This window comes from Allobosea sp. NPDC055332 (assembly GCF_053645455.1).
In genome coordinates, this window is sequence record NZ_JBSHMO010000002.1 from 1,199,303 (window position 1) to 1,311,004 (window position 111,702).

Sequence of the window (111,702 nt, forward strand, 5' to 3'; positions counted from 1 at the left end):
GCTTGCGCCCGCCGACGGCGACCCGCGCGCCCTCGCGCACGCCGGAGCCGACGAAGTGCTCGACCTTTTCGAGCTGCGCCGCCAGCGCCAGCGGCCCGATATCGGTGTCCTCGGCCATCGGATGCCCGACCTTGACCCGCCTGGTGCGTTCGACTAGCGCCTCGACGAAGCGCTGGTAGACCGGTGCCTCGACGAAGCAGCGCGAGCCGGCGACGCAGGTCTGGCCGGCCGCGGCAAAGATGCCGGAGACGACGCCGTTAACGGCGCGCTCGATGTCGACGTCGGAGAAGACGACGTGGGGCGACTTGCCGCCGAGCTCCATCTGGCAGGGCACGAGGTTGCCGGCGGCATTGCCGGCGATCTTGCGGCCGGTCTCGGTCGAGCCGGTGAAGACGTATTTGGCGATGCCGGGATGGCGCGTCAGCGCATCGCCCGTGGTCGCGCCGTCACCGGTGACGACGTTGACGACACCGGCCGGGATGCCGGCCTCGATGACCAGTTCCGCCAGCGCCAGGGCCGAGGCTGTCGCGTGCTCGGACGGCTTGACCACGATCGTATTGCCGATGGCGAGGCACGGCGCCAGCGTGCCGGTCAGCATCATCAGCGGCGAGTTCCACGGGATGATCATCCCGACCACGCCGATCGGCTCGCGCAGGTTGAAGTTCAGCGTATCGAGCTTGTTGACCGGGATCGTGTCGCCTTGGAGCTTGTCGGCCATGCCGGCGAAGTAGCCGTAGGAATCCGGGATCGCCCGCATCTGGGCGCGCATTTCCTTGATCAGCTTGCCGTTGTCGCGGCATTCGAGCTGGGCGAGCTCCTCGGCATGGGCGAGCACCAGCTCGCCGAGCTTGCGCACCAGCTTGCCGCGATCGGTCTGCGTCAGCCGGCGCCAGGCCGGGTTCAGCAATGCCGCCTTCGCCGAGCGCACCGCCGCATCGACATCGTCGGCATCGCCCAGCGCGAACTCATACCAGGGCTCGGCCGTGGTCGGGTCGTAGCTCGACGCATAGACGCCCCCTTGCGGCGCGACGAAGGCGCCGTCGATGAAATGCCCGATGCGCGAGCCCTGCAGGGTCTGGACCGTCGTCTTCATGCCGCGCCACCGCGCTCCCATTGTTGCGGGACCCCGTCCCAGGGCTGGGTGTCCTCGACCATCGCGAAGCGCCCGCCATCATGGGAATCGACGTAGATGCCGAAGCGCCGCCGGCTGCTTTCGCTGACATAGCGGCGCAGCATCGTGCGGGTTTCGCGGGTGAGGATCTGCTCGTAGGGCAGTTCGTCGAAGCCGAAGAAGCGCACCCCCTCCGGCAGCGCCAGGCCAGCGGCATCGCCCGCGAGCCGCGCCCGGTAAACCAGATGACCGGGATCACCGTCGGCGATGTCGAAGACCGAGTAGAGGAAGGTCGTCTCGGGCAGTAGCGGCAGCCCTTCGCCGCCGGGCACGGGCAGCCGGCCATCGACGATCCGGCGCGCGGCATGGGGCAGCGCCCAGCCGCCATCCTCGTTGCGGCAGAGCAGCAGCTTTCCGTCGCTCTCGACCAGGTAGTTGACGATCATGCTGCTGGAAGCGAGCCAGCCGGGCGGTAGCGGGTCCTTCACGGCCGCATAGCGTCCGCGGCAGAAGGCCAGCGGGGCGGATGGGCTCGTGCCGAAGGCCCTGACCCGGCCGATCAGGATGAGGTGGTCACCAGCCTCGACACGGTTGTGCACCGTGCAATCGAACCAGCTCATGCAATCGGCCAGCACCGGCACGCCGGTATGGACACTGTCATGCGGCGTGTCGGTGAACTTGTCCGTCGCCTTCGAGGCGAACAGGCTGGAGACCGGCTTCTGGCCTTCATGGAGCAGGTTGACGGCAAAGGCCTGCCCTTCCGCGAAGGCGGGATAGCTCGAGGCGCCCTTGCCGACGCAGACCAAGAGCAGCGGCGGGTCGAGCGAGACCGAGGTGAAGGAGTTCGCCGTCATCCCCCGCGGCCGGCCCTCGGCATCGCGGGTGGTGATCACGGTGACGCCGGTCGGGAAGGTGCCGAAGGCCCGGCGCAACGCGACGGGATCGATCGAAACCGGCTCCTGGGGGGCTGTCGCCAGCATGGCTGGTCCTCCGATGGCATGCGCCACTTCGGAGACAAGGCTATGAAGGCGGCCGCCAGCGCGCTTCCTATGAAAGCGCGGAATAGTCGCTGAAATTTTCCGCGATTCCGCTCAGGCCTCGGGAGCGGCTCCCTCGATCAGGCCGTGCATCTTGAGCGCCAGTTCCAGAGCAAAGCGCGTATCGGGCGGCTCGGGATCGATCCCGAACAGCTCCTGGATCCGCGTCAACCGGTAGCGCAGCGTGGTGACGTGCAGGGCCATGGCATCGGCGCAGGCCTGGCTGCGGCAGCCATGGCGCAGATAGGTGGTGAGCGTGTCGAGATAGGGCGTGCCGTGCTCCCGGTCATGGGTCGCGACGCGGCCGATGCTGCCATCGACGAACCGGCGCACCTCGGCCGCATCGGCCGCGCCGATCAGCATCGGCAACGGCCCGAAATCGAGCGCCGACAGCACGCCGGTCCGCTTGAAGCCGCGGGCGATGCGCACCATGCGCCAGATCCGCTCCCACTCGCCGGCATAGTCGTCGAGCTCCTGGCACAGCCCGCCGATCACCACGATCGGCTCGCCCTGCAGGTCGTGGCGCAGGACGTCGGTTATGCGCTTGGCAAAGCGGTCGGACGCGTCGCGCTTCGGCCCCTCCGGCTCGGGCTCGAGGCAGACGAGCCCGGCACCGACCGCGACGATGTGGCAGCTCAGGCCGAGCTGGCTGGCGAGGCGCGCGACGCTCTGATGCGCCTGCTGCGTACGGTCGCGCTCACCATGGCCGGCGGCAGGTAGATCCACCACCATCATCCGCAGCGGTCGCGAGAGCGAGACGCCGAGATGGCGCGCCCGGCGCAGGATGTCGTCGGGATCGCGCCAGCGCCGCTCGACGATCTCGAAGAAGAGCTCCGTCAGCGTCCGGGTCTCGAAGCGGAAGCGGATCACGCTGCGCATCATCTGGACGCTCAAGGCGAATTTCGCGCTGTCGATTGTCAGTCGCCTGAGATCGCCACCCTGCTCTTCGCCGAACAGCACGAGCGCACCGACCTTCTCAGCCTCGACGGCGAGCGGCTCGATCGCTGCCGCAAGCCGCAGCGCCCGCCCGCCATGGGCGATCGGCAGCTCGATCCTGTCTGCCTCCTCGCGGGCAACGCCCTGCCGGAGCTGCGCGATCAGCCGGTCGGCCTCGCCCTCGGCGAGCAGCTTGCGCCAGGCGGTAGTGTCGAGCATGTCCGGCACAGGGGAGGCGTTGGCAACGAGTGTGTTGGCGGAAAAATCGATCACCAGCACCGCGCATTGCAGGAATTCGCCGAGCCGTTCCGCCAAGGCCTCGATCGAGCCTCCGGCCAGCACCTCCTGCAGCAGGTCGCTTTGCGCCACCAGTGCGTGGCGCAAATCCTCGGCAACGCCCCGTGCGGCCCGCAGGCGATGCTCGCGCTCGACCGCGATGGTCCCGAGATGTGCGATCATCGCCATGAAGGCGAGATCTTCGGAAGGCACGGGCTTCAAGGCCCGGGAGACCAGGCTGAGCACCATCGGACGTCCCTCTGCATCGGCGCTGCCGAGCGGCAGGACGATCACCGAGCGATAGTCGCGCTCGAACGCCTCGCGCCGATAGCCGGGGAAGTCCTCGGACGTCCTGGCGTCCTCGATATAGACCGGCTCGCCCGACCGCAAAGCGAGCAGCGCTGGGCTCGTCGCGAGCTCCCAGCGATCCTCGAGGCGCCGGCGCAGCAAGGTGGGATCGTGCCGGGCGACCACATTGGCATGGCCATGCGTCAGATCGACCGCCATGATCGAGCCCATGCTCCAGCCGCCATGCTCGCAGGCGACCTTGACCAGATCAAGCAGCAGCCGATCGAGATCGGAGCCGGAATTGATCCGGCTGGCGACATCGCGCAGCGAGGCGATCTGAGAAACCGGGTCGAGCATCACGTCTGATCCTGACTGGCAATCTTCGCAGGCTCGCAGCATCCTCCCGCCGGTTCTTCCTAGCAACCGGAGGAAGACATGCGCACAGCCGCGACTAGCTTTGCCTGCGTCGACACTTCAAACGCCGGAGGCGAGCATGGATATCGGGCTGCGCAAGATCGCGACCTTCACGGAAGAGACCATGCTCGAAGGCGGCAAGGCTGCCCCCCGGCCGGTCACCATGGTGGTCGTCGCCGCCGTGGTGAAGAACCCCTGGGCCGGCCAGGGCTTCGTCGAGAACCTGCGGCCGGAAATCCTGCGGATCGCGCGCCCGCTCGGCCAGGAGATGACGCGTAGGCTCGTGGCAGCGATGCCGGGAGAGCGCGTCGAAGCCTATGGCAAGGCAGCGATCGTCGGCATCAGCGGCGAGATCGAGCATGCCTCCGCTTTGATTCACACGCTGCGCTTCGGCAACGTCTTCCGTGAGGCGGTCTCCGGGACCGCCTTCCTGAGCTTCACCAATACCCGCACCGCTCCTGGCGCCTTGATCTTCCTACCGATGATCCACAAAAGCGAGACCGGCAAGCGCTCGCACTTCATCACCGCGACCTTCCAGATCGCCGACGCGCCGGGACCCGACGAAATCATGGTCGCGATCGGCGCCTCAGATAGCGGCCGCCTCCATCCGCGCATCGCCGATCGCTTCGAGGACATGAAGGACATGGATAGCGAGAAGGCGGCAGGCGAGACGGTGCCTGCATAAGCGGGAGCGTGCGCGCTCCGGTCTGCGGGCCGATTGATGCCGGCGACACAAGGGCTGGCCCATAAACCGGCACCGACCGCCTTCGCCGATCGGCAGCCGCGGAGGTACCGCCGGCCATCGAACCGGTCAGCCGGGAAGTCGGCATGCGGGATGTCGGCAAAGGGCCAGCCCGGACTGGCCGCAAACCGCTATGAGTTGCGCGAAACCAGACGTTCCCAGCGTTGGCTATGGGCCAAGAGCACACGCCAGCTCGTATAGCGTAATGACGGTGGGGCTCCGTCGCCCGCGCTCGAGGTCGCTAATGTCCTGCTGGCTGAAGCCAGGGCGCCGATGCCTCAGACCTCAGCGCGACATCCACGCCAGCGGCCACATCACGATCTGCGGGAAGATCACGAGCAGTGCGAGCACAATGGTCTGGGCGATCATGAACGGCATGACGCCCTTGATCACGCCCGTCATCGGGACCTTCGCCACGCCGCAGACGACGTTGAGAACGGTTCCGACCGGCGGGGTCACCAGGCCGATCGCGTTGTTCATGATGAACAGCACGCCGAAATAGACCGGATCAATGCCCGCCTGCTTCACGACCGGCATCAGCACCGGGGTCATGATCAGCACCGTCGGGGTGAAGTCGAGCGCGGTGCCGACGATCAGCACCAGCAGCATCAGCACCGCCGTCAGCAGCATCTTGTTGCCCATGAAGGGCTCGACCATCTGCGCGAGCTGCTGGGGGATGTTGGCGGTGGTGATCAGCCAGGCGGAGACGCCGGCGGCGGCGACCAGGAACATGATCACGGCCGTGGTCTCGGCGGCGCGGTACATCAGTGCGAACAGGTCGGGGATCTTGATCTCCCGATAGATCACTACGCCGACGAAGAGCGAATAGGCAGCGGCGATGACCGCAGCCTCGGTCGGCGTGAACAGGCCGAATTTGAGACCGCCGATAATGACGATCGGCAGCACCAGCGCCCACAGCGCGTTGCGCGTCTCGGTGAGCCGCTCGGCCATGTTGCGCCTGGGTTCCACGCGCGGATTGTCGCGCTTGATGCTCCAGCGCCAGGCCAGCATGATCGCGACGCCCATCAGGACGCCGGGCACGATGCCGGCGATGAAGAGCTTAGTGATCGAGACGCCACCGGTGACGCCGAAGATGATCATGCCGATCGAGGGCGGGATGACCGGCGCGATGATGCCACCGCAGGCGATCAGGCCGCAGGAGCGATTGATGTTGTAGCCGGCGTTCCGCATCAGCGGGATCAGCACCGAAGCCAGCGCCGCCGTGTCGGCGACGGCCGAGCCGGAAAGCGAGGCCATTATCACCGCTGCGACCACGGCGACATAGCCGAGGCCGCCGCGGATATGGCCGATCCAGGCCATCGCCATGGTGATGATCCGGCGGGTCATGCCGCCGGCGTTCATCAGCTCGCCGGCGAGCATGAAGAAGGGCACGGCGAGCAGCGGGAAGCTGTTGGCGCCGTCCCACATGTTCTGGATGACGATCTGGGGATCGGTGATGCCCATGGAGAGCATCATCACGAGGCCGCAGCCGATCAGTGCGAAGGCGACCGGCATGCCGAGCGCCATCAGCCCCAGCAGCGAGGCGATGAAGACGAAGACGATCACGACCTGGCTCCTCCGGCGGTGTTCGCCTTGACGTCACGCGCAGCCTCGAGGCCCTCTGCGAGGCCTTCCTCGTGCACGTCGATGAGTTCGTCGTCCCCGACCTCGCCGCGGGCCAGGCGGATCAGGTTGGACAGGCAGATCAGGGCAATGGCGGCGCCGGTGACGTAGCTGACGCCATAGACCCAGAGCATGCTGATCTGGGCGACGGGCGAAGCATTGCCGGCGATGATGTCGTGCTGCAGCCAGGTGCCGTAGAAGATGAACAGAGCGCAGATCAACATGACGACCTGGCTGATCGCCCAGCAGACCTTGCGCCCGAGGACCGGCAGCGCCTGCACCACCATGTCGACGCCGAGATGGCTGCGCCGGTGCAGGCCGATGATGCCGCCGAGGAAGGTCATCCAGACGAAGGCGAAGCGCGGCATCTCCTCCGACAGGTCGATGCCAGTGTTGAAGAACAGCCGCAGCACCACGTTGCCGAAGACCATGACCAGCATCACGGCCATGCAGGCCACCAGGATGATCTCGATCAGCCGGTAAAACCAACTGACCCCGGTTGCGAGCAGAGTGCCCATCGATCCCCTCGTGGTGCGTGCGGAGAGTTCGGCCGGCTCGCCGCGAGCCGGCCATCTGCGTGCGCCTGCCTTACTTGGCGGCGCGCGCCTTCTCGATCTCGGCGGTGAAGCCGTCGACGAACTGCTCGCCGATCTGGCTCTTGAACTTGTCGACGACCGGCTTGACCTTGGCCTGGACCTTGCGCAGATCCTCGGACGAGACCTGATCGACCGTCACGCCGGCTTCCTTGAACTTGCCGATGACGTCGCGGTCGCCCTCATCGAGGAGCTTGCGCTGCAACAGCCCGGCCTCGACCGCGGCCTTCTGGATGCCGGCCTTGTCGGCGGCTGACAGCGTGTCCCAGAACTTCTTCGAGGCGACCAGCGCGACCGGCGTGTAGACGTGGTTGGTGATGGAGATGTACTTCTGCACCTCCTGCATCTTGTTCGACCACATGTGCAGGAGCGGGTTCTCCTGCCCGTCGAGCGCCTTCACCTCGAGCGCGGTGAACACCTCTGAGAACGCCATCGGCACGGCGTTGGCGCCGATCGACTTCCAGGTGTCGAGTGCGACGGGATTGGCCATCACGCGCAGCTTGAGGCCGGAGACGTCCTCGGCCGTCTTCACCGCGCGACGGCTGTTCGACAGGTTGCGGAAGCCCATGCCGGTCCAGGTCAGGCCGACCAGCCCGCTCGGCTCGATCTTCTCGAAGATCGACTTCACCGAGGCGCCGTCGAGGACCGCATAGACCTCCTTCTCGTTCTGGAAGAGGAAGGGCAGATCCCAGACCTGCACCTCCTTCACCCTTGTCGAGAGCGGCGCAAGCGTGCCGATATAGAACTCCTGCGTGCCGGCCTGCACCGCCTGGAGCTGCTTCTCGTCACTGCCGAGCATGGCAGAGTGGAAGGCCTGCACCTTCACATTGCCATTGGTGTAGGTGCCGGCGAGTTCCGTGAACTTGTTCACGGCGGTGGCCTGCGGATGGGTGTCCGGCATGGCGTGGCCGATCTTGGCCTTGACCTCGGCCAGAACCGCGGTCGAGCTCAGCAAAGTCGTCGCCAGCAGCGCGGCGATCGCCGAACGCCGCGAAGTCGAATGGATCATGACTGCCTCCCTGTTTCTTTCGTTGACGAGCACGCGCCAGCGGCCCGGCGGCAAAGCCGGGCAGCGTCTCATTTCCGCTGCTTCCTGATCTCGGCGTAGAAGTCGCTGACGAAGGCGGCGCCGATCACCTCGGAATTCTTCGCGATCACCGGCTCGATCGCCTTGCGGATGGCGTCGAGCTCGGCCGGCGGCATCTCGACCGCGGCCATGCCCTTGGCCTTGAGCTCGTTCAGGACCTCGCCGGCCTCGCGCAGTTCGACGTCCCTCTGGAAGGCGCGTGTCGTTTCCGCGGCGGACTGGATCGCGGCCTGCTGCTGCGGCGTCAGCGAGGTCCAGAACCGCTTCGAGGCGAGCAGGGCCACCGGCGTGTAGACGTGGTTGGTGACCGTCAGGTGCTTTTGCACCTCGAACATCTTGTTGGCGTACATGTCGACGAAGGGGTGCTCGTAGCCGTCGAGCGCCTTCGTCTCCAGCGCCGTATAGACCTCGGTGAAGGCCATCGGCACGGCGTTCATGCCCATGGCGTTGAAGCTCGCCAGCGCCATCGGGCTCTGCATGACGCGGACCTTGAGGCCCTTCATGTCGGCGAGCGAGGCGATCGGCCGCTTGCTGTTCGAGAGGTTGCGGAAAGCGCCGCCGGACCAGGCCAGCCCCTGCAGGTTCATGTCGGCGAGGTTGTCGAGCAGGCGACGGCCGGCCGGCCCGTCCAGCACCGCTGCCGCCTCGGCGTCGCTCGCGAACAGGAACGGGAAGTCGAAGATCTGGAGTTCTTTCTTGCGCGCAGCGATCGGCGAGAGCGCGCCCATGTAGAAATCGATCGTGCCCGACTGGGTGGCGATCAGCATCTTCTCCTCGGAGCCGAGCGCCGCATTGCCGAAGACCTCGACCTTGACGCTGCCATTGGTCGCCTTGGCGACCTCCTCGGCGAAGCGCTTCATCGCTGTGGCACGCGGGTGGGCATCGGCGAAGGAGTGGCCGAGCTTGGCGGTCTTCACATCCTGGGCCGAAACCGGCGCGACATGAGCCGCGGCGACGATTGCTCCGGCGGCGAGGCCGGCGAACACGGTCCGACGCGTCTGGTTGAGCATGGAGACCTCCCGTGGGGCGCGCTTGATGTCGCTCTGCTGGCGGCGCCGATTAGTCCCCATAACGCTGCGGATGTCAGGTTGTCAAACAACTGACAGCATGACATTGTAAGGCAACATCGGGAAACGCCATGCAGCTGTCATCGATCGGATCCAGGCCCAATCTCGCCAGCGACGCCGCCGCCGCTTTGGCGAAGTCGATCAGGACCGGCGCGCTGCAGCCGGGCGCGCGATTGCCTTCCGAGACCGAGCTGGCGCGCCAGCTCGGCGTCAGCCGGCCGGTGGTACGCGAGGCCATCGCTTTTCTGCGAGCCGACGGCATCGTCGAAAGCCGGCGCGGCCTCGGTCTGTTCGTCAACCAGCAGGATTCGCTACGCCTGCGGCGGGCCGAGATCGAAGCGTCGGAACAGTCGATCCTGCAGTTCCTCGAATTTCGTCTCGGCATGGAAGTCGAGGCGGCGCAGCTTGCCTCCCTGCGCCATACGCCTGAGGATCTGGCACGGATGGAAGCGGCCGACGCTGCCCTCAACGCGGCCGACGATCTCGGCGAGGAAAGCGCCCAGCACGATCTGGCGCTGCACCTTGCCATCGCCGCAGCTGCCCAGAACCCGCTGTTCCTGAACGTATTGCAGTTCGTCTCGAGCCCGCTGCTCAATTCGATCCAGAGCATGCGCAACAAGGATCGGGGCGAAGCGTCGAATATCGCGATCCGCCGCGCCGACCATGCCGCGATCCTCGACCGCATCCGCGCACGCGATCCGGCCGGGGCCGGAGAAGCGATGCGCAAGCATATCGGCGAATCCTATCGCCGCTACGCCTCGCAGATCACCACGGGCGGCCCGCCGCCGGTCCATCCCGCGCTTCAGGCGATAGCGCCCCAGGAACGCTGAACGTGAACAAGCTTTTCGATCTTTCCGGGCGCACCGCGCTCGTGACCGGCTCGTCGCGCGGGCTCGGCTGCGCCATGGCCGAAGGGCTCGCTGCTGCGGGCGCTACGATCATCCTCAATGGTGCTGACCAGGGCCGGCTCGATGAAGCGGTCACCGCCCTGACGGCCGCCGGCCATAGCGCGCGCGGCCTGCGTTTCGACGTGACCGACGAGACGGCCGTCGTCGCCGCATTCGAGGCACTGGATGCTGAAGGCGTTGCGGTCGACATCCTCGTCAACAATGCCGGCATCCAGTTTCGCAAGCCGATGCTCGAACTCGCGACGGCCGATTGGCAGCGCGTGATCGACACCAACCTGACCAGCGCCTTCGTCACCGGCCGCGAGGCGGCCCGGCGCATGGCCAGGCGCGGCCACGGCAAGGTCATCAATATCGGCTCACTGACCAGCGAGCTCGCCCGCGCCACCGTGGCGCCCTACACGGTGGCGAAGGGCGGTATCAAGCTGCTGACCAAGGCGATGGCGGCCGAATGGGGCGAGCTCGGCATCCAGGCCAATGCGATCGGCCCCGGCTACATGCTCACCGACATGAACCAGGCGCTGATCGACAACCCGGCCTTCGACGCCTGGGTGAAGGGCCGCACGCCGGCCCGGCGCTGGGGCCGGCCGGACGAGCTCGTCGGCACCTGCGTCTACCTCGCCTCCTCTGCCTCCGACTATGTCAGCGGCCAGATCATCTATGTCGATGGCGGCATGATCTCGGTGCTGTAAGCCGCCCGGCTGTCCGATCACGAGGGCCGGCGCGCCGATCGCGCCGCCGCCTGCAAGAAGAGAATTCAGGGAAAACGCCATGAAGATCACCGCCATCGAGACGATGCGGACCGAGGAGTTCGCCAACGTCCTGTGGGTACGCGTCCACACCGATGCCGGCATCATCGGCCTCGGCGAGACCTTCTATGGCGCCGGAGCGGTCGAGTCGCATCTGCACGACACGCTGTCGATGCGCCTGCTCGGCAAGAATCCGCTGCATATCGAGGCGCTGCATCGCGAGATGTCGAACCTGCCGATGGCGCAGGCCTCGACCGGTGTCGAGTCGCGCGCGACCTCGGCCGTCGACATCGCGCTCTGGGACATCTTCGGCAAGGTCTGCGGCCAGCCGGTGCACCAGATGCTCGGCGGTCTCTGCCGCGACAGGCAGCGCATCTATAACACCTGCGCCGGCTACAAATATGTGCGCTCGCACAACATCAAACCTGTCTCGACCTGGAATCTCGGCGAATCCGCAGGCCCTTACGAGGATCTCGACGGCTTCATGAACCGCGCCGACGCCGTCGCCGAAAGCCTGCTCGAAAGCGGCATCACCGCCATGAAGATCTGGCCATTCGATCCGCCCGCCATCGAGAACCAGGGAGTCCACATCACGCCGGCGCAGATGAAGAAGGCGATCGAGCCCTTCGAGAAGATCCGCAAGGCCGTCGGCGATAAGATGGAGATCATGGTCGAGTTCCACTCGCTCTGGAACCTGCCGACCGCGATCAAGATCGCCCGCGCGCTCGAGCCCTACAGCCCGACCTGGTACGAAGATCCGATCCGGATGAACTCGCCGCAGGCGCTCGCCGAGTATGCGCGCTCGACCACCGTCTCGGTCTGCGCCAGCGAGACGCTGGGCTCGCGCTTCCCCTACAAGGACATGCTCGACCGGGATGCCATGCACATCGTCATGGCCGACCTGTGCTGGACCGGCGGCCTGACCGAAGGCCGCAAGATCGCGGCGATGGCCGAGACCTATCACCGGCCCTTCGCGCCGCATGACTGCATCGGCCCTGTAGGCTTCATCGCGGCGATCCACGCCTCGTTCAGCCAACCCAACACGCTGATCCAGGAATCCGTCCGAGCCTTCTACACCGGCTGGTACAAGGAGCTCGTCACCGAGATGCCGGTGTTCGAGAACGGCTATGTGCTGCCGATGGAAGGCCCGGGGCTCGGCGTCGAATTGCTGCCCGCCGTGTTCGAGCGCTCCGACCTGACCGTCCGCCGCTCGACGCTCTGAGCCCCATCCCGGCCGGGGCGCCAAGCCTGGCCGGCCTCGCAACTGCGACATCGGATCAGTTCATGCGTATCATCTTCCACGGCGAGAACGCCGCGTCCTTCAGCCGGGATTTCAGGGAGCTCGTCGGCGGCGAGGCCAACATCCGGGTTCTGCCGGATGCCCTGAGCGACGAGGCCGACCGGCGCGCCTATGCCGGGGCGGACGTCATCGTCGGCGTCAAGTTCGACGGCACGCTCCCCAGGCCTGATGGCCTCAAGCTCTTTCACGTCCCCGGCGCCGGCTACGACGCGGTCGACCTCGCTGCGCTACCGGCCGGTACGAACGTCTGCAACTGCTTCGGCCATGAGCAGGCGATCGCCGAATACGTGATGAGCGCGCTGCTGGCCCGCCATGTTCCGCTGGTCGATGCCGACCGGCGGCTGCGCCAGGGCGACTGGGCCTATTGGGCCGGCGCGCCGGACCGTGTTCATGGCGAGATCGCCGGCAAAACGATCGGCCTGCTCGGTTTCGGCCATATCGGCAAGGCGATCGCCCGGCGGGCCAAGGCCTTCGAGATGCAGGTCCATGTCGCCAACCGCAGCCCGGTCGCGACCTCCGACTTGGTCGATCAGGCCTTCACGCTCGACCGGCTCGACGAATTCTGGGGCTCGGCCGATGCGATCGTCGTCTCGCTGCCGCTGACCTTGGACACGAAAGGCCTCGTCGCAGAAGCCGCCTTCGCGGCGATGCGGCCGGACGCCGTGATCTTCAATGTCGGCCGCGGCCCGATCATCGACGAAACGGCGCTCTATGCGGCGCTGCAGCAGAGCCGGATCGGCGGTGCCGTGATCGACACCTGGTATCGCTATCCAGGCTCGGCCGACGCCAACCCGCTGCCGGCGAGCCTGCCCTTCCACGAACTGCCGAACATCGTGATGACGCCGCACATGTCCGGCTGGACCGGCGGCACGATCCGGCGCCGCCAGCAGACCATCGCCGACAATATCCGCCGCAGCGCAGCAGGCGAGCCGCTCGTCAATCTCGTCAGGGCCGCACAGGCCTGAACCCTCTCCAGCAGCCGGCCGCACGAAGCCGGAAACAACGAAGGCGGGCACGCCGCCAACCAGGGAAACGTCCAATGAAAGTCTTCAGGCAACTCAGGATCGCCGGCACATTGCTGGCACTCGGCGCTGGCATGCTTGTGGCGAGCCAGGCCTCGGCCCAGACGGTCACCGAGATCGTCAAGCGCGGCAAGGTCAAGGTCGGCGTGCTCATCGGCGCTCCGCCCTATGGCTCCGTCGATGCCCAGGGCAACGCCATCGGCTATGATGCCGACGTCACGGCACTCGTCGGCAAATATCTGGCCGTCCCCGTCGAAATCGTGCCGCTGACGCCGCCTTCGCGCATTCCGGCACTCGAGGCCGGCAAGGTCGATTTCCTGATCGCAACGCTGGCGCCGACGCCCGAGCGGGCCAAGGCCGTGATGTTCACCATTCCCTACAGCGCCTTCCAGACCGGCATCTACGCCAAGAAGGGCACGGCGATCAAAGACTGGGCCGACCTCAAGGGTCGCAAGGTCGGCGTCAATCGCGGCTCCAGCGTCGAGCGTGAGTTCACCAATCGCGAGAAGGAGCTCAACCTCACCATCCTGCGCTTCGAGGACGACGCCACCACCATGCAGGCGCTGTTCTCCGGCCAGGTCGAGGCCATCGCCGGCCCCGATGCGCAGGCCAACGCCGCGATCAAGGCACGCGGCGAGACCGAGACGGAGCTGAAGTTCGTCTTCGGCATGCAGCCCAACTCGATGACCGTCCGCAAGGACGCCTACGAGCTGAAGCAGTGGCTTAACAACACGATCTACTACATCAAGCAGAATGGCGAGCTGAACGCCATTTCCGAGAAATGGGTTGGCTCGCCGCTGCCGGCGCTGCCGACCTTCTGACCCGTCCCTGAGCTGCCGGCGGAGCATTCCTCCGCTGGCTTCGCGCGAGCCGCAGGGAAGGGATCATGCGGTATCAGTTCCAGTTCGACGCGGTCTTCGCCGAAGCCGACCGCATCCTCAACGGCGTGCTCCTGACGATCGGGCTGTCCTTCGGCGCGATCGTCCTGGGCCTCGCCCTCGCCGTGCTGCTCGTCGCCGCCAAGAGCCTGTTCGGCCGCTGGGTCGGCATGCTCGTCGACGCCTATGTCGAGCTGATGCGCAACACGCCCTTCCTGGTGCAGCTCTTCATGATGTTCTTCGGGCTGCCGCTGATCGGCATCCGCATGTCGGGTACCGAAGCTGCGCTGCTCGCCATGACGCTGAACCTCGGCGCCTATGCGACCGAGATCATCCGCGCCGGCGTCGACTCGATCCATCGCTCGCAGATCGAGGCCGGCCTGTCGCTCGCCATGACGAAGCGCCAGGTCTTCCAGTATGTCGTGCTGATGCCGGCGCTGGCGCGGGTCTGGCCGGCGCTGTCGAGCCAGTTCGTGCTGATGCTGCTGGCGTCCTCGATCTGCTCCTTCATCTCGGTGCCCGAGCTCTCCGGCACGGCGGCGATCATCGAGCAGAACACCTTCCGCAGCTTCGAGACCTATATCGTCGTCACGCTGATCTATCTTGCGCTGGCACTCAGCCTGAAGGTCTCGCTGCTCTGGCTCGGCCGGCGGATCTTTCCGCGCCTCTCCAGCGTCGACCGGCTCGACGCCAAGGCGGAGGCGGCGTGATGGTGACCTTCGGTTGGCCCGAGGCCTTCTTCATCTTCCGCGCCGCCGGCTGGACCTTACTGCTGACCGCGATCGCTTTCCTGATCGGCGGCCTGATGGGCGGAATCCTCGCCATCCTGCGCCTGTCGCGGATCAAGCTGCTGCGCCGTTTCGCAGCTGGCTACATCCTGGTGATCCAGTCGATCCCGGTGCTCATGGTGCTGTTCATGAGCTATTACGGGCTTTCGCTGTTCGGCATCGAGCTGCCACCCTTCTTCGCCGCCTCGGCCTCGCTTGCAGTCTATGTCTCGGCCTATCTCGCAGAGATCTGGCGCGGCTCGATCGAATCCGTGCCGTTCCAGCAATGGGAGGCTTCGGCCTCGCTGGCCCATTCGCCGGCGCAGACCTATCGCTACGTGATCCTGCCCCAGGCGATCCGCATCTCGCTGCCGCCGACCGTCGGCTTCCTGGTCCAGCTGGTGAAGAACACCTCGATCGTCTCGGTGGTTGGCTTCGTCGAATTGTCGCGGGCCGGCCAGCTCGTCAACAACGCGACCTTCCAGCCCTTCCAGATCTTCACGCTGGTGGCGGCGATCTACTTCGCCATCTGCTTCCCGCTCTCCCGGCTCAGCCGCCATCTCGAAAAGGTGATGAATGCCAGCCGTCCTCATTGAAGACGTCCACAAGAGCTACGGTTCGCTGGAAGTCCTGAAAGGCGTGTCGCTGGCCGTCGAGCCCGGTCAGGTGGTCGCGCTCATCGGCCGCTCGGGCTCGGGCAAGTCGACCTTGCTGCGTTGCGTCAACGGGCTCGAAGCCTTCCAGTCGGGGCGCATCGAGGTTGCCGGCCATGCGGTCGACCAAGATCCCAAGCGCCTGCGCGAGCTGCGCAAGGACGTCGGCATCGTCTTCCAGAGCTACAACCTCTTCCCGCATCTGACGGTCGGGCAGAACATCATGCTCTCGCCGCGCATCACCAAGAACGTGCCGCAGGCGGAAGCGCTGGCGCTGGCCAAGGACGTGCTCGCCCAGGTCGGGCTTTCCGACAAGTTCGACAGTTATCCGGACAATCTCTCCGGCGGCCAGCAGCAGCGCGTAGCCATCGCCCGCTCGCTAGCGATGAAGCCGAAGGTGATGCTCTTCGACGAGGTCACCTCCGCCCTCGACCCGGAGCTGACCGGCGAGGTGCTGCTGGTGATGGAAAAGCTCGCCAAGGGCGGCATGACCATGCTTCTCGTCACACATGAGATGAACTTCGCCCGTAACGTCGCCAACACCACGGTCTTCATGCATCTGGGCAAGATCTGGGAAAGCGGCCCGTCGACGCAGCTTTTTGCCGCGCCGCAGACGCCCGAGCTGCGCAATTTCGTCAAGGCTGGGGCGCACTGAGCAGTTTGCCGATCCGTGCTTCGACAGGTTCACATCCGGTTGCGGTGCTTGGACCTTTGAAGCTCCGATTTGCGCCAGAAGCGGACATTAGAGGCCTGCCCGAAAGCAGACCTCTGGATCTGTAGTGATCGGCGAACTGCAGAATCAATTTTTCCGAAAAGCAGATCGATCAGAAGACAACCTTGTTGGCATCCAGCCCACAGAAGCTGTTGGTTCAGGGAGGTGCGCACCATCTTTCCGTCGAGCGATCAAGCCCGATGGATCGTCTTCGCAGTTGGCGATAGAGCCAATGCGACCGGCGCGGAACTATCGGGAGGCGATAGCCGTCATCTCGACGAGGAGGTCGGGATGGGCAAGGCGCGCCTCGACGGTCGCACGGGCCGGCGCGTGGCCTTTTGCGACCCAGGCGTCCCAAGCTTCGTTCATGGCGGCGAACCCCGCGATGTCGGCGAGGTAAATGGTCACGCTGACCAGGTTGTTCTTGGAGACGCCGGCCTGGGCCAGCGTGTCATCGAGGCTGAGCAGAACTTCCTCGGTCTGCACCTTGACGGATTGTCCGCGCGTCTGCTCGGCGACATGGCCCGCGAGGAAGATCAGATCTCCAACGATAACTGCATCGCTCCAGCGTTCCGTCATGCCAATTCGTTCAATCATAGGGTCAGCTCCATCGTTTCGGTCTTCAGCCGATTTCCCGGGGTCGGTTCGCCGGCGCTGATCCCTCTATGATGCACATCGCGACGACGCCATATCACCGCGATGCGCCAGGAGCGGGCATTGGCTTGAGGCCCGAAACCTGACATTGCGACGGTCTTAGTCGCCGTGCTTGCCAGCCGGCACTCGCGGAAGAGGCACAGCGAGGCCTTGGTGCCGCGATAAGCTCCAGCCGTGACGATTATCCCCGAAGCTCGAGACTAGGCTAGGGACGGCGATATTCTCGCAGCCGCCAGGAGCTTTCGACAGCCTCCAGTATTCCTACGTCATCAGCCGCGCCGCGACGCTGAATTGCCTATGTGCGGCACCTCACAGACGAGATGCCCCCTGAGCCGCCACAAAGCCGCAGCACCGCCCGAGGAGGCGGCGAACAAGGCAGTGGGAGCGGCACCATGTATGCGCTGAAAAGCGATCTTCTCTACGACATCGATGACCTGACCGACACGCTGCGGCCTCGCACCAAGTCGGTGCTCGACCGGCTGGCTGGGCGCATGGCGGTCGGGCAAATCCTCGGGGAACAGTTTCTCTATGAGGTCCATGGCCCCTTCGTCCCGCCTCATCGCAAGCCCGCCCGGCGCCCCCTGACGACCAGGCTGATCGAGGCGCTGTCGGGACGGCTGCGCAGGATCGCCCTTGGGGCGCAGATACGCCACGCCGCAAACGCGCTGTCGAGCCTCGACGACAGGATACTGAAGGATATCGGCATCAGCCGCTCGGAGATCGAGTTCAGCGTTCGGCGCGTCGATCCGCGGCCATGACCGCTCACTGTACGGCGCGAGGCCCCCCGAAGCGCCATGCCCCACCCGTTCATCCGGGCCTACCGAGCAAACCTCACAGGGAGAAACATCCAATGTCCACCATGCTTCAAGCTGCTGTCCCGCAGAAGATTGACCATGAGGCGATCAAGCTCCGCCAGCACGGCGCCTGGTCGTCCGGCGACTATGCCGTCGTCGGAACCACCCTCCAGATTGTCGGCGAACGTCTGTGCGAGGCGCTCGATCTGCGCAGCGGCCAGGCCGTGCTCGATGTCGCCGCTGGGAACGGCAATGCCAGTCTCGCCGCGGCTCGCCGCTGGTGCGACGTCACCAGCACGGACTATGTCGCGGCCTTGCTCGAGCGTGGCCGCGAGCGTGCCGCGGCCGAGCGGCTCGACATCTCCTTCCATGAAGCCGATGCCGAAGCATTGCCGTTCGCGGACGGCCATTTCGACGCGGTCATGTCGACCTTCGGGGTGATGTTCACGCCGGATCAGGAGCGCGCGGCCGCGGAGCTGCTGCGGGTCTGCAGGCATGGTGGCAAGATCGGCATGGCCAACTGGACGCCGGATGGCTTCATCGGCCATCTCTTCAAGACGATCGGAAAGTATGTCCCGCCGGCTCCCGGGCTGCGTTCGCCGGCGCTCTGGGGCACTGAGCAGCGCTTGGTCGAGCTGTTCGGCTCTGCTGGCGCTTCCGTCCAGACGACGCGGCGCGACTTCGTCTTCCGCTATCGCTCGCCGGAGCACTGGCTCCAGGTCTTCAACAGCTACTATGGACCGGTGCTCAAGGTTTTTGGGGCGCTGGACCAGCCTGCCAAGGCGGCGTTGACGCAGGATCTGATGGCGCTGGTCGAACAGTTCAACTGCTCGGGCGATGCAACCGTGGTGGTGCCGAGCAGCTATCTCGAGGTTGTCGTCACGCGAGGGCTGAACTGAGTTCGATCACATTTGTCCGCGCCGGCGTTCCATATCGGTCTCCGGCGCGGTCCGCTCGCACTTAAACCCTTGTGGCCACGCTGATACCTGCGCTGCAACAGGCGTCCAGTCTGTTGCAGCGCTTATCCGTTCGCCCCTGCCGCCAGGCGCCAGCACATCTCGCGCATTGAACAGGCAGGCCGCTGACGCTCTGACGGGCTAAGAGCGTCGTAACCCTGTTTAGGTAGGCCGGTGGCGAACCAGTTTCGCGACACGGTTCATCCAGCATGATATGAGGGGGGATGGAGCAAGTTGGGCGTTACCTGACCTGCACCAATGTCGGTCGGAAGGGGAACGGCCGTGCGGTTCATGCCTTGCTCCTTGCGCCAGGCTGTTCCAACGACGCGGCGCGAGACCATCGCGCTGCTCGGCGCGATGGCGGTGTCAACGGTCTCGGCCCGTGCGCAGCAAAAGGCCACGCCGGTCATCGGCTATCTCGGTTCGGAATCCCCCGAACCCTACCGCAGCCGCCTCGCTGCCTTTGCCGAGGGCCTGGCTGAAGCAGGCTATGTCGACGGCCGCAACGTCGCGATCGATTTTCGCTGGGCTGAAGGCCGGTACAGCCGACTGCCGGCGCTCGCGCTGGATCTGGCGGATCGCCAGGTCAGCGTCATGGTCGCGCCGGGCGGTGCGGAAGTCGCGCTCGCCGCGCGCTCGGCGACCAAGACGATCCCGATTGTTTTCGAGATGGGCGGCGATCCGGTCGCGCTCGGCCTGGTCGCCAGCCTATCCCGGCCGGGCGGCAATCTCACCGGCGTAAGCAGCCTTAGCGTGGAGGTCTCGCTGAAACGGCTGGAGTTCATGAGCGAGCTGTTTCCGGCCGCCAAGACCTTTGCCGTCGCCGTCAATCCGACGAGTCCGACCTCGGCTTCGCAATCGCGAAACCTGCAGGCCGCCGCGAGCAGTCTCGGACTGGAGCTGCGCCTCCTCAAGGCCAGCAGCGAGCCGGAACTGGAGGCCCTGTTCGCGGCTGTATCCCAGATGCAGCTGCCCGGCCTGGTCTTCACCTCCGATCCCTATTTCGCCTACCGAAGTCGGCGCCTCGCCGAGCTTGCCGTGCATCACAAAGTACCCGCCATCACCCAGGCGCGGGATTTCCCGAACGCCGGCGGCCTGATGAGCTATGGCGGCGACTTCCAGCAGTCACACCGCCATACCGGGATCTATGCCGGCCGGATCATCAAGGGTGAGAAGCCCTCCGATCTGCCGGTCCAGCGCGTGACGAAGGTCGAGCTGTTCGTCAATCTGAAGGCGGCTGGACAGCTCGGACTGACCATACCGCCTTCGATCCTGAGCAGCGCGGACGTGGTGATCGAATAACCTGGCCGGAAAGCCGGCATATGAGCTGTCACGGTGACCCAATCGCCACTCGCCCCACGGAGCTCGCTCTTCGCGAAATATTTCATCGCGCTGTTCGCGGCGGTCGTCGTGCCCCTTCTTGTCGCCGGCGGCAGTGAAGCCTGGTTCGGCCATCGCGACCAGAAGGCCCGGCTGAACGACCTTCTCGAAGCGGAAGCCCGATCCGCCGCCGCGAAAATTCAGGACTTCCTGGATGGGATCCGCGATCAGCTGGCGTGGACGGTTCAGCTGCCATGGTCCGATAGCGCCGAAGAAAGGCGCAGGCTCGACGCCTTTCGCCTCTTGCGTCAGGTCCCTGCCGTCGTCAGCCTGACCCTTGTCGATGCAGCGGGGCGAGAGCGCGTATTCGTCTCGCGCATGGGACTCAACAAGGTCGAGAGCGGCGCCGACCATTCGGTCAATCCGGCGCTCAAGAGTATCCCCCCGGGCGGCGCCTGGTATGGGCCCGTGACCTTCCATGCCGGCTCCGAGCCCTTTTTGACCATTGCAGTCGCCGGCACCCGCTCGGCGGTGGGTGTGGCAGTCGCCGAGGTCAATCTCAAGCTGATCTGGGACGTCATCTCGGCGATCCGGGTCGGACGAACCGGGGTAGCGTTCGTTCTCGACCAACCAGGGCGCCTCGTCGCTCACCCTGATATCAGCCTGGTTCTTCGGGCCGACCAGACCGCAATATGGCCGCTCCAGATTCTCAGAGCGCGTATTGCGACGCAAAGCAGACAGGCAACCGAGGGACGCGACATCGGCGGGCAAATGGTTCTCGCCGCAATGGCGCCGATACCGAGTGTCGACTGGAGCGTCGTCGTCAAGCAGCCGATCGCCGAGGCATTCGAGCCGATCTACGCGGCCCTCTGGCGCACGGGCGCCTTCCTCATTGTTGGTTCCGGACTTGCGGTTGCGCTTGCCTACTGGCTCACACAGCGCATGATCGAACCGATCCGCATTCTGGAAGATGGTGTGGCGCGGATCGGCGCGGGGCAATTCGAACACCGGATCGACATCGTCACCGGCGATGAGTTCGAGCGGCTGGCGACACGCTTCAACGCGATGGCCGGCGATCTGGCAGTCTCGCAGGAACGCTCGGAACGGATAGGCCGGCTCAAGCGGTTTCTCGCACCACAGGTGGCTGAACTGGTCGACCGCTCCGGCGACGACAGCGTGCTCGAGGGTCGGCGCATCGAGGTGGTCGTCGTTTTCGGCGATTTGCGGGGTTTCACAGCCTTTTCGGCGCGCGCCGAACCCGAAATCGTGATGAGTTTCCTCAGCGAATACTACGATGCCCTGGACCGGGTGGTGATCGATCACGGGGCGACGCTGACGCATTTTTCAGGTGACGGGATGATGGTCCTGATCAACGCCCCGGTGCCGCGTCCGGACCCGGCCTTGTGCGCCGTCAACATGGCGCGGGACATGCAGAAGACCGTCCAGTCCCTTTTGCGCGATCGACAGACGCTGGATCACCGACTTGGCTTCGGGGTCGGGCTCGCAATGGGGCCGGCGACCGTCGGGCGTATCGGCTCCGAAGGCCGGCTCGAATACACGGCGGTTGGAAGCGTCGTGAACCTCGCAGCGCGTCTGTGCGCGAGCGCGCGCAATGCCGAAATCCTGATCGACATGGTCGCTGCAGATGCCGTCGATGGGCGCGCGCCTCTCGTCGAATTGGATGTCCGCGTCCTGAAAGGCTTCGACCAGCCAGTTCGGGTTTTCGCTGCGGGCCAAGCGGCAGCGGGTTAGGTGCTCCAGTCAAACTGTCGTGGTGTTTGCCGTCGCCACTAGGCGGCATCGACCTTCGCCAGGCGCCGCAGATCCTCGATATCCTGGATCAGCACTCGTCCTCGCCCCAACGAAATGATGCCTGTGCGCTTCCAGGACTGGAGATGGCGGTTGACGGTTTCGCGCGTCACGCCGGTAAGCGATGCCAATTCCTCCTGAGACGCATGGACATCCGTGCCATAGTCGGCGGCGAGCACCAGAATGCGTCGCGCAAGCCGGATTGCGGAGGGGAGAAATGTCGTCTCCTCCAGCCGCCCGATGACATCGCGCAGCCGGGCGCAGAGGAGGCCGATCAGCTGCAGAGCGATCGGCGGTTCGCGAGTGAGCAAGCTCAAGAAGTCGTGCCGCGGCAGGAAAAACAGGTCGGTCTCTTCCATCGCCACTGCGTCAGCAGTGCGGGATTGGCCATCGAGCAAGGTGATCTCACCGAAAACGTCGCCACCGCCGAGGACGTTCATCGTCATTTGCTGACCGAGCTCATCCACCGTTCCGATACGGATCAGCCCGCGGCGAATGGCATAAAGGCCATCACCGGGGTCGCCTTTAAGGAACAGAATCTCCCGCGCGGCCAGGTGCCGCAGCCTGCAGATGGTTGCGATCTTCTCGAGCGCGGCCTGTTCGAAGCCCGCGAAAAACGGGTTCGCGCTCAGAATGCTCACGATGCGATGAGAGATATCACTCATCGGAAGCCCCCAGAATTTCGACCGAACGGTTGCGCGTCCGCAGTGCACAACTCAGCCGGCTGGAATGGCGCAGAAGCCAGGGCGATAGGCCATCGTATCCGTTTGCGATCATGCGCGGGCCGATCGCAAACGGAGCAGACCATGCCGGATGGCTTGGTCGGTCACAACACGCTCTTGCGGCTATCACCCCCGAACCGTGGCGCGAGATCGTGGGGAGAATGCCCGCTTCTAATGTGCATCATTCGCGCTGTCGGGAGGCTTCACCTGAAACGGACGTGGGTGCCTGATGAGTTCTCGGTGTCTGTTGGAGACTAAAGCATCAGGACATCCAAAAGCAGACATCACCGGAGTCCGCAAAGGGCCAGCTTCAGCCCTGGGGATGCATCCCGATCATCTCTAGAATGCTCCCCTGTCAGCCCGCAGTAAGAGGCTGTCGCGGCCATTGAATATGAGCTCGCTAGCTTTCGACGGATTTCCGGGCCGAACTCAGGAGTTTACACGGCTCAACGATCAGCGCTTCTGCGATCTGACCTGGAATGGTGACACTCGCAGATACGTCTGCGCGCTCGATTGCTCCGGCATAGCGGCTGCTGATCCCCGCGCGCTCAGCCAGGTCCTCTTGCGTCAGCCGGCGCTCATGCTGCAAACGGCGCAGATTGGCGGCTGGGACATCCTGATATCCATCCCGTCCACAAAGCGGGATGCAGGAACGATAATTCCTGTTCGTGTTTTGACGTGCCATCCAACTCGTCCATCGAGCACGACACTTCGCCGATGGTGGAGCGCAGCCGCTTTGCGGTTACCAGGTGCTCCTTGTTTTCCAGCTTCCGAAGAACGGCCAGGATCTCGATACTGGTGATCTCGCCGATCGGTCGCTTGCCAAGATCGGGGCGCGCTAGGCTCAGCAGCCAGCGAACCTTGCTAATCGTCCGCTCCGCCTTCCCTGCTTTCTCCTTGGCCTCGATCAGCATATCTGCGCGGCCGCCGCAGACAGCTTGACGACCTTCTTCTGCGCCGAAGGGTCCTTGCCATCGCGCAGGAGCTGCTTCGCCTCTTCGCGCTTCTGACGTGCGGTCTTCAGGTCAATCGCGGAACAGGCGCCGATCGAGAGCTTCCGCTGCTTGCCGTCGAGCCGATAGGCCAGGCGCCAGAGCTTCGATCCGTTCGGCGTGATCCAGAGTTGCAACCCTTCCCCGTCCGACAGCTTCACCGTCTTGCCGGAGGATTTGACGTAGCGGATTGCGGTATCCGTAAGGGCCATCTGTTGGCCTAGACTGTGTTGGCCTCAACCTGGAGCCAACAGGAAGGCCAACATTTCTCGCGACCGTCAACGGTCACTCACGAACGCCCGCGAACGCCAAACGCAAAAAAAACCGGCCGTTTTGGCCGGTTTGTGAACGTCAGCAAGCGTCAGTGAATGCCAAAATGGTGCCGCAAGAGGGATTCGAACCCCCGACCCCCTCATTACGAATGAGGTGCTCTACCAGCTGAGCTATTGCGGCGACGGGTGGGGCTGTATCAGCCCGACCCCATTTTGACAAGGCAGATGGAGGTCACAAGGCACACGGAATTCACGCCTGACCGCGGAATTCTGCGGGATCGCAAGAGCGCCTACCCCTCACCCCTTCTTCAGCTTCTCCGTCTCGGCCTTCTCCTGGCCGAGCGCGACGATGCCGCGGCGGATGGCGCGGGTGCGGGTGAAGTGCTTGTGCAATGTCTCGCCGTCGCCATAACGGATGGCGCGGGTGAGCAGGGCCAAGTCCTCGTTGAAGCGGCCGAGCATCTCCAGCACCGCCTCCTTGTTGGCGAGGAAGACGTCACGCCACATGGTCGGGTCGGAGGCAGCGATGCGGGTGAAATCGCGGAAGCCGCCGGCCGAGAACTTGATCACCTCCGACTGCGTCACCGCCGCCAGATCCTCGGCCGTGCCGACGATGTTGTAGGCGATCAGATGCGGCAGATGGCTGGTGATGGCGAGGACGAGGTCATGGTGCTGCGAGCCCATCACCTCGACGATCGCCGCCATGCCTTCCCAGAACTGGCGGGTGCGGGCGATCGCGGCCTCATCGGTGCCGGGCGGCGGCGTCAGGATGCACCAGCGATTGAGGAAGAGGCTGGGGAAACCGGCATCGGGGCCGGAATTCTCGGTGCCGGCGACCGGATGGGCCGGCACGAAATGCACGCCCTCGGGCAGATGCGGGCTGACAGCCTCGACGACGGCATGTTTGACCGAGCCGACATCCGAGAGGATCGCGCCGGCTTTCAGCACGCCGGCGATCTCCTCCGCGACGGCGCCGCAGGCACCGACCGGCACGCAGAGCACGATATGGTCGGCGTCGCGCGCAGCCTCGACCGCGCTCTCGGTGATTTCATGGCCGAGATCGAGTTCACGGGCACGGCGGCGGACATCGGCGTCAGCGTCGCTCAGCACGATATGGCGGGCGAGATTGAGCTCCTTGGCCGCATGCGCGATCGAGGAACCGATCAGGCCGATGCCGATGATGGCGAGCCGCCCGAAGAGCGGCTCGTCGCGGCGCGGCGCAAAGCTCTCCGGCGCGCTCACGCGGCCTTGCCCAGGAACTCGGCCAAAGCTGCAACGACGAGGCGGTTGGCCTCCTCGCTGCCGATGGTCATGCGCAGCGCATCGGGCAGGCCATAGGAGGCGACCGAGCGCAGGATCAGCCCACGCTGGCTCAGGAAGTCGTCGGCCTCCCTGGCGCTCTTGCCGGCGGCGGCCGGGAAGTGGATCAGGAGGAAGTTGCCGACCGAAGGCGTGACGGTGAGGCCGAGCTTCTCCAGCTCGGCCGTGGTCCAGGCCAGCCATTTGTCGTTGTGCTCGATCGCCGCGGCGATGTGGGCCTCGTCGGCGATCGCGGCGACGCCGGCCTCGATCGCGGCGCCATTGACGTTGAAGGGACCGCGGGTGCGGTTCAGCGCATCGATGATGTGGGCGGGACCATAGGCCCAGCCGAGACGCAGATTGGCGAGGCCATAGATCTTCGAGAAGGTGCGCGTCATCACGACGTTCTCGCTGGTCGCGACCAGTTCGAGGCCCGAGGCATAGTCGTTGCGGCGGACATATTCGGCATAGGCCGCATCGAGCACCAGAAGAACATGCGGCGGCAGGCCGGCCTGCAGGCGCTTGACCTCGTCGAAGGGCAGATAGGTGCCGGTCGGGTTGTTGGGGTTGGCGAGGAAGACGATCTTGGTGCGCGGCGTCACCGCCGCGAGGATCGCGTCGATATCGGCGGTGAGGTTTGTCTCGGGCACGACCACCGGCTTGCCGCCGGCGGCGAGGATCGCGATCTTGTAGACGAGGAAGCCGTGCTGCGTGAACACGCCCTCGTCGCCATCGCCGAGATAGACCTTGGTGATCAGCTGCAGCAATTCGTCCGAGCCGGTGCCGCAGACAATGCGGTTCGCATCGAGCCCGTAGCGGCCGGCGATCGCCTCGCGCAGCTTCGTCGCCGAGCCATCCGGATAGAGCTCGAGCTTGCCGGCGAGACCGCCATAGGCCGCGATCGCCTTCGGGCTCGGGCCGAGCGGGGTCTCGTTGGAGGAGAGCTTGTGCAGCTTGACGCCGGCCGGGGCCGAGGACTTGCCGGGGACATAGGCCTCGATGTCGAGGACGCCGGGACGCGGGACGGGGCGGGAAGCGGGCAGAGCCATGGGGCTGGACCTTGGAGAGGAAGGGCTGTCGATCAACGGGCGGATTTGAAGGCGAAGCGGGCGGCGTGGCTGCCGATCTCGGTCAGCTCCTTGAGGCCGGCAGGCTCGAGGGCGCTGCGGATGGCCTCGACCTGCGTCTCGCCGGAGGCCGCCACCAGCAGCGCCAGATGCGAGCCGTCGGCGGCGCTGGCCGAGACTTCGGCGAGATGGTGGGCGAGGCCGTGGCGAAGCTGCTCGGACCAGCGCTCGACACGGGCGGCGTAGAGCACGATCTCGCGCACGGCCGCGTCGGTCAGCGGCTTGGCGATGCAGTAGACCGGCGTGCCGGCGGGATGGTCGGGCCGCTCGATGAAGGGCAGGCGCGCGATGATCTTGGGCTGGGCGGGGCCGATCAGGTCACGCCACCAGACGCCGGCGCTGGCGCCGAGATCCATGCGGAAGATGCCGAGATCGCCGGCCGATTCCGCCACCGCCGCGATCACGGCGCGGGCGTCCTCATGCGTGACGAAGGGCACGGTGAAGCCGAAATGGAAGCGGGCGCTGTCGCGCATCGGCGCATCGCCGCCCGAGATATCGGCATGGACCGAGTAGTTCGCCTGCACGAAGGTGAAGGTCGCGATGATGATGCGCCAGATGCTCTCGACCGTGTCGAGCGGCAGCAGGCCCTGATGGCGCAACGCCAGGCGCTTCATCATGTCGGCCTCGCGGCCGGGGCGGAAGGCCGAGCCGGAGACCTGCGTCTTCTTGATCGCGATCAGCGTCTCGATGATCTGCGAGCGCTCCATCAACAGGCCGTGCATCGCCGCATCGATGCGGTCGATCTCGCTGCGCAGGTCGGCGAGCGTGGTCGGTGCGGCTTCGGTCATGATGGCCAGACTTCTTTAATCGTGCCGGTCTCTTAGCGGTCGCCGAAGGGCTTGGCAAAGCGCTCGCAACGCATCGCCGCGTTGACAGGCGGGAACAGCCGCGCCATCGGTAAAGTCCGCTATTACGAACGGACCGGGCGACAAGACAAATCCGAATGCCGAACCGGACGCAAGCCCCCGAACTCCTCGCCGATCCGCTGGCCGAAGCCAACCAGCCATCGAGCCTGCTCGCCCGGTTCGGGCCGGACAAGGCGCTGCAGCTCGATTCCGGCGCGACGCTGGAGCACTGGCAGATCGCCTACCAGACCTATGGCGAACTGAATTCAGCCCGCTCGAATGCGGTGCTGGTCTGCCATGCCCTGACCGGCGACCAATATGTCGCGAGCCGCAACCCGGTCACCGGCAAGGGCGGCTGGTGGACCGCGATGATCGGGCCGGGCAAGCCTGTCGACACCGACCGCTTCTTCGTCATCTGCGCCAATGTGCTCGGCGGCTGCATGGGCACGACCGGCCCGGCCTCGACCGATCCCGCCACGGGCAAGCCCTGGGGCCTGTCCTTCCCGATGGTGACGATCCGCGACATGGTGCGGGCGCAGGCGCATCTGATCGACGCGCTCGGCATCGACAGCCTGTTCTGCGTCGCCGGCGGCTCGATGGGCGGGATGCAGGTGCTGCAATGGGCGGCGAGCTATCCGACACGGGTATTCTCGGCCCTGCCGCTCGCCACCGCCGCCAAGCACTCGGCCCAGAACATCGCCTTCCACGAGGTCGGCCGGCAGGCGGTGATGGCCGATCCGGACTGGCGCCAGGGCCGCTACCTCGACGAGGGCACGCGACCGTCCAAGGGCCTCTCGGTGGCGCGCATGGGCGCGCACATCACCTATCTCTCGGAGCCGGCGCTCCACCGCAAATTCGGTCGCAAGCTGCAGGAGCGCAGCGCGCCGACCTTCACCTTCGATGCGGACTTCCAGGTCGAGAGTTACCTCCGCTACCAGGGCATCAGCTTCGTCGAGCGCTTCGACGCCAATTCCTATCTCTATGTGACGCGGGCGATGGACTACTTCGACCTCGCCGCCGATCATGACGGCGTGCTGGCGAAGGCCTTTGCCGGAACGCGGACACGCTTCTGCGTCGCGTCCTTCACCTCCGACTGGCTGTTCCCCACCAGCGACTCGCGCGCCATCGTGCATGCACTCAACGCCGCCGGCGCTTCGGTCTCCTTCGTCGAGCTCGAAAGCGACAAGGGCCACGACGCCTTCCTGCTGGAGGAGCCAAACCTGTTCGCGACGACGCGCGGCTTCATCGGCGCCGCAGCGCGGGCCAGGGGGATCTGACGATGGCGCTGGCCGACAACCAGACCAACCGCATCGATCTGCGCCTCGTCGCCGAGATGGTGACGCCGGGCTCGCGCGTGCTCGATGTCGGCTGCGGCGACGGCGAATTGCTGTCGCTGCTCGCCGAGACCCGCGGCGTCGACGGGCGCGGCATCGAGTTGTCGCGCGAGGGCGTCGCCGGCTGCGTCGCGCGCGGGCTTTCGGTGGTTCAGGGCGATGCCGACACCGACCTCGCCGACTATCCCGACGACTCGTTCGACTACGTCATCCTCTCGCAGACCATCCAGGCGACCCGCAATCCGCGCCATGTGCTCGAGCACATGCTGCGCATCGGCCGACGCGCCATCGTCTCGTTCCCGAATTTCGGGCACTGGCGCATGCGCACCCAGGTCTTCTTCATGGGACGCATGCCGGTGACCGACTCGCTGCCCTATGCCTGGTGGGACACGCCCAATATCCATTTCTGCACGATCCGCGATTTCGTCGCGCTCTGCGACACGATCGGCGCACAGAAGGAGCGCGCGGTCGCACTCGACGTCGCCGGCGGCAAGGTCGGCGTCAGCGCGCCCTGGTGGTTCTGGAACCTGTTCGGCGCCCAGGCGGTGTTTTTGCTGAAGCGGGGGTAGCGCCGGAACCGCAACCTAACCTTCTCCCGGATGGGAGAAGGTGGCGCGGAGCGCCGGATGAGGGCCTGCCCTATCCGCAGAGAGTAGAACGGCTCCGTTGCGCTCGAATAATCAGCGGCGGGCCCTCACCCCTGCCCCTCTCCCATCCGGGAGAGGGGTTTCCCGCGCTTCACCGGAAACCATTCGCTCCGCCCGGGAATGACAGCGCCCCTCAGAACGCTTCTTCCCAATTCCTGCTCAGCCGCATCGCCGAGTTGATCAGGCCGACCATCGAATAGGTCTGCGGAAAATTGCCCCAGAGCTCGCCGGTCTCGAAGTCGGCGTCTTCCGAAAGCAAGCCGAAACTGTTGCGCCGCGTCAGGATGCGGCCGAACAGCTCCTTGGCCTCGTCCTTGCGGCCGATCGCGTGCAGCGCATCGACATACCAGAAGGCGCAGATCAGGAAGCCGGTGTGCATGAAGCCGAAATCATCCTCGGTGCCATAGCGCAGGATCAGGTCGCCGCGCCCGAGTTCGCGGCCGATCGCCTCGACTGTCGCGATGTAGCGTGGATCATCGGGCGTGACGAAACCGAGCTCGGCGATCAGCAGCAGCGTCGCGTCGAGATCGGTCCCGTCGAAGGTCGAGACGAAATGGCCCTTCTCCTGGTTCCAGATCCGATCGTTGATGATGCCCTTCAGGCGCCTGGCCTCGCCACGCCAGTATTCCTTGCGGTCGGCGCGGCCGAGTGTGCCGGCGATGCGGGCAAGCCGGTCGCAGGCCGCCCAGCACATCACGCTGGAGAAGGAGTGGACGACCTGCTTCTCACGCAGCTCCCAAGGGCCGGCATCGGGCTTGTCGAAGAGCTCGATGGCCCGCTCGCCCATGCGCTCGAGCTGGGCGAAGAGCGCCTCCTTGCCGGGCTGGATCAGGCGGCGATCAAAGAAGGACTGGGTCGCTGCCAGCACGACCGCGCCATAGCCGTCGTTCTGGATCTGCGTCGCCGCGCCGTTGCCGACGCGTACCGGCTGATGGCCGCGATAGCCGGCGAGGTTAGGCACCTCGAACTCGCGCAATTCCCCACCGCGGGTGATCGGGTAGAGCGGCGGCAGATGCTCGGCGCCGCTCTCCGAATAGGTGTCGACGATGTTGGTGATGAAGCCGAGATAGTCCTCCATCGTCCGCGTCGTGCCGAGGCGATTGAGCGCGTGGACGACGAAATAGGCGTCGCGCAGCCAGCAGAAGCGATAATCCCAGTTGCGCTGCGTGCCCGGCGCTTCCGGAATCGAGGTCGTCAGCGCCGCGACGATGGCGCCGCTCTCCTCGAAGGAGCAGAGCTTCAGCGTGATCGCGGCACGGATGACCTCGCGCTGCCATTCGAACGGGATCGAGAGCGAGCGGACCCAGTCGCGCCAGTAATCGGTGGTCTTGTCGAGGAATTCGCGCGAGGTCGTCTCGATCTCGGCACGCAGCGCCTCGTCCGAGCCGATGAAGAACGAGAACGGCTTCTCGACCGCGAAGGGAATGCTCTCCAGCACATAGGAGACCGGCGCGTCGGTGGTCAGGCGGATGGTCTGATCGGCGCCGACGAAGCGGACATGGTTGGAGCCGCGGGTGATCTCGTCCGGCTCCTCGCCGAGGCCGAGGCAGGGTTTGACCACGACGCGGATGCGCGGCCGGCCGGAGATGCGACGGACGCGGCGCACCAGCTGCGGCGGCCGGAAGAAGCGCTCATAGCGGACGAAACGCGGCGCGAAATCGAGGATCTCCAGTGCGTTGCCCTGGTCGTCGGAGAGCACCGAGGAGAGGATCGCGGTGTTGTCGAGATAGCTCTGCTCGCAGCGGGTCATCCCGACCATCTCGATGGCGAAGACGCCCTTCTTCGGCATGGTGTCGCCATCGTCGATCTGGTTGTCGATCAGCGAGCAGAAGACGGGGTCGCGATCGAAACGCGGAAAGCAGCTCCAGACGATGCGCGCCTGCCGGTCGATCAACGCGGCGATCGTGCAATTGCCGATGACGCCGAGATCGAGCGAAGCGACGCGCGGCGAGGCGGTGGTCGTCACAGTCATGCCAGTTCCTGAAGTCAGCTCTGGAGGAAGGTTTCGAGCGTGAGGTCGCCGCCTTCGGCGGCCGCCAGCAGAACATGATGCAAGGCCGTCGGCGAGGCCAGGCGATGGCGGGCGCAAGTGTCGCCGCCTCCAATCCGGATCGACAGGCCATCAGCGGCATTGACCGCAGCGAAACCGTCCTCATCGGTGATGTCGTCGCCGATGAAGACCGGCGTGCGGCCGACATAGCCGTCCTGCTGCAGCAGCCAGTTGATCGCTCCGCCCTTGCTCGCGGTCGCCGGAACAAGCTCGGCGACGGCCTTGCCGCGCTGCAGGCGCATCGACGGGCCGATCTCGGCGGCGATGCCTTCCATCAGCGCCAGCGCCTCGTCGGCCAGCGCAGGCGCAAGCCGCCAGTGCAATGCGATTGACTGGCGCTTGTCCTCGATGATGACGCCGACATTGGCGTTGGCGAAGCGGACCATGGCGCGGAGCGCGGTATGCAGTGCCTCCGAGGGCGCGGCCAGCGGCGCGTCAACGTCGCCGAGGCGGATCTGCGCACCATGCAGGCCGGCAGCGTCGAAGCGATAGGGCGTCATCATCTCGTCAAGCAGCGCCACCGGCCGCCCGGAGACCAAGGCGAGGGCGCCGCCCAGCCGCTGCCGCAATGCGTGCAGGGCCTCGGGGAGGCGCCGGTCGATCCGGACGTCCTCCGGCGAAGGCGCGATCTCGACGAGAGTTCCGTCGAAATCCAGGAACAGCGCGATCTGCCCGGTGAGAGCAGCGGCTTTTACGGGGGGATCGGCGATTTCGGGGCTCAGCATCTCTGACATGGCGGTCTGGTTAGAGGGCGAAGCGGGCGAAAGGACGACAGGTGGTCCCCTCATCGCCACATTCGAGGTTCAGTTTGGCGCGAGGTCGCCATGATCCGGTCACGGCGGCGACGCGATCCGGCCGGGATGCCGGCCTGCACACGAAACATTACGCCTGCCCGCGCGTTCTGTTCCCGCGCCCTTGTGGCAAGCGTCAGCAAAAAGTGAGGCATCATGCGTCTTGTCGTCGTGTCCAACCGCGTCACCATGCCCGAACGGGGCGAGAAGGTGGCGGCAGGTGGATTGGCGGTCGCACTACGCTCGGCGCTCGAACAGCATGGTGGGCTCTGGTTCGGCTGGAGCGGTGCGACCAAGGCCGAGCCGGCGACCAGCGTGGAGCCCATGCGGCACGGCAAGGTCAGCTACGCCGTTACCGACCTGACCGAGGGCGAACGCCAGAGCTATTATCTCGGCTTCGCCAACCGGGCGCTCTGGCCATTGATGCACTACCGGCTCGGCCTGACCGAGTTCACCCGCGCCGACTATGCCGGCTATCTCGGCGTCAACCGCCGCTTCGCCCGGCTGCTGATCCCGCTGCTGAAGCCGGACGACGTCATCTGGATCCACGACTATCATCTGATTCCGCTCGCGGCCGAGCTGCGCCGGCGCGGCGTCACCAACCGCATCGGCTATTTCCATCACATTCCCTGGCCGCCGGCCGAAGTGTTCGGCTCCCTGCCCTTCTCATCGACCCTGATCAGCACGATGACGGCCTATGACCTCATCGGCCTGCAGACCCAGAACGACGTCGCCAACCTGATCGGTGGGCTGGTCGCGCTCTGCGGTGCCCGCCGCGACGGCAACCGGGTCAAGACCGGCCAGCGCGAAGCGGTGGTGCAGGCCTTCCCGATCGGCATCGATGTCGAGGCCTTCCGCAAGCTCGCCGCGGCGTCCGTGCGGGCGGCGACACAGCCGGTGCGGGCGACGACCGCACCGCTCGGCGACCGCAAGCTGGTGATCGGCGTCGACCGGCTCGACTACTCCAAGGGCATCGTTCAGCGGCTGGAGGCCTTCGGTACCTTCCTGCGCAACCACCCGGAACACCGCAGCAAGGTCGGCCTGTTGCAGATTGCGCCGCCCTCGCGCAGCGACGTGCCCGAATATGCCGAGCTCGACCGCATGTCGGACGAGGTCGCCGGCCGGCTCAACGCCGCGCTCGGCGAGTTCGACTGGACGCCGATCCGCGTGGTGAAGAAGGCCTATTCGCGCAGCGCCCTCGCTGGCCTCTACCGCCGCGCGCAGGTCGGGCTGGTGACGCCGATGCGCGACGGCATGAACCTCGTCGCCAAGGAATATGTCGCAGCGCAAAATCCCGATGATCCCGGGGTTCTGGTGCTGTCGCGCTTCGCCGGCGCAGCGCAGCAGCTCGGCGAGGCGCTGATCGTCAACCCCTTCGACACCCATGAGGTGGCCGAAGCGATCAGGACCGCGCTCGCCATGCCGAAATCGGAACGCCAGCGCCGCTTCGAGCGGCTCTATGCGACGATCTCCTCGACGGACATCGACTGGTGGACATCGCGCTATCTCGCCGCGCTCTCCGGGCTCGATATCCCCAGCGGCGACATCGTGCCGCCGGGGCGGCCGAAACCGCTGCGCAGCACACGCAAATCGGGCGCAGACAACAGGCCCGCACGCGTGGATACGCTCCCGCAAGCCTCCCGGCCGGTACACGGCAAGCGTGATCCGGTGCACGCGAAGGCCTTGCCGAACGCTCCCTCCGCTGGCTAGAAGCTCCTCGCCAAGGGGCAGCAGATCCCGGCTTTCGCTTGCGACTCAGCCGTTGCGGTGTCAGGTCTGCTGAGGGTATTCGGCTGGCGTGGCCGTGGAGGCGGGCGGAGGGCTTTGTTGATGCGAGGCGCACTCGGGGGATCGGGCGTGCTGCTGCGCCGTCTCCGCGAGGTGATGGCGGCGCCGGTCAGTCCGCAGGAGCGACTCGACAGGCTCGTCGTCGTGATCGCCGGCAACCTCGTGGCCGAGGTCTGCTCGGTCTATGTCCTGCGCGAAGACGGCTCGCTCGAACTCTACGCCACCGAAGGCCTCAATCGCGAGGCGGTCCACCTCACCACGATGCGCGCCGGCGAGGGCCTTGTCGGCCTGATCGCCAGCGAGGCGGAGCCGCTCGCGCTCTCCGACGCGCAGTCGCATCCGTCCTTCTCCTACCGCCCGGAGACCGGCGAAGAGATTTACCGCTCCTTCCTCGGCGTGCCGATCCTGCGCGGCGGCGCGGTGATGGGCGTGCTCGTCGTGCAGAACCGCGCCTCGCGCCTCTACAGCGAGGACGAGGTCGAATCGCTGCAGACCACGGCCATGATCATGGCCGAGATGATCGCGGCCGGCGGCCTGAAGGCGCTGTCGAAGCCCGGCGCGACCATCGGCCTCGACCGGCCGATCCACAGCATCGGCACCACGCTCGCCGACGGTGTCGGCCTCGGCCACGCCGTGCTGCACGAGCCGCGCGTCGCGATCACCAACCTGATCGCAGAGGACCCCGGCCGTGAGGTGCAGCGGCTGGAGGCCGCGATCGCGACGATGCGGCTGGCCATCGACGAACTGATCGAGCGCGGCGACGTCGCCCATACCGGCGAGCATCGCGACGTGCTCGAGACCTTCCGCATGTTCGCGCACGATCAGGGCTGGCTCCGGCGCATGCGCGAGGTGGTGATGACCGGCCTCACCGCCGAGGCCGCGGTCGAGCGCGTCCAGTCGGACACCCGCGCCAAGATGCTGCGCCAGACCGACCCTTATCTGCGCGAGCGCCTGCACGATCTCGACGACCTCGCCAACCGGCTGCTGCGGACGCTGGTCGGCAAGTCGAACGGCGTGACGCGCGAGGAATTGCCCGAGAACGCCATCCTGATCGCGCGCTCGATGGGGCCGGCGGCGCTGCTCGACTATGATCGCCGGCATCTGCGCGGCGTGATCCTCGAGGAAGGCGGACCGACCAGCCATATCGCCATCGTGGCCAGGGCGCTCGGCATCCCCGCCGTCGGCGAGATCGCCAATGCAACGGCGCTGATCCAGGCCGGTGACGCCGTCATCGTCGACGGCCAGGCCGGCGAGGTGCAGATCCGGCCGCAGCCCGACGTCGAGAACGCCTACAAGGACAAGGCGCGCCTGCGGGCCCGCAAGCAGGAGCAGTACCGCAAGCTCAAGACGCAGGCCTCGGTGACGAAGGACGGCGTCGAGATCCAGCTGCAGATCAATGCCGGCCTGCTCGTCGACATGGCCAATCTGGAAGAGACCAATGCCTCCGGCGTCGGCCTCTTCCGCACCGAGCTGCAGTTCATGGTGGCACAGCACATGCCGACGACCGCCGAGCAGCAGGCGCTCTACGGCGCCGTGCTCGAAGTCGCGAACGGCCGCCCGGTGACCTTCCGGACGCTCGACATCGGCGGCGACAAAGTGCTGCCCTATATGGAGCGGCTCGAGGAGGAGAACCCGGCGCTGGGCTGGCGCGCCATCCGCATCGGCCTCGACCGGCCGCGGCTGCTGCGTGCACAGGTCCGGGCATTGCTGCGCGCCGGCGCCGGCCGCGACATGAAGATCATGCTGCCCATGGTCGCGACGGTGAACGAGTTCCTGCGCGCCCGCCTGCTGGTGCGGCGCGAGCTTGCCATGCTTGAGCGCGACGGCCGCCAGGGGCCGGCGAGCCTGAAGCTCGGCGTCATGGTCGAGGTGCCTTCGCTGCTGTTCGAGCTACCCGAGATCGCGCGCGAGGCCGACTTCCTCTCGATCGGCACCAACGACCTGATGCAGTTCCTGTTCGCAGCCGACCGCGAGAACAAGCGCGTCTCCGAGCGCTTCGACCCGCTCTCCGCCGCCGGCCTGCGGGCGCTGCGCAATATCGTCGACGAAGCCGGCAAGGCTGACTGCCCGGTGACCGTCTGCGGCGAGATGGGCGGCAAGCCGATCGAGACGCTGGCGCTGATCGCGCTCGGCTATCGCTCGTTCTCGATGTCGGCGGCCTCGGTCGGCCCGGTCAAGGCGATGCTGCGTGCGCTCGATGCCAGCAAGGCCCGCCAGCGCCTCGACGCCTGGCTCTCCTCCTCCGACGGCGCGGCCAGCCTGCGCCCGCTGCTTGCCGCGCTCGCCGCCGAGATGAAGGTGCCGGTCTAGCGACGCTTCACCCGCTGTCCGCGCCCGCCTCCTTTTTCAGCTCAAGATCGTTTCCGCATCATGTCGCTCCAGCTCCCGCAAGACCGCCTCGACTCGATTGTCGCCCGCCATGCCGCGGCCAGCGACGCCATCAACCATGCGACCGAGGCGAGCCGCGTCGTCGAATTGGCGAAGGAGCTGGCCGAGCTCGACCCGGTAGTTGCGGCGATCGCAGCCTGGCGGAAAGCACAATCCGGGCTGGAGGAAGCGCTCGCTCTGATCGACGATCCCGCCACCGATGCCGAGATGCGCGACCTCGCCTATGAGGAGCGTGACGCCGCCAGGGCAGAGATCGAAGAGCGCGCCCGCGAGATCCTGATCGCGCTCCTGCCCAAGGATGCAGCCGACGAGCGCGGCGTCATCCTCGAACTCCGCGCCGGCACCGGCGGCGACGAGGCCTCGCTCTTCGCCGGCGATCTCCTGCGAATGTATCAGCGCTACGCCGCCGGCAAGGGCTGGAGCGTCGACATCCTGACCGAGAGCGAGGGCACGGTCGGCGGCTTCAAGGAGGTCATCGCCGAGATCGCCGGCAAGGGCGTCTATGCCAGGCTCAAATACGAATCCGGGGTGCACCGTGTGCAGCGCGTGCCCGACACCGAGGCGAGCGGGCGCATCCACACCTCGGCGGCGACCGTCGCCATGCTGCCGCTCGCTGGCGAGGTCGACGTCACGCTCGACGAGAAGGACCTGCGCATCGATACGATGCGGGCCCAGGGCGCCGGCGGCCAGCACGTCAACAAGACCGAGTCGGCGGTCCGCCTGACCCATATCCCGACCGGCATCGTCGTGCTGGTCCAGGACGAGCGCTCGCAGCACAAGAACAAGGCGCGCGCCTACGAGCTGATGCGGGCCAAGCTCTACGACATGGAACGCAGCCGCGCCGACGCCGAGCGCTCGGCCGATCGGCGCTCACAGGTCGGCTCCGGCGACCGCTCCGAGCGCATCCGCACCTATAATTTCCCGCAGGGGCGCATCACCGACCACCGCATCAACCTGACGCTCTACAAGCTCGACGAGATGATGCAGGGGCTCGTCCTCGACGAGATCATCGACGCGTTGACGGCCCAGCGCCAGGCCGAGCTGCTGGCCGAGCAGGGCAGTGTGTGAAACCTTCGTCTCTCTCGCGCGTTCTGGACGCACCGACCGTTCCCATGGGGAGGATAGAGAGATGAAAGCCCTGTTCAGCGCCATTGCCCTCGCCGCCGCCGTCGCCTTCGTGCCGGCATCTGTCGGCGCGCAGGAGCGGACCGCCAAGAAGATCCTCAGCGGCCAGCCGGCGACGCTCCACAACGCCAAGACCGAGTCACAGGCGCGGCGCGATTGTCAGCGTCAGTATCGCGGCGCTAAGGAGAGCAAGTCCGGACTGCGGATCAAGATGACGGAATGCATCCGAGAGGGGATGCAGGGCAACTGACCGGCCGCGTGCCGGCCCAAGGATACGCTTGAGCGGCACTGCCAGACCGACCGATCAGAACGCGCCCGTTGCCGTACCGGCAGCGGGCGAAGCTGTGTCCGCTGCCAGGAAAACGGTCGCGCTGGCCTTGAAGCGCGCCGGCATAGCCGATTTCACCTTCGAGGCCCGTATCCTGATCGAGGACCTCGCCGGGGACGGTGCCGCCCTCGATGGCGCCGCCGCCGCGCGGTTGAGCGATGCCCTCGCACGCCGCCTCGCCGGCGAGCCGCTCTGGCGCATCCTCGGCGCCCGCGAGTTCTGGGGCCTGAGCTTTGCGCTCTCGCCAGGCACGCTGGAGCCGCGACCGGACAGCGAGACCCTGATCGAGGCGGCAATCAGCCATCTCGCTGCGCGCCGGCACGAGGCACTGCGCGTTCTCGATCTCGGCACTGGTACCGGTTGCCTGCTGATCGCGACGCTGCGCGAGTTTCCGCGAGCGACCGGGCTTGGGATCGACCTGTCGCCCGATGCGGTCGCGACAGCGACCAGCAACGCCGCACGCAATGGTGTCGCCCAGCGTGTCACCTTCGCCCATGGCAACTGGACAACTGGGGTCGACGAGCGTTTCGATCTCATCCTGTCGAACCCGCCCTATATCGGCAGCGACGAGATCGCCGATCTCGACCGGAACGTGCGCGAGCACGATCCGCTTCTCGCCCTCGATGGCGGCCCGGACGGGCTTACCGCCTATCGCGCGCTCGCCGCCGCCCTGCCCGGCCATCTGAAGCCCGGAGGCCTCGCTATCCTGGAGATCGGAGCCGGACAGGAGGAAGCGGTCGTCGCGCTGATGACGCAGGTCGGCCTGCGTCATCAGGAGTCCCGGCGCGATCTTGGCGGCCATATTCGCGCCCTCGTCTTCGGACATAGTCCCTGAACGGTGCACAGCAAGCTGCGCGAATTCGCTTGGAAGAAGCCGCAAAACCAGCTATGCACGCATGGTCTTGAAGACAGTGTCGACAGCACATGAGCCTTGGCCAAGGTACGCAAAGCGGACTAGGCACTCGGATCACTGCGAGAATCGACGTTACTGACATAGCGAGACCGAGGCTTCGAGTGCGCGAGATCGCCGTTCGGAGGCGGAGCCGACAAGGCTTCTTTGGAAAGAGCGCGTGAAGACCCATATCGGCGCAGAGCCCTTTCAGGTCGAGTTCCTTACGCACGGCGTCGCAACCCGCCGCGCGTCGCGGCGCGCATGACGGCCTCACGGTTGCTTAGAATGAACAGAACGCGAGACAGACGCGAATGAGACCAGGTCAGAACCGGCGCATGCGCGGCCGTAACAACAATAATAACAACAATAACAACGGCAACCGGAAATCTCCGAACCCATTGCAGCGGAGCTACGAGTCGAACGGTCCGGACGTCAAGGTCCGGGGTACGGCACAGCATGTCGCTGAGAAATATCTGCAGCTTGCCCGCGACGCCCAATCTTCCGGCGACCCGGTTGCAGCCGAGAACTATTTCCAGCACGCCGAGCATTACTATCGCATCCTGCTCGCAGCGCAGGAGCAGATGACGCAGCAGTTCGGCCACACATTCCAGCCCAACCGCGCCTTTGTCGAAGATGCCGACGAGCAGGAAGAAGAGGGCGACGAGGAAGGCGGCTTCCAGGGCGGCTTGCCTCAGGGCGAGCGCCAGCACAACGGCATCAACGGCCATGGCGGCCAAAGCGAGGACGGTGAAGGCGGCCAGAACAATGGCCAGCGCTTCGACCGGCCGCAGCGCCAGGACCGACCGGATCGCAACTTCGACCGCAACGGCAACGGCCCGCGCCGTTTCGATCGTAACGACCGCCAGGATCGTGGCGACCGTCAGGACCGGGGCGAGCGCCGCTTCGAACGGCATGATGGCCAGAATGGTTCCTACCTGCCGCGCCCCGAGGCCCAGCCCGGAGCCGAGCAGCCGGATATCGCGCCGGTCCAGCAGCAGAGCGAGCGTCGCTTCGAGCGGCCGGAACGCCAGGAGCGCCAAGACAGGCCGCCGCGCGGCGAGCGTCCTTCGCGCCGTGACCGCGACGAGGCGCGTGCCAGCAACAGCAATGAAGAGCAGGACGCCCCGGCGGGATTGCCAGCCTTCCTGACCACCCCGACCCGCGTGCCGATCGCGATCGCCGAGGAAACCGAGGCTCCGGTCGCTGCCGCGGCTCCAGTGGACGCCGCCGAGGAAGCACCGACCGAAACTGCCGAGAAGCCCAAGCGTCCCCGCGCCCGCCGGCGTTCGCCGCGCGAAGTGATGGACGCGCTCGGCAACGATGCCGGTGAGACCCCGGCGGAGTAATCTCGCCGAATAACGAGACTGACCGAGAGGGCCCGCAAGGGCCCTCTTGCTGTTTCAGGCGACGCCAAGCGCCGCCGGCTCACTCGCTTCGACCAGGGTCAGCCGTTCGCCCTCGCTGAGCGTTCCGCCAGTGATGATCCGGCAATAGATGCCGCAATCGACATGGCCGTAGCCCTTCATCAGCGCTTTCGGGATCTGCAGGTCGCGCGCGCCTGTCACCGGGTCGACATTGGTCGCGGCGCAGCGCTCGATCCGCTTGATCACCTGGAGCCGCAGGCCTGACGGCGCGACGAGTTCGCGATCCGCCAGATCAAGCTCAGCCCAGGCCGGCAGATCCTCGACCATGACGTTGCCGCGGAAGCGCAGCGGATCGACCGGCACGCCAAGGCGGCCCTCGAGATCTGCGACGCTGGCGAGGTTGATGATCGAGACGAAGCCCGAGCGCGAATCGGTGAAACGGTAGCCCTTCGGCGCCGTGAGCAGGCGCGGCTCCCCACGCAACTCGTCCGGCATGAAGGCCTTGAAGAAGGCAGTGAGGCTCGTCCGGCCTGCTTCCGTTTCGGTGGCGATCCGGGTCTCCGCGCCGTCATGGCCGATGACGATATCGCCGCTGCCATCATCGTAGCGCGTGCGCAGGCGCGCCAGCGATTCGTTGCGCATCAGCATCAGGTACTTGATCTTCGGCTGGTGCACCGGCTCGGCCGGGTCGAAGCCGGAGGAGCCGTTCTCGATGGCGAAGAGCCGGTCGCCGGGGAAGTAGCCACCGGTCGGCAATTCGGCCCGGCTCAGCCGCTCCGGCGACAGGCCCTTGACCGGATAGCGATACAGCGAAGCGACGCGCATAGGCTCTGCCCTTCCGATTGCGAGGCGGCGGAACCTGCCATGCCGGATTCCGAGATGCTACCGCCGCCATCATCACATTCGGTGAAAGATTGCATCGATCCGATCAATGCGACTGCTCCGCGCCCTCTTCGGCCTCCTCGTCCAGGATCGAACGTTGGCAGCCCCAGCCGGAGAGCACGTCGTCGATCGCATCGGCGACGAAGAAGCGGGCGGCGTCGCGCTCATAGCCTTCGGCGAGGAGGCGGTCATAGTCGGTATGGCTGTGCCGGACATGGGAGCCGAGCGCGAGCCAGAGCGCGGTCGAAGGCGGCAACGCCTTCATCTGGGCCCGACCGGCGAGCGCCAATACCGTCTCGGCATCGAGCAACGGGATGCCGGGCGCGAGTGCCCGCAGGGCCTTGCGAATCGCCTGTTGCCGCTTGGTGCCGACCATGGAAGCAGGCTGGGCGCAGCCTTTGACAAAGGTCAACGCCAAAGCAGCGCCCTCCCCCTTCCGTTGCGCGAAAGCAACACTATCTCTTGGGGCGAAGGGCTGCCCGTCAGGGGGCCCTATCCTGATGAAAGCAGCCGGCTCCGCCGCTTCGGGGCGCGACCGGCGGGCGGAGGCAATTGAATGAACATCGAGAAATATACCGACCGGGCGAAGGGTTTCCTGCAGGCCGCGCAGACGATCGCGATGCGTGAGGGCCATCAGCAGTTCACGCCCGAGCATCTGCTGAAAGCATTGCTCGACGACAGCGAAGGCATGGCTTCCGGCCTGATCGATCGGGCTGGCGGACAGTCGCGGCAGGCCAGGCAGCTGGTCGACTCAGGCCTCGCCAAGCTCCCCAAGGTGAGCGGCGCGGGTGCGTCGAGCCTGCATCTGACGCCTGCGCTGGCGCGCGTCTTCGATACCGCCGAGAAGGCTGCCGACAGGGCCGGCGACTCCTTCGTCACGGTCGAGCGGCTGCTGCTCGCGCTGGCGATCGAGAAGGACAGCGAGGCCGGCAAGATCCTGGCCAAGGCCGGCGTCACGCCGCAGGGCCTCAATGCCGCGATCGAGGCGATCCGCAAGGGCCGCACCGCCGACTCGGCCTCTGCCGAGCAGGGCTATGACGCGCTGAAGAAGTACGCACGCGACCTCACCGCCGCAGCGCGCGACGGCAAGCTCGACCCGGTGATCGGCCGCGACGAGGAAATCCGCCGCACCATCCAGGTGCTGAGCCGGCGCACCAAGAACAATCCCGTGCTGATCGGCGAGCCCGGCGTCGGCAAGACCGCCATCGCCGAGGGCCTCGCGCTACGTATCGTCAATGGCGACGTGCCCGAGAGCCTGAAGGACAAGGAATTGCTCGCCCTCGACATGGGCTCACTGATCGCCGGCGCGAAATATCGCGGCGAGTTCGAGGAGCGGCTGAAGGCCGTGCTCTCCGAGGTCTCGGCCGCAGCGGGTGGCGTCATCCTGTTCATCGACGAGATGCACACCCTGGTCGGCGCCGGCAAGACCGATGGCGCCATGGACGCGTCCAACCTGCTGAAGCCTGCACTCTCGCGCGGCGAGCTGCATTGCGTCGGCGCGACCACGCTCGACGAGTACCGGAAATATGTCGAGAAGGATGCGGCGTTGGCGCGGCGCTTCCAGCCCGTCTTCGTCGACGAGCCGACGGTCGAGGACACGATCTCGATCCTGCGCGGCCTGAAGGAGAAGTACGAGCAGCACCACCGCGTGCGCATCACCGACTCGGCGCTGGTCTCGGCCGCGACACTGTCGAACCGCTACATCACCGACCGCTTCCTGCCGGACAAGGCGATCGACCTCGTCGACGAGGCCTCGGCGCGCCTGCGCATGCAGGTCGATTCCAAGCCGGAGGAGCTCGACTCGATCGATCGCGAGATCGTCCGGCTGAAGATCGAGCAGGAAGCGCTGAAGAAGGAAAGCGATGCCGGCTCGAAGGAGCGGCTGAAGCGGCTGGAGTCCGAGCTTTCCGAGCTCGAGGCGCGCTCGGCGGCGATCACCGCGACCTGGAAGGCCGAGAAGGACAAGCTCGGCCAGGCGGCGGAGATCAAGACCAAGCTCGACAACGCCCGCAACGAGCTCGCTCAGGCGCAGCGCAAGGGCGAGTACCAGCGTGCCGGCGAGCTCGCCTATGGCGAGATCCCGCAACTCGAGAAGGCGCTCGCCGAGATCGAGGCCAAGGGCGACACCTCCGGCATGGTCGAGGAAGCCGTGACGCCGGACCATGTCGCGCAGGTCGTCAGCCGCTGGACCGGCGTGCCGGTCGACAAGATGCTGGAGGGCGAGAAGGAGAAGCTCCTGCATATGGAGCAGAGCCTCGCCAACCGTGTCGTCGGCCAGGCGGAAGCGGTCGAGGCCGTCTCCAAGGCGGTCAGGCGCGCCCGCGCCGGCCTGCAGGACCCGAACCGGCCGATAGGCTCGTTCATGTTCCTCGGCCCCACCGGTGTCGGCAAGACCGAGCTGACCAAGGCGCTGGCGTCATTCCTGTTCGACGACGAGACGGCGATGGTCCGGCTCGACATGTCCGAATACATGGAGAAGCACTCGGTCAGCCGGCTGATCGGCGCGCCTCCCGGCTATGTCGGTTATGAGGAAGGCGGTGCGCTGACCGAGGCGGTCCGGCGCCGGCCCTATCAGGTCGTGCTGTTCGATGAGGTCGAGAAGGCGCATCCGGACGTGTTCAACGTCCTGCTGCAGGTTCTCGATGACGGGCGGCTGACCGACGGCCAGGGCCGTACGGTCGACTTCCGCAACGTCTTGATCATCATGACCTCGAACCTCGGTTCGGAGTATCTGGTGAACCAGCCCGAGGGCCAGGACAGCGACGCCGTGCGCGACGAGGTGATGGGCGTAGTGCGCCACGCCTTCCGGCCAGAGTTCCTGAACCGGATCGACGACATCATCCTGTTCCATCGCCTGCGGCGGTCGGATATGGGCGCGATCGTCGACATCCAGATGGCGCGTCTGGGCAAGCTGCTCGTCGATCGCAAGATCGCGCTCGACCTGTCCGAGGACGGACGCGACTGGCTGGCGGAGAAGGGCTACGACCCCGCCTATGGCGCACGCCCGCTGAAGCGCGTGATCCAGAAGTCAGTGCAGGACCCGCTGGCAGAGCTTTTGCTCTCGGGCGCGATCCGCGACGGCGAGACCGTGCCGGTCACGGTCGGGCCAGCCGGGCTGATGCTCGGCGAGTTCACCGCCGCGAGCGAGAGCCGGCCGGCCGGTGTGGCGCTGAACTGAGCTTTCTCTCGGTCATAAAAAACCAAGGGCGCCGCACGAGCGGCGCCCTTTTTCTTTCTAGGGCGTCATTCTCGGTCGCAGCGAAGCGTAGAGCCGAGAATCTCAGGACCAGAAGGCGTTAAACGGAATCTTCCTCTCGCTGAGATGCTCGGGTCAAGCCCGAGCATGACGCGCCTTGGCCTCACTCCATCCGAGCCGCCGTGCGCATCACCGCCAGCGCGAGCGTCTGCGCCGCCGGGACGATGCTATCGACCTCGAGGAACTCGTCCGGCGTATGGGCCATCCCGCCGACCGGACCGACACTGCACAAAGTCGGGCAGCCCTGCGCCGCAGTGAAGCCGGAATCAGCGCAGCCGCCGGTGTATTCGGCCGTCACCGCGATCCCCAGGCCCGCAGCCGCTTCACGATAGGTGTCGTAGAGCAGGAGCGAATCCGGCGTCTGCTCCAGCGGGTGGAACTCGCCCTTGATGATCAGCTTGGCCGAGGTGCCCTCAACCACCGGCGTCTCGACGATCTCGCGGATCGCCTCGACCAGTTCCTCGCGCTGCGCCGCCGTCTTGTAGCGCAGGTCGATCTCGCACCAGGCCGAGGGAGCAATCGTGTTGACGGTCTGGCCGCCGCCGATCAGGCCGACATTGACGGTCACGCCGGCCTGAAGATCGGTCAGCCCCTGCAGCTGTGGGATCTTGTGGCCGAGGTCGACGATAGCCGAGACGCCCTTCTCGTAGTTCGCGCCGGAATGCGCTGCCTTGCCGAGGAATTCGGCGCGCATGAAGACACCGCCCTTGCGGCCCGATGTGATCGACTGCCTGTGGTCGCGGCCATAGTCGGTGCCGGTGGGCAGCCGGCTCGGCTCGGCATTGAAGACGCAACGCGACTCGCGGGCGGCAGCCTCGATCACCGGGCGCGAGGATGGCGAGGCGATCTCCTCGTCACTGGTGGTCAGCATCATCAGCGGCGCCTTGAGGCCGCCATTGGCGGCGAAGGCGGCGGCGACGAAGGCCTCGATGACGAGGCCGGCCTTCATGTCGGCGACCCCTGGCCCATAGGCACGTCCATCGCGGATGGTGAAGGGCCGGCGCGTCGGCTCGCCCTCGGGGAAGACGGTGTCGCGATGACCGAGCAGCAGGACGGGCCGCTGGTCGTTGGCGGTCGGATTGGGCAGGCGCGCCTTGACCGCGTCGCCATAGCGAGCGTCAGGCACGATCTCGACGGAGAGCCCGTTCGCCTCGTGGAACCGCGCCAGGACCTGGCCGGCCCGGTCGACACCGGCCTTGTCGTAAGAGCCCGAGTCGGTGTCGACCATCTCGCGCAGCAGATCGATCATCGCCTGCTTGCGCTCGCCGAGCCAGGCGAGGATGCGGGCTTCTTCCTGTGTCGTGTCGGTCATGGTCGCTTCCGGGATCAAGTGGCATCGACGAGCTTAGCCAAGCTGTCCCGGCGACGATAGAAGAGGCGCGCAAACCCGGCAGACCTCCGGCGCGGCACAGACCGCATGCATGGATCTCCGCATCCGGGCAGGCTTGGTTAAGCGAAAATTCAGCGAGAGGAGACAGGCTGCACGCGGGGGATTGGCCTATCGACTGCCGCTGGCCGTCTCCGGACCGCGTGCTCACAGGCCATCATCCGCATGCAGACAGATTCCGCCGCCACCTATCTGACGCAGCTGCGTTTGCGCGTCGGCGGCGCTCTGACCTTGCTGCTCTGGCTTTTGGTGCCGGCAACGGCGCTGGCCTCCTTTGTAGCAGGCAGGATCGAACCGCTTCCACCCCTGCTGATCACACTCGGGCTGGCGGCCTTCGCAACCCTGGCATGGCGGCGCGACCCGACCGGCACGGCAACGCAGATCATCCTGTCGCTCGCCGCGACCGGCAGCGCGCTCGCCCTCACCCATGTGCTGGAGGGAGCGGAGTGGCACGAGGCAGGCCATGCGGTGCTGCTGATCATGCTGACGCTGTCGGCCGGCTGGTGCGCCTGGCAGCCACTCGTGGCCGTCACGGTCATGGCGCTAGGGCACGTGGCCGTCATCGAGACGACATCGCCGCAAGCCGGCATCTCCCTTCAAGACGACAGCCTCTTCTTTGCCTGCGTGGTCATCCAGCTCTGCCTGCTGCTCTGGATCACACGGCAACAGGTCAGGACGCTCGCAACTGCTGGAGACATGGCCGCAGATGCACGCCGGGACGCCACCGCACAGGCCGAAGAACTGCACCAGGCGCAACTGCACGACATGGAGCGCGAGGCGGCTCGCCGCACGGCAACCCAGAACATCGTCGCCAGCTTCAACACGCAGTTCCTCGCTACGCTCGAGACCGTGCTGCAGAACATCCGCGATCTGAAGGCGCGCGCCGCCGCCCTGAACGAGATCGCCAACATCGCCAATGGCGAGGTCACCGCCGTGGCCTCGACCTCGGAGGAATCCTCGCGCAACGTCTCGGACGTCGCCGCGGCAACCGAGCAGCTCTCGACCGCGATCACGTCGATCGACCGCCAGCTCGCCACCACCCAGACACTGGTTGCCGACATGAACGACAGCGCCCACACCACCTCGGGCACCGTCGATATCCTCGACCAGGCGGTCCAGCGCATCGACGGCATCGTCGCCCTGATCCGCGGCATCGCCGCGCAGACCAACCTGCTGGCACTCAATGCGACGATCGAAGCCGCCCGCGCCGGGGATGCCGGCAAGGGCTTTGCCGTCGTCGCCGGTGAGGTGAAGAGCCTGTCGCACCAGACCGCGCTTGCGACGCAGGACATTGCCGGGCAGATCGCCGAGATCAAGCAGGCCACGGCCGGCGTGGTCGAGACAATCGCCAGGCTGACCGCCGGCATGGCCGACATGGGCGAGCGCACGCTCTCGATCGCCGCGGCGCTGGAAGAACAAGGGCAGATGACGCATGTCATCAGCCGCAGCATCGCCGAGGTCGCGACCGGCACGGAATATCTGGCGCAGACCACCAACAATATCCGTGGTTCGGCCAATCAGACCCATGAGGTCGCCGGTGCCGTGTTGAACTCGGCCACCGCGCTCGAAGGCAAGGCCGAGGAACTCGAGACGACGGTGCACCAGTTCCTGCAGCGCGTCTCGGCCGCCTGATCGGCGCCTAGAGCGTACCGATTTCACGAGGAACTACCGCCGTCATCCTGGGCGAGCGGAGCTCGGCCCGGGATCCATCGTAGGGCGCCGGAGCCCTCCGATGGATCCCGGAGCTGTGCGGCTTCGCCGCTTGTCCAGGATGACGACGTGGTCCCGAGTAGAACCCGCCCCTTCAGGCAGCCACTTCGCTTACGTGGGCTCCGAGATAGGCGATGGCAGCCGCGACGCCGCCATTGCCATGCGGAATGCCCTTCGCCTGCAGCGCCATCTCGACCGCGCTCAGGCTGCCCAGCACCATCGGCGCATTGACATGGCCCATATGGGCGATGCGAAAGGCCTTGCCGGCGAGATCGCCGATGGCAATGCCGAGGGTCACGCCGCAGATTTGCTGCGCATAATCGGTGATGGCGGCCGGATCGCCGTCGACGAGGATCGTGGTGACCGAAGGGGCGCGCTGCGCCGGCTCGACGACATTGAAGCTCAGCACCTGGCCTTCTGCCCATTTCGACATGGCGGCCTGCGTCGCAGCCGCCAGCAAGGCGTGGCGCCGCCAGACAGCGTCGAGGCCCTCGGTGAGGATCATGTCGAGCGCGGCGCGCAGGCCGAACATCAGATGCTCGGGCGGCGTGCCGCAATGCTTCATGTAAAGCAACGGGTTCAGGCGCGCGGTCCAATCCCAATAGGGCGTGCGCATCGTGGCGCGCTCATGCGCATGCAGCGCCTTGCCGTTGGCGGCGACGAAGGCGAGGCCCGGCGGCGTCATCAGGCCCTTCTGCGAAGCCGACATCGCCACGTCGACGCCCCAGGCATCCATCTCGAACGGCATGCAGCTGATCGAGGCGACACCGTCGACCATGTAGAGCGCCGGGTGGCCGGCGGCATCGATGGCACGGCGGATCGCCGGGATATCGTTGACCACGCCCGAGGCGGTGTCGATCTGGACCGTCAGGATCGCCTTGATCGTGTGGTCCTTATCCTGCCGCAGGCGCTCCTCGACCGCAGCGGGGTCGACCGCCGCGCGCCAGGAACCGGCGAGCACCTCGACATCGGCCCCCATGAACCTTGCCGTCTCGCCCCAGCCAATGGCGAAGCGGCCGCTGGCGAGCACCAGGATCTTGTCGCCGCGCGCGAGGACATTGGTGAGCGCCGCCTCCCAGCCACCATGGCCGTTGGCGGCGTAGAGGAAGGTTTCGCCCGTCGTGCGGAAGATCGCCTTGAGATCGCCCAGCAGGGTCTCAGTCAGATCGACGATCGTCTTCGAGGAGAGTTCCTCGGCGGGCCGCATCATAGCCTGCAGCACACGATCGGGAACATTGGTCGGGCCCGGCATCGCCAGCAGAGCCCGGCCATTGGCGACACTCATGGAAAACTCCCGCTTTATGCGCTGCGCCGATCGCGATGAGCCGGCAGCCCGACGCCGCGATGCATAAACCTTGCTAACAGTGCAGAAATCCTTGCCCGCGACCGCTCAGCGGCGCGCTTCGGCCGCCATGCGGACGGCAAAGCCGGCAAGCATCGTCGCCATTAGCCAGCGCTGCACCAGCGCCCAGAACGGACGCGTGCGCAGGAAGATGGCGATGCCACCCGCGGCGAAGGTGATCAGCGTGTTGACGCTGACCGAAACGATGATCTGGATGAAGCCGAGGATGATCGACTGCGCCAGCACGCTGCCGGCGGCCGGATCGATGAACTGCGGCAGCAGCGCCAGATAGAACATCGCGATCTTCGGATTGAGCAGGCTGGTCAGGAAGCCCATCGCAAAAAGCTTGCGCGGGCCGTCATGCTTGAGCTCGCGAACATGGAAGGGCGAGCTGCCGCCGGGCCGGACCGCCTGCCAGGCGAGCCAGAGCAGGTAGGCCGCACCGGCGAGCCGCAGCGCGTCATAGGCGAAGGGCACGGCAAAGAGCAGCGCAGTGATGCCGAAGGCGGCGCAGACGACATAGAAGACGAAGCCGAGCGCGATGCCGCCGAGCGAGATCAGTCCGGAGGCCGGCCCCTGCGAGATCGAACGCGAGATCAGGTAGATCATGTTCGGCCCGGGTGTCAGCACCATGCCGAACGCGAGCAGGATGAAGGCGATCAGATTGGTCGTGTCGATCATGGCGCGCTCCGGCGTCGAGGTGCAGGACCATGGCATTGCCGGCGAAACGACCGCAAGGCGCGGAGCATGACGCTGCTGCATCGCCGCCATCCCGCACCAGACGTCCTTGGCAGCAGGTGGCGGGAACGAGTCAGCATCTGCCGGGTTCATGGCGCAGCATCTCGGGGGATCCGCGCCATGACCTTGTTCAGCCGCCTGCTCTATTCCGGCATCGCCGGCTCCTTGCTGCTGGCGTCCTTACTGCTGATGGCGGTCGCGATCTCGCGCACCTTCACCGGCTTCCGAACCGGCGAAGGCGCACTCGACACCATGCTCGACGGGATCGGGCTGGTGATCATCGCGGTCGCCGTCGCCGATGTCGGCAAGTTCCTGTTCGAGGAAGAGGTCATCGCCGACCGCGAACTGCGGCGTCCGGCGGAAGCTCGCGGCTCACTGACCAAGTTCATGACGATCATCATCGTCGCGCTCAGCCTGGAATCGCTGGTGCTGATCACCAAGTCGGCGCGCGACAAGCCGGCCGACATCCTGTTCCCGGCGCTGCTGATGCTGGTGGCGGTGGCCGCACTCGTGGGGCTCGGCCTGTTCCAGAAGCTCAGCCAGCATGCGACGGCGGCGATCCCCGACGATGTCGGGGATGACGAGGGCGAAAGCGAGCCGGACGAACCCGCGAGGGGAAGACTCCAGCGGCCAAAACGGCGAACAGCCTAGCCCTAGGCCGGCTTCAGCCGCGCACATCGACCAGCATCAGGTCGGTATCATCTGGCTTCGCCCCCGCCGCCGTCAGCATGGCATGAACCTGGCCGCGATGATGGGTCTGGTGATTGAAGAAGTGCATGACGAGCACCGGCGCCTGCATCGTCATCTCGCTGCTCGTCAAACCGGAGAACCAGGTCACATTTCCTGAGAGCCATTCTGGCGAGATGCCTTCCGCCCAGTGCAGGATCGTCTCGTCGAAGGTACGGCGCGCGACCACAAGCTCCTGCCAGTCCTCGATCATCGTCGAAGACTCGCGATTAGGCACGCTCGGCTTCGGCGTCCCGGCAAAGCGCGACAGCCAGGTCTGATCGGCCCAGAGCAGATGGCAGAAGGTGCCGTGGATCGAGCGGAAGAAGGCGCCGCGGTCCTGCCGGCGCGCCTCGTCGCTGAGCGTGTCGGCCGCCTCGTAAAGGCTGCGGTTCTGCCAGCGATTATAGCGCGCCATGGTCGGGACATAGGCCGTGTCGATCATGACGCGCACTCCCCTTCAGATGATGTTCGCCTCTCGCAACGGCTTCCCGGCAACGATGCGCTCATGGCCGAGATCGGCGAGATCGAGCGTAAGGTAACGGCCGTTGACGATATGCTCGGCGAGACCACGGCCGACCGCCGGGGATTGCTGCAGGCCGTGGCCGGAGAAGCCGTTGGCGAGGTAGAGATTGGGCACGCCGACGGCAGGGCCGAGGATGGCGTTGCCGTCGAGGCCGTTCATATCATAGGGGCCAGCCCAGGCGCGGCCGGGCTTGATCGCCTCGAAGGCGGGCACGCGATGGGCAAGCGGCGCCCAGACGTATTCCTCGAAGAACGACCAGTCGACATCCTCGACATCGGCGTCGCTCTCGACCCATTCGCGGTCGAGCTCTTCCGGCGGCGAGGAGCCGCAGATGAACATCTGCCCCTCGCTGCCGCGCTTCCCTTCCGGGCGGACATAGGCGCCGGAGGTGTCGATCAGCAGGGGGCAATTGTCGACCTCGCCCTTACAGGTGAAGCTGTAGACATAGCGCTTCATCGACTTCACGGGGATGGCGACGCCGGCGGTCGCGGCGAGCTTGGCGCCATGGGTACCCGAGGCGTTGACCGCCGCAGCGCAGGCGATGCGGCTGCCATCGGCCAGCTCGACGCCGGTGACGCGGCCGCCCTCGACGACATAGCCGGTGACCTCACCCTGGCGGTATTCGACGCCGAGCGAACGCGCCTTCTTGCGGAAGGCCTGCAGCAGAGCCCAGCCGTCGAACCAGCCCTCGCCACTGACTCCATAGGTGCCGCAAATGAGATCTGAAGTATTCAGCCAGCTAAATTTGTTGCGCAGCATTTCTGCAGCATAAAGCGCGACATCGGCGCCTTCCTGTTGTTGAAGCGCTTGATTTTGCTGGAGAACGCTGCGTCCTTCATCGCCGGCGACATAGAGATAGCCACCCTCGTGCAGATCGATCGAGGGCGCCTCGCCATCGACTGCAAGATGCTGGCCGATATTGCGCAAAAACTCGATGCCGAAGAGCGAGACACGGATGTTCACCGCGCTGGAGAATTGCTGGCGGATCGAGGCGGCCGAGAGTGCCGAGGCCGAAAGCCGATAGGTCGGATCCTTCTCGACGACGATGACCTTGCCCTTGAAGCCGGGGTCACTGGCGAGATGGTAGGCGACGGAGGAGCCGATCGCGGCGCCCCCCACGATGACGATGTCGGCCGAGCCTGTAGCGGAAGACATGAGTGACCTGCGCGAGCGGTGGTTCGTGATCTCAGCGCATGAATGACGCCTCAACCGGCGCTTGTCGAGAGGCTAGCTCGTCTCTCCGCATTCGCCGAGCAGCCAGTCGCGGAAGGCGATCACCGCCGGCAAGCTCGCCTTGGCCTCGGGGTAGACGAGATAATAGCCTTCGGGACCGCGCACCGGCCTATCAACCGGAGTGACCAGCGCGCCCGAGCGCAATTCCTCCTCGATCAGGAAGCGCGGCACGATGGCAACGCCGAGCCCCGCCACCGCCGCCTGCGCCACCATGGCGAACTGCTCGAAGCGCGGGCCCATCAGCGCCCGCTCCGGCGGCAGGCCCTGCTGCTCCAGCCAGTTGGCCCAGGCGCGCGGGCGTGTCGATTGCTGCAGCAAGGGCTGGCGCAGCAGGTCGGCCGCCTCCCTGATCCCGGCCCTTGCCACCAGCGCCGGCGCCGCAACAGGCACGACCTCCTCGCCCATCAGGCGATGCAGCCGCGCGCCAGGCCAGACCGGGTGGCCGAAATGGATGGCGGCATCGGCCTCATCATGAGCGAAGTCGAAGGGTACCAATCTGGTCGAGAAATTGATGGTGACGCCGGGATGCGCCTCGGTGAAGCGCGGCAAGCGCGGGATCAGCCAGCGCGTGCCGAAAGTCGGCAGGATGGCGAGATGCAAGAGGCCAGCGCCGCCGCGGAAGGCCATCGCCGAGAGCGTCGCAGCCGCCAGACGCGAGAGCCCGTCGCGCACCTCGGCGGCATAGGCGCCGCCGGCCGGCGTCAGGCTGACGCGCTTCTTCACGCGCTCGAACAGCTTCAGGCCGAGATTCTGCTCGAGCAACGCAATCTGGCGGCTGACCGCCCCTTGCGTCAGGTTGAGCTCCTCGGCGGCGCGGGTGAAGCTGCCATGGCGCGCCGCCGCCTCGAAGGCGGCGAGTGCCGAGAGCGAGGGCACCGAGAGGCGGCCGGGAACGATCTCCGAGTTCATGATCTCATCTCATCAAGTCGTGAGAACATATCGATTGCGGAGAGCGGCTGGAAGAGGGCATTGTGCAGCCGAACTGGCAGGCTTCCGGCAAGCCGCCGTCCCTGGATGGACCGGCATCCGGGTTCATTTGCGTTGCTGATGCTACGCGATGGCCCGATGGCGGCAGGAGCATAGGCGAACGATGACGACCTCCCTTCCGAACGACGCCCTCGCCTTGCTGAAGCGCCTCGGCGTGCCCGAGAGCGCCTATGCCGGCGCCGGCCTCAGCGCCCGCTCGCCGATCACCGGCGAGACCGTCGCCACGCTGCGCGAGACCACACCGGCAGAAGCCGAGGCCGCGATCGGCCGGGCCCAGTCGGCCTATCTCGCCTGGCGCAAGGTGCCCGCGCCGCGGCGCGGCGAGTTCGTCCGCCTGCTCGGTGAGGAACTGCGCACGCACAAGGCCGATCTCGGCCTCCTAGTGACACTCGAAGCCGGCAAGGTCACCTCCGAGGGCCTCGGCGAAGTCCAGGAGATGATCGACATCTGCGACTTCGCCGTCGGCCTGTCGCGCCAGCTCTACGGTCTCACCATCGCGACCGAGCGCCCGAACCATCGCATGATGGAGACCTGGCACCCAGTCGGCGTCTGCGGCGTGATCTCGGCCTTCAACTTCCCGGTCGCGGTCTGGTCGTGGAACGCGGCGCTCGCCTTCGTCTGCGGCGACAGCGTCGTCTGGAAGCCCTCCGAGAAAACCCCGCTGACCGCGCTCGCGGTGCAGGCGATCACCCTGAAGGCAATGAAGCGCTTCGGTCCCGAGGCCCCCGTCGGCCTGTCGGAAATCCTGATCGGCGGGCGCGAGCTCGGCGACATCCTGGTCCAGGACCACCGCGTCCCGGTCGTCTCCGCCACCGGCTCGACCCGGATGGGCAAGGAGGTCGGCCAGAAGCTCGCCGCCCGTTTCGCCCGCGCCATCCTCGAGCTCGGCGGCAACAACGCTGCGATCGTGGCGCCGTCGGCCGATCTCGACATCGCCCTGCGCGGCATCGCCTTCGCAGCGATGGGTACGGCCGGCCAGCGCTGCACCACGCTGCGCCGCCTGATCGTGCACGAGAGCGTCTACGACCAGCTCGTGCCGAAGCTCGCCAAGGTCTACGGCTCGGTGAAGATCGGCGATCCGCGCGAGGCCGGCGTTCTGGTCGGCCCGCTGGTGGATGAAGCCGCCTATCAGGGCATGCAGAAGGCGCTGTCCGAGGCCAAGGCCGAGGGCGGCAAGGTCCATGGCGGCGAGAAGGTCGATGTCGGCTCCGGCGGCTTCTATGTCCGCCCCGCCCTGGTCGAGATGCCCAGCCAGTGCGGCCCGGTCGAGCGCGAGACCTTCGCGCCGATCCTCTATGTGATGAAGTACAAGTCGATCGACGAGGCGATCGCGCTGCAGAACGCCGTGGGCGCTGGCCTGTCCTCCTCGATCTTCACGCTGAACATGCGTGAGGCCGAACTGTTCGTCTCCGACGAGGGCTCCGATTGCGGCATCGCCAACGTCAATATCGGCCCGTCCGGCGCCGAGATCGGCGGCGCCTTCGGTGGCGAGAAGGAAACCGGTGGCGGCCGCGAGGCCGGCTCGGACGCCTGGAAGGCCTATATGCGCCGCGCCACCAACACGCTGAACTACGGCACCACGCTGCCGCTGGCGCAGGGCGTCAGCTTCGACGTCGACGCCTGACAAGAAGACAAGGGAGAGCACCATGGCCGAGGCCGCGCGCAAGACCGCCCATAGCCACAAGCTGGCCGAGTTCAACTGGCAGGACCCCTTCCTGCTCGACGACCAGCTCAACGAGGACGAGCGGCTGATCCGCGACACCGCGCGTGACTATGCGCAGGAGAAGCTGCTGCCGCGCGTGGCCGACGCCTATCTCGAGGAGAAGACCGAGCGCGGCATCTTCAACGAGATGGGCGAGCTCGGCCTGCTCGGCGTGACGGTTCCGGAAGAATATGGCTGCGCCGGCGCCAATTACGTCTCCTACGGGCTCGTCGCCCGCGAGGTCGAGCGCATCGACTCCGGCTATCGCTCGATGATGTCGGTGCAGTCCTCGCTGGTGATGTACCCGATCTACGCCTATGGCGACGAGAACCAGCGCAAGAAGTACCTGCCCAAGCTCGCCTCCGGCGAATGGGTCGGCTGCTTCGGCCTGACCGAGCCGGATGCCGGCTCAGACCCGGGTGGCATGAAGACCCGGGCCGAGAAGGTCGCCGACGGCTACAAGCTGACCGGCTCCAAGATGTGGATCTCGAACTCGCCGATCGCCGACGTCTTCGTCGTCTGGGCGAAATCGGCCGCGCATGACAACCAGATCCGCGGCTTCATCCTCGAAAAGGGCATGAAGGGCCTCTCCGCCCCGAAGATCGGCGGCAAGCTCTCGCTGCGCGCCTCGATCACCGGCGAAGTCGTCATGGACGGCGTGATCGTGCCGGAAGAGAATCTGCTGCCGAACGTCTCGGGCCTGAAGGGCCCGTTCGGCTGCCTCAACCGCGCCCGCTACGGCATCTCCTGGGGCGCCATGGGCGCCGCCGAGGACTGCTTCCACCGCGCCCGCCAATACGGGCTCGACCGCAAGCAGTTCAACAAGCCGCTCGCCCAGACGCAGCTCTTCCAGAAGAAGCTCGCCGACATGGTCACCGAGATCACGCTCGGCCTGCAGGGCTCGCTGCGCGTTGGCCGCCTGCTCGACGCTGGTCAGATGGCGCCGGAGATGATCTCCCTCGTCAAGCGCAACAATTGCGGCAAGGCGCTCGACATCGCCCGCGCGGCCCGCGACATGCACGGCGGCAACGGCATCTCGATCGAGTACCATGTCATGCGCCATGCGGCGAACCTCGAGACGGTCAACACCTATGAGGGCACGCACGACGTCCACGCGCTGATCCTCGGCCGGGCGGTGACCGGGCTGCAGGCGTTCTTCTGATCCCTCGGAAGGTAGAGCAGATTGATCGATGAAGGACGCCAAGCCCGGACACGTTTCGAGCTTGGCGGCCTGCCTACTCATCGCCCTTCCTGCCTCAGTCACGGCAGCGGAACTGCCTAATCGGAAAAGCGTCCCGTTCTTGACAGACCCGTTCGCGCCTTCGGCTGAACAGCCTCTACGGATTACGCGACCGAGCCGGGCGGACTGGTTCTATATCGCGACTTTCTCGAGCGGTTTCGGGCCTGTTACCCATCACGGCCTTGCGACGATCAGGGATGTCGAACAGTTCGATAACTCCGAGCCCCGCCCTATTCCTAGATTTCCACCACTGAGCCTGACGATCCCATGACCCCTCCCCTCGCCGGCCTGCGCGTCCTTGAACTGGCGCGCATCCTCGCAGGCCCCTGGATCGGCCAGCTCCTTGCCGATCTCGGCGCCGACGTCGTCAAGGTCGAGGCGCCCGAGGGCGACGACACCCGCAAATGGGGCCCGCCCTTCGTCGAGGGCACGGGCGAGGAGCATCTCTCGGCTGCCTATTTCCACTCGGCCAATCGCGGCAAACGCTCGATCACGGCCGATTTCCGCACGGCGGAAGGTCAGGCGCTGGTGCATCGCCTCGCAGCCCATGCCGACGTGGTGATCGAGAATTTCAAGGTCGGCGGGCTCGTCAAATACGGGCTCGACGCGGTCTCGATGCGCAAGGCCTATCCGCGGCTGATCTACTGCTCGGTCACCGGCTTCGGCCAGGACGGCCCCTATGCGCCGCGCGCCGGCTACGACTTCCTCGTGCAGGGCATGGGCGGGCCGATGTCGGTCACCGGCGAGCCGGAGGGCGCGCCGATGAAGGCCGGCTATGCCGTCGCCGACATCTATACCGGCCTATACGCCACCACCGGCATCCTCGCTGCCTTGCGCCGGCGTGACACGACCGGCGAAGGCGCTGTCCTCGACATGGCGCTGCTCGATGCGCAGGTGGCTGTGCTCGGCAACCAGGCGATGAACTATCTCACTTCCGGCAAGGCGCCGCAGCGGCTCGGCAACGCCCATCCCAACATCGTGCCCTATGACGTCTTCCCGGTGGCGGACGGACACATCATCATCGCCACCGGCAATGACGGGCAGTGGCGCAAGCTCTGCGAGGTGGTCGGCGATGCCGGCTTCGCCAGCGAACCCGACTATGTCGACAACCGCTCGCGCGTCGCCAACCGCGTCGCCCTGACGGCACGGCTCAACGCGCTGACCAGCCGCTTCGCCAAGCTCGACCTGCTGGCGAAGCTGGAGGCGGTCGGCGTGCCGGCCGGCCCGATCAATACGATCGAAGAGGTCTTCGCCGACCCGCAGGTCAAGGCCCGCGGCGTGCGCGTCGATCTCAAGAACCCGGCAGCCAAGGCCGGTTCGACACCGACCGTCGCCTCGCCGATCGTGCTCGACGGCATCAGGCAGGTCGCCAGCCGGCCGAGCCCGCGCCTGGGCGAGCATGCCGAAGAGATCCTGAATGACCCGGCCTGGGGAGGGCCGCATCATGGCTGAGCGCACTGGCGGGCAGATCCTCGTCGACCAACTCCTGATCCACGGCGCCACCGACGCCTTCTGCGTCCCGGGCGAGAGCTACCTCGCCGTGCTCGACGCGCTTCATGATGCCGAGATGAAGGTCACCATCTGCCGGGCCGAGGGCGGCGCGGCGATGATGGCGGAGGCCGCCGGCAAGCTGACAGGCAAGCCCGGCATCTGCTTCGTGACGCGCGGCCCCGGCGCGACCAACGCCTCGCCGGGCATCCATATCGCCGACCAGGATTCGACGCCGATGATCCTGTTCGTCGGCCAGATCGAGCGCGGCATGCGCGAGCGCGAGGCCTTCCAGGAACTCGACTACCGCGCCGTCTTCGGCACGATGACGAAATGGGCGACCGAGATCGACGATGCCGCCCGAATTCCCGAGATCATCAGCCGCGCCTTCCATGTCGCCACCGCCGGCCGCCCTGGCCCGGTGGTGATCGCGCTGCCAGAGGACGTGCTGACCGACCTCGCCGATGTGCCGGACGCAGCCCCCTACCAGGTCACCGAGACGCATCCTTCCCTCCTGCAGACGATCGACCTGCAGAAGCGGCTCTGGGCGGCGAAGGCGCCGATCGCCATTCTCGGCGGCTCGCGCTGGGACCCGCAAGCGATCGCGCGCTTCCAGCGCTTCGCCGAGCGCTTCGACCTGCCGGTCGCGGTCTCGTTCCGCCGGCAGATGGTCTTCCCGGCCGATCATCCGAACTTCGCCGGGGATCTCGGCATCGGCCCCAATCCCAAGCTGCTGAAGCGCATCCAGGACAGCGACCTCGTGCTGCTGGTCGGCGGGCGTCTTTCGGAGATGCCGAGCCAGTCCTACACGCTGTTCGGCATTCCCAATCCCGGCAGGCCGCTGGTGCATGTCCATCCCGATCCGGAAGAGCTCGGCCGCGTCTACCGGGCGGAGCTGGCGATCAACGCCTCGCCGACCGCCTTCTGCGCGGCGCTCGAGACCGTGCATCCGCCGCAGGTGATCCCGTGGGCCGGTGCGGCAGCCGAGGCACATGACGCCTATCTCGCCTGGAGCGAGCAACCAGCGCCGGTGCCGGGCAAATTCCATCCCGGCGAGATGGTGACCTGGCTGCGCCGGAACATTCCGGCCGATGCGATCCTATGCAACGGCGCCGGCAACTACGCCACCTGGGTGCACCGCTTCCACCGCTTCACCAAGTTCGCGACGCAGCTCGCGCCGACCTCCGGCTCGATGGGCTATGGCGTGCCAGCGGCGATCGGCGCCAAGCGGATTTTCCCTGAGCGGACGGTGATCGCCTTTGCCGGCGATGGCTGCTTCCTGATGAACGGCCAGGATTTCGCGACTGCGGTGCAGTACGATCTGCCGGTGATCGTCATCGTCGTCGACAACGGCATGTACGGCACGATCCGCATGCACCAGGAGAAGCATTATCCCGGCCGGGTCTCGGCAACGACGCTGAAGAACCCCGACTTCGCCGCCTATGCCAGGGCCTTCGGCGGCCATGGCGAACGGGTCGAGACGACCGAGGAGTTCGCGCCGGCCTTCGAGCGGGCGTTGAGCAGCGGCAAGCCCGCGATCATCCACTGCCTGCTCGACCCCGAGGCGATCACCCCGGCGAAGTCGCTCTCGACCATCCGCGCCGAGGCGCTGGAGGCTCAGGGCAAGGGCTGATCGCGGCCGAACCAGATCCGGCGCATCAGCCCGTCCTTCAGCGCGAACTGATGGAACAGGGCCGCGCCGGCATGGATCGCTGCGAGCGTGGCCAGTGTGGTGAAGAGCGCCTCATGCAGGCGCAGCATCGCCTCGTAGATGGCCTTGTCCGGACCGATCGGATGCGGCACGGCGACCCAGCCATAGAACAGCGTCGGGATCTGGATCGGCGCGGCCGAGACCATCAGCAGGCCGGTCAGCGGCAGCGCCAGCAGGCAAAGATAGAGCCCGGCCCGGACGCTTGCCGCGGCAAACGCCTGCCAGGCCGGCAGGTTGAGCGACTGCGGCTCCGGCAGGGCCAGCCGCAAGACGAGGCGCAGGAGGACGAGCGCAGCGACAGTGAGCCCAATCGATTTGTGCCACTGGTAGAGCGGGAAGCGGCTGATCAGGTCACGCGTCTCGTCGCGCATTACTTGAGCGAGCCCGAACTGCACGAGGATCAGCACCAGCGTCAGCCAGTGCAGGGCGATGATCAGGGGATGCCAGCGTCTCGGGCGCATCGCCAAAACCCCACCTCCTGCCTGTCACGACAGGCGCTGTTCAGCGCAGGATCTCGCCGCGAATCGAAAGGTCGACCTGATCGTCGACGACGTTGACGTCGCGCCCGATGGCGAAGGCATTGCGCGAGAAGGCCGTGGTCGCGCGGAATGGCAGTCGCTCGCCCGGTCGCAGGCCCGCCGGATCGCGTTCGGCGACCGCGTTCACATTCACCTTTTGCGTCGTGCCGCGGATCGTCAACCGGCCCCGGATCACCAGGCTGCGACCATCGACCCGGCTGATCTGCTCGGAGACGAAGGTCGCCGTCGGGTAACGGCCGACATCGAGCATGCTCTCGCCCTTGATGAAGCCGTCGACCAAGGCAGTGCCGGTGTGGAGCGAGACCGTTTCAATCGTCACCTTGATGCGGCTGCGCTCGGGACGGTCGAAATCGAGAGAAATGGCGCCATCGACATGGTCGAAGATGCCCGAGGCTGTCGGCACGCCGAAGCGTTTGGCGACGAAAGAGACCTCGCTCGCTCCTTGTCGAAGCGAGCCCGGCGCTTGTCCGGAAGCCACCGTCGCAAGCGCAGCAGACAGGAATAATGCGAGGAGCGAACGGATCGCCATGACAGCCCGCCCGGTCTGCTTGGACGAGAACGGATGTGTAGACCCGCACCGCAGCGCCCGCCAGAGCACGCGCGCAATCGTGTACGCCGCGGCCGGCGTGCGGCCCGGCGCAATGGTGATGCAACGGAGAGATCGAACTTTCCTGCCCGTACCTCGTTTGAGAGGAACGGCGCCTGCTCTGGTCGATTGCGGCGCTGACGCGAACAAGCGCGACGCAACCGAGCGATGCACGAACAGGAGGTTCGGCCATGACACGACGGATGATCCTGGCGATCGGCATTGCCGGCAGCTTCGGCCTTGCCATAGCCTCGCCAGCGCAGGCTGCGGGCTTCCTCGACGATCTGACACGCGCGATCTTCGGCAACCCGACCCCACCGGCGGCGATCGGCATTCCGGATGGACCGGCCATCAAGCCGAAGCCCAGCAAGCCGCGCCCGGTAAGCACGAAGCCAGCGGAGCCCGCGGTCAAGCTCGATCCGGCCAGCGACAGCTATTGGTATCTGCGTGATCCCACGCTGCGGAAGGGCGATATCGTCGTCACCCGCAGCGGCGTCGTCGTCTTCGATGGGCAACGCGCGTCGGACCATGCGAGCAGCGATTTCACCGCGCTCGAAGACACCAAGCGACTGCCGAAGGCGCAGCAGCAAACGCTGGAAGCGGCCGCAGCGCGCGGGCGGGCCTATTTCACGCCCGCCACGACTGCTCCCGTCGTGCCTGCTGTGCTGGCGACGAAGGCGGATAACAACACGACCGCGCAAGCTCAGTAAGTCGCGCGACCGCCTGACAGATCGAAGGCGGCGCCGGTCGAGAAACTGCATTTCTCACTGGCGAGCCAGGCGACCAGCTCGGCCAGTTCGTCGACCGTGCCGAGCCGCTTCAGCGGGCTTTTGCCGATCATGGTCGCGACCGTCTCCGCGCTCATCTGCTGCAATAACTCAGTCTCGATCGCGGCCGGCGCCACCGCATTGACCAAAACGCCGGTGCCCGCGAGCTCCTTGCCATGGGCCTTGGTCAGCGCGATCACGCCGGCCTTGGCAGCGCTGTAGGCCGAAAGCGTCGGCGTGCCCTCCTTGCCGGCGAGCGAGGCGACATTGACGATGCGGCCATATCCGCGTGGCACCATCGCGCCCGCGACCGCACGCGAGCAAAGGAAGGTACCGGTCAGGTTGACCGCCTGAATCGTCTGCCACTGCGCCAATGGCGTCTCGGCGACCGTCGTCGAAGGACCGGTCAAGCCGGCATTGTTGATCAGGACGGCTATCGGCCCATGCTCGCGCTCGGTTCTATCGAGCGCGGCGGCGACCTGCGCCTCGTCGGTGACATCGCAGGCGACGAAGGCGTGGCCGCCCTCGCCTTCCCTGAGATCCCAGACGACCGGGGCGAAGCCATCCTGCGCCAGCCGCTCGCAGACGGCGCGGCCGATGCCCCTGGCGCCGCCGGTGACGACGGCGACCTTCGCCGAAGCCTCCGTGTTCACGCCGCCTTGGCCTCGTCGAGCTTGGCGGCGACGAGCTTGCGCAGGCTGCGCAGATCCTTGACGAAACCGCGAATGCCCTCGGCGAGCTTCTCGGTCGCCATCGCGTCCTCGTTCATGGTGAAGCGGAAGGCCTTCTCGTCGAGCGAGATCTTCTTTGCCCCTCCGGGGGACGCCACTTGCGGCGAGGCGGCCGGCGACAATTTGCGCGGCAGATCGCCAGTGGCGCCAGCCAGCTCGTCGAGCAACCCCGGGCCGATCGTCAAGCGGTCGCAGCCGGCCAGTTCCTCGATCTCGCCTGTGTTGCGGAAGGAGGCCCCCATGACGACGGTCTTGATCCCGAACGCCTTGTAGTAGGCGTAGATGCTCTTCACCGAGACGACGCCCGGATCGGTCTCGGCGGTGTAGGGACCGCCGCCCGCCTTCACATGCCAGTCGAGGATGCGGCCGACGAAGGGCGAGATCAAAAAAGCCTTGGCATCGGCCGCGGCGACAGCCTGCGGCAAGGCAAAGAGCAGGGTCAGGTTGCAGTCGATGCCCTCGGCCTGCAGCACGCGAGCGGCCTGGATTCCCTCCCAGGTCGAGGCGATCTTGATCAGGATGCGCTCGCGCCCTACGCCGCGCTCCTTGTAGGCGGCGATGATGGCGCGTGCCTTGGCGATCGTCGCTTCGGTGTCGAAGGAGAGATCGGCGTCGACCTCGGTCGAGACCCGGCCAGGGACGATCTTGGTCAGTTCGGTGCCGAAGGTGACGGCGAGCCGATCGCAAACCGCCTCGATCGCGCCTGCGCCGCTGCCCTGGCGCTTGCCCCAGGCGATCGCCTCCTCGACGAGACCGGCATAGGCCGGCGTCTCCACCGCCTTGAGCAGCAGCGTCGGATTGGTGGTGCAGTCGACGGGCTTGAGGCGGCGCACGGCCTCGATATCGCCGGTGTCGGCGACGACGGTGGTCATGGCGCGGAGCTGGTCGAGCTTTGAGGCGGTCATCACGTCATCCGTAAGGGTTGTTGCGGCGTCCAACGCCAATATGCGGCCTGCCGACCGTCATTGCGAGCGAAAGCGAAGCAACCCGGCCCTGCATCAGCCCCAGCCGGGTCGCTCCGTCGATGCCTTCGTCAGCTCTTCACCGCGCCCGAAGTCAGGCCGGTGACCATGTTCTTCCGGAAGCCATAGTAGATCACTGCCGGCGGGATGGCGTAGATCAGGCCTGCCGTCATCAAGAGGTTCCAGGGCGCGTCGTCAGCCGAGAGGAAGAGGCCGAGGCCGACGGCCAGCGGCACCGCCCGCTCGCTGGAGAGGAGCAGGAAGGCGTAGAGATACTCGTTCCAGGCGAGCAGCAGCGCGTAGATGCCGATCACCACCATGGAAGGCTTCATCAGCGGCAGGTAGACCAGCCGGAAGAGCTGCAACGAGTTGGCGCCGTCCATGATCGCGGCCTCGTCGAGCTCCTTGGGAAGCTTGTCCGAGGCCTGCTTCAGCACCCAGATCGCATAGGGCGAAGCCAATGCCACCATGGCGAGGATCAGCGCGACGCGGGTGTTGAGCAGTCCGAAGGTGCCCATGGCCTTGTACATGGGGATGGCGAGGAAGGCGGCCGGGATCAGATAGGTCGCGAGCGCGAAGTTCATGATCGAGCGGCCGCCCGGCGCCTTCAGCCGCGAGATGGCGAAGGCGGCGCAGGTCGCGATGAACAGGGTGAGGAGCCCGGTCGCGATCGCGATCAGGAAGCTGTTGAACAGCTGCAGCCAGAAGTTCGTCAGGTAGTAGTGCTGCTGGTTGAAGACGATCTGGAAGTTCTGCAGCGTCGGCTTCTCCGGCCAGAGCTTGCCGGCCAGCATCGATTCCTGCGTCGAGATCGACAGCACGAAGAGATGGTAGATCGGCAGCAGCGTCCAGATCAGAACCGGGACCGCAATCAGGATCAGCTTACCCTCATCGAGAACCTTCTTCATCATTCGGCTCCCTTCGAGAGGCGCTTCACCATGAACCAGACCATGGGCAGGATCAGCGGCATCGCACAGATGATCGAGGCGATGCCGAGGTCGAGATTGTTGTTGCGCATATAGCGGATGCCGAGCGTCGCCAGCACGTGGTTGAGGTCGCCCGGACCACCGCCGGTGAGCAGATAGACGCTGTTGAAATCGCCCAGCGTCCAGATCATCGAAAGCAGCGTCGAGGTGACGTAGAGCGTCGCCAGCGACGGCCAGGTGATGAAGCGGAACTGCTGCCATTTGTTGGCGCCGTCGACGCTGGCGGCCTCATAGAGGTCGTGCGCGATGGCGAGCCGGCCAGTGACAAGGATGAGCGTCCAGAACGGCAGCGACTTCCAGATATGGACGAGGATCGAAGAGGCGAAAGCGAGTGTCGGATCAGTCAGCCAGCCCGGTCCCTCGACGATGCCGAACCAATGGAAGAGCTGCTGGTTGATCATGCCGTTTTCAGGATTGAGCATGACCCGGAAGGACAGGATGGTCGGGATCGACGGCACCGCCCAGGGCAGAATGAACAGCACCAGCATGAAGCGCACCCAGGCGCGCTGCTGGACGAAGAAGCCCGACAGGAACAGCGCCATCAGGAACTTCAGGTTCACCGCGACGAACAGGAAGACGACGGTGTTGACCAGCGTGCGGATGAAGATCGGATCGGCGAAGAGCGCCTTGTAGGACTGCCAGTTGAGGCCGAGCCAAAGGCCATAGGCGACGGGATAGACCACCATCACCGCGAAGACGAGCAGATAGGGCGCGAGCATGAGCACGCCCCAGAACACCCGATCGCGCGCCTGCCCGGAGGTTGCACTACTTGAAACGGTCGCGGGGGGAGCCATCGCTGCCGTGGTCATCTTCTTGTTCTCCCTCGATATGCCCCGTCGGCCGGAGACGGGCCGGCATCCCGCGAACGCTTGCGCCGCGGGATGCCGTGCTTGTCGGCTTGCGCTATCCCTGCGTCAGCCGGCGATCTGCTTGATGCGGGCGATCATCTCGTCGACCGCCTGCTCGGGCGAGATCTTGTCCTGGACGACGCGGTTGACCGCCTTGGCCCAGACGTTCTCGGCATTCACCGTGGTGAACTTGTAGTTGTAGACGAACTGGAACGGCACGGTGCCGTCCGTGTACTGCTTGTAGACGATCTTGCGGTGCGGATCCGCACCCGTCCAGAACTCGGCCTTGGCAGCCTCGACCGTGGTCGGGAACCAGCGACCGACCGAGCCCTCGACGAAGGGACGCAGATTCTCGTCCTTCATCATGAAGGCCATGAATTCCTTGCCGCGCTTCTTGTTCTTGCCGTCGGCGAAGACGACCGCCGTCTTGACCGCGGCGAGGTTGGTCATCGGCGAACCGTCCGGCTTGTTCGGGAATTCGGCCGTGCGGATGTTGTCGTAATAGTTCTTCTTGGCCTGGTCGCGCTGTTCCTGCGTCAGGGCCTGGTTGTTCATATCGTCGAGGTGCTTGGCCGCGATCGAGATCGTGGCGTTGTGGGTCAGCACCGTCGTGCGGTTATGGAAGGCGACGTTGTTGTCGGGGTCGAGCCAGTTCACCGAGGACGGCGGGGTGCAGCCGCGCTGGGCGATGTTGGAATAGTCCTTCACAGCCTTGACCATCGCCGCCTTGTTGGCCGGCTCGTCGAGCACGATCTTGCCGTTCTCGTCGACGACCTTGGCGTTGAAGGCGTTGGCGAAGGTCAGGAAGGAATAGAAGGTGTCGGAGGCGGCGACGCCCATCGGATGGCCGACGGCGTAGATGCGCTTGCCCTTGGCGCGCAGCGCGCCCTGGACCTTGTCGCACCAGAAGTCCCAATAGCCGTCCCAACCCTTCGGGATGTCGCTTTCCTTGAAGCCGGCCTCTTCCAGCATGTCCTTCCAGTAGGTGATGTGCATCATCTGCTGCTGGACCGGGAAGGCGTAGTAGGCCTTCTTCTTGGTCTTGTCGTTCATCAGCAGGGTCGTCGCCAGCGCCTGCGGCTGGATCTGCGCCTTGATCGGCTCCAGCACGTCGCTGACGTCCTCGAGCTTGCCCTCGAAGGCCCATTGGCCGGTGGTGCGGAAATCATAGGTGGTGCAGAAGCCGACATCCGGCGGCGTGCCTGCCTGGACGGCACCAACCGACTTGGTGACGCAGTCTTCGGTGGCATAGAGGGAGAGGTCGACCTTGACGCCCGTCGCCTTCTGGAACTTGTCTACGACGGCGAGCAGCGCGTCGTCCTCGCCCTTGTAGAAGCCCTTGGTGAACCAGACCGTCACCGTCTCCTGCGCGAGCGCAGCTCCGGACCATCCGGCGGCGATGGCTGCCAAGGCTGCGCCGGCAGCCAGAGAGCGCATGGATTTCATCGAAACCTCCCATTTAAAACGTTTAGATTGGGCTTTTTTCGCCGCCTCCTCATAAACACTAGTCGATGAGCCATGCAACTCACAAGCGGCAGGGCTGCGTAGATTTCATGCAGGGTTCGCCGGGAGTTTTCACCGCTCCCCCTCTGCCCACGCCCGACGGATCAGCTTTGACGGCGCGACGCAGCCGCGTCAAAGAGAAGCTGTCACGGATGTGTCATCGACACGGCTTACCCCGCGCCGCACGACCCCATGTCCTGATGCTCGCGATGCCCCTGCGGTTTCGTGGCAAATCCAATCGGAGTTTCCCATGCGCGCCCTCGCAACCGCCATCCTCGCGCTCGGCCTGGCCCTGCCGGCGATCGACGCCGCCGGCGCGGTCGAAGGCAAGCTCGTGCTCTATACCAGCCAGCCCAATACCGACGCCCAGCAGACGATCGACGCCTTCAAGGCGAAGTATCCCAAGGTCGAGATCAGCTTCGTCCGCGACGGCACGCCGCGCGTGATGGCCAAGCTCCGGGCCGAGATCGAGGCCGGCGCGCCGCAGGCCGACGTGCTGCTGATCGCCGACGCCGTGACCATGGAAGGGCTGAAGAAGGAAGGCCGCCTGCTCGCCCATGACAAGGCCGATGTCTCGGCCTTCCCGGCCGGCGTGCACGACCCCGCGAAGATGTGGTTCGCGACCAAGCTGATCACCACCGGCATCGTCTACAACACCAAGGCGGCGCTGAAGCCGGAGAGCTGGCTCGACCTTGCCAAGCCGGAGGTCAAGAATCAGCTCGCCATGCCGAGCCCGCTGAATTCGGGTGCCGCGATGATCCACACGATCACGCTGACCGGCAACCTGCCGGGTGGCTGGAGCTTCTACGAGAAGCTGAAGGAGAACGGCACGCTCGCCGCCGGCGCCAATGGCGACATCCTGCGCCAGGTTGCCACCGGCGAGAAGCTCTACGGCATGATCGTCGACTTCATGCCGATCCGCGAGAAGGCCAAGGGCGCGCCGGTCGAGTTCGTCTTCCCGAAGGAAGGCGTCTCGGCGGTGAGCGAGCCGGTCGCGATCCTGAAGAGCAGCAAGAATCCGGAAGCCGCCAAGGCCCTGGTCGATTTCCTGATCTCGAAGGACGGCCAGGAGCTGGCGCTGAAGCAGGGTTATGTCTCGGCCCATCCGGACGTCGCCCTGCCGGCCGGCTATCCGGCGCGCGGCGCGATCAAGCTGATGCCGTTAGACGCCGCCAAGGCGCTGGCCGACGAGCCGGCCGCCCGCAAGCGCTTCAGCGCGATCTTCGAAGGCTGAGCCCGAGCGACCAAGCTCAGGTGCCGACACGATGACGCTCGCAGCCCCCGCAGAACTCCGGCAGACCGGCATCCGGCCGGCCCTGCCGAAGCTCGCCTTGCCGACGGGCCTCGGCCTGCCGGCGCTGGTGCTGCTGTGCGCGATCCTGTTCGGCGCCCTGCCCTTCCTGCGCCTGCTCGCCGCCGCCTTCGCGCCGGGCTGGCAGTTCGCACCCGAGGGTGCACTGGCTGAGATCACCAGCCGCGCCGCGGTCAACGCGACCCTGCACACCTTCGAGACGGCCGGCCTTTCGGCTCTCGGCGCGCTGCTGATCGGCGGAACGGCGGCGATCCTGCTCGCCGTCACCGATGTCCGCGGCAAGCGCCCGCTCGCTTTCGCGCTGGTCTTCTCGATGATGATCGCGCCGCAGGTGGCGGCGCTCGCTTTCCTCAGCCTGTTCGCGCCGAACTCGGTCCTGCTCGGCATGGTCGGGCTGGCGCCGGCGCCAGGCACGCCAAATCCGCTGCTCGGGCGCGGCGGCATCATCCTGGTGATGGCGCTGCATCATGCGCCGCTGGTGGCGATCACACTCTGGACCGGGCTGCGCAGCGTGCCGCATGCGCTGGTCGAGGCGGCGCAGATGGAAGGCGCGGCTCCCGCCACCATCGTCGGGCGCATCCTGCTGCCGGTGCTGCGGCCGCAGATCATCGCCGCGGCGCTGCTCGCCTTCGTCGCCGGCATCGGCAATTTCGGCATCCCGGCTCTGCTCGGCCTGCCGGTCAACTACCTCACCCTGCCGACGCTGATCTATCGCCGGCTGTCGAGCTTCGGCCCGGCCGGCTTGCCGGATGCGGCGGCGCTGTCGCTCCTGGTCGCGCTCGTCGCCAGCCTCGGCATCATCGCCGGCCTGATCGCGACGCGCCGCGGCGGCGGCAAGGTCGAGATCGAGCGGCCGCTGCAGCCGTTCTGGCAGCTCGGCACCGCACGGCCCTTCGTCGCTGCCGGGCTCTGGCTGCTGATCGCTGTGAAGCTCGGCCTGCCGCTGCTGGCGCTGGTCGGCGAGGCTCTGACGCCAGCGCTCGGCGTCGCGCTGACCTGGCAGAACCTCACCTTCGACAAGTTCGCCGAGGTGCTGCTGCGCCAGGACGTGACGGTGCGCGCCTTCCGCAACTCCTTCCTGTTCGCCGGCTCGGCCGCGGTGCTGCTGGCGCTCCTCTCGATCGCCTTCGCCTATGGGCTCGAACGGCGCATGGGCAAGCTCCGGCGCGTCGTCGATGTGGTGATCGAATTGCCCTACGCCCTGCCCGGCGTCGTGCTCGCCATCGCCTGCATCCTGATGTTCCTGAAGCCGCTGCCGCTGATCGGCGTCAGCATCTACGCCACGCCCTTCATCATCCTCTTCGCTTATATGGCGCGCTTCCTGCCGCTGGCGCTGAAGGCGCCGGTCGCGGCGATGGCGCAGATCGAGGCGCATCACGAGGAAGCCGCCAAGCTCGACGGCGTGACGCTCTGGCAGATGCTGCGCTTCATCGTAGCGCCGATCCTGGCGCCAGCCGCCGCTGTCAGCGGGCTGATGGTCTTCCTCGTCGCCTTCAACGAGCTCACCGTCTCGGCCCTGCTCTGGTCCTCGGGCACCGAGACGCTCGGCGTCGTGCTGTTCAGCCTGAAGGAGGCCGGGCTCGCCGGCGAAGCCGCGGCGGTGGCGATCAGCGCCTGCGCGGTGATCCTTGCGGTGATGCTCGGGCTCGACGCGCTCGGCCGCAAGCTGCCGGCCAACATCCTGCCCTGGCGGATCTGAGCGGCGATCTCGCTGCCAGCGCAGCAGCCCTTATCAAGCCTGCAGAGCGAGGGACATAGTTAAGCCGAATTTAACGTAACGGCAGGATGGTCGCGTCATAGAGTTCGTCTTTCGTTGCAAAGCAGAGCTCATTACCGACCGCGCGGCAGGGCGGCACCGACTGGGGACCAGTGAGCTCAATGGCTTACCGCATGCAGAACCGTCGCCAGAGCGAGCCGATTCCCAAGGAAATGAAGATCCTTCTCGTCGAGGATTCGCGGACCTATGCGCTGGCGCTGTCGCGCCGCCTCGAAGCCGAGCTTCAATTGCCGATCGTCGTCTGCCAGTCGCTCAACGAACTGCATGAGGTCGTCACCGAGGACCGCGCGGCCTACACCATGGCCGTGGTCGACCTGAACCTGCCGGACGCGCCGCGGGGCGAGGCGATCGACTTCACCGTGCAGCGCGGCATCCCGACCATCGTCCATACCGGCAGCTACGATCTCGAGACGCGCAACCGGATCATGGAGCGCGACGTGATCGACTATGTCCCCAAGGACAGCGCCTTCACGCTCGAGACCGTGGTCGCAACCGCCAAGCGCGCGCTCGCCAACCGAGAGACCCGCATTCTGGTCGTCGACGACGTCACGGCGACCCGCAGGCTGCTCGGCCATATGCTCAAGGTGCAGCAATACGAGGTGGTCGAAGCCGGCTCGGGAGCCGAGGCGCTGTCCCTGCTGGAGGCGAACCCCGACCTCCGGCTGGTGGTGAGCGACTACTACATGCCTGACATGGACGGATACGAGCTGACCCGGCTCATCCGGCGGCAATTCGGTTCCAATCGAATGCGCGTGATCGGGGTCTCCTCCTCGAGCGATCGGATGGTCTCGGTCGGCTTCCTCAAGGCAGGGGCGAACGACTTCATCTCCATGCCGTTCATTCCGGAAGAGCTGCAATGCCGGATCGCCAGCAATGTCGAGACGCTGGAGCAGATCGAACAGCTGCACAATCTCGCTTCGCGCGACGCGTTGACGGGCCTGTTCAACCGCCGCCACTTCTTCGCGAACGCCGGCCGCCTGGTCGAGGAGGCGAGCGCCAAAGGGCTCGCCAGCACGATCGCCATCCTCGACATCGACGACTTCAAGCAGCTGAACGACAGCTACGGCCATGATTTCGGCGATCAGGCGCTGGCGAAGGTGGCGCGCTATCTGGCCCAGTCGGTCGAGGGTAACGGCCACCTGCTCGCCCGCATCGGCGGCGAGGAATTCGCCATCCTGTTCCCAGGCCTCGACACCAAGGCGGCGCTGCGCCTGAGCGATCACATCCGCCTCGACATCTCGCATGAGACGCTGCTCGTCGATGACCGGCAGATCACGTTCACGGTCTCGATCGGGATTGCCGGAATCGACGGGAAAGGCAGCTTCGATCAATATCTGATCGCCGCCGACCGCGCGCTCTACACAGCCAAGCATGAGGGGCGCAACTGCGTCCGCGTCGCGGCCTGAACGGGCGGAGCTCTCAGCCCGCTGCGGCCAGACGCGGGCTTCCGGCCGCCGGCAGTTCGCCCATCAGCAGCGCACGGTGGGCCTTCGACTCGCGCACGATGAAATCGACGACCGCCCGAACCCGGGCGACGTCCTTGAGATCGGCGTGGACGAGCAGCCAGAAGGAGCGGGTGATCGAGACGCTCTCCGGCAGCACGGGCACGAGGCGCGGCTCGTCGACCGCCATGAAATGGTGGATGACGCCAATGCCGGCGCCGGCTGCCACGGCATTCATCTGCGCCAGCACACTCGAACTCTGGATCTGCGCGCGCAGACCCTTGGCGACCTCGTCGAGATAGTCGAGCTCGGGCGTGAAGATCAGATCGTCGATATAGCCGACGATGCGGTGGTTGAAGAGGTCTTCGGGCGCCGTGATCGGCGGCATGCCGTCGAGATAGCCCTGCGAGGCGTAGAGACCGAGACGGTAATCGCAGAGCTTGCGGGCGACGACCTTGCCTTCCTTCGGCGGAGCCAGCGTGATCGCGACATCCGCCTCCCGCTTCGACAGCGAGAGCAGGCGCGGCATTGCGATGAGCTGCAGCTCGAGCCCCGGATAGGCCTTGGCGAAGCCGGCGAAGCGCGGCGCCAGGAAGGTCGAGCCGAAGCCGTCGGGCGCGCCGATCCGGACCGTGCCGGAGAGCGCCATGTCGGCACCGCCGATCTCGCTCTGGATCGCCAGCGCCTCGGTTTCCATGCTCTCGGCCTTGGCCAGCAACTGCTCGCCATGGCCGGTCAGCGCATAGCCCTGCGGGCGCCGCTCGAACAGCTTGGCTTTGAGCGATTCCTCCAGCGAGGTGATGCGCCGCGAGACGGTGGCGTGATCGGCGCCGAGCCGACGTGCAGCGGCGGTGAGCCGGCCCGAGCGGGCGACGGCGAGGAAGAAACGCAGGTCGTCCCAGTCGAACCGTTCCATGCCGCTCCTCCCATATCTGTGTTTTCGCACGGCGCTAGCCGATATCCGCCTATAGCCGTGCGCAAACGATAATGATAGGGGTAGCGCCAATCAGCGTCACACGACTTTAGGGGAGGACGCCATGCGTCAGATCGGTCACTTCATCGGCGGCAAGCACGTCGCAGGCACCTCGGGCCGGACGGCCGACGTTTACCAGCCGATGGACGGCTCGGTGATCGGCAAGGTCGCCCTCGCCTCGCAGCAAGAGATGCGCGCCGCGGTCGAGAACGCGCTCGAAGCCCAGCCGAAATGGGCGGCGGTCAATCCGCAGCGCCGCGCCCGCGTGCTGATGAAGTTCCTCGACCTGATCGCGCAGAACAATGACGAGCTCGCAGAATTGCTCGCCCGCGAGCACGGCAAGACCATCCCCGACGCCAAGGGCGACATCCAGCGCGGCGTCGAGGTGATCGAGTTCTCGCTCGGCGTGCCCAACCTGATGAAGGGCGAATTCACCGACGGCGCCGGCCCCGGCATCGACATCTACTCGCTGCGCCAGCCGCTCGGCGTCGTCGCCGGCATCACGCCATTCAACTTCCCGGCGATGATCCCGCTCTGGAAGCTCGGCCCCGCCATCGCCTGCGGCAACGCCTTCATCCTGAAGCCGTCCGAGCGCGATCCCGGCGTGCCGATGCGCCTCGCCGAACTCTTCATCGAAGCGGGCGGCCCTCCCGGCATCCTCAACGTCGTCAACGGCGACAAGGAGGCGGTCGACGCCATCCTCGACGACCATGACATCAAGGCCGTCGGCTTCGTCGGCTCGACCCCGATCGCCGAGTACATCTACGCCCGCGGCTGCGCCAATGGTAAGCGCGTGCAGTGCTTCGGCGGCGCCAAGAACCACATGATCATCATGCCCGACGCCGATATGGACCAGGCGGTCGACGCGCTGATCGGCGCCGGCTACGGCTCGGCCGGCGAGCGCTGCATGGCTATCTCGGTCGCCGTCCCGGTCGGCAAGGCCACCGCCGACGAGCTGGTCAAGCGGCTGATCCCCCGCGTCGAGAGCCTGAAGATCGGCCCCTCGACCGATACCTCAGCCGATTACGGCCCGGTGGTGACCAAGGCGGCGATGGAGAAGATCAAGTCCTATGTCGACATCGGCATCGGCGAAGGCGCCAAGCTCGTCGTCGACGGCCGCGACTTCAAGATGCAGGGCTATGAGAACGGCTTCTATGTCGGCGGCTGCCTTTTCGACAACGTCACCAAGGACATGCGCATCTACAAGGAGGAGATCTTCGGACCCGTCCTCTCCGTGCTGCGCACCGAGAGCTATGACGAAGCGCTGAAGCTGACCAACGACCACGAATACGGCAACGGCACCGCGATCTACACTCGCGACGGCGACGCTGCCCGCGACTTCGCCTCGAAGGTTCAGGTCGGCATGGTCGGCATCAACGTGCCGATCCCGGTGCCGCTGGCCTATTACACCTTCGGCGGCTGGAAGCGTTCCTCTTTCGGCGACCTCAACCAGCACGGCCCGGACTCGATCCGCTTCTATACCAAGACCAAGACCGTGACGGCACGCTGGCCGTCTGGCATCAAGGACGGCGCCAGCTTCGTCATCCCGACGATGGGCTGAGGCCGACGGCGAAGGAGACCAGGGCATGTTCTCCCTCACCGAAGACCAGATCGCCATCCGCGACATGGCCCAGGGTTTCGCTGCCGAAACCCTGGCGCCGCACGCCGTGCGCTGGGACGAGGAAAAGCATTTCCCGGTCGAGGAGATGCGCCAGGCCGCCGCGCTCGGCATGGGCGGGGTCTATATCGCCGAGGATGTCGGCGGCTCCGGCCTGACGCGGCTCGATGCCACGCTCATCTTCGAGGCGCTCTCGACCGCCTGCCCGACGGTCGCCGCCTATATCTCGATCCACAACATGTGCGCCTGGATGATCGACCGCTACGGGTCGCAGGAGCAGCGGCAAAAATACCTGCCGAAGCTGTGCACCATGGAGCATCTGGCGAGCTATTGCCTGACCGAGCCGGGCGCAGGCTCGGACGCCGCCGCGCTGAAGACCAAGGCCGTGCTCGACGGCGACCATTATGTCCTCGACGGCCAGAAGCAGTTCATCTCCGGCGCCGGCGTCTCCGACGTCTATGTCGTGATGGTGCGTACCGGCGAAGCCGGCCCGTCGGGCATCTCGACCGTCGTGGTCGAGAAAGACACACCCGGCCTCTCCTTCGGCGCCAATGAGAAGAAGATGGGCTGGAACGCCCAGCCGACGCGCGCCGTGATCTTCGAGAACTGCCGCGTGCCGGTGGCCAACCGGATCGGGCCGGAAGGCATCGGCTTCAAGATCGCCATGGCCGGGCTCGACGGCGGCCGGCTCAATATCGGCGCCTGCTCGATCGGCGGGGCGCAGGGCGCGCTCGACAAGGCGCTGGCCTATGCGCAGGAGCGCAAAGCCTTCGGTAGCCGCATCGCCGATTTCCAGGCGCTGCAGTTCAAGCTCGCCGACATGGCGATCGAACTCGAGGCAGCCCGCACCTTTCTCTGGCGCGCCGCCGCGGCGCTCGACGAGAAGACGCCGGATGCGACGAAGCTCTGCGCCATGGCCAAGCGCGTCGCGACCGACACCGGCTTCGAGGTCGCCAACCAGGCGCTGCAGATCCATGGCGGCTACGGCTATCTCGCCGATTACGGCATCGAGAAGATCGTCCGCGACCTCAGGGTCCACCAGATCCTGGAGGGGACCAACGAGGTGATGCGAATGATCGTGGCGCGTTCGCTGGTCGGGCGGGCCAAGGGGAATTGATGGGCGCGGGGCCCCCTCTCCCATAGGAAGAGGGCAGGGTGAGGGGTAGGCGGTCGGACCAGTTCCGCGAGCGCTCGCCGCGTGGTCGGGTTCAAGCTAACGTTTCCGCTCCGAACACCTCACCCCTACCCCTCTCCTTCCAGGAGAGGGGATCCCGCGCTTATCGACGCAGGTTCAAGGACTTCAGGGAGAGAAACGACCATGAGCACCATCGCTTTCATCGGGCTCGGCAATATGGGCGGGCCGATGGCCGGCAACCTGGTCAAGGCCGGGCACAAGGTCTCCGCCTTCGACCTCTCCCAGGCTTCGAAGGACGCCGCGGCCGCACTCGGGGTCGGCATCGCCGCCTCGGCGAAGGACGCGGTCGCGGAGGCCGAGATCGTCGTCACCATGCTGCCCGCCGGCAAGCATGTGCTGGGCGTCTGGGCCGACATCCTCCCTGCGGTGAAGCCCGGCACGCTGCTGATCGATTCCTCGACCATCGACGTCGAGAGCGCCCGCAAGGCGCATGCGCTCGCCGCCGAGCGCGGCTGCCTCTCGCTCGATGCGCCGGTCTCGGGCGGCGTCGGCGGCGCGCAGGGCGCGACACTGACCTTCATGGTCGGCGGCGGCGCGGACGCCTTCAAGCGCGGCGAACCGATCCTGTCGGCGATGGGCAAGAAGGTCGTGCACTGCGGTGACGCCGGCAACGGCCAGGCGGCGAAGATCTGTAACAACATGATCCTCGGCATCTCGATGATCGGCGTCTCCGAGGCCTTCGTGCTGGCCGAGAAGCTCGGCCTGTCGCATCAGGCGCTGTTCGACGTCGCCTCGACCTCCTCGGGCCAATGCTGGTCGCTGACGACCTATTGCCCGGTGCCGGGCCCGGTGCCGACCTCGCCGGCCAACAACGACTACAAGCCCGGCTTCGCCTCGGCGCTGATGCTGAAGGATTTGAAGCTCGCCCAGGAGGCGGCGCAGGCCGCAGGCGCCTCGACGCCGCTCGGCGCTGCGGCGGCGCAGGTCTACGGGCTGCACAATGCCTGGGGCGAAGGCGGCACCGACTTCTCCGGCATCATCCACCTGCTGCGCGGGCGCGGGAACAGCTGAGCAGCCGGAGAACGTTCGCATACGTATAATTCTGCTTTGAACCCCGTTCCGGTCGGGACGAAAGCGGAGTAGGACGGGAGGCATGAACGATGCCTCCCGCCGCACCGAACGCTCAGCCCAGACCGGTTTCGCCACCAGCTCGCTCGACCGACGTGCCGATCTGCGTGACCGGCCGGACGAGGTCGCCGCGTTGCGGGCACGCAGCGATGCGCGCTTCACTGTCGTCGCCGGCGAGACGCCGATCCTGCTGCGGACGGGCGCCGAAACCCAGAGCGTCTGGTTCGACGAGAGCGGCGCCGATGGCCTGGGCCCGGCACAGGAAGAGGTCTTCCTCGGGCTCGATCCGGAGGGGGCGCCGCGCTTCGGCCGGCTGATCGACCGCGAATTGCTCGACGGCCTGCGCGAGCAGGCGGTGCTGGTCGTCACCGACCTGCGCAGCGTTGCGCTCAAGCGGCTGGTGCCGAAGGAGGAGCTCGGCCCGCTCGGCGAGGCCAAGGCCCTGCTCGACTGGCATGCCCGCCATCGCTGCTGCGCCCAATGCGGCGCGCCGACCAAGCTCGGCTCGGCCGGCTGGAAGCGGCAATGCGAGGCCTGCGGCGCCCAGCACTTCCCGCGCACCGACCCGGTGGTGATCATGCTGGCGGTGCGCGGCGACAAGTGCCTCATGGCGCGCCAGGCCCGTTTTGCGCCCGGCATGTATTCCTGCATCGCCGGCTTCGTCGAGCCGGGCGAGACCTTCGAGGACGCGGTGCGCCGCGAGACCTGGGAGGAGGCGGGCCTGCGCACCGGCACGGTACGCTACGTCGCCTCGCAACCCTGGCCCTTCCCGGGATCGCTGATGATCGGCTGCATCGCCGAGGCGCTGAACGACGACATCGTCCTGGATGGCACCGAGCTCGAAGCCGGCCGCTGGTTCAGCCGCGAAGAGGCGCTGCAGATGCTGGAGGGCAAGCACCCCGACAACCTGTTCTGCCCGCCACATATGGCGATCGCCAACACCATCCTGAAGGCGTGGGCGGTCGACGGCGAGAAGCCCTGACGCGCCTCGCGCCACCCTGACGAACGAACAGCCTTTGCGGAGCCCTGGATGACGGACCCGGTCAACGCTTACGTCCCCGGGCCGCGCGCCCATATCGCCGGCCGCCCAGGCGGGCCGCTCTCGGGGCTGAGCTTCGCCGTCAAGGATCTGTTCGATGTCGCCGGCCTGCCGACCGGCGGTGGCAATCATGACTGGGCCAAGGCGAACCCCATCCCGACGCGCCATGCCTGGGCGGTGCAGACCCTGCTGGATGCCGGGGCCGACTGCGTCGGCAAGACCATCACCGACGAGGTCTCGCTTGGCATTCTCGGCGAGAACGCCTTCGACGGCACGCCGATCAACAGCGCCGCGCCCGAGCGCGTGCCCGGTGGCTCCTCATCGGGCTCGGCGGCAGCCGTCGCCGCAGGGCTCTGCGACATCGCGCTGGGTACGGATACCGGCGGCTCCATGCGCGTGCCGTCGAGCTTCTGCGGGATCTACGGCATCCGGCCGACGCATGGCCGGCTCGACGTCACCGGGCTGCTGCCGCAGGCTCCGAGCTCAGACACCGCCGGCTGGTTCGCGCGCGATGCCGGGACCTTTGCGAAGGTCGGCGCCGTGCTGCTCGGCGAAGCGCCTGGGCCGCTGCCGACGAAGCTGCTGCTCGCCGTCGATGCCTTCGGCTTCGCCGATCCCGAGGTCGCCGCTGCCCTGCAGCCGATGGTGCAGAAGCTGGAACAGGTTGTCGGCCCGGCGCGCGAGGAGATCATGGCGCCCCAGGGTCTCTCGGTCTGGGCCCGCGCCCAGCGCAGCCTGCAGCCAGTCGAAGCCTGGCAGACCTTCCGGCCCTGGATCGAGCGGCACAATCCACGCATGGCCTTCAGCGTCGCAGCCGGGTTGATCGCCGGCTCGCAGGTTCCGGCGAGCGAGCGCAACTGGGCAGCGCTGATGCGCGAGGAGGCACGGGCGCGGCTGCGCCACCTCCTGCCTGCAGGCACGATCCTCTGCCTGCCGACGACGCCGTTCCCGGCGCCGCTGCGCGGCCTGCCGGTACCGGAGCTGCAGCGGCTGCGCGACCGCATCACCTGCCTTTGCGCCCAGGGCGGTCTCACCGGCTCGCCCCAGCTCAACCTGCCCGGCGCCACGGTGAACGGCGCGCCCGTCGGCCTGTCGATCATCGGCGGGCGCGGCACCGATGCCAGCCTGATCGCCGTCGCCCAAGCCATGGAGGCCCTCTCGTGAGCGACCTGACCCCGAACCTGCCCGATGTCGTCGCCGAGATCAGCGCCCTGTTCGAGCGCTATGAGCAGGCACTGATCGACAAGGAGGTCGATATCCTCGACGCCTCCTTCTGGAACAGTCCCCACACGATCCGCTACGCGCTCGGCGAGAACGGCTACGGCTTCGACGAGATCCACGCCCACCGCGTCGCCCGCCCGCCGGGCCCGGGCATCAAGGAGAAGCGGATCCGTCTGGAGATCCTGACGCTCGGCCGCGACTTCGCCACGGTGAACCTCGAATTCAAGGTGCGCGGGCGCGACATCATCGGCCGCCAGAGCCAGAGCTGGGTGCGCTTCCCGGATCTCGGCTGGAAAGTGGTCTCGGCCCATGTCTCGACGATGGAGGGACCGCGCCCCTGGTGAGGCACAGGACATCCCTTCTCCCCTCGGGGGAGAAGGTGGCAGCGCGAAGCGCTGACGGATGAGGGAAGGACAGCCGCAACTGTCATCGTCTCACCCAGTCGGACCGCCCTCATCCCCTGCCGGACCTTCTCCCCCGAGGGGAGAAGGCGGCTAGTCACTCCCCCGGCTCGGGGAAGCTGTCGCGGAATTCGTGGGCGGGGTAAACACCGAGGATCTTCAGCTCCTTGGAGAAGAAGGCGAGCTCGTCGAGCGCCCGCTTCAGCGCCGGATCGTCGGGATGGCCCTCGACATCGCTGTAGAACATCGTCGCCGAGAAATGGCCGTCGACCATGTAGCTCTCGAGCTTGGTCATGTTGATGCCGTTGGTGGCGAAGCCACCGAGCGCCTTGTAGAGCGCCGCCGGCAGGTTGCGGACCTGGAAGATCAGCGTCGTGACGGTCTTGGCCGCGCCCTGGCGGGCGAATTCCGGATATTTCGAGAGCACGACGAAGCGCGTGGTGTTGTGCTTCTCGTCCTCGATATCCTCCATCAGGATCTTGAGGCCGTAAACCTCGGCGGCGATGTGCGGCGCGATCGCGGCACGGGTCGGATCGCCGGCCTCGGCCACCTGGCGGGCGGAGCCGGCGGTGTCGGCCGCGACCTCGGCCTTGAGGCCGAGCTTGCGGATGATCTTGCGGCACTGGCCGAGCGCGTGGATATGGCTCTGCACGGTCTGCAGCGTCGCCAAAGTCGCGCCCTCGACCGCCATCAGATGGAAGCGGATCGGCAGGAAGTGCTCGCCGATGATGTGCAGGCCGGAGCGCGGCAGCAGATGATGGATGTCGGCGACGCGGCCGGCGATCGAATTGTCGATCGGGATCATGCCGTAGCGGGCGGCGCCGTCCGAGACCGCGGCGAGCGCGTCCTCGAAGGTGCGGCAGGGCAAAAGCTCGCAATCCGGAAAGACCTGGAGGGCGGCCTGCGAGGAGAAGGCTCCGGGCTCGCCCTGATAGGAAACGACGACTGACATTTTAGGTCTTCAGGCTCCGGCATTGGATGTCAGGAACGCGCGGGCGCGGTCCAGATCGGGAGGCGTGTCGACGCCACGCGGGACGTGATCGATGATCATCGCATCGATGCGCATGCCGTCCTCGAGCGCCCGCAGCTGCTCGAGCTTCTCACGCAGTTCGAGCGGCGATTGCGGCAGCGAGACGAAGCGGTCGAGCGCGCGGCGGCGATAGGCGTAGAGGCCGACATGGTGGTAGAGCGGGCCCTCGCCATAAGGCGCGGTCGCACGGGTGAAGTAGAGTGCCCGCATCCGGCCGGGAGAAATCTCGCTGCCGATCAGCTTGACCACGCTCGGCGCGGTCTTCTCCTCGTCCTCGGTGATCTCGCCGGCAAGCGTCGCGATGTCGACGGCCGGATCCGCGAGCGGCTCCACCGCAGCCGCGATCGCGGTCGGCGCCAAAGTGGGGAAATCGCCCTGGACGTTGACGATGATGTCGTGCTCGCCCTTGGGATCGATGATGTCGGCGGCTTCCTTGATCCGGTCGGAGCCGGTCTGGTGCGCGGGGCTGGTCATCACCGCCCGGCCGCCGGCCTGCTCGATCGCCGCCAGGATGCGCTCGTCATCGGTCGCGACCACGACATCGCCGACACGCGCCTCGATGGCACGGCGCCAGACACGGACGATCATCGGCTCGCCCAGGATGTCGGCCAACGGCTTGCCCGGCAGGCGCGTCGCCTGCATGCGGGCGGGGATCAGGATCAGCGGATTGGGCATTGGCTGGGGAAAGCTCGCAGGGCGGCAAAAGGTCTCAAAGCGGTGCGTGCTTATACGAGTTGCAATGCAGCGCGCAAAGCGGTTAAGCAGCGCTGACGTGCCGGCTCCCCACAAGGGTCCGGCCGCAGCGCTGTCTTGCTTCGCCGACGGGCGGGCCGGGGGTTGTGAGAGACGATGAATATCGAACTGAACAAGATCGCTGGTGCGGGTCTGTCGACACTGCTCGTCGTGATGGCCTTGAACATGACCGCCGGCATCGTCTTCGCCCCGAAGAAGCCGACCGTGCCGGGCTATGACCTGCCGAGCCTGGAGCCGGCCGCCGCCGGTGGCGCCGGCGCTCCGGCTGCTGCTGCCGAGGAGCCGATCGCGGTGCGCCTCGCCAAGGCCGACCCGGCCAAGGGCGAGAAGGCCGTCGCCGCCTGCAAGGCTTGCCACACCTTCGAGAAGGGCGGCGCCAACAAGGTTGGCCCGCATCTCTACGACGTCTATGGCCGCCCCGAGGGCTCGATCGCCGGCTTCGGCTATTCGGCCGCGATGAAGGGCCGCAACGACAAGAGCTGGGACGCCGACGCGCTCGACCACTTCCTGAAGAACCCGAAGGCCTATGTGCCGGGCACGATCATGGCCTTCGCCGGCATCAGCCGGCCGGAGAGCCGCGCCGACGTCGTCGCCTATCTCAACAGCCTCGCCGATTCGCCGAAGCCGCTGCCGAAGCCCTGAGCCTGCAGCGCCTTTCGCGTCAACGTGACCTCGCAAGCCGGGCGCAAGCCCGGCTTTTGCTTGTCGGCGCCATGCAATTGCCGTCACCATGACGGGGAATGCGCGCAACGCTGGCTTTGGCCGAGCGTGACGACATAATCGCACGACGAATCGCAAGGGGTGTTTGCATGGCGATCCGGATTACCCGCCGCAGGCTGCTCGAAGCTGGCGGCGCGCTCGCAGGCGCGGCCGCGCTGCCGGCCTCGCTCACGACGGCGCTCGCGCAGGAGAACGAGGTCCACGGCCTCTCGACCTTCGGCGAGCTGGCGCTGCCGGCGGACTTCCCGCATTTCGCCTATGTCAATCCGAAGGCGCCGAAGGGCGGCTCGATCACCATCCAGATCAAGCGCGCCGGCGGCAATCAGAGCTTCGACACCTTCAACACGCTCAACACCTTTGTGCTGCAAGGCGACGGCGCGGCCGGCATGGACGCCTGCTTCGACAGCCTGATGGCCGGCTCCGGCGACGAGCCGGGCTCGCTCTACGGCCTGCTGGCGAAGAGCGTCGTGGTCTCGCAGGACAAGCTGACCTATCGTTTCCGGCTGCGGCCGGAGGCGAAATTCCATGACGGCTCGCGCGTCACCGCCGGCGATGCGGCCTTCTCGTTCAATCTGCTGAAGAGCAAGGGCCATCCGACCTACCGGCTGATCCTCGCCGAAATGGAATCGGCGGTCGCCGAGGGCGACGACCTCATCGTGGTCAAGCTCACGCCGAAGCGCAGCCGCGACATGCATCTCGTCGTCGCCGGCCTGCCGGTCTTCTCCGAGAAATACTGGTCGACCCGCAATTTCGAGGCCTCGACCCTGGAGCCGCCGCTCGGCTCCGGCGCCTACAAGGTCGGACGCTTCGAGCAGGGCCGCTTCATCGAGTTCGACCGGGTGCCGGACTACTGGGCCAAGGACCTGCCGGTGAATGTCGGCCAGAACAATTTCGACAGGGTCCGCTGGGAGTATTTCCGCGACCGGCAGGTGGCGTTCGAGGCCTTCAAGAGCGGCGTGATCACCTTCCAGGAGGAGTTCACCTCGCGCATCTGGGCGACGGGCTACGACTTCCCGGCGATCAAGGAGGGCAAGGTCAAGAAGGAGGCCCTGCCGAAGACCGAGCCGATCGGCTCGCAGGGCTGGATCTATAATCTGCGCCGCGAGAAATTCGCCGATCCGCGCATCCGCGAGGCGCTCGGCCTCGCCTTCGACTTCGAGTGGACCAACAAGAACATCATGTTCTCGTCCTTCTCGCGGGCGACCTCCTATTTCGAGAACTCGGATTCGAAGGCGGAGGGCAAGCCCTCGCCGGAAGAGCTCGCGCTGCTGGAACCGTTCCGCGGCAAGGTGCCGGACGAAGTCTTCGGCGAGCCCTATCTGCCGCCGGTCTCGGACGGCTCGGGCAGCGACCGCGCCCTGCTGCGCCGCGCCGACGAGATGCTGCGCGCCGCCGGCTGCAAGCGCGACGGCAATGTGCTGAAACTGCCGAACGGCCAGCCCTTCGAGATCGAGTTCCTGGATTCGACGCCGTCCCTGCAGCCGCACACCCAGCCCTTCCAGGCCAATCTCAAGCGCCTCGGCATCAACGCGACCTCGCGCATCGTCGACGGCGCGCAATACCAGCGCCGGCTCGACGAGTTCGACTTCGACATGATCAGCCGGGCGATGACCGGCAGCTCGATCCCGAGCGACACGATGCGCATCCTCTACGGCTCGGAAGCGGCGAAGACGCGCGGCTCGCGCAATGTCGGCGGCATCGCCGATCCCGCCATCGACGCGATGATCGAGAAGGTCGGCAAGGCCGAGAGCTATGCAGAAGTGGTCGTCGCCGCAAAATGCCTCGACCGGTTGCTGCGCGCCGGGCGCTACTGGATCCCGATGTGGTGGAACGCCAGCGAGTGGCTGGCCTATTGGGACATGTATGAACGCCCGCAGACCAAGCCGAAATACTCTTCCGGCGCGCCGGGAACCTGGTGGTACGATCCGGAAAAAGCGAAGCGGATCGGGAAGGCATAAGCGGGAATGCTGAACTACATCGCCCGGCGTCTGGCGCTGATGGTGCCGACCCTGTTCGGCATCCTGCTGATCTCCTTCGTCATCGTGCAGTTCGCGCCGGGCGGGCCGGTCGAGCGCATCATCTCGCAGCTCAACAATCCCAACAGCGGCGCGGCCGAGCGCGTCGGCGGCGGCTCCGGCGGCGATGCCGGGGCGCAGGCGCTGGACTCAGGCTCGGCCTATCGCGGCGCGCAGGGGCTCGACCCCGCCTTCATCAAGGAGCTGGAGAAGCAGTTCGGCTTCGACAAGCCGGCGCATGAGCGCTTCCTCAAGATGCTGAAGGACTATGCGACCTTCGATTTCGGCCGCAGTTATTTCCGCGATGCGCCGGTGCTGCAGCTGATCAAGGAAAAGCTGCCGGTCTCGATCACGCTCGGGCTGTGGATGACCTTGCTCTCCTATGCGATCTCGATCCCGCTCGGCATCCGCAAGGCGGTCAGGGACGGCTCGCGCTTCGACACCTGGACCAGTGCGGTCGTGATCATCGGCTACGCCATTCCGAGCTTCCTGTTCGCGATCCTCTTGATCGTGCTCTTCGCCGGCGGCTCGTTCTGGCAGATCTTCCCCTTGCGCGGCCTGACCTCGGAGAACTGGGCGCAACTCAGCCTGATCGGGAAGATCGGCGACTATCTATGGCACATCGCCCTGCCGGTGCTGGCGATGGCGCTGGGCGCCTTCGCGACCTCGACGCTTTTGACCAAGAACTCCTTCCTCGACGAGATCAGGAAGCAATATGTACTGACGGCGCGGATGAAGGGCCTGTCGGAGCGCGGCGTGCTCTACGGCCATGTCTTCCGCAACGCCATGCTGATCGTGATCGCCGGCTTTCCCGGCGCGTTCGTGCATGCGCTCTTCGCGGGATCGCTGCTGATCGAGACGATCTTCTCGCTCGACGGGCTCGGCCTCCTCTCCTTCGAGGCGATCGTTAACCGCGACTATCCTGTCGTCTTCGCCAATCTCTACATCTTCTCGCTGATCGGCCTCCTCGTGCACCTGATCACCGACCTGACCTATGCCTGGGTCGACCCGCGCATCGATTTCGAATCGCGGGAGGCCTGAGGTGTCCGATACCCTCCTCGACGCCCCGCCGGCTCTGCGCTCAGCTGAGCCGGCAGCCGCGCCCCCGCAGATGAAGCAGGGCTGGCTCAAGCTCTCGCCGATCAACCGGCGCCGGCTCGACAGCTTCAAGGCCAACAAGCGCGGCTGGTGGTCGTTCTGGATCTTCCTGACGCTGTTCGTGCTCTCGCTCTTCGCCGAGTTCATCGCCAACGACCGGCCGCTGATCGTCCGCTACAAGGGCGAGACGCTGTTCCCGGTCGCGATCAATTATCCCGAGGAGAAGTTCGGCGGCTTCCTCGCCACCACCGATTATCGCGACCCGACCATCGCCAGGGAGATCGCCAGCAATGGCTGGGCGATCTGGCCGCCGATCCGCTACTCCTATCGCACGCATAATCTCGACCTGCCGGTGCCGGCCCCTGCCCCGCCGACCTGGATGCTCAAGGATGAGCAGTGCCGGCCGATCGCCGAGCGAACCGGCGGCATGACCTGCCGCGAGCTCGAATGGAACTGGCTCGGCACCGACGACCAGGGCCGCGACGTGGTCGCGCGGCTGATCTACGGCTTTCGCATCTCCGTGCTGTTCGGGCTGATCCTGGCCTCGATCTCCTCGGTGATCGGCATCGCCGCCGGCGCGATCCAGGGCTATTTCGGCGGCTGGACCGACCTGATCTTCCAGCGCGTCATCGAGATCTGGACCTCCATTCCCGCGCTCTATTTGCTGATCATCGTCGCGGCGATCATCACGCCCGGCTTCTTCGTGCTGCTCGGCATCCTCTTGCTATTTTCATGGGTCGCGCTGGTCGGCGTCGTCCGGGCCGAGTTCCTGCGGGCCCGCAATTTCGAGTATGTCCGGGCGGCGCGGGCGCTCGGCCTCTCCAACCGGGCGATCATGGTCAAGCACCTGCTCCCCAACGCCATGGTGGCGACGCTGACCTTCCTGCCCTTCATCCTCAACGGCTCGATCACAACGCTGACCTCGCTCGACTTCCTCGGCTTCGGCCTGCCACCGGGCTCGCCCTCGCTCGGCGAACTCCTGGCGCAGGGCAAAGCGAACCTGCAGGCGCCCTGGCTCGGTCTCTCCGGCTTCTTCGTGATCGCGCTGATGCTGTCGCTGCTGATCTTCATCGGCGAAGCCGTCCGCGACGCCTTCGACCCGAGGAAGACTTTCGCGTGAGCGCGCCCCTCCTCTCCGTCCAGGACCTCTCCGTCGCCTTCCGCCAGGGCGGGCAGGAGACGCTCGCGGTCGACAAGGTCTCGTTCGCGATCGCCAAGGGCGAAACGCTGGCACTGGTCGGCGAGTCCGGCTCGGGCAAATCGGTCTCGGCGCTGTCGATCCTGAAGCTCCTGAACTATCCGGCGGCTCATCACCCGACGGGCAAGGTGCTGTTCAATGGCCAGGACCTGATCGCGGCCGACGAAGACGCGATGCGCAAGGTCCGCGGCAACGACATCACCATGGTGTTCCAGGAACCGATGACCTCGCTCAACCCGCTGCACACGATCGCGCGGCAGATCGGCGAGATCCTCGAACTGCACAAGGGCCTGCGCGGCGAGAAGGCGCGCGAGCGGACGCTCGAACTGCTGTCGCTGGTCGGCATCCGCGATGCGGCAAGCCGGCTCGACGCCTATCCGCACCAGCTTTCCGGCGGTCAGCGCCAGCGCGTGATGATCGCGATGGCGCTCGCCAACGAGCCCGATCTCCTGATCGCCGACGAGCCGACCACGGCGCTCGACGTCACCGTGCAGGCGCAGATCCTGACGCTGCTGAAGGAGCTGCAGGCACGGCTCGGCATGGCGATCTTGTTCATCACCCACGACCTCGGCATCGTCCGGCGCATCGCCGACGGGGTCTGCGTGATGCTGAAGGGCAAGATCGTCGAGCATGGGCCGGTCGCCGAGATCTTCGGCAATCCCCAGCACGCCTATACTCAGCGCCTGCTCGCCGCCGAGCCGAAGGGCCGGCCGGAGCCGGTGCCGGAGGGCGCCCCGATCCTGCTGGAGGCCGGTCCGGTCAAGGTCTGGTTCCCGATCAAGACCGGGCTGCTGCGCCGCACGACCAGCCATGTGAAGGCGGTCGACGGCATCTCCGTGAAGGTGCGCGAAGGCGAGACGCTCGGCATCGTCGGCGAATCCGGTTCGGGCAAGACCACGCTCGGCCTCGCCATCCTCCGCCTGATCTCATCGGAGGGGCCGATCGTCTTCCTCGGCGACCGCATCGATGGGCTCAAAAGCAAGGCGGTCCGCCCCAAGCGCAAGGATCTGCAAGTCGTCTTCCAGGACCCTTACGGCTCGCTCTCGCCGCGCATGTCGGTCGCCGACATCGTCGCAGAGGGGCTCGCCGTCCAGCAGAAGGGGCTGAGCTATCAGCGCCAGCGCGAGATCGTGGCGCAGGCGCTCGCCGATGTGGGCCTGGATCCAGCGACCATGGATCGCTATCCGCATGAATTCTCCGGTGGCCAGCGCCAGCGCATCGCCATCGCCCGCGCTATGGCGCTCGATCCGAAATTCGTCGTGCTCGACGAGCCGACCTCAGCGCTCGACATGTCCGTGCAGGCGCAGATCGTCGAATTGCTGCGCGGGCTGCAGGCCAGGCGCAAGCTCGGCTATCTCTTCATCAGCCACGACCTCAAGGTGGTCAGGGCACTGTCGCACCGGGTGGTGGTGATGCAGAACGGCAAGGTGGTCGAGGAAGGGCCGGCCGAGGAGATCTTCCAGCGTCCGCGCGAGGCCTATACGCAGGCTCTGCTCGCCGCCGCCCTCAACCTCGAACCGGCGAACAGCGCCGCGGTGCGCGACTGATGGCGCGCGCCATCCTGATCGTGCTCGATTCCGTCGGCTGCGGCGGCGCCGGGGATGCGGCCGCCTATGGCGACGAGGGTTCCGACACACTCGGCCATATCGCGCAGGCCTGTGCCGAAGGACGCGGCGACCGCGAAGGCCTGCGCAGCGGGCCGCTGCACATCCCCAACCTCGCCCGGCTGGGCCTCAGCCATGCCTGCGAGGCTTCGACCGGCAGGCCGCTCGCCGGGGTGCCGCGGCCAGAGGCCCCGAAGGGCCAATACGGCTACGGCGTCGAGGTCAGCCAGGGCAAGGACACCCCCTCCGGCCATTGGGAGATCGCCGGCTGCCCGGTGCCGTTCAAATGGGGCTATTTCACCGCGCTGGAGAATACCTTCCCGCCCGATCTCGTCGCGGCGATCATCCGTGAGGGCGCCCTACCCGGCATCCTCGGCAACAAGCATGCCTCCGGCACGGCCGTGATCGACGAGCTCGCAGAAGAGCACATCAGGACGGGCAAGCCGATCTGCTACACCTCGGTCGACTCGGTGCTGCAGATCGCGGCGCATGAGGAGCATTTCGGCCTGGAACGGCTCTACGCCCTCTGCAAGAAGGTCCGCGTCCTGGTCGATCCGCTCAGGATCGGCCGCGTCATCGCCCGGCCCTTTATCGGCACGACCGAGACCGGCTTCACCCGCACCGGCAACCGCAAGGATTTCGCGATCCCGCCGCCGGACGAGACCATCCTCGACCGGCTCGTGGCCAAAGGCCGGCCGGTCGTCACCGTCGGCAAGATCGGCGACATCTTCGCCCACCGGAACACCGGCGAGGAGATCAAGCCCTTCGGCAACGCCGCCATGTGGGCAGCGGCGCTAGAGGCATTCGAGCAACTGCCGGACGGCGGCTTCTGCTTCGTCAACCTGGTCGACTTCGACACCGAATACGGCCATCGCCGCGACATTCCCGGCTATGCGGCGGCGATCGAAGCCTTCGATCGCGATCTGCCCAGGCTCGAGGCGCTGCTGCGGCCGGGCGACCTAGCCATCGTCACCGCAGACCATGGCAACGACCCGAGCTGGCCGGGATCCGACCATACGCGCGAGCACGTGCCGATCCTGGCCTTCGGCCCCGGTGTGACGGCCGGGTCGATCGGGCGCCGCGGGAGCTTCGCCGACATCGCGGCGACGCTCGGAGATTGGCTGAAGATCGGCGCGGTCGGTCCAGGCCGCGCCTGGTAATCAGGCTGCCGCGACCCGTTCGCAGAACTCGGCGACCTCGCGGCGGATGCGCTGCGCCTGCGCCGCCAGATCGTCGGAGGAGCTCTGCAGGCTGCCGGCGGCGGCGTAGGTGCGCTCCGTCACCGTCTCGAAGCTCTGCAGGCTCTGTGCGCCGCGGCTGACGCCGTCAGAGGAGATCTGGACCTCCTTGGCGATCTCTGCCGTGGCGCGATCCTGCTCGCCAACCGCATAGGCGATGGCGACCGAGACGGTCTCGACCTCGCCGATTGCCGCGACGATCTCGCGGATCGACTTGAGCGAGCGCTGCGAAGCGGTCTGGATCGCCTCGATTGAACGCGTCACCTCGTCGGTCGCACTCGCGGTCTGGGCCGAGAGCGTCTTCACCTCGCTGGCGACGACGGCAAAGCCCTTGCCCATGGCGCCGGCCCGCGCCGCCTCGATCGTCGCATTCAGCGCCAGCATGCTGGTCTGTGCGGCGATGCCGCGGATGATCTCGACCACTGCCCCGACACTTTCGCCGGTGCGCGCCAGCGCCTCGATCTCCGTACTGGCGACCCGCGCCAGCTTTGCCGCCGATTGCGAGCTGTCAGCGGTCTGCGAGACGTTGCGGCCGATCTCGGCGATCGAGGAGGCGAGCTCCTGGCTGGCCGCCGCAGTCTGCTCGATGCTGGTCGTCATCTCGTTCGAACTGCGCGAGACGAGCGCGATCTGCTGCCGCGCCCGTTCGGACGCGCCGGTGAGGCCGCGAGCGTCGACCTGCATCGCCTCGGACGCCTTGTCGAGAATGGCCATGGCGCCGTCCATCTCGTCGCGGAAATTCGCGACCATGGCACGCAGGCGCTGGGCACGCGCTTCTGCGTCGTCGGCGAGGGCCCGCTCGCGCTCGCTCGCCAGGCGCTCACGCTCGGCAACCTCCTCGGCGCGGTGCAGATTGGCCTCCGTCTGCGCGAAGATGCGTGCGGTCATCACCGCGATCACCGCGAGGAAAGCGGTCTCGACCACCACGATGACCGCGTGCAGCAGGACCCGCAGCAGATTGCCGCCCTGGTAGAAGACGGCGGCGGGCAGGACGAACTGCAGAACCAGATGATGCGCCGCCGTGAGCGCCGCGCCCAGGATGATCGGCCGCCAGTCGCAGAAGCCGGCGAGGAGCGCCAGCACGGCGAAGTAGTACATGTGCATGTCGGGCTGCCAGGGATGCCCGGAGAAGACCGCGACCAGGATCGAGACCTGGCCGATCAGGGCGACCGCGATCGCGCATTGCGCCGTGATCGTCGCACCGACGCCGCGATAGGCAATCAGCGCAGCGAGCGCCAGCATCAGGGCACCGAGCGCGGGTATCAGCCCATCGCCAGTCTGGGCCAGCGATGCAAGCGCCAGCAGCGGGACATGAAGGAAGGCAAGGCCGATGAGGCAGCGCGCGACGAGATCGCGAAGGCCGGGCAAAGTCAAAGTCATAGGCTGCTCGCTTCGGCCTCTGGTGAGATGATGCAACCGGCCAGCCCGTCAAGGCGCAGCACCAGCAGGGCGCCGACCGGCCTTTCCGCGGTTTCCGGAGCGAGAACGACGACGAAGGGAACGGCCCCTTGCCGCAGGATCCTGCCTCCGGCCGCCAGGCTGCGCGCCACTGCGTCCTCCCCGGAGATCCAGGGCGGAAAGATGGCCGCCAACGGAGCTGACGGACCGGATACCGGCCCGGGCAGGCTCGCGAGGGCAATGAAGCCGGAGCAGATGGACAATCCCGCGATCAAGCCGATGTCGCGCCACCGCCCGGGCCGCGCGAGGCGGGAAGCGGTCGGTGTTGCGGTCGGCCCCATCCAGTTCGTCTCTCGGCTTGGCTAACGCAAGGTTGCCCTCGGTGAAGCTCCTGGGCCGTGTCGCTTAAATTTCGATTAATCAGCCAACTCCATTCGCGTCATAGCGCCCGGTTTCGGAAATGCCTTTTACGTTTCGTAAAGGCCCGAGGTCCACACTCTATAGTTGTTACATCCGTGGAGTGGACATGCCATGCGCTCGTTCATTCATCGCCTACGGACTGATCCCTCCGGCGCTACTGCCGTGGAATTTGCTTTCATCGCGCCGATACTGATGCTTCTCCTGTTTGGCATCATCGGCTACGGATACACCTTCAGCGTGTATAACGGCGTTCAGCAGCTCGCCGCGGAAGCCGCCCGTGCCTCCGTCGCGGGCCTCGATGACGCCGAACGCGAACGACTGGCGCGCGCCTTCGTCACGCGCAGCGTCGGCTCATACGCCTTCCTCAACCCGAGCAAGCTGACCGTGCGGACGACCGCCTTCGGGGCGCCGGCGCCGAGCTTCGAAGTCACGGTCGTCTACGATTACTCGGACAGCGTCTTCAATCGACTCGGCACGATCGTCGCGCTGCCGATGCCTGTGGTCGAGCGCCGCGCCGTCGTCCAGCGCGGCGGATACTGACACCCGCTCTGCGCGGGCCTGGGAGGGAGGCTGCCACGATGAGCCTGATCCGGGACTTCTTCGCCGACCGCCGCGGCCTGTCGTCCATCGTGTTTGCAGGCGCCTCGATCGTCCTCTTCGGCTTCGGCGCGATGGCTGTGGATGTCGGCAGCTTCTACTACCAGAAGCGGCGGCAGCAGACGGCGACGGATCTCGCCGCGCTCGCCGCCGCGGTGGATCTCGAGCGAGCCACGAACGCGGCACGGGCGAGCGCGGGCAGGAACGGCTTCGATCCGACCGCGATCGAGTCGGTCCAGACCGGAACCTATACACCCGACGCGAGTATGGCGCCGGAGGCGCGCTTCCGGCCAAGTTCGGTAGCCACGGCCAATGCCGCCCGGATCGAGATGCGCGCGACCACGCCGATGATCCTGGGCCGCGTGCTCACGGCCGGCGCCGTGCTGCCGAACACCACCCGAACCGGCGACGTCGCCATCCTGACGCGGGCCACCGCCGCACAGGATGCTCAGGCCTCCTTCGCCATCGGCTCGCGGCTGGCCCGGGTGGAGGGCGGCGCTCTCAACGGCCTGCTCGGCGGCCTGCTCGGCACGAGCCTGTCGCTCTCGGTCATGGACTATGAGGGGTTGGCGCGTGCCCGGATCGACCTGTTCGGCTTCGCCAAGCGGCTGGCGACGCGCGCCGCGATCTCCGCATTGACCTTCGATGAGGTCGTCCGTGCCAATGTCCGCATCGGAGATGTCATTCTGGCTGCACAGGATGCGGCACGCGACCAGGGCGCGGGCAGCGACGCCATCGCGGCACTGGGCCGCCTGGCGGCGGCCACCGCCGGCTCGGGCCAGCGCCTCAACCTGCAGGGCCTCGTCTCGTTTGGCACCTATGGCGGCCGCCAACTGAACGAGGAGATACCGCTCAAGGCGTCGCTGTCGGCGCTCGACCTCGTTTCAGCCACGGCCCAGATCGCCAATGGCGCGCGCCAGCTCGATCTCGGCCTGGCGGTCAACGTGCCTGGCCTCGCCTCGGTCTCGCTAAAGCTCGGCATCGGCGAGCGCCCGGTCGGGACCAGCCTCGTGCGCGTCGGCCGCACCGGCGCAACCGTCCACACCGCCCAGACGCGCCTGCTGCTGACACTCACCCTCGTCGGCAGCGGCCAGGCCTCCCTGGTCAAGCTGCCGCTCTACCTGGAACTCGCCGCAGCGACAGCTCGCCTGACCTCGGTCTCCTGCGGCGCCGGCGACATCACCAGCGCGCGGGTGACGCTCGGCGTGACGCCAGCCGTGGTGGATGCCTGGATCGGGCAGGTCTCCAATGCCGAGTTCAGCAATTTCAGCACGAGGCCGAACCCGCCGGCCGCGACGCTGCTCGACCTGCTCGGCCTCGCCAAGGTCACAGGCCGGGCCCATGTCACGATCAGCAACACCAGCGAGACGCCGGTGAGCTTCAGCTATGCCGAGATCCAGCGGGTCGACAAGAAGACGACCTCGACGCAGAACTTCGTCGCCAGCCTCTTGTCCCGGCTGGTCGGCGACCTCGAGATCGAGGTCGTTCCGCTCGGGATCGGAATTCCCCTGCCAGGCATCGGCAGCGCCGTGACCGGCGTCATCGCCGGCGCAGCGGCCCCGCTCGACCAGGTGCTGACGAGCCTGCTCAACACGCTGGGGATCGGGCTGGGGCAGGCCGATAGCTGGGTCAGCGGCGTGCGCTGCGGCGGGGCTGTGCTAATCCAGTAGGACTTCAGGATCGCAGCCGCGTCTTGATGCGCTGCATCAGCCCGTCGCGGACGGCGCGATAGGCGTCGAGTACCTGCTCTCGCGACCCCTGAACGATGGTCGGATCAGGCGTCGGCCAGTACTCGACCTCGGCAGCGACCGTGCGGGTCAGGTCGAGGGCCTTGTGGTGCGCCTCAGGCGAGAGCGAGACGATCAGGTCGAAGTTGAGGCCTTCCCACTCCTCGAGCTCTTCGAGCGATTTGGGCCTGTGCTTGCGCGCATCGATGCCGATCTCGTCAAGAACCTCCAAAGCGAAGGGATCGACCTCGCCCTTGCGCGCTCCGGCGGACTGGACATAGACCGACTTGCCGAAGAAGTGCTTGGCCATGGCCTCGGCCATCGGCGAGCGCACCGCATTGTAGGCGCACATGAACAGCACGCTCTGGAGCTTGCGCGGTACGGGCGGCTCCAAACGCTCAGCCCTTCCAGTGCAGCGCGTAGATCAGGGTGAAGAGGCGACGGGCCGTCTCGCGGTCGATCTCGACCTTGTTCGCCAGCCGCTCGACCAGCAGCACGGCCGCTTCGTCGTGCAGGCCGCGCCGGCCCATGTCGATCGCCTCGATCTGCGAGGGCGTCGCCGTGCGGATGGCTGCGTAATAGCTGTCGCAGACCAGCTCATAGTCCTTGATGATGCGCTTGAGCGGGGTCAGCGAGAGATGATGGGTGACGACGGGCGCACCGTCTGCGCTCCTGACCTCGAAGGCGAGGCGGCGCTCGACCAGAGCCAGATGAACGGCATAGGGCCCGCCATCGAACTCCGGCAGAGCGAAGTGGTTGCGCTCGATCAGGTCGTAGATCGCGACGGCGCGCTCATGCTCCTGGTCGGCGCTGCCGCGCCCGAGCGAGGCCTCGTCGAGCGTGACGGCGACCAGATGGTTGCGTTCCGACATGTCCCCTCCGGCGCAGGCTGACTTCGGCGCAGAATCGCCGCGCCGACGTCAGCCGTTGAGCCGGATCGTCACGGAACGTGCGTGAGCCTGCAAGCCCTCGGCCTCGGCAAGTTCGGTCGCGGCGCCGGCGAGCGCCCGCAGCGCTTCAGGATCGCATTTCAGCAGGGAGGTGCGCTTCATGAAATCGGGCACGCCGAGGCCCGAGGAGAAGCGGGCCGAACGGGCCGTCGGCAGGACATGGTTCGAACCACCGACATAGTCGCCGATCGCCTCGGGCGTATGCCCGCCCAGGAAGATCGCACCGGCATTGCGGATTTGCGCCGCCAGGCCCTCGGCCCCGTCGGCGATGATCTCGAGATGCTCCGGCGCAAGCCGGTCGACCAGCGGGATCGCATCACCGAGCGCTCCGACCAGGATGACGGCACCGAACTCGCGCCAGCTCGCCCCTGCGATCTCGGCGCGTGGGAGCGTCTTGAGCTGCCCCTCGACCGCGCGCTCGACGGCGTCCGCCAATGCGGCATCATCGGTGACCAGGATCGACTGGGCGGCCGTGTCATGCTCCGCCTGGGCGAGCAGATCGGCGGCAATCCAGTCGGGATTGGCGCTCGCATCGGCCAGCACCAGGACCTCGGACGGGCCGGCGATCATGTCGATGCCGACCGTGCCGAAGACACGGCGCTTGGCGGCGGCGACATAGGCGTTGCCGGGGCCGACGATCTTGGCGACGGGGGCGATCGTCGCAGTGCCATAGGCCAACGCGGCAACCGCCTGCGCGCCGCCGATCTTGTAGATCTCGTCGATTCCGGCAAGCTTCGCCGCAGCGAGCACCAGCGGGTTGCCTTCGCCGCGCGGCGTCGGCGCGACCATGACGAGACGCTCGACCCCGGCGACCTTGGCCGGCACGGCGTTCATCAGCACCGAGGAGGGATAGCTCGCCGTGCCGCCCGGCACATAAAGGCCGACGGTCTCGACCGCACTCCAGCGCCAGCCGCTCTCGACCCCCAGTGCATCGCGCGACCAGGAATCGGCCGGCTTCTGGCGCAGATGATAGGCTTCGATGCGGGCGCGGGCCGTCTCCAGCGCGGCGAGTTGCTCGCGTGTGCAGGCGGCGAGCGCCGCGTCGATCTCGCCCTGCGTGACGCGCAGGGTTTGCGGCGTCAAAGCGAGCTTGTCGAAGCGCTCGGTGTAGTCGATCAGCGCCGCGTCGCCGCGGGCGCGGACATCGGCGATGATCGCCGCCGCGACCTGGTCGACATCCTCCGAAACCTCGCGCTTCATCGCGAGCAGGGCAGTGAACTCCTGCTCGAAACCGGCCTTGCGTGCGTCAAGCCTGATCGGCATCGGATATCCTGACCGGAAGGGGCTCAGCCGGCGTCCGGGTGGGCCGGCGTCGCAACGGCTTCCCAGATCGGACCGAGATCCTTCATCTGCGCCTCGATGCATTCGACATCGAGGCGGATGGCGGCACCGTCCGAAAAATGCAGGGTCACCTGCCCGGCCGGACCGTCGCTCTCATCGAAGGTGACCGCGAGCAGACTGAGCACAGCCTCTCCGGCCGCGACCCTGGTGCTGCGCGCGGCCGTGACGCGCTCAAAGTGGAGCGCGGCAAGCCGCCGGCGCTTCTGGCCCTGGGCTGCGCCCTCCCAGTCGAAGCGGCGCAGCGCCAGGGCGAAGCGCTTCTCGGCCGGGAGATAGGCGATGTCGCCGCGCTTCAGCACCGCATCCTGCAGATGTGCCGAGATCACCGACAGATCGTCGGCGTCCAGGGCGATCAGTTTCAGCGGCTCGGCGGCGGGATCGGACATAGAGACTCTTGTCTTATCGCATTTTCTTCACGCGAACCGGTGTCGACTTCGCTCGAAAATGCTCTAGGCCCTATCTGGCGGGGGCGTCGCCTATCGTCAACCGCTGATCCGCTCGACTTGGGCGCCGCAACGGCCAAGCTTGGCCTCCAGCGCCTCGAAACCGCGGTCGAGATGGTAGACGCGGTTGATCATGGTCTCGCCCTCGGCGACGAGGCCACCGATGACCAGCGAGACCGAGGCGCGCAGATCGGTCGCCATCACCGGCGCACCGGTGAGCTTCTCGACGCCGTCGACATAGGCCGCATCGCCGTCGAGCCGGATCTTGGCGCCGAGCCGGGCGAGTTCCTGCACGTGCATGAAGCGGTTCTCGAAGATGGTCTCGCGAATGCGCGAGGTGCCCTTGGCCTTGGTCATCAGCGCCATGAGCTGGGCCTGGAGGTCGGTCGGGAAGCCCGGGAACGGATCGGTGGTGACGTCGACAGGCTCCAGCGCAGCGCCGTTGCGGCGGACGCGGATGCCCTCATTGGTCTCGGAGACCTCGACACCGGCCTGGCTGATCACGTCCAGCGCCGCCTGCAGCAGATCGGCGCGCGCGCCTTCGAGCAGGACATCGCCGCCGGTCATCGCCACCGCCATGGCATAGGTGCCGGTCTCGATCCGGTCGGGCAGGACGGCATGATGCGCCCCGCCAAGGCGCGAGACGCCGCGGACGGTGATGGTGGAGGTGCCGGCGCCCTCGATCTTCGCACCCATCTTCTCGAGGCAGACGGCGAGATCGACCACTTCCGGCTCGCGCGCGGCGTTCTCGATCACCGTGGTGCCCTCGGCCAGGACGGCGGCCATCAATGCAGTGTGAGTACCGCCGACCGTCACCTTCGGGAAGACGATCTCGGCGCCCTTCAGCCCCTTCGGCGCGCGCGCCAGCGCATAGCCGCCCTCGATGGTGATCGTCGCGCCGAGGCGCTCCAGCGCCATCAGCAGGAGATCGACCGGGCGGGTGCCGATGGCGCAGCCGCCGGGCAGCGAGACCTTGGCCTCGCCCATGCGCGCCAGGATCGGCGCGATCACCCAGAAACTCGCCCGCATGGTCGAGACCAGCTCGTAGGGCGCGCAGGTATCGACGATCTGGCGAGCGGTCAGCGCGACGGTCTGACCGGTCTCGGCGCTCTGGCCGACGCGCTTGCCGGCAACCGAGCGGTCGACGCCGTGATTGGACAGGATGCGCGAGAGCGCACTGACGTCGGAGAGACGCGGGACATTGGTCAGCGTCAGCGTCTCGTCGGTGAGGAGGCTCGCGATCATCAGCGGCAGTGCCGCGTTCTTCGCGCCTGAAATCGGGATCACGCCATTGAGGCGCTGGCCGCCGGTGATGCGGATACGGTCCATCGGGCTCGTCCTGCAGGACGACCGGCAGCGGTGCCGGCCGGAAAGGGGGAATCAGGACCGCGGGGAGTCGGCCTGGGCGGGCGGTAGCTGATCCTCGGCCGCCGTGTCCGAGGCGCGCCTAGCCCTTGCCTGCGCCTTGCGACGCTTGAGATTCTCGCGGAGGGCGGCAGCAAGGCGCGCCCTTCTCTCATCCTCGGCTTCGGTCTGGCGGCTCAAGGCGTCAGCTCGTCGGAATGTCTGCGGCAGTGGGCCACAGGCGTTGGTTCATGGTTAGCCGCTCGGCCTGACCTGGACAAGCGGAAGTGCCTCTCCTTAACGCGACCGATTGCGGCACAACTGCGGCGCAATCAGTCCCTGCCTGAGACAGCCCTGTTTCAGGCCTTCCGCCCTTTGCACCGGGGCGGGAAACGCATTGTCGCGATCAGAGCCCGGCAATCAGCCACAGCTGCCGCAAAGCGTCGCCAGATTGATAAAAATTTCACTATCTCGGCAACCCTGACCGACCGGTGTTATGCTGGCACGCCCATTGCGTGCATCGACGCCAACGACGGCCGCACCACCGGGATAATCGACAGATGCGTTCTCCAGTTCTGAGCCAGCTTCGAGCGTAACGAATAAAGCCTAACGAAATTAACCATTTCCAGCAGTTTGCGTTTACAGATTATTAACTTTCTCTACCCTCGGCGGCGTCGAGGGGTGCGATACGAGGCGGAGACGAGACGATGTTTCAGAGCTATGCACCGACGACGGGTGAGCAGGCCGTTGCCGAGCTCGCCAATGGCGAGGTGATCGAAGCCATCCGCCATAAGGCCGGCTTCCTGCCGGAGGTGCAGCTCGCCTATGAGCCGCAGCTGCGGCTGCTCTGGGTCACGATCAAGCCTGAGCTGAAGCCGGTCTTCACGCTGCAGCTGCTCGAGAGCCTGGGCAAGGTGCAGCAGGCCGTCATGGATCTCTGGGGCGCGCCCGAGCAGTATCACAACGCCCCGGTGCGCTTCCTCGCCTTCCGCGGCACCGGGCCATTCTTCACCCTCGGCGGCGATCTCGACTTCTACCTTGACTGCCTGGCCAAGAACGACCGCCCGGCGCTGGCCGAATACGCGCGCCTCTCGGTCGAGGACGCCCTGCGCAACGCCAGCGGCCTCAACGGCATGGCCGTCACCCTGTCGACGATCCACGCCAAGGCGATCGGCGGCGGCATCGACGCCCCACGCTCATGCAACATCATGATCGCCGAGGAGCAGGCCTCGTTCGTCTACCCCGAGATCAAGTTCAACCATTTCCCGATCACCGCGGTCGGGCTCCTGTCGCGCCGGATGGGCCAGCGCGCCGCCGAACACATGCTGCAGTCCGGCGAGGAGATGAGCGCAGCCGAGTTTCTGGCCGCCGGCGGGCTCGAAGCCGTCGTGCCGACCGGCACCGGCGAGGACTGGATCCGCAAATACGCCTCCGACTCGCTGCCGATCCACGCCGCCCGCACAGCCCTGTTCTCGGCTTTCAACCGCCGCGCCGGCAATCTGCGGGAGGAGCTCGAATATCTCGGCGAGCTCTGGACCGACTGCATGCTGCGCCTGCACCCGAGCGCGATCTCCAAGCTGCAGCGCATTGCCCAGACGCAGGACCGCATGCTCTCGCGCGTCTATCAGCGGGAAAGCGAGGAGCGGCTCGCCGGCGCCGGCGCGGCCTAGACAGGCCTCGCCAGGGCCCGCAGGACCGGCATTCCGGCCGATTGCGCGACTCCGCCGCGTAACTCTCATGAAACTTTTACCTTTTCCTCTTAGAGCCGTTAGGTGACGCGGCAAAAGGTCAGGTTTTTCAGCCGCCTCTCCAGAGACCGTCACAAGGCAGGAGTGGATGGCGGGAGTGCCGAACCGGTTGCGCAACGCCAGCGCAGACAGGGCGATCGCGGAGCAGCCGGTCGAGCACGATGGCCGGCACGCGGTCGACCTTGCCGATTATCGCCTGCTCGTCTCCTCGCTGTTCTCCTCGCCCGGCTCGATCATCCCTGGCGGCATCGCCGGCATTCTCACACCCCTCCTGTGCTGGATCTCCACCAGGATCGACCTGTTCATGACGCTGACGGTTTGCGTCGCGCTCGTCGTCCTGATGCGGATCGTGACGGTGGTCTGCTATCGCCGGCTCGACCATTCCGAGGATACGCTCGCCCAGACCAGACGCTGGGACCGGGAGTATTTTCTCGGGGCGACCGTGTTCAGCGCCGTGCTCGGTTTCAGCTGCTATGCCGCGCTCGCCTGGACGGACGATCCCGCCGCCCACATCACCTCGGTGTCGTCGACGATCGCGCTTGCCTCCGGCTATGTCGCGCGCAATGCCGGACGGCCGAAATTCGTCGCCGTCCAGCTTCTGACTTTCTGCGTACCGATGGCGATCGGCCTGATCCAGGCGCACAATCCCTACTACCAGTACATCGGCTATTTCGCCTTCCTCTATGTCGTCGCCAACATCGCGATCACCAATTCGTTGCACCGCAATCTGCTGGCGCTGAGCGATGCGATGAAGCAATCCAAGGCGCTGGCAACCGCCCTGCGCTCGCAGAACCTGACGCTCGACGCCGCGCTCAACACCATGATCCATGGGCTGGCGATGTTCGATCGCAAGCTCGACCTTGCGGTCTCGAACGCGCCGCATGCCGCCCTCTACGGGATTCCCGAGACGCTGGCGCTGTCGGGCACGCCGATCAGCGCGATCGCGCGCTTCCTCGTCGAGCGACAGGTGATGACCCCCGAGCAGGTGCGCGACATCAAGGCGGCGCTCGACGGCGTGCAGGCGACGCAGCAGGCGGCCGTCTACGAATTGCAGTCCCGCAACGGCCGGATGCTGGTCGTCACCATCGCGCCAGCGGCCGAAGGCGGCGTCCTGATGCTGACCGAGGACGCGACCGAGCGGAAGGCGACCGAAGCGCGGATCGAGCAGATGGCCCGTTTCGACGAGCTGACGGGTCTGGCCAACCGCTTCGAGTTCAATACGCAGCTTGCCGACGCCTTCCGTCGGCATGAGCGGACTGGCGAGACGTTCGCCCTGCTCTATATCGACCTCGACGGCTTCAAGCAGGTCAACGACAATCTCGGCCACGACATCGGCGATCGTGTGCTGATCCAGACGGCGGCGCGTCTGAAGAGCGCGATCCGCCATAACGACCTTCTGGCGCGCTTCGGCGGCGACGAGTTCGTGCTGATCCTGCCGGCAACCGATGTCGCGACGGTCCGGATGATCGCGCAGCGCATGATCGAGACGATGGACCGCGCCTTCGAGCTCGAGACCAAGACCGTCTATGTCACCGCCAGCATCGGCATCGCGCTCGCGCCGACCGACGGCGCGACGCCCGCCGACCTGCTGCGCCATGCCGACACGGCGCTCTACAAGGCCAAGGCCGCCGGCCGCAACACCGCAACCTTCTTCGATCCGGCCATGGCCGAAGAGATGCTCGAACGCCATGAGATCGAGGTCGACCTGCGCCAGGCCACCGCCGAAGGCACGCTCGAGCTGTACTACCAGCCGATCATCGATCTGCGCACGCAGGAGATCGTGACGCGCGAGGCGCTGATGCGCTGGCGACACCCGACGCGCGGCATGGTGCCGCCCGGCGTCTTCATCCCGATCGCCGAACAGTCCGGCCTGATCGCCGGGATGGGCGATTGGGCGATCCGCCAGGCCTGCCGCGACGCAGCGAAATGGCCCGATGGCATCGGCGTCTCCGTCAACATCTCGCCGCTGCAGTTCCGCGAGCCGGGACGCATCGTCGAGACCGTCAAGAACGCGCTGCTGCTCGCCCATCTCGCGCCCGGCCGCCTGACGCTCGAGGTGACGGAATCGTTGCTGATCGAGGACAACAAGACCACGCTCGACGTGATCAACGAGTTGCGCGCGATCGGGGTGAAGTTCGCGCTCGACGATTTCGGGACGGGCTATTCCTCCCTCGCCTATCTCTCGACCTACCCGTTCTCGCAGGTGAAGATCGACCAGAGCTTCAGCCGCGACGTCAACAGCGATGAGGCCTCCAAGGCGGTGATCGAGGCGGTCTGCCAGCTCGCCCGGCGCCTGTCGATGAACGTCGTCGTCGAGGGTATCGAGACCGAAGCGCAACGCATGGCGGTGCAGTTGCTCGGCGCCCAGCGGGCGCAGGGCTATCTGTTCGGGCGGCCGCAGCCGGTGACGGAATTCAGCAAGGGCGACGAGCCGCGCAAGATCGCCTGAGGACGGCCTCCCCCCTCTTGTCGGCCTCGGCTGCTTCCAGCCTACTATCGTCTCAGCGAACTTGATTCCGCCGCAGCGGCAACGCATCTGCACGAGCAGGAAAGCGACCGGGAGACGCGGCGTGAGCCAAACCGCCAGCCCATCGGCCAGCAAGGAGCCGCTGACGCCGGATATCTGTATCATCGGCGATGGGCCGGGCGGGCTCGCGGTCGCGACCGCCGCCGGATTGTTCGGCGTCCGGACCGTGCTGGTCAGGCAGAACGGAAGCGCGCTTTCCCACAATGAGGGAGCGCGCGGCCAGGCTCTGCGCGCCGTCGCCGAGCATAGGCGGGCCATCGCGAACGCTGCGTCCTTCGGCCTGCCGCGAGATATGGGCGAGATCGACTATGGGCGCATTCGGGCTCATCTCGACCAGGTTGCAGCGAAACGAGCCGCAAACGAATCGGATGAGCGCCTCACCGCGCTCGGCATCCTCATGCTCAGAGGCGAGGCGCACTTCCAGAACCGCCACCAGATCACGATCGGCGAAACAGTGGTCAAGGCACGCCGCTTCGTCATCGCGACCGGGTCCTTGCCGGCGATGCCCGACATTCCCGGCCTCGCCGACCTGCCCTGCCTGACCGAGGACAGCATCTTCGAGCTGGCGAAGCGGCCGGACCGGCTGGTCGTGCTCGGCGGCACGGCGGCGGCCGTCGAGCTGGCGCAGGCGATGCGCGGGCTCGGCAGCGAGGTCGCTCTGATCGCCCGGGAAGGCCTCCTGCCGGAGGAGGACCCGGAAGCGGTCGGTGTGCTCCGGCGCGCCCTGCTCGGCGACGGCATCGTCTTGCACGAGGGCCGGGTGATCCTGCGCGCCGAGAGCCATCGGCAGCGGCCCTGCCTTATGCTCGACGGCGACATCCGGATAGAAGGCACGCATCTGCTGGTCGCGAATGGGCGCGGGCCGAACATCGCCGACCTCGAGCTCGACCTCGCCGGCATCCGCAGCGACGATAGCGGCATCATCGTCGACGCCTCGCTGCGCACCGCCAACCGCAGTATCTACGCCATCGGCGATTGCGCCAGTGGAGCCGCGAGCGGGATGGTGTCCAGCCATGCCGCCCAGCATCAGGCCGGGCTCGTGCTCCGCAACGCCCTCTTCCGCCAGCCGGTCCGCTTCAGGCGCGAGCTGGTGCCGCGCACCGTCCATGGCAAGCCGGAGCTGGCGAGCATCGGGCTCAGCGAGACGCAGGCGCAGGCGCGAGGCGAGATCCGGGTGCTGCGCTTCCCCTATGCCGAAAGCGGGCGCGCCCAGGCCGAGCTGCGAAGCGAAGGTCTGATCAAGCTGATGACCGACCGCAAAGGCGGCATCCTCGGCGTGGTCATCGCCGGGGCGCAGGCGGCCGAGCTGATCGTGCCCTGGAGCATCGCCTTGCAGAAGCGGATGAACGTCAAGGAGATGGCCGGGCTCATCGTGCCATCCCAGAGCCTGTCGGAGCTGTCGCAGAAGGCAGCCCTCTCCTTCCAGGCGCCGCTCGCGGCAAAGCAGGGGATTCGCCGCCTCATCGGCTTCCTGCGCCGTTTCGGATAGACTGGCTGTTGATGTCAGTGAGACGGTTCGATCCCAACACCCTGTCGATCAGCGTAGCGCGCGGGCCGACGCAGCTCGGCCTGTCGGCCAAGCTGCTCGTGCTCACCATCCTGTTCGTGATGCTGGCCGAGGTGTTGATCTACCTGCCCTCGGTCGCGAACTTCCGGCGCAACTGGCTGAACGACCGGCTCGCGGCGGCGCAGATTGCCGTGCTCGTGCTCGAAGGCGCCCCGGCCGAAGGCCTGCCGGAAGGCAGCGAGGAGCGCCTGCTCGCCGGCGTCGGCGCTTCCGCCATCGCTGCGCGCGTCGGCGGCGCGCGCCGCCTGCTCAGTCTCGATTCGATGCCGCACGAGGTCGCCAAGACCGTCGACCTGCGCGACCAGAGCTGGATGCAGTCGATCCTGGAATCGGTGGCGACGCTGGTCAGCCCCTCGCACGAGATGCCGATCCGGGTGGTCGGACAGGCGGTCGGCGCCGCCGACTTCGTCGAGATGGTGATCGACGAGCGACCGCTGCGCCACGCCATGCTGAAATTCTCGATCAACCTGACCCTGGTCACGCTGATCATCTCGATCCTGACCGCGGGACTGGTCTACCTCTCGCTGAACTGGCTGATCGTGCAGCCGATCCGGCACCTCGCCGCCAATGTGATGGAGTTCGAGCACGATCCGGAGAATCCGCGCCGGATCATCGAGCCGACAGAGCGTGCCGACGAGATCGGCGAGGCGCAGCGGGCGCTGGCGCGCATGCAGGCGACGCTCGCCGACGACCTGAGAGCCAAGAAACACCTCGCCGAGCTCGGCCTTGCCGTCAGCAAGATCAATCACGACCTGCGCAACATGCTGGCGGCGGCGCAATTGATGTCCGACCGGCTGACCGAGACGCGCGATCCCAAGATCCGGCGCTTCGCGCCGCGCCTGATCGCGACGCTGGGCCGTGCCATCGATTTCTGCCAGGCGACGCTCGCCTATGGCCGGGCGACCGAGGCGACGCCGGCGCTGCGCGATGTGGCGCTGCGCCAGCTCGTCGCCGAGCAGGCCGAACTGCTCGGCCTCGGCGAGAACGGCACGATCGGCTTCGCCAACGAAGTCCCGGCCGAAGTGATCGCACCATGCGATCCAGACCAGATGGCGCGGGTGCTCTCCAACCTGATGCGCAACGCAATCCAGGCGCTCGACAGCGTCACGGAGACCGGCGAACGAACGCCGATGCTCAGGATCAGCGCCGGCCGGCGCCATGAGGAGATCGTCCTGCGCATCGCCGACAACGGGCCGGGCGTACCGCCGCGGGCGCGCGACAACCTGTTCCAGGCCTTCCGCGGCTCAGTCAACCCCGGCGGCACCGGCCTCGGCCTCGCCATCGCCGCCGAGCTGGTGCGGCTGCATGGCGGCATGATCGCGCTCGAACCGTCCGAGATCGGCGCCGTGTTCACCGTCTCGCTGCCAGCGCAGCGCGTATTGGCCTGAGACTTCTGAGCTTCGGCTTTACCCGAAAACCGGTTCCCGCTTTTCGGGCTGATGCTTTACTGGCTCGCCCAGATCACGCGCGCCATGAAGGCGATCTCGGCGAGCCCCAGCACCCGGTCGGCATGCTCGGGATTGAGCGAGGCGAGCTCAATCGTCTTGGCGGTCTGACGCCTGAGCTGCTTGGCCAGGACTTCGCCGTCGACGGTCTTGACCACGACCCGGTCGCCACGGCGGATCGCAGCACCGGGCGAGACGATGATGGTGTCGCCGTCGCGATAGAGCGGCAGCATCGAATCGCCGGCGATCTCGAGCGCATAGGCCTTCTCGTCCTGCAGGCCGGGAAAGGCGACCTCGTCCCAGCCGGAACCGACCGGGAAGCCGCCATCGTCGAAGAAGCCGCCCGAGCCCGCCTGGGCGAAGCCGATCACCGGGATCGTGCGGGCCGGCGCCGCGCCGCGCCGGACGACGTTCATGAACTCGTCGAAGGAGGCGCCGGTCGCCGAGAGGATCTTGGCGATCGACTCGGTCGAAGGCCAGCGCTCGCGGCCGTCAGCGCCGACGCGCTTGGAGCGATTGAAGGTCGTGGCATCGAGCCCGGCCTTGCGGGCGAGGCCCGAGGGCGTCAGGCCATAGCGCTGGGCGAGCGTGTCGATCGCGCTCCAGATCTGGTCATGGGACAGCATCGCGGAGAGGCCTCGTTCCTGATGGTGCCGGCGCGGCGCAAAGCGGGGATAGATATAGGAAATATACCCTATCAGATAAGAATTCAATCTGATTCGCGATCCCAACTGGCTGCCAAGGCCGGATTTTTCGCTGCCGACAGCGCTTCGGCTGAGGCGATCCGGCACGCCGGCAAAAAGAAATCTGCAGCGTGGGCTGGCCGGCACGCGGTTTCCGCTTTTGCCGAAGCCGCTCCGGCGATATGTCCGGCACCATGCCGCTCATCTACAAGATCTGTCCCGAAGCGCTCTGGCGCGAAGCCGAGGCCGCAGGCCTCTTCCGGGGAGCACCGGTCGACCTCGCCGACGGCTTCATCCATTTCTCGACCGGCGCACAGGTCCGCGAGACTGCCGCGAAGCATTTCGCCGGCCAGAGCGGCCTGCTGCTGATCGCCTTCGACGACGCCAAGCTCGGCGAGGCCCTGCGCTACGAGCCCTCGCGCGGCGGGGCGCTGTTCCCGCATCTTTATGCCACGCTCGACCCGAAGCAGGCGCGCTGGATCGCGCCGCTGCCGTCGGGCGAGGCCGGCCATGTGTTTCCAGAGGATGTCTTGCCGGAGGATGTCGCGTGATCGGAGCGCTGTTCGGCCTGGCGCGGCCGCTGATCCACAAGCTCGACGCCGAGCAGGCGCATCGGCTGACGATCGCGGCGCTTGCTGCCGCGCCACCATTGCGGCCGGCGGCCGATCCGCCGTCGCTGGCGGTCGAGGCCTTCGGCCTGCGCTTTGCCAATCCGGTCGGGCTCGCCGCCGGCTTCGACAAGCATGCCGAGGCGATCGACGGTGCCCTCGGTCTTGGCTTCGGCTTTGTCGAGATCGGCGGGGTGACGCCGTTGCCGCAGCCGGGCAATGCGCGCCCCCGCGTCTTCCGCCTGCCGGAGGACGAGGCGGTGATCAACCGCTATGGCCTCAACAGCGAAGGCATGGAGGCGGTTGCGGCGCGGCTGGCAGCGCGCCGGAAGAAGGGCGGCATCGTCGGCGTCAACCTTGGAGCCAACAAGGACTCGGCCGACCGCAGCGCCGACTACGCGACGCTGGCGGCAAGGCTCGCTCCGCTCGCCGATTTTCTCACCGTCAACGTCTCCTCACCGAATACGCCCGGCCTGCGCGATTTGCAGGCCGAGGACGCGCTCGACGACCTGATCGCCCGCACGCTCGCGGCCCGCGACGAGGCCGCCGCTGGGGCTAAGCCGACGCCGGTGCTGATCAAGATCGCCCCCGATCTCTCCATGCCCGAGCTCGACGGCATGGTCGCGGTCGCCCGCCGCCGCAAGGTCGACGGCATGATCGTCTCGAACACGACGATCGCCCGGCCGGACAGCCTGCGCAGCGCCAGCAAGGCCGAGACCGGCGGCCTCTCGGGCAAGCCGCTCTTTACGGCCTCGACGCGCATTCTCGCCGAGACCTTCCTGCGGGTGGAGCGCCAGTTCCCGCTGATCGGCGTCGGCGGCATCGATTCCGCGCAGAGTGCCTTCGCCAAGATCCGGGCCGGGGCGAGTCTGGTGCAATTCTATTCGGCGATGGTGTTCAAGGGGCCGGGGCTGGTCGGCGAGGTCAAGCGCGGGCTCGACATGCAGGTGCGCAAGGCCGGGCTGCCGCGGCTCGATGCGCTGGTCGGGCGCGATGCCGAGGCGATCGCGCGCGGGGAGATGGGCTGAGGCGGCAAGCTCGGTTGCCCGCTATCGGTGGCCGCAGATATTCCGCTTGACGATGAATATGGGTGGCGACAGTGTCGCGGGACATGCTCAGGAACCTGCCCCTCTTTGATCGACGCCGACGTCGCTGCACCCCAGCGGCGGCTTCTTGTGCTGCGCGTCGATCAGCGTCCTTCCGCATGGTGACTGCCTCACTGTAGGCCCACCCGCCGAAGCGACCTTCCGACCCGCATTCCTGACCCCCCGCAGCCCTCGGCTCCGGGGGCTTTCTTTTGCCCGATCCCAGGAGGAGACCACCATGAGCATTCGCGTCGGCATTGTCGGCATCAGCGGTTTTGGCGGCGGCGAAGCGCTGCGCCTCGTCGCGAGCCACCCATCTTTCGAGCTGGTCTACGCTGCGGGCGAGAGCAGCGCCGGCAGCCGTCTGGTGGACCGCTTCCCCGGTGTGCCGACCAAGCTCGCCGAACTGGTGATCGAGAAATGGGACCCTGCGACTCTGCCGAAGCTCGACGTGCTGTTCGCGTCGCTGCCCACGGGCGCCTCGGCCGAGGCGCTGGCGCGCGTCCCCAAGGATGTGAAGATCGTCGATATCGGCGGCGACCACCGCTATGTCGAGGGATGGGCCTATGGCCTGGCCGACATCTGGCCGGCCCAGATCGAGGGCCAGACCCGCATTGCCAACCCCGGTTGCTTCCCCGCGGCGGCGCTGACCGCATTGGCGCCGCTGCTGGCCGACAAGCTGATCGAGCCCGGCAATATCGTGATCGACGTCAAGACCGGCATCTCAGGGGCCGGCCGCGGCGGCGACAGCAAGTTCGGCTACGCCGAGAGCAACGAGAACCTGGTGCCCTACGGCCTGCTCAAGCACACCCACATGCCCGAGATCGCCAGGACGATCGAGCGGCTGAGCGGCGGCAGCGCGGCCGGGCTGGTGTTCACGCCCCATCTGGTGCCGATGACCCGCGGCCTGCTCGCCACCATCTACTGCCGCGGCCGCGCCACCACGGACCAGTGCCTGGACGCGGCGCGGCGTTTCTACGCCGGGCGGACATTCGTCCGCGTAACCGACAAGCCGCCACAGACCAAATGGGCGACCGGCTCGAACCTCGCATTCGTCAGCTATGCGGCCGATCCTGAGCGCAACCTGGTGATCGCGATGGGCGTGGTCGACAATCTCGGCAAGGGAGCGGCGGGCCAGGCGGTGCAGAATGCGAACCTGATCTGCGGCCTGCCGGAAACCGCGGGGCTGGACGGCGCACCTGTCTGGCCGTGACGAAGGCGGGCCTCCAGGCAGCTCTTTAATCTGCTTCGGAGGCCCGCAACGAGTCGATAGCAGAAGTTCCTGCCCCTCAAAATTACTGGCGGCAGGTGGGTCCGTCAGATATGTCGGCATCGGTCGGACGGGGGATGATGATGAAGAAGCTTATCGCCGCTGGTATCAGCCTGCTCGCTGCGAGTTGTGTGAACAATAGACCGCCGTTCCCTAGCCACACACTCTCGAATGCAGACATCGTGGAAGTACAAAGGGCCGTTCGCGCGCGTCTCGTTGATCCAAATTCGGCTCGATTCGGCGCAATTCGAGCGCACCGCAGTGGCAATGGGAGTATCGGTGTCTGCGGTCGCGTTGATTCCATAGACGAATTTGGCAAACGTACAGGAATGCAGGTTTTCATAGGCAATTTAGAGCCGTCGAGATTTAGAGTCATCACCGTTGGATCGCAGGAAATAATTGCAGAAGGTCCAGAATATATCTGCAAGACATTTGGATCGCCTGTCTAAATGTTCGGCTTCGACCTTACGCAGCTATATGTCGTTATCGTCGCACGTCCGATCGGCGCGGCTCCTCAATGGGTGCGCGATGCCTGGATTGGGGCGAGAGCGGGCCTTTGATCGATGAGAAATGAGATTGCGGAAGCCTGGGCATGGGATTCGCCATTTCACTTAGGAGCGATCATCCGAGCGCTGCCAACGTTCGGGCATTATGGAATGATGTTCAGCGGTTCGAGGATCGACCCTCCATGACCCTCCTTGGCTACCCGCCCCACGTCACCCTCGCCATCTACGATGATGACGTGGTGCGAGAGGCGGAGGTTCGGGACGCGCTCGATCAAGCCAGCAAAAACTTGCGCGCGGTCACACTGACCTTTGATGCCATTTTCAGCTTTGATGGGCCGCCGATGATCCTCTGGGCGTCGCCCCGTCCCAGTGAAGTCTTGCGGGACATCCACGACGCAATCCACGCTGCCATACCACCCGCCTCTTGCCGGCCACATTACCGGCCTGGCGTATGGACACCTCATTGCACGCTGGGCACGCAAGTAAGGGATGACCGACGCGAGGCGGCGCTAGCTTTCGCCCGCGAAGCTGGCAGCGTGTTTGACGTGGTTTTCGACGCTCTCGACTGTATCTATTTCCCACCTATAGCGCCTTTCGAGTCGCGGAAGCTGCTCTGATCTAGGCGAACAGAACCCGCAGGAACCTCCGACTTCGGTCGAAAGCCGCCTCCCAATCCAACTTCACACCAGGGTCTCGGCGGCAAACACCTTCTGGACGATCTGCCAGCGCCCGTTGAGGTGAAAGCATGACAAGAGGTCAGTCACCTCGCGGGGCGGGATCCGCAAGCGCAGCTTGAGCAGCGCCATGTCGCGGGTCATGGCGATGGAGAGAATCTGGTCGGCGCGCACGCTGCCGGCAGCCTGCGGAGACGTCAGGCTGCGGACCACATCGAGCCAGGCGGCGATGGGTGTGACCACCATGCTGTCGCCGTTACCGCGCCGGGTAACCAGGGCGGCAGGGTCGAAGATGGTCGCGAAGCTGTCGGCGTCCATCGCGTAAGCAGCATCGAAATAGGTTTTCGCCAGGGCAACCAGCCCATCTATGCTTGCGATCGAGCGCGTGTCTTGCAGCGTCATTATTGTTTCCTTCAAATTCAGTGTCCAGAACAGTATAACTACGGAGAGGCGCAATGTTTAATCGACGCGTACTAATCAGGTTTATAAGCAGAGCTAAGCAATCGAGACGATCATGAACACGTCCCTTTTATCTGCCGGAGACTTCAACCAGCTCCGCGCCTTCGTGGCCGTCGCCCTCGCGCTGAACTTCAGCCGGGCGGCAGAGAATCTCGGCGTGTCATCCTCGGCGCTGAGCCAGATGGTCCGCGCGCTCGAGGAGCGGGTCGGGGTCAGCCTGTTCAACCGCACCACCCGCAGCGTCTCCCTGACCGAGGCCGGGGCCAGGCTGTTCGAGCGGGTGCAGCCCGCCGTCGAAGAGCTGGCGGAGGCGCTCGGCGAGACCCGCGAGCGCCGCGCCCATCCCGCCGGGACCGTGCGGATGCACTGCTTCCGGACGGCGGCAGAGCTCTATCTCACGCCGATCCTGCGCGCCTTCAGCGACGCCTATCCGCAGGTGGTGCTCGACGTCACCCTCGACGACGCCGTCGTGAACATCGTGGCAGAAGGCTATGACGTCGCCATCCGGCTCGGCGAGGTGATCGACAAGGACCTCATCGCGGTGAAGCTTGGCCCGGAGCTGCGCCAGACCGCGGTCGCCTCGCCCGACTATCTCGCGCGGCACGGGACGCCGACCCATCCGCGCGACCTTCTCGCTCATCGCTGCATCGGCTGGCGCTGGCCGGGGCAGAAGACGCCGCACAAATGGGAGTTCATGGAGAACGGCAAGTGGTTCGAGGTCGCGGTCGACGGCCCCCTGATCTCCAACATGAAGGATTTCGGGGTACAGGCGGCGGTCGATGGGGTCGGCATCGCATTCGCCAGCCAGCAGCTGATCGCGCCCCACATCGCTGCGGGCCGCCTCATCGCGCTGCTCGAAAGCTGGTCAGCGCCCTTCCCCGGCTACTACCTCTGCTATCCAGCCCAACGGCAAATGGCGCCGCCGCTTCGCGCCGTGATCGACGCCATCCGCGGCGGCTCGCGCGAAAGCGAAACAGCGAAGAGCAGCGCGACCGCGCTCCTATCGCTTCGACGCGAAGAGCCGGCTGATCAACCAGAGCGGCACGACGACCAGCGCGCCGGCCAGGGCCCAGCCACCGACCTCGCGGACCGCGTCGAAGCCCATATCGGTGAGCGAGCGGACGAAGCGCAGCGCCGAGTCGAAGAGGCCGCGCGGCGATAGGCCGAGAAAGGCCATGGCCGCGCCGACCAGCAGCGAGATGAAGAACAGGCGCACGAGGACGCTGAGGAGAGAACCGCCGAGAAAACGCTCGGTGCCACCGCCATTGGCCATGCGAATCCCCTTCGGATCGACAATGCGAGATAGATCAGACCCTGCTTGAACCGGGCCTGAACGCCGCCGTCAACCGTTACCCGTCAGCTCGTCGCCGAAGCGCCCTGCGCCGCCCAGCCGGCGCCGGCGATCTTGGCGGCGGCGATCACGGCCTGGGTGCGGCTGTCGACATTGAGCTTGGTCAGGATCGCCGAGACATGCGCCTTCACCGTCGCCTCGGAGACGCCGAGCTCATAGGCGATCTGCTTGTTGAGCAGCCCTTCCGACAGCATCATCAGCACGCGTACCTGCTGCGGCGTCAGTGTGGCGAGGCGCCGGACCATGTCGGCGGTCTCGTGGTCGACCGGAGCGGAGAGGTCGACGCCGGGCGGGGTCCAGACGCCGCCGTCGAGCACGGCCTGGATCGCCTCGCCCATCTGCGCGACCTCGGCGGTCTTGGGCAGGAAGCCGAGCGCGCCGAACTCGATGCAGCGGCGGATCACCGCCGGATCGTCATTGGCCGAGACGACAATGACCGGGATCTCGGGATAGGAGGCGCGCAGGAAAAGCAGGCCGGAAAAACCCTGCACGCCAGGCATGGAGAGATCGAGCAGGATGAGGTCGATATCCGAGGCCTCGGCGAGGGCCTGGCCGAGCGCCTCGAGCGAGCCGACCTCGCTAACCTCGGAACCGGCCAGCGCATGCGAGACCGCCTGGCGCAGCGCGCCGCGAAAGAGCGGATGATCGTCCGCGATCACGATCCGTGTCATCATGCCCTCCGCACGCCGCAGCCCGGCAAGATGCCGCGCCATTCCCCCTTGAAAGTTCAAGCGCCCAGCATCTTGGCCTGTCAATGCTCCAATCGCGGGGAGCCACAACGGATCACTAATTGGCAGGCAGCAACGCTTCCAGCGTCTCGATCCGGTCCGCCTCGCCCGGCGGCTTGTCCCAGCGGATGCGGTTGATCCGGGGAAAGCGCATGGCGACGCCGGATTTGTGCCGTGTCGAGCGTTGCAGACCCTCGAAGGCCACTTCGAAGACGAGGCCGCTCGAGAGCGTATGCGTCACCTCGCGCACCGGGCCGAAGCGGCTCAGCGTGTTCTTGCGGACATAGCGGTCGATCTCGAGCAATTCCTCGTCGGTGAAGCCGAAATAGGCCTTGCCGACCGGCACGAGCTCGTCCGCCCCCGCCTCACCGACCCGCCAGACGCCGAAGGTGTAGTCGGAATAGAAGGAAGAGCGCTTGCCGTGGCCGCGCTGGGCATACATCAGCACGCAGTCGACCAGCCGGGCATCGCGCTTCCATTTGTACCAGTAGCCTTTCGGCCGACCAGGCAGATAGGGCGAGTCGAGCTGCTTCAGCATGCAGCCCTCGACCGCCTCGGCATCGGCGCCAGCCCCGGCAGAAGCCGGGTCGGCGCGGGCCTCGGTCAACTCCTCCCAGTTCGCGAAGGTAATGCGCGGCGAGAGATCGAAGCGGGCGCTGTCGAGCCGGCCGAGGAAGTCCTCCAGCCTGGCGCGCCGCTCCGTATAAGGGTGGGCACGCAGATCGTCGTCGGCCTCGGCCAGGAGGTCGTAAGCGCGGATATGGGCTGGGAATTCGGCCAGCATCTTCGCTGTGACCTGCTTGCGGTTGAGCCGCTGCTGCAGCGTGTTGAAGCTCTGGACGACGCCGTCGCGCATCACCAGCAATTCGCCGTCGATCGCGCCGTCCTGCGTCAGCGCCTCGGTGAGATCAGGAAAAGCTCCGCCGATCTCCTCTCCGGTGCGCGAGTATAGCCGGACGGTGCGGCTGCCATCGGCGCGCGTGCCGGCGACGGCCTGGACGCGAATGCCGTCCCATTTCCATTCGGCGGCGAATTCGCCCGCATCGAGCTTGTCGAAATCACCGTCCTCGATCGCATGCGAGAGCATGACCGGGCGGAAGGGCGCAGGATCAGTCGCCTCCGGCCGAGGAGCCCTGCCCTCCAGCCAGGCGAAGAGCGGGACATAGGGCGGCTCCAGCCCATGCCAGACCTGCTCGACCTCGTCGGCTGGAATACCCCCGAGGCTCGCGGCAGCGGTCTTGGCCAGGCGAGCCGAAACGCCGATGCGAAGGGCGCCGGTGATCAGCTTGAGCAGGGCCCAGCGGCCGGTCTCGTCGAGCGCATCGAGCCAGGAGGCGATCAGACGCGGCATCTCGGTCTTGCCGGAGTTACGCAGGCCGGCGACGACATCGGGCAGATGCGGCACGTCATTGGTGCCATGCCGGGCCGGCCACATCAGAGCGACCGTTTCCGAGAGATCGCCGACATAATCGTAGGACAGCGCGAACAGCACCGGGTCGGTGCGCTCTGCAATCAGGGCGCGGATCAGGCCGGGCTTGGCATTCTGGAAGACCAGCCCACCGGTCATCGCCGCCAGCGCATAGCCACGATCGGGGTCGGGCGTGGTGCGCAGATAGTCGGCG

101 protein-coding genes, 1 tRNA gene and 2 pseudogenes (2 of these 104 only partly in view) are annotated in these 111,702 nt (G+C 66.4%); 55 read left to right on the top strand and 49 right to left on the bottom strand.

Features of this window, described 5'->3' with window-relative positions; genetic code table 11:
- From ACWIGM_RS14355 to ACWIGM_RS14365, 3 genes are all read right to left on the bottom strand, one after another.
- A protein-coding gene (locus ACWIGM_RS14355; RefSeq protein ID WP_454026597.1) for an aldehyde dehydrogenase crosses the window boundary here: on the bottom strand, window positions 1-1,093 show its 5' portion. It extends 419 nt beyond the left edge of the window; 1,093 of the gene's 1,512 nt are visible here — the first part of the coding sequence; its start codon is at window positions 1,091-1,093; its stop codon lies off the left edge, out of view.
- The gene (locus ACWIGM_RS14360; RefSeq protein ID WP_454026598.1) at window positions 1,090-2,091 is read right to left on the bottom strand and encodes a flavin reductase; all 1,002 of its coding nucleotides are present in this window, start codon (window positions 2,089-2,091) and stop codon (window positions 1,090-1,092) included. Before ACWIGM_RS14360 ends, ACWIGM_RS14355 begins: the two co-directional genes overlap by 4 nt.
- Before the next feature lie 111 nt (window positions 2,092-2,202).
- On the bottom strand, window positions 2,203-4,005 hold the full coding sequence (locus tag ACWIGM_RS14365) for a helix-turn-helix domain-containing protein (protein ID WP_454026599.1): 1,803 nt from the start codon (window positions 4,003-4,005) through the stop codon (window positions 2,203-2,205).
- A gap of 136 nt (window positions 4,006-4,141) precedes the next feature.
- Between ACWIGM_RS14365 and ACWIGM_RS14370 the strand changes: the two genes are divergently transcribed.
- Window positions 4,142-4,747, top strand: coding sequence for an amino acid synthesis family protein (locus ACWIGM_RS14370; RefSeq protein WP_454026600.1), 606 nt, complete (start codon window positions 4,142-4,144; stop codon window positions 4,745-4,747).
- A 225-nt stretch (window positions 4,748-4,972) separates the two neighbouring features.
- Here the strand turns inward: ACWIGM_RS14370 and ACWIGM_RS14375 are convergent.
- The 5 genes and pseudogenes from ACWIGM_RS14375 to ACWIGM_RS14395 form a co-directional block, all read right to left on the bottom strand.
- Window positions 4,973-5,074 (bottom strand): annotated as a pseudogene (locus ACWIGM_RS14375) (helix-turn-helix domain-containing protein); the annotation flags it as partial.
- 15 nt (window positions 5,075-5,089) lie between these two features.
- Window positions 5,090-6,370 (bottom strand): TRAP transporter large permease, encoded by a 1,281-nt coding sequence (locus ACWIGM_RS14380; protein ID WP_454026601.1) that lies wholly within the window; start codon window positions 6,368-6,370, stop codon window positions 5,090-5,092.
- The gene (locus tag ACWIGM_RS14385) at window positions 6,367-6,945 is read right to left on the bottom strand and encodes a TRAP transporter small permease (RefSeq protein ID WP_454026602.1); all 579 of its coding nucleotides are present in this window, start codon (window positions 6,943-6,945) and stop codon (window positions 6,367-6,369) included. The genes ACWIGM_RS14380 and ACWIGM_RS14385 overlap by 4 nt, the downstream gene beginning before the upstream one ends.
- Before the next feature lie 70 nt (window positions 6,946-7,015).
- Window positions 7,016-8,029: a TRAP transporter substrate-binding protein gene (locus ACWIGM_RS14390; protein ID WP_454026603.1), complete on the bottom strand. Its 1,014-nt coding sequence runs from the start codon at window positions 8,027-8,029 to the stop codon at window positions 7,016-7,018.
- 68 nt (window positions 8,030-8,097) lie between these two features.
- Window positions 8,098-9,117, bottom strand: a complete 1,020-nt coding sequence (locus ACWIGM_RS14395; RefSeq protein ID WP_454026604.1) for a DctP family TRAP transporter solute-binding subunit — start codon at window positions 9,115-9,117, stop codon at window positions 8,098-8,100.
- Between the two features lie 128 nt (window positions 9,118-9,245).
- Between ACWIGM_RS14395 and ACWIGM_RS14400 the strand changes: the two genes are divergently transcribed.
- The 8 genes from ACWIGM_RS14400 (at window position 9,246) to ACWIGM_RS14435 (ending at window position 16,103) form a co-directional block, all read left to right on the top strand.
- Window positions 9,246-10,004 carry a FadR/GntR family transcriptional regulator gene (locus ACWIGM_RS14400; protein ID WP_454026605.1) on the top strand — a complete coding sequence of 253 codons (759 nt, stop codon included), beginning with the start codon at window positions 9,246-9,248 and terminating at the stop codon, window positions 10,002-10,004.
- A 2-nt stretch (window positions 10,005-10,006) separates the two neighbouring features.
- Window positions 10,007-10,771: an SDR family oxidoreductase gene (locus tag ACWIGM_RS14405; RefSeq protein ID WP_454026606.1), complete on the top strand. Its 765-nt coding sequence runs from the start codon at window positions 10,007-10,009 to the stop codon at window positions 10,769-10,771.
- A 79-nt stretch (window positions 10,772-10,850) separates the two neighbouring features.
- Window positions 10,851-12,050, top strand: coding sequence for a mandelate racemase/muconate lactonizing enzyme family protein (locus tag ACWIGM_RS14410; RefSeq protein ID WP_454026607.1), 1,200 nt, complete (start codon window positions 10,851-10,853; stop codon window positions 12,048-12,050).
- A gap of 62 nt (window positions 12,051-12,112) precedes the next feature.
- Window positions 12,113-13,093, top strand: coding sequence for a 2-hydroxyacid dehydrogenase (locus ACWIGM_RS14415; protein WP_454026608.1), 981 nt, complete (start codon window positions 12,113-12,115; stop codon window positions 13,091-13,093).
- Between the two features lie 74 nt (window positions 13,094-13,167).
- Window positions 13,168-13,971 carry a transporter substrate-binding domain-containing protein gene (locus ACWIGM_RS14420; RefSeq protein WP_454026609.1) on the top strand — a complete coding sequence of 268 codons (804 nt, stop codon included), beginning with the start codon at window positions 13,168-13,170 and terminating at the stop codon, window positions 13,969-13,971.
- Window positions 13,972-14,036: 65 nt separating this feature from the next.
- On the top strand, window positions 14,037-14,738 hold the full coding sequence (locus tag ACWIGM_RS14425; protein WP_454026610.1) for an amino acid ABC transporter permease: 702 nt from the start codon (window positions 14,037-14,039) through the stop codon (window positions 14,736-14,738).
- Window positions 14,738-15,391, top strand: a complete 654-nt coding sequence (locus ACWIGM_RS14430) for an amino acid ABC transporter permease (RefSeq protein WP_454026611.1) — start codon at window positions 14,738-14,740, stop codon at window positions 15,389-15,391. Before ACWIGM_RS14425 ends, ACWIGM_RS14430 begins: the two co-directional genes overlap by 1 nt.
- Window positions 15,372-16,103: an amino acid ABC transporter ATP-binding protein gene (locus ACWIGM_RS14435; RefSeq protein ID WP_454026612.1), complete on the top strand. Its 732-nt coding sequence runs from the start codon at window positions 15,372-15,374 to the stop codon at window positions 16,101-16,103. Before ACWIGM_RS14430 ends, ACWIGM_RS14435 begins: the two co-directional genes overlap by 20 nt.
- 306 nt (window positions 16,104-16,409) lie before the next feature.
- Here ACWIGM_RS14435 and ACWIGM_RS14440 read toward each other — a convergent pair whose 3' ends face one another.
- Window positions 16,410-16,757, bottom strand: a complete 348-nt coding sequence (locus ACWIGM_RS14440; RefSeq protein ID WP_454026613.1) for a RidA family protein — start codon at window positions 16,755-16,757, stop codon at window positions 16,410-16,412.
- Between the two features lie 449 nt (window positions 16,758-17,206).
- On the opposite strand from ACWIGM_RS14440, the gene ACWIGM_RS14445 reads away from it, so the two are divergent.
- The 4 genes from ACWIGM_RS14445 to ACWIGM_RS14460 all read left to right on the top strand — a co-directional run bounded on the left by ACWIGM_RS14445 (window position 17,207) and on the right by ACWIGM_RS14460 (window position 21,636).
- On the top strand, window positions 17,207-17,572 hold the full coding sequence (locus ACWIGM_RS14445) for a DUF1127 domain-containing protein (protein WP_454026614.1): 366 nt from the start codon (window positions 17,207-17,209) through the stop codon (window positions 17,570-17,572).
- Window positions 17,573-17,664: 92 nt separating this feature from the next.
- A complete protein-coding gene (locus ACWIGM_RS14450; protein WP_454026615.1) occupies window positions 17,665-18,507 on the top strand; it encodes a class I SAM-dependent methyltransferase in 843 nt (280 codons plus the stop codon).
- Window positions 18,508-18,855: 348 nt separating this feature from the next.
- Window positions 18,856-19,866, top strand: coding sequence for an ABC transporter substrate-binding protein (locus ACWIGM_RS14455; RefSeq protein WP_454027000.1), 1,011 nt, complete (start codon window positions 18,856-18,858; stop codon window positions 19,864-19,866).
- Window positions 19,867-19,899: 33 nt separating this feature from the next.
- A complete protein-coding gene (locus tag ACWIGM_RS14460; RefSeq protein ID WP_454026616.1) occupies window positions 19,900-21,636 on the top strand; it encodes a cache domain-containing protein in 1,737 nt (578 codons plus the stop codon).
- A 38-nt stretch (window positions 21,637-21,674) separates the two neighbouring features.
- Here the strand turns inward: ACWIGM_RS14460 and ACWIGM_RS14465 are convergent, their stop codons facing one another.
- The 8 genes from ACWIGM_RS14465 to ACWIGM_RS14500 form a co-directional block, all read right to left on the bottom strand.
- Window positions 21,675-22,358, bottom strand: coding sequence for a Crp/Fnr family transcriptional regulator (locus tag ACWIGM_RS14465; protein WP_454026617.1), 684 nt, complete (start codon window positions 22,356-22,358; stop codon window positions 21,675-21,677).
- 457 nt (window positions 22,359-22,815) lie between these two features.
- Entirely contained in the window at window positions 22,816-23,061 is a 246-nt protein-coding gene (locus ACWIGM_RS14470) for a helix-turn-helix domain-containing protein (RefSeq protein ID WP_454027001.1), read from the bottom strand.
- Window positions 22,994-23,329, bottom strand: a complete 336-nt coding sequence (locus ACWIGM_RS14475) for a phage integrase central domain-containing protein (protein ID WP_454026618.1) — start codon at window positions 23,327-23,329, stop codon at window positions 22,994-22,996. The genes ACWIGM_RS14470 and ACWIGM_RS14475 overlap by 68 nt, the downstream gene beginning before the upstream one ends.
- Window positions 23,323-23,619 carry an Arm DNA-binding domain-containing protein gene (locus ACWIGM_RS14480; RefSeq protein WP_454026619.1) on the bottom strand — a complete coding sequence of 99 codons (297 nt, stop codon included), beginning with the start codon at window positions 23,617-23,619 and terminating at the stop codon, window positions 23,323-23,325. Before ACWIGM_RS14480 ends, ACWIGM_RS14475 begins: the two co-directional genes overlap by 7 nt.
- A gap of 165 nt (window positions 23,620-23,784) precedes the next feature.
- Window positions 23,785-23,860, bottom strand: a tRNA-Thr gene (locus tag ACWIGM_RS14485).
- A gap of 116 nt (window positions 23,861-23,976) precedes the next feature.
- Window positions 23,977-24,921, bottom strand: coding sequence for a prephenate/arogenate dehydrogenase family protein (locus tag ACWIGM_RS14490; RefSeq protein WP_454026620.1), 945 nt, complete (start codon window positions 24,919-24,921; stop codon window positions 23,977-23,979).
- A complete protein-coding gene (gene hisC / locus ACWIGM_RS14495) occupies window positions 24,918-26,027 on the bottom strand; it encodes a histidinol-phosphate transaminase (RefSeq protein WP_454026621.1) in 1,110 nt (369 codons plus the stop codon). The genes ACWIGM_RS14490 and hisC overlap by 4 nt, the downstream gene beginning before the upstream one ends.
- 32 nt (window positions 26,028-26,059) lie before the next feature.
- Window positions 26,060-26,893, bottom strand: a complete 834-nt coding sequence (locus tag ACWIGM_RS14500) for a chorismate mutase (protein WP_454026622.1) — start codon at window positions 26,891-26,893, stop codon at window positions 26,060-26,062.
- 155 nt (window positions 26,894-27,048) lie between these two features.
- Between ACWIGM_RS14500 and metX the strand changes: the two genes are divergently transcribed.
- On the top strand, window positions 27,049-28,227 hold the full coding sequence (gene metX / locus ACWIGM_RS14505) for a homoserine O-acetyltransferase MetX (protein WP_454026623.1): 1,179 nt from the start codon (window positions 27,049-27,051) through the stop codon (window positions 28,225-28,227).
- Window positions 28,228-28,229: 2 nt separating this feature from the next.
- Window positions 28,230-28,853, top strand: coding sequence for a methionine biosynthesis protein MetW (metW, locus tag ACWIGM_RS14510; RefSeq protein ID WP_454026624.1), 624 nt, complete (start codon window positions 28,230-28,232; stop codon window positions 28,851-28,853).
- Between the two features lie 211 nt (window positions 28,854-29,064).
- On the opposite strand, the gene ACWIGM_RS14515 is transcribed toward metW, so the two are convergent.
- Both ACWIGM_RS14515 and otsB read right to left on the bottom strand, forming a co-directional pair.
- Complete coding sequence (locus ACWIGM_RS14515; RefSeq protein ID WP_454026625.1) at window positions 29,065-30,903, bottom strand: glycoside hydrolase family 15 protein; 1,839 nt, start codon at window positions 30,901-30,903, stop codon at window positions 29,065-29,067.
- Between the two features lie 14 nt (window positions 30,904-30,917).
- On the bottom strand, window positions 30,918-31,706 hold the full coding sequence (gene otsB / locus ACWIGM_RS14520; RefSeq protein WP_454027002.1) for a trehalose-phosphatase: 789 nt from the start codon (window positions 31,704-31,706) through the stop codon (window positions 30,918-30,920).
- A 219-nt stretch (window positions 31,707-31,925) separates the two neighbouring features.
- Between otsB and ACWIGM_RS14525 the strand changes: the two genes are divergently transcribed.
- The 6 genes from ACWIGM_RS14525 (at window position 31,926) to ACWIGM_RS14550 (ending at window position 39,639) form a co-directional block, all read left to right on the top strand.
- Window positions 31,926-33,482 (top strand): alpha,alpha-trehalose-phosphate synthase (UDP-forming), encoded by a 1,557-nt coding sequence (locus ACWIGM_RS14525; protein ID WP_454027003.1) that lies wholly within the window; start codon window positions 31,926-31,928, stop codon window positions 33,480-33,482.
- 120 nt (window positions 33,483-33,602) lie between these two features.
- The gene (gene ptsP / locus ACWIGM_RS14530) at window positions 33,603-35,870 is read left to right on the top strand and encodes a phosphoenolpyruvate--protein phosphotransferase (protein WP_454026626.1); all 2,268 of its coding nucleotides are present in this window, start codon (window positions 33,603-33,605) and stop codon (window positions 35,868-35,870) included.
- Window positions 35,871-35,930: 60 nt separating this feature from the next.
- Complete coding sequence (gene prfA / locus ACWIGM_RS14535; protein WP_454026627.1) at window positions 35,931-37,016, top strand: peptide chain release factor 1; 1,086 nt, start codon at window positions 35,931-35,933, stop codon at window positions 37,014-37,016.
- Window positions 37,017-37,077: 61 nt separating this feature from the next.
- Window positions 37,078-37,323 carry a hypothetical protein gene (locus tag ACWIGM_RS14540; RefSeq protein WP_454026628.1) on the top strand — a complete coding sequence of 82 codons (246 nt, stop codon included), beginning with the start codon at window positions 37,078-37,080 and terminating at the stop codon, window positions 37,321-37,323.
- 94 nt (window positions 37,324-37,417) lie between these two features.
- Window positions 37,418-38,236: a peptide chain release factor N(5)-glutamine methyltransferase gene (prmC, locus tag ACWIGM_RS14545; RefSeq protein WP_454026629.1), complete on the top strand. Its 819-nt coding sequence runs from the start codon at window positions 37,418-37,420 to the stop codon at window positions 38,234-38,236.
- 392 nt (window positions 38,237-38,628) lie between these two features.
- Window positions 38,629-39,639, top strand: a complete 1,011-nt coding sequence (locus ACWIGM_RS14550; RefSeq protein ID WP_454026630.1) for a DUF4167 domain-containing protein — start codon at window positions 38,629-38,631, stop codon at window positions 39,637-39,639.
- A gap of 54 nt (window positions 39,640-39,693) precedes the next feature.
- Here ACWIGM_RS14550 and ACWIGM_RS14555 read toward each other — a convergent pair whose 3' ends face one another.
- Window positions 39,694-40,482 (bottom strand): MOSC domain-containing protein, encoded by a 789-nt coding sequence (locus ACWIGM_RS14555; protein WP_454026631.1) that lies wholly within the window; start codon window positions 40,480-40,482, stop codon window positions 39,694-39,696.
- A 103-nt stretch (window positions 40,483-40,585) separates the two neighbouring features.
- The gene (locus tag ACWIGM_RS14560) at window positions 40,586-40,951 is read right to left on the bottom strand and encodes a DUF2293 domain-containing protein (protein WP_454026632.1); all 366 of its coding nucleotides are present in this window, start codon (window positions 40,949-40,951) and stop codon (window positions 40,586-40,588) included.
- A gap of 144 nt (window positions 40,952-41,095) precedes the next feature.
- Between ACWIGM_RS14560 and clpB the strand changes: the two genes are divergently transcribed.
- Window positions 41,096-43,717 (top strand): ATP-dependent chaperone ClpB, encoded by a 2,622-nt coding sequence (gene clpB, locus ACWIGM_RS14565; protein ID WP_454026633.1) that lies wholly within the window; start codon window positions 41,096-41,098, stop codon window positions 43,715-43,717.
- 181 nt (window positions 43,718-43,898) lie between these two features.
- Here the strand turns inward: clpB and ACWIGM_RS14570 are convergent, their stop codons facing one another.
- Window positions 43,899-45,107 (bottom strand): M20 family metallopeptidase, encoded by a 1,209-nt coding sequence (locus tag ACWIGM_RS14570; RefSeq protein ID WP_454026634.1) that lies wholly within the window; start codon window positions 45,105-45,107, stop codon window positions 43,899-43,901.
- A 240-nt stretch (window positions 45,108-45,347) separates the two neighbouring features.
- On the opposite strand from ACWIGM_RS14570, the gene ACWIGM_RS14575 reads away from it, so the two are divergent.
- On the top strand, window positions 45,348-46,814 hold the full coding sequence (locus tag ACWIGM_RS14575; protein WP_454026635.1) for a methyl-accepting chemotaxis protein: 1,467 nt from the start codon (window positions 45,348-45,350) through the stop codon (window positions 46,812-46,814).
- Between the two features lie 172 nt (window positions 46,815-46,986).
- Here ACWIGM_RS14575 and ACWIGM_RS14580 read toward each other — a convergent pair whose 3' ends face one another.
- Window positions 46,987-48,177, bottom strand: coding sequence for a pyridoxal-phosphate-dependent aminotransferase family protein (locus ACWIGM_RS14580; protein ID WP_454026636.1), 1,191 nt, complete (start codon window positions 48,175-48,177; stop codon window positions 46,987-46,989).
- Window positions 48,178-48,282: 105 nt separating this feature from the next.
- Window positions 48,283-48,915 carry a LysE family translocator gene (locus ACWIGM_RS14585; protein ID WP_454027004.1) on the bottom strand — a complete coding sequence of 211 codons (633 nt, stop codon included), beginning with the start codon at window positions 48,913-48,915 and terminating at the stop codon, window positions 48,283-48,285.
- A 177-nt stretch (window positions 48,916-49,092) separates the two neighbouring features.
- On the opposite strand from ACWIGM_RS14585, the gene ACWIGM_RS14590 reads away from it, so the two are divergent.
- On the top strand, window positions 49,093-49,623 hold the full coding sequence (locus ACWIGM_RS14590) for a GNAT family acetyltransferase (RefSeq protein ID WP_454026637.1): 531 nt from the start codon (window positions 49,093-49,095) through the stop codon (window positions 49,621-49,623).
- A 13-nt stretch (window positions 49,624-49,636) separates the two neighbouring features.
- Here ACWIGM_RS14590 and ACWIGM_RS14595 read toward each other — a convergent pair whose 3' ends face one another.
- The 3 genes from ACWIGM_RS14595 to ACWIGM_RS14605 all read right to left on the bottom strand — a co-directional run bounded on the left by ACWIGM_RS14595 (window position 49,637) and on the right by ACWIGM_RS14605 (window position 52,366).
- Complete coding sequence (locus tag ACWIGM_RS14595) at window positions 49,637-50,143, bottom strand: DinB family protein (RefSeq protein WP_454026638.1); 507 nt, start codon at window positions 50,141-50,143, stop codon at window positions 49,637-49,639.
- Between the two features lie 15 nt (window positions 50,144-50,158).
- Window positions 50,159-51,379 carry an NAD(P)/FAD-dependent oxidoreductase gene (locus tag ACWIGM_RS14600; RefSeq protein WP_454026639.1) on the bottom strand — a complete coding sequence of 407 codons (1,221 nt, stop codon included), beginning with the start codon at window positions 51,377-51,379 and terminating at the stop codon, window positions 50,159-50,161.
- A 72-nt stretch (window positions 51,380-51,451) separates the two neighbouring features.
- Entirely contained in the window at window positions 51,452-52,366 is a 915-nt protein-coding gene (locus ACWIGM_RS14605; protein ID WP_454026640.1) for a LysR family transcriptional regulator, read from the bottom strand.
- Between the two features lie 181 nt (window positions 52,367-52,547).
- On the opposite strand from ACWIGM_RS14605, the gene amaB reads away from it, so the two are divergent.
- The 4 genes from amaB (at window position 52,548) to ACWIGM_RS14625 (ending at window position 58,507) form a co-directional block, all read left to right on the top strand.
- Complete coding sequence (gene amaB / locus ACWIGM_RS14610) at window positions 52,548-54,068, top strand: L-piperidine-6-carboxylate dehydrogenase (protein ID WP_454026641.1); 1,521 nt, start codon at window positions 52,548-52,550, stop codon at window positions 54,066-54,068.
- A 22-nt stretch (window positions 54,069-54,090) separates the two neighbouring features.
- Window positions 54,091-55,308 (top strand): acyl-CoA dehydrogenase, encoded by a 1,218-nt coding sequence (locus ACWIGM_RS14615; protein ID WP_454026642.1) that lies wholly within the window; start codon window positions 54,091-54,093, stop codon window positions 55,306-55,308.
- A gap of 345 nt (window positions 55,309-55,653) precedes the next feature.
- Window positions 55,654-56,838 (top strand): CaiB/BaiF CoA transferase family protein, encoded by a 1,185-nt coding sequence (locus ACWIGM_RS14620; RefSeq protein ID WP_454026643.1) that lies wholly within the window; start codon window positions 55,654-55,656, stop codon window positions 56,836-56,838.
- Window positions 56,831-58,507, top strand: a complete 1,677-nt coding sequence (locus ACWIGM_RS14625; protein WP_454026644.1) for a thiamine pyrophosphate-binding protein — start codon at window positions 56,831-56,833, stop codon at window positions 58,505-58,507. The genes ACWIGM_RS14620 and ACWIGM_RS14625 overlap by 8 nt, the downstream gene beginning before the upstream one ends.
- Here the strand turns inward: ACWIGM_RS14625 and ACWIGM_RS14630 are convergent.
- Together ACWIGM_RS14630 and ACWIGM_RS14635 are read right to left on the bottom strand one after the other, a co-directional pair.
- A complete protein-coding gene (locus ACWIGM_RS14630) occupies window positions 58,492-59,046 on the bottom strand; it encodes a cytochrome b (RefSeq protein ID WP_454026645.1) in 555 nt (184 codons plus the stop codon). The two genes, ACWIGM_RS14625 and ACWIGM_RS14630, sit on opposite strands and share 16 nt — an antisense overlap.
- Window positions 59,047-59,086: 40 nt before the next feature.
- Window positions 59,087-59,653, bottom strand: a complete 567-nt coding sequence (locus tag ACWIGM_RS14635) for a YceI family protein (RefSeq protein ID WP_454026646.1) — start codon at window positions 59,651-59,653, stop codon at window positions 59,087-59,089.
- A gap of 260 nt (window positions 59,654-59,913) precedes the next feature.
- Here ACWIGM_RS14635 and ACWIGM_RS14640 point away from each other — a divergent pair, with 260 nt between their 5' ends.
- Window positions 59,914-60,420: a hypothetical protein gene (locus ACWIGM_RS14640; protein WP_454026647.1), complete on the top strand. Its 507-nt coding sequence runs from the start codon at window positions 59,914-59,916 to the stop codon at window positions 60,418-60,420.
- Here ACWIGM_RS14640 and ACWIGM_RS14645 read toward each other — a convergent pair.
- The 5 genes from ACWIGM_RS14645 to ACWIGM_RS14665 form a co-directional block, all read right to left on the bottom strand.
- Window positions 60,414-61,130 (bottom strand): SDR family NAD(P)-dependent oxidoreductase, encoded by a 717-nt coding sequence (locus tag ACWIGM_RS14645; RefSeq protein ID WP_454026648.1) that lies wholly within the window; start codon window positions 61,128-61,130, stop codon window positions 60,414-60,416. The two genes, ACWIGM_RS14640 and ACWIGM_RS14645, sit on opposite strands and share 7 nt — an antisense overlap.
- Window positions 61,127-62,113, bottom strand: coding sequence for a transaldolase (tal, locus tag ACWIGM_RS14650; protein ID WP_454026649.1), 987 nt, complete (start codon window positions 62,111-62,113; stop codon window positions 61,127-61,129). Before tal ends, ACWIGM_RS14645 begins: the two co-directional genes overlap by 4 nt.
- A gap of 128 nt (window positions 62,114-62,241) precedes the next feature.
- Window positions 62,242-63,078, bottom strand: coding sequence for a carbohydrate ABC transporter permease (locus ACWIGM_RS14655; protein ID WP_454026650.1), 837 nt, complete (start codon window positions 63,076-63,078; stop codon window positions 62,242-62,244).
- Entirely contained in the window at window positions 63,078-63,965 is an 888-nt protein-coding gene (locus tag ACWIGM_RS14660; RefSeq protein ID WP_454026651.1) for a carbohydrate ABC transporter permease, read from the bottom strand. Before ACWIGM_RS14660 ends, ACWIGM_RS14655 begins: the two co-directional genes overlap by 1 nt.
- Window positions 63,966-64,070: 105 nt before the next feature.
- A complete protein-coding gene (locus tag ACWIGM_RS14665) occupies window positions 64,071-65,441 on the bottom strand; it encodes an ABC transporter substrate-binding protein (protein WP_454027005.1) in 1,371 nt (456 codons plus the stop codon).
- A gap of 316 nt (window positions 65,442-65,757) precedes the next feature.
- Between ACWIGM_RS14665 and ACWIGM_RS14670 the strand changes: the two genes are divergently transcribed.
- The 3 genes from ACWIGM_RS14670 (at window position 65,758) to ACWIGM_RS14680 (ending at window position 70,002) form a co-directional block, all read left to right on the top strand.
- On the top strand, window positions 65,758-66,741 hold the full coding sequence (locus ACWIGM_RS14670; protein ID WP_454026652.1) for an ABC transporter substrate-binding protein: 984 nt from the start codon (window positions 65,758-65,760) through the stop codon (window positions 66,739-66,741).
- A gap of 31 nt (window positions 66,742-66,772) precedes the next feature.
- Complete coding sequence (locus tag ACWIGM_RS14675; protein WP_454026653.1) at window positions 66,773-68,518, top strand: ABC transporter permease; 1,746 nt, start codon at window positions 66,773-66,775, stop codon at window positions 68,516-68,518.
- A 191-nt stretch (window positions 68,519-68,709) separates the two neighbouring features.
- Window positions 68,710-70,002, top strand: a complete 1,293-nt coding sequence (locus ACWIGM_RS14680; protein ID WP_454026654.1) for a GGDEF domain-containing response regulator — start codon at window positions 68,710-68,712, stop codon at window positions 70,000-70,002.
- Window positions 70,003-70,015: 13 nt separating this feature from the next.
- Here ACWIGM_RS14680 and ACWIGM_RS14685 read toward each other — a convergent pair whose 3' ends face one another.
- Entirely contained in the window at window positions 70,016-70,954 is a 939-nt protein-coding gene (locus ACWIGM_RS14685; RefSeq protein WP_454026655.1) for a LysR family transcriptional regulator, read from the bottom strand.
- Window positions 70,955-71,075: 121 nt separating this feature from the next.
- On the opposite strand from ACWIGM_RS14685, the gene ACWIGM_RS14690 reads away from it, so the two are divergent.
- The 6 genes from ACWIGM_RS14690 (at window position 71,076) to hpxZ (ending at window position 77,496) form a co-directional block, all read left to right on the top strand.
- Window positions 71,076-72,572, top strand: coding sequence for a CoA-acylating methylmalonate-semialdehyde dehydrogenase (locus ACWIGM_RS14690; RefSeq protein ID WP_454026656.1), 1,497 nt, complete (start codon window positions 71,076-71,078; stop codon window positions 72,570-72,572).
- A 25-nt stretch (window positions 72,573-72,597) separates the two neighbouring features.
- The gene (locus tag ACWIGM_RS14695) at window positions 72,598-73,746 is read left to right on the top strand and encodes an isobutyryl-CoA dehydrogenase (RefSeq protein WP_454026657.1); all 1,149 of its coding nucleotides are present in this window, start codon (window positions 72,598-72,600) and stop codon (window positions 73,744-73,746) included.
- Window positions 73,747-73,908: 162 nt separating this feature from the next.
- Window positions 73,909-74,835 carry a 3-hydroxyisobutyrate dehydrogenase gene (gene mmsB, locus ACWIGM_RS14700; RefSeq protein WP_454027006.1) on the top strand — a complete coding sequence of 309 codons (927 nt, stop codon included), beginning with the start codon at window positions 73,909-73,911 and terminating at the stop codon, window positions 74,833-74,835.
- Window positions 74,836-74,917: 82 nt separating this feature from the next.
- The gene (nudC, locus tag ACWIGM_RS14705; RefSeq protein WP_454026658.1) at window positions 74,918-75,874 is read left to right on the top strand and encodes an NAD(+) diphosphatase; all 957 of its coding nucleotides are present in this window, start codon (window positions 74,918-74,920) and stop codon (window positions 75,872-75,874) included.
- Between the two features lie 48 nt (window positions 75,875-75,922).
- Entirely contained in the window at window positions 75,923-77,095 is a 1,173-nt protein-coding gene (locus ACWIGM_RS14710; RefSeq protein WP_454026659.1) for an amidase, read from the top strand.
- Window positions 77,092-77,496: an oxalurate catabolism protein HpxZ gene (gene hpxZ / locus ACWIGM_RS14715; RefSeq protein WP_454026660.1), complete on the top strand. Its 405-nt coding sequence runs from the start codon at window positions 77,092-77,094 to the stop codon at window positions 77,494-77,496. The genes ACWIGM_RS14710 and hpxZ overlap by 4 nt, the downstream gene beginning before the upstream one ends.
- A 154-nt stretch (window positions 77,497-77,650) precedes the next feature.
- Here the strand turns inward: hpxZ and ACWIGM_RS14720 are convergent, their stop codons facing one another.
- Together ACWIGM_RS14720 and ACWIGM_RS14725 are read right to left on the bottom strand one after the other, a co-directional pair.
- Entirely contained in the window at window positions 77,651-78,505 is an 855-nt protein-coding gene (locus ACWIGM_RS14720) for a prephenate dehydratase (protein ID WP_454026661.1), read from the bottom strand.
- A 9-nt stretch (window positions 78,506-78,514) separates the two neighbouring features.
- Entirely contained in the window at window positions 78,515-79,258 is a 744-nt protein-coding gene (locus ACWIGM_RS14725; protein ID WP_454026662.1) for a 3-deoxy-manno-octulosonate cytidylyltransferase, read from the bottom strand.
- Between the two features lie 174 nt (window positions 79,259-79,432).
- On the opposite strand from ACWIGM_RS14725, the gene ACWIGM_RS14730 reads away from it, so the two are divergent.
- The 6 genes from ACWIGM_RS14730 (at window position 79,433) to ACWIGM_RS14755 (ending at window position 87,131) form a co-directional block, all read left to right on the top strand.
- Window positions 79,433-79,978: a c-type cytochrome gene (locus ACWIGM_RS14730; RefSeq protein ID WP_454026663.1), complete on the top strand. Its 546-nt coding sequence runs from the start codon at window positions 79,433-79,435 to the stop codon at window positions 79,976-79,978.
- 167 nt (window positions 79,979-80,145) lie between these two features.
- Entirely contained in the window at window positions 80,146-82,014 is a 1,869-nt protein-coding gene (locus tag ACWIGM_RS14735; RefSeq protein WP_454026664.1) for an extracellular solute-binding protein, read from the top strand.
- Between the two features lie 6 nt (window positions 82,015-82,020).
- The gene (locus ACWIGM_RS14740; RefSeq protein ID WP_454026665.1) at window positions 82,021-83,112 is read left to right on the top strand and encodes a microcin C ABC transporter permease YejB; all 1,092 of its coding nucleotides are present in this window, start codon (window positions 82,021-82,023) and stop codon (window positions 83,110-83,112) included.
- Window positions 83,113-83,182: 70 nt separating this feature from the next.
- On the top strand, window positions 83,183-84,289 hold the full coding sequence (locus ACWIGM_RS14745) for an ABC transporter permease (protein ID WP_454027007.1): 1,107 nt from the start codon (window positions 83,183-83,185) through the stop codon (window positions 84,287-84,289).
- Window positions 84,286-85,914 carry an ABC transporter ATP-binding protein gene (locus ACWIGM_RS14750; RefSeq protein WP_454026666.1) on the top strand — a complete coding sequence of 543 codons (1,629 nt, stop codon included), beginning with the start codon at window positions 84,286-84,288 and terminating at the stop codon, window positions 85,912-85,914. The genes ACWIGM_RS14745 and ACWIGM_RS14750 overlap by 4 nt, the downstream gene beginning before the upstream one ends.
- A complete protein-coding gene (locus tag ACWIGM_RS14755; protein ID WP_454026667.1) occupies window positions 85,914-87,131 on the top strand; it encodes a phosphopentomutase in 1,218 nt (405 codons plus the stop codon). Before ACWIGM_RS14750 ends, ACWIGM_RS14755 begins: the two co-directional genes overlap by 1 nt.
- Here the strand turns inward: ACWIGM_RS14755 and ACWIGM_RS14760 are convergent, their stop codons facing one another.
- Window positions 87,132-88,589, bottom strand: coding sequence for a methyl-accepting chemotaxis protein (locus tag ACWIGM_RS14760; RefSeq protein ID WP_454026668.1), 1,458 nt, complete (start codon window positions 88,587-88,589; stop codon window positions 87,132-87,134).
- A complete protein-coding gene (locus ACWIGM_RS14765) occupies window positions 88,586-88,948 on the bottom strand; it encodes a hypothetical protein (RefSeq protein WP_454026669.1) in 363 nt (120 codons plus the stop codon). Before ACWIGM_RS14765 ends, ACWIGM_RS14760 begins: the two co-directional genes overlap by 4 nt.
- A gap of 190 nt (window positions 88,949-89,138) precedes the next feature.
- On the opposite strand from ACWIGM_RS14765, the gene ACWIGM_RS14770 reads away from it, so the two are divergent.
- Together ACWIGM_RS14770 and ACWIGM_RS14775 are read left to right on the top strand one after the other, a co-directional pair.
- A complete protein-coding gene (locus ACWIGM_RS14770) occupies window positions 89,139-89,567 on the top strand; it encodes a TadE/TadG family type IV pilus assembly protein (protein ID WP_454026670.1) in 429 nt (142 codons plus the stop codon).
- 38 nt (window positions 89,568-89,605) lie between these two features.
- Entirely contained in the window at window positions 89,606-91,294 is a 1,689-nt protein-coding gene (locus ACWIGM_RS14775; protein ID WP_454026671.1) for a pilus assembly protein TadG-related protein, read from the top strand.
- Window positions 91,295-91,298: 4 nt separating this feature from the next.
- Here the strand turns inward: ACWIGM_RS14775 and ACWIGM_RS14780 are convergent, their stop codons facing one another.
- The 5 genes from ACWIGM_RS14780 to murA all read right to left on the bottom strand — a co-directional run bounded on the left by ACWIGM_RS14780 (window position 91,299) and on the right by murA (window position 95,414).
- Window positions 91,299-91,703, bottom strand: coding sequence for an arsenate reductase/protein-tyrosine-phosphatase family protein (locus ACWIGM_RS14780; RefSeq protein ID WP_454027008.1), 405 nt, complete (start codon window positions 91,701-91,703; stop codon window positions 91,299-91,301).
- Window positions 91,704-91,749: 46 nt separating this feature from the next.
- Complete coding sequence (locus ACWIGM_RS14785; RefSeq protein ID WP_454026672.1) at window positions 91,750-92,223, bottom strand: UPF0262 family protein; 474 nt, start codon at window positions 92,221-92,223, stop codon at window positions 91,750-91,752.
- Between the two features lie 48 nt (window positions 92,224-92,271).
- Window positions 92,272-93,564 (bottom strand): histidinol dehydrogenase, encoded by a 1,293-nt coding sequence (gene hisD / locus ACWIGM_RS14790; RefSeq protein ID WP_454026673.1) that lies wholly within the window; start codon window positions 93,562-93,564, stop codon window positions 92,272-92,274.
- A 23-nt stretch (window positions 93,565-93,587) separates the two neighbouring features.
- Window positions 93,588-94,028 (bottom strand): DUF2948 family protein, encoded by a 441-nt coding sequence (locus ACWIGM_RS14795; protein WP_454026674.1) that lies wholly within the window; start codon window positions 94,026-94,028, stop codon window positions 93,588-93,590.
- Window positions 94,029-94,124: 96 nt separating this feature from the next.
- Complete coding sequence (murA, locus tag ACWIGM_RS14800) at window positions 94,125-95,414, bottom strand: UDP-N-acetylglucosamine 1-carboxyvinyltransferase (protein ID WP_454026675.1); 1,290 nt, start codon at window positions 95,412-95,414, stop codon at window positions 94,125-94,127.
- Window positions 95,415-96,136: 722 nt separating this feature from the next.
- Here murA and ACWIGM_RS14805 point away from each other — a divergent pair.
- From ACWIGM_RS14805 to ACWIGM_RS14820, 4 genes are all read left to right on the top strand, one after another.
- Window positions 96,137-97,099: an enoyl-CoA hydratase-related protein gene (locus ACWIGM_RS14805; protein WP_454026676.1), complete on the top strand. Its 963-nt coding sequence runs from the start codon at window positions 96,137-96,139 to the stop codon at window positions 97,097-97,099.
- 166 nt (window positions 97,100-97,265) lie between these two features.
- Window positions 97,266-99,626 carry a putative bifunctional diguanylate cyclase/phosphodiesterase gene (locus ACWIGM_RS14810; RefSeq protein WP_454026677.1) on the top strand — a complete coding sequence of 787 codons (2,361 nt, stop codon included), beginning with the start codon at window positions 97,266-97,268 and terminating at the stop codon, window positions 99,624-99,626.
- Window positions 99,627-99,747: 121 nt separating this feature from the next.
- The gene (locus ACWIGM_RS14815) at window positions 99,748-101,193 is read left to right on the top strand and encodes a dihydrolipoyl dehydrogenase family protein (RefSeq protein ID WP_454026678.1); all 1,446 of its coding nucleotides are present in this window, start codon (window positions 99,748-99,750) and stop codon (window positions 101,191-101,193) included.
- A gap of 11 nt (window positions 101,194-101,204) precedes the next feature.
- On the top strand, window positions 101,205-102,659 hold the full coding sequence (locus ACWIGM_RS14820) for a sensor histidine kinase (RefSeq protein WP_454026679.1): 1,455 nt from the start codon (window positions 101,205-101,207) through the stop codon (window positions 102,657-102,659).
- Between the two features lie 56 nt (window positions 102,660-102,715).
- On the opposite strand, the gene ACWIGM_RS14825 is transcribed toward ACWIGM_RS14820, so the two are convergent.
- Window positions 102,716-103,342: a S24 family peptidase gene (locus ACWIGM_RS14825; protein WP_454026680.1), complete on the bottom strand. Its 627-nt coding sequence runs from the start codon at window positions 103,340-103,342 to the stop codon at window positions 102,716-102,718.
- A gap of 251 nt (window positions 103,343-103,593) precedes the next feature.
- Here ACWIGM_RS14825 and ACWIGM_RS14830 point away from each other — a divergent pair, with 251 nt between their 5' ends.
- The 4 genes from ACWIGM_RS14830 to ACWIGM_RS14845 all read left to right on the top strand — a co-directional run bounded on the left by ACWIGM_RS14830 (window position 103,594) and on the right by ACWIGM_RS14845 (window position 107,485).
- Entirely contained in the window at window positions 103,594-103,950 is a 357-nt protein-coding gene (locus ACWIGM_RS14830) for a DUF952 domain-containing protein (protein ID WP_454026681.1), read from the top strand.
- The gene (locus tag ACWIGM_RS14835; RefSeq protein WP_454026682.1) at window positions 103,947-105,035 is read left to right on the top strand and encodes a quinone-dependent dihydroorotate dehydrogenase; all 1,089 of its coding nucleotides are present in this window, start codon (window positions 103,947-103,949) and stop codon (window positions 105,033-105,035) included. The genes ACWIGM_RS14830 and ACWIGM_RS14835 overlap by 4 nt, the downstream gene beginning before the upstream one ends.
- Window positions 105,036-105,330: 295 nt before the next feature.
- On the top strand, window positions 105,331-106,305 hold the full coding sequence (gene argC, locus ACWIGM_RS14840) for an N-acetyl-gamma-glutamyl-phosphate reductase (protein WP_454026683.1): 975 nt from the start codon (window positions 105,331-105,333) through the stop codon (window positions 106,303-106,305).
- A gap of 649 nt (window positions 106,306-106,954) precedes the next feature.
- Complete coding sequence (locus ACWIGM_RS14845; RefSeq protein ID WP_454026684.1) at window positions 106,955-107,485, top strand: 2'-5' RNA ligase family protein; 531 nt, start codon at window positions 106,955-106,957, stop codon at window positions 107,483-107,485.
- Window positions 107,486-107,548: 63 nt separating this feature from the next.
- Here ACWIGM_RS14845 and ACWIGM_RS14850 read toward each other — a convergent pair whose 3' ends face one another.
- Window positions 107,549-107,944, bottom strand: a complete 396-nt coding sequence (locus ACWIGM_RS14850; RefSeq protein ID WP_454026685.1) for a nuclear transport factor 2 family protein — start codon at window positions 107,942-107,944, stop codon at window positions 107,549-107,551.
- A gap of 112 nt (window positions 107,945-108,056) precedes the next feature.
- On the opposite strand from ACWIGM_RS14850, the gene ACWIGM_RS14855 reads away from it, so the two are divergent.
- Window positions 108,057-109,163: a LysR family transcriptional regulator gene (locus tag ACWIGM_RS14855; RefSeq protein ID WP_454026686.1), complete on the top strand. Its 1,107-nt coding sequence runs from the start codon at window positions 108,057-108,059 to the stop codon at window positions 109,161-109,163.
- On the opposite strand, the pseudogene ACWIGM_RS14860 reads toward ACWIGM_RS14855, so the two are convergent.
- From ACWIGM_RS14860 to ACWIGM_RS14870, 3 genes and pseudogenes are all read right to left on the bottom strand, one after another.
- Window positions 109,059-109,274: pseudogene (locus tag ACWIGM_RS14860) on the bottom strand (DUF6460 domain-containing protein); the annotation flags it as partial. The gene ACWIGM_RS14855 and the pseudogene ACWIGM_RS14860 sit on opposite strands and share 105 nt — an antisense overlap.
- Window positions 109,275-109,357: 83 nt before the next feature.
- Window positions 109,358-110,023 carry a response regulator gene (locus ACWIGM_RS14865; RefSeq protein ID WP_425285432.1) on the bottom strand — a complete coding sequence of 222 codons (666 nt, stop codon included), beginning with the start codon at window positions 110,021-110,023 and terminating at the stop codon, window positions 109,358-109,360.
- Window positions 110,024-110,138: 115 nt separating this feature from the next.
- Window positions 110,139-111,702, bottom strand: partial view of a cisplatin damage response ATP-dependent DNA ligase gene (locus ACWIGM_RS14870; protein ID WP_454026687.1) — the 3' portion only. It continues 71 nt past the right edge of the window; 1,564 of the gene's 1,635 nt are visible here — the last part of the coding sequence; the start codon falls outside the window, past its right edge; its stop codon occupies window positions 110,139-110,141.

Excerpts from the sequence above, each read along its gene's own strand:
- ACWIGM_RS14360 (WP_454026598.1), bottom strand. The coding sequence starts at position 2,091 with ATGCTGGCGACAGCCCCCCAGGAGCCGGTTTCGATCGATCCCGTCGCG.
- ACWIGM_RS14365 (WP_454026599.1), bottom strand. The coding sequence starts at position 4,005 with ATGCTCGACCCGGTTTCTCAGATCGCCTCGCTGCGCGATGTCGCCAGC.
- ACWIGM_RS14370 (WP_454026600.1), top strand. The coding sequence starts at position 4,142 with ATGGATATCGGGCTGCGCAAGATCGCGACCTTCACGGAAGAGACCATG.
- ACWIGM_RS14385 (WP_454026602.1), bottom strand. The coding sequence starts at position 6,945 with ATGGGCACTCTGCTCGCAACCGGGGTCAGTTGGTTTTACCGGCTGATC.
- ACWIGM_RS14390 (WP_454026603.1), bottom strand. The coding sequence starts at position 8,029 with ATGATCCATTCGACTTCGCGGCGTTCGGCGATCGCCGCGCTGCTGGCG.
- ACWIGM_RS14395 (WP_454026604.1), bottom strand. The coding sequence starts at position 9,117 with ATGCTCAACCAGACGCGTCGGACCGTGTTCGCCGGCCTCGCCGCCGGA.
- ACWIGM_RS14400 (WP_454026605.1), top strand. The coding sequence starts at position 9,246 with ATGCAGCTGTCATCGATCGGATCCAGGCCCAATCTCGCCAGCGACGCC.
- ACWIGM_RS14410 (WP_454026607.1), top strand. The coding sequence starts at position 10,851 with ATGAAGATCACCGCCATCGAGACGATGCGGACCGAGGAGTTCGCCAAC.
- ACWIGM_RS14415 (WP_454026608.1), top strand. The coding sequence starts at position 12,113 with ATGCGTATCATCTTCCACGGCGAGAACGCCGCGTCCTTCAGCCGGGAT.
- ACWIGM_RS14420 (WP_454026609.1), top strand. The coding sequence starts at position 13,168 with ATGAAAGTCTTCAGGCAACTCAGGATCGCCGGCACATTGCTGGCACTC.
- ACWIGM_RS14425 (WP_454026610.1), top strand. The coding sequence starts at position 14,037 with ATGCGGTATCAGTTCCAGTTCGACGCGGTCTTCGCCGAAGCCGACCGC.
- ACWIGM_RS14430 (WP_454026611.1), top strand. The coding sequence starts at position 14,738 with ATGGTGACCTTCGGTTGGCCCGAGGCCTTCTTCATCTTCCGCGCCGCC.
- ACWIGM_RS14435 (WP_454026612.1), top strand. The coding sequence starts at position 15,372 with ATGCCAGCCGTCCTCATTGAAGACGTCCACAAGAGCTACGGTTCGCTG.
- ACWIGM_RS14440 (WP_454026613.1), bottom strand. The coding sequence starts at position 16,757 with ATGATTGAACGAATTGGCATGACGGAACGCTGGAGCGATGCAGTTATC.
- ACWIGM_RS14445 (WP_454026614.1), top strand. The coding sequence starts at position 17,207 with ATGTATGCGCTGAAAAGCGATCTTCTCTACGACATCGATGACCTGACC.
- ACWIGM_RS14450 (WP_454026615.1), top strand. The coding sequence starts at position 17,665 with ATGTCCACCATGCTTCAAGCTGCTGTCCCGCAGAAGATTGACCATGAG.
- ACWIGM_RS14455 (WP_454027000.1), top strand. The coding sequence starts at position 18,856 with ATGCCTTGCTCCTTGCGCCAGGCTGTTCCAACGACGCGGCGCGAGACC.
- ACWIGM_RS14465 (WP_454026617.1), bottom strand. The coding sequence starts at position 22,358 with ATGAGTGATATCTCTCATCGCATCGTGAGCATTCTGAGCGCGAACCCG.
- ACWIGM_RS14475 (WP_454026618.1), bottom strand. The coding sequence starts at position 23,329 with ATGCTGATCGAGGCCAAGGAGAAAGCAGGGAAGGCGGAGCGGACGATT.
- ACWIGM_RS14480 (WP_454026619.1), bottom strand. The coding sequence starts at position 23,619 with ATGGCCCTTACGGATACCGCAATCCGCTACGTCAAATCCTCCGGCAAG.
- hisC (WP_454026621.1), bottom strand. The coding sequence starts at position 26,027 with ATGGCTCTGCCCGCTTCCCGCCCCGTCCCGCGTCCCGGCGTCCTCGAC.
- ACWIGM_RS14500 (WP_454026622.1), bottom strand. The coding sequence starts at position 26,893 with ATGACCGAAGCCGCACCGACCACGCTCGCCGACCTGCGCAGCGAGATC.
- metX (WP_454026623.1), top strand. The coding sequence starts at position 27,049 with ATGCCGAACCGGACGCAAGCCCCCGAACTCCTCGCCGATCCGCTGGCC.
- metW (WP_454026624.1), top strand. The coding sequence starts at position 28,230 with ATGGCGCTGGCCGACAACCAGACCAACCGCATCGATCTGCGCCTCGTC.
- ACWIGM_RS14515 (WP_454026625.1), bottom strand. The coding sequence starts at position 30,903 with ATGACTGTGACGACCACCGCCTCGCCGCGCGTCGCTTCGCTCGATCTC.
- otsB (WP_454027002.1), bottom strand. The coding sequence starts at position 31,706 with ATGCTGAGCCCCGAAATCGCCGATCCCCCCGTAAAAGCCGCTGCTCTC.
- ptsP (WP_454026626.1), top strand. The coding sequence starts at position 33,603 with ATGCGAGGCGCACTCGGGGGATCGGGCGTGCTGCTGCGCCGTCTCCGC.
- prfA (WP_454026627.1), top strand. The coding sequence starts at position 35,931 with ATGTCGCTCCAGCTCCCGCAAGACCGCCTCGACTCGATTGTCGCCCGC.
- ACWIGM_RS14540 (WP_454026628.1), top strand. The coding sequence starts at position 37,078 with ATGAAAGCCCTGTTCAGCGCCATTGCCCTCGCCGCCGCCGTCGCCTTC.
- ACWIGM_RS14550 (WP_454026630.1), top strand. The coding sequence starts at position 38,629 with ATGCGCGGCCGTAACAACAATAATAACAACAATAACAACGGCAACCGG.
- ACWIGM_RS14555 (WP_454026631.1), bottom strand. The coding sequence starts at position 40,482 with ATGCGCGTCGCTTCGCTGTATCGCTATCCGGTCAAGGGCCTGTCGCCG.
- clpB (WP_454026633.1), top strand. The coding sequence starts at position 41,096 with ATGAACATCGAGAAATATACCGACCGGGCGAAGGGTTTCCTGCAGGCC.
- ACWIGM_RS14570 (WP_454026634.1), bottom strand. The coding sequence starts at position 45,107 with ATGACCGACACGACACAGGAAGAAGCCCGCATCCTCGCCTGGCTCGGC.
- ACWIGM_RS14575 (WP_454026635.1), top strand. The coding sequence starts at position 45,348 with ATGCAGACAGATTCCGCCGCCACCTATCTGACGCAGCTGCGTTTGCGC.
- ACWIGM_RS14580 (WP_454026636.1), bottom strand. The coding sequence starts at position 48,177 with ATGAGTGTCGCCAATGGCCGGGCTCTGCTGGCGATGCCGGGCCCGACC.
- ACWIGM_RS14585 (WP_454027004.1), bottom strand. The coding sequence starts at position 48,915 with ATGATCGACACGACCAATCTGATCGCCTTCATCCTGCTCGCGTTCGGC.
- ACWIGM_RS14590 (WP_454026637.1), top strand. The coding sequence starts at position 49,093 with ATGACCTTGTTCAGCCGCCTGCTCTATTCCGGCATCGCCGGCTCCTTG.
- ACWIGM_RS14595 (WP_454026638.1), bottom strand. The coding sequence starts at position 50,143 with ATGATCGACACGGCCTATGTCCCGACCATGGCGCGCTATAATCGCTGG.
- ACWIGM_RS14600 (WP_454026639.1), bottom strand. The coding sequence starts at position 51,379 with ATGTCTTCCGCTACAGGCTCGGCCGACATCGTCATCGTGGGGGGCGCC.
- ACWIGM_RS14605 (WP_454026640.1), bottom strand. The coding sequence starts at position 52,366 with ATGAACTCGGAGATCGTTCCCGGCCGCCTCTCGGTGCCCTCGCTCTCG.
- amaB (WP_454026641.1), top strand. The coding sequence starts at position 52,548 with ATGACGACCTCCCTTCCGAACGACGCCCTCGCCTTGCTGAAGCGCCTC.
- ACWIGM_RS14615 (WP_454026642.1), top strand. The coding sequence starts at position 54,091 with ATGGCCGAGGCCGCGCGCAAGACCGCCCATAGCCACAAGCTGGCCGAG.
- ACWIGM_RS14620 (WP_454026643.1), top strand. The coding sequence starts at position 55,654 with ATGACCCCTCCCCTCGCCGGCCTGCGCGTCCTTGAACTGGCGCGCATC.
- ACWIGM_RS14625 (WP_454026644.1), top strand. The coding sequence starts at position 56,831 with ATGGCTGAGCGCACTGGCGGGCAGATCCTCGTCGACCAACTCCTGATC.
- ACWIGM_RS14630 (WP_454026645.1), bottom strand. The coding sequence starts at position 59,046 with ATGCGCCCGAGACGCTGGCATCCCCTGATCATCGCCCTGCACTGGCTG.
- ACWIGM_RS14635 (WP_454026646.1), bottom strand. The coding sequence starts at position 59,653 with ATGGCGATCCGTTCGCTCCTCGCATTATTCCTGTCTGCTGCGCTTGCG.
- ACWIGM_RS14640 (WP_454026647.1), top strand. The coding sequence starts at position 59,914 with ATGATCCTGGCGATCGGCATTGCCGGCAGCTTCGGCCTTGCCATAGCC.
- tal (WP_454026649.1), bottom strand. The coding sequence starts at position 62,113 with ATGACCGCCTCAAAGCTCGACCAGCTCCGCGCCATGACCACCGTCGTC.
- ACWIGM_RS14655 (WP_454026650.1), bottom strand. The coding sequence starts at position 63,078 with ATGAAGAAGGTTCTCGATGAGGGTAAGCTGATCCTGATTGCGGTCCCG.
- ACWIGM_RS14660 (WP_454026651.1), bottom strand. The coding sequence starts at position 63,965 with ATGACCACGGCAGCGATGGCTCCCCCCGCGACCGTTTCAAGTAGTGCA.
- ACWIGM_RS14665 (WP_454027005.1), bottom strand. The coding sequence starts at position 65,441 with ATGCGCTCTCTGGCTGCCGGCGCAGCCTTGGCAGCCATCGCCGCCGGA.
- ACWIGM_RS14670 (WP_454026652.1), top strand. The coding sequence starts at position 65,758 with ATGCGCGCCCTCGCAACCGCCATCCTCGCGCTCGGCCTGGCCCTGCCG.
- ACWIGM_RS14675 (WP_454026653.1), top strand. The coding sequence starts at position 66,773 with ATGACGCTCGCAGCCCCCGCAGAACTCCGGCAGACCGGCATCCGGCCG.
- ACWIGM_RS14680 (WP_454026654.1), top strand. The coding sequence starts at position 68,710 with ATGCAGAACCGTCGCCAGAGCGAGCCGATTCCCAAGGAAATGAAGATC.
- ACWIGM_RS14685 (WP_454026655.1), bottom strand. The coding sequence starts at position 70,954 with ATGGAACGGTTCGACTGGGACGACCTGCGTTTCTTCCTCGCCGTCGCC.
- ACWIGM_RS14690 (WP_454026656.1), top strand. The coding sequence starts at position 71,076 with ATGCGTCAGATCGGTCACTTCATCGGCGGCAAGCACGTCGCAGGCACC.
- ACWIGM_RS14695 (WP_454026657.1), top strand. The coding sequence starts at position 72,598 with ATGTTCTCCCTCACCGAAGACCAGATCGCCATCCGCGACATGGCCCAG.
- nudC (WP_454026658.1), top strand. The coding sequence starts at position 74,918 with ATGAACGATGCCTCCCGCCGCACCGAACGCTCAGCCCAGACCGGTTTC.
- ACWIGM_RS14710 (WP_454026659.1), top strand. The coding sequence starts at position 75,923 with ATGACGGACCCGGTCAACGCTTACGTCCCCGGGCCGCGCGCCCATATC.
- ACWIGM_RS14720 (WP_454026661.1), bottom strand. The coding sequence starts at position 78,505 with ATGTCAGTCGTCGTTTCCTATCAGGGCGAGCCCGGAGCCTTCTCCTCG.
- ACWIGM_RS14725 (WP_454026662.1), bottom strand. The coding sequence starts at position 79,258 with ATGCCCAATCCGCTGATCCTGATCCCCGCCCGCATGCAGGCGACGCGC.
- ACWIGM_RS14730 (WP_454026663.1), top strand. The coding sequence starts at position 79,433 with ATGAATATCGAACTGAACAAGATCGCTGGTGCGGGTCTGTCGACACTG.
- ACWIGM_RS14735 (WP_454026664.1), top strand. The coding sequence starts at position 80,146 with ATGGCGATCCGGATTACCCGCCGCAGGCTGCTCGAAGCTGGCGGCGCG.
- ACWIGM_RS14740 (WP_454026665.1), top strand. The coding sequence starts at position 82,021 with ATGCTGAACTACATCGCCCGGCGTCTGGCGCTGATGGTGCCGACCCTG.
- ACWIGM_RS14745 (WP_454027007.1), top strand. The coding sequence starts at position 83,183 with ATGAAGCAGGGCTGGCTCAAGCTCTCGCCGATCAACCGGCGCCGGCTC.
- ACWIGM_RS14755 (WP_454026667.1), top strand. The coding sequence starts at position 85,914 with ATGGCGCGCGCCATCCTGATCGTGCTCGATTCCGTCGGCTGCGGCGGC.
- ACWIGM_RS14760 (WP_454026668.1), bottom strand. The coding sequence starts at position 88,589 with ATGACTTTGACTTTGCCCGGCCTTCGCGATCTCGTCGCGCGCTGCCTC.
- ACWIGM_RS14765 (WP_454026669.1), bottom strand. The coding sequence starts at position 88,948 with ATGGGGCCGACCGCAACACCGACCGCTTCCCGCCTCGCGCGGCCCGGG.
- ACWIGM_RS14770 (WP_454026670.1), top strand. The coding sequence starts at position 89,139 with ATGCGCTCGTTCATTCATCGCCTACGGACTGATCCCTCCGGCGCTACT.
- ACWIGM_RS14775 (WP_454026671.1), top strand. The coding sequence starts at position 89,606 with ATGAGCCTGATCCGGGACTTCTTCGCCGACCGCCGCGGCCTGTCGTCC.
- ACWIGM_RS14780 (WP_454027008.1), bottom strand. The coding sequence starts at position 91,703 with ATGTGCGCCTACAATGCGGTGCGCTCGCCGATGGCCGAGGCCATGGCC.
- ACWIGM_RS14785 (WP_454026672.1), bottom strand. The coding sequence starts at position 92,223 with ATGTCGGAACGCAACCATCTGGTCGCCGTCACGCTCGACGAGGCCTCG.
- hisD (WP_454026673.1), bottom strand. The coding sequence starts at position 93,564 with ATGCCGATCAGGCTTGACGCACGCAAGGCCGGTTTCGAGCAGGAGTTC.
- ACWIGM_RS14795 (WP_454026674.1), bottom strand. The coding sequence starts at position 94,028 with ATGTCCGATCCCGCCGCCGAGCCGCTGAAACTGATCGCCCTGGACGCC.
- murA (WP_454026675.1), bottom strand. The coding sequence starts at position 95,414 with ATGGACCGTATCCGCATCACCGGCGGCCAGCGCCTCAATGGCGTGATC.
- ACWIGM_RS14805 (WP_454026676.1), top strand. The coding sequence starts at position 96,137 with ATGTTTCAGAGCTATGCACCGACGACGGGTGAGCAGGCCGTTGCCGAG.
- ACWIGM_RS14810 (WP_454026677.1), top strand. The coding sequence starts at position 97,266 with ATGGCGGGAGTGCCGAACCGGTTGCGCAACGCCAGCGCAGACAGGGCG.
- ACWIGM_RS14820 (WP_454026679.1), top strand. The coding sequence starts at position 101,205 with ATGTCAGTGAGACGGTTCGATCCCAACACCCTGTCGATCAGCGTAGCG.
- ACWIGM_RS14825 (WP_454026680.1), bottom strand. The coding sequence starts at position 103,342 with ATGCTGTCCCATGACCAGATCTGGAGCGCGATCGACACGCTCGCCCAG.
- ACWIGM_RS14830 (WP_454026681.1), top strand. The coding sequence starts at position 103,594 with ATGCCGCTCATCTACAAGATCTGTCCCGAAGCGCTCTGGCGCGAAGCC.
- argC (WP_454026683.1), top strand. The coding sequence starts at position 105,331 with ATGAGCATTCGCGTCGGCATTGTCGGCATCAGCGGTTTTGGCGGCGGC.
- ACWIGM_RS14845 (WP_454026684.1), top strand. The coding sequence starts at position 106,955 with ATGGGATTCGCCATTTCACTTAGGAGCGATCATCCGAGCGCTGCCAAC.
- ACWIGM_RS14850 (WP_454026685.1), bottom strand. The coding sequence starts at position 107,944 with ATGACGCTGCAAGACACGCGCTCGATCGCAAGCATAGATGGGCTGGTT.
- ACWIGM_RS14855 (WP_454026686.1), top strand. The coding sequence starts at position 108,057 with ATGAACACGTCCCTTTTATCTGCCGGAGACTTCAACCAGCTCCGCGCC.
- ACWIGM_RS14865 (WP_425285432.1), bottom strand. The coding sequence starts at position 110,023 with ATGACACGGATCGTGATCGCGGACGATCATCCGCTCTTTCGCGGCGCG.